The sequence below is a fragment of the Lacinutrix chionoecetis genome (assembly GCF_053604665.1).
Genome location: NZ_JBSHNQ010000070.1, coordinates 57,672 through 173,014, shown reverse-complemented (window position 1 = coordinate 173,014; position 115,343 = coordinate 57,672). Strand labels below are relative to the sequence as shown.

91 protein-coding genes and 1 riboswitch (2 of these 92 cut by a window edge) are annotated in these 115,343 nt (G+C 32.3%); of the genes, 32 read left to right on the top strand and 59 right to left on the bottom strand.

Going from position 1 to position 115,343, the window contains the following annotated elements; genetic code table 11:
• The 13 genes from ACVC43_RS05050 to ACVC43_RS04990 all read right to left on the bottom strand — a co-directional run.
• A protein-coding gene (locus ACVC43_RS05050) for a hypothetical protein (RefSeq protein ID WP_452223485.1) crosses the window boundary here: on the bottom strand, window positions 1-116 show its start. 370 nt of this gene lie to the left of the window's left edge; the window shows 116 of its 486 coding nt (coding positions 1-116); its start codon is at window positions 114-116; its stop codon lies off the left edge, out of view.
• 2 nt (window positions 117-118) lie between these two features.
• Entirely contained in the window at window positions 119-1,060 is a 942-nt protein-coding gene (locus ACVC43_RS05045) for a hypothetical protein (RefSeq protein WP_452223484.1), read from the bottom strand.
• Between the two features lie 19 nt (window positions 1,061-1,079).
• Complete coding sequence (locus ACVC43_RS05040) at window positions 1,080-1,616, bottom strand: hypothetical protein (protein ID WP_452223483.1); 537 nt, start codon at window positions 1,614-1,616, stop codon at window positions 1,080-1,082.
• A gap of 1 nt (window position 1,617) precedes the next feature.
• Complete coding sequence (locus ACVC43_RS05035) at window positions 1,618-2,796, bottom strand: PilN domain-containing protein (RefSeq protein WP_452223482.1); 1,179 nt, start codon at window positions 2,794-2,796, stop codon at window positions 1,618-1,620.
• Window positions 2,797-2,798: 2 nt separating this feature from the next.
• Window positions 2,799-4,739 (bottom strand): type II secretion system protein GspD, encoded by a 1,941-nt coding sequence (locus ACVC43_RS05030; protein WP_452223481.1) that lies wholly within the window; start codon window positions 4,737-4,739, stop codon window positions 2,799-2,801.
• 1 nt (window position 4,740) lies between these two features.
• Window positions 4,741-6,150 (bottom strand): GspE/PulE family protein, encoded by a 1,410-nt coding sequence (locus ACVC43_RS05025; RefSeq protein ID WP_452223480.1) that lies wholly within the window; start codon window positions 6,148-6,150, stop codon window positions 4,741-4,743.
• Window positions 6,147-6,635 carry a prepilin peptidase gene (locus tag ACVC43_RS05020; protein ID WP_452223479.1) on the bottom strand — a complete coding sequence of 163 codons (489 nt, stop codon included), beginning with the start codon at window positions 6,633-6,635 and terminating at the stop codon, window positions 6,147-6,149. The genes ACVC43_RS05025 and ACVC43_RS05020 overlap by 4 nt, the downstream gene beginning before the upstream one ends.
• Window positions 6,636-6,643: 8 nt before the next feature.
• Complete coding sequence (locus ACVC43_RS05015; protein ID WP_452223478.1) at window positions 6,644-7,060, bottom strand: prepilin-type N-terminal cleavage/methylation domain-containing protein; 417 nt, start codon at window positions 7,058-7,060, stop codon at window positions 6,644-6,646.
• A gap of 83 nt (window positions 7,061-7,143) precedes the next feature.
• Window positions 7,144-8,265 (bottom strand): type II secretion system F family protein, encoded by a 1,122-nt coding sequence (locus ACVC43_RS05010; RefSeq protein WP_452223477.1) that lies wholly within the window; start codon window positions 8,263-8,265, stop codon window positions 7,144-7,146.
• Window positions 8,255-8,740, bottom strand: a complete 486-nt coding sequence (locus ACVC43_RS05005) for a PulJ/GspJ family protein (protein ID WP_452223476.1) — start codon at window positions 8,738-8,740, stop codon at window positions 8,255-8,257. Before ACVC43_RS05005 ends, ACVC43_RS05010 begins: the two co-directional genes overlap by 11 nt.
• Window positions 8,733-9,092 carry a hypothetical protein gene (locus ACVC43_RS05000; RefSeq protein ID WP_452223475.1) on the bottom strand — a complete coding sequence of 120 codons (360 nt, stop codon included), beginning with the start codon at window positions 9,090-9,092 and terminating at the stop codon, window positions 8,733-8,735. The genes ACVC43_RS05005 and ACVC43_RS05000 overlap by 8 nt, the downstream gene beginning before the upstream one ends.
• A complete protein-coding gene (locus ACVC43_RS04995; RefSeq protein ID WP_452223474.1) occupies window positions 9,070-10,293 on the bottom strand; it encodes a hypothetical protein in 1,224 nt (407 codons plus the stop codon). Before ACVC43_RS04995 ends, ACVC43_RS05000 begins: the two co-directional genes overlap by 23 nt.
• On the bottom strand, window positions 10,280-11,008 hold the full coding sequence (locus ACVC43_RS04990; protein ID WP_452223473.1) for a toxin-antitoxin system YwqK family antitoxin: 729 nt from the start codon (window positions 11,006-11,008) through the stop codon (window positions 10,280-10,282). The genes ACVC43_RS04995 and ACVC43_RS04990 overlap by 14 nt, the downstream gene beginning before the upstream one ends.
• 153 nt (window positions 11,009-11,161) lie before the next feature.
• Here ACVC43_RS04990 and ACVC43_RS04985 point away from each other — a divergent pair, with 153 nt between their 5' ends.
• From ACVC43_RS04985 to ACVC43_RS04975, 3 genes are all read left to right on the top strand, one after another.
• Complete coding sequence (locus tag ACVC43_RS04985) at window positions 11,162-12,166, top strand: RHS repeat-associated core domain-containing protein (RefSeq protein WP_452223472.1); 1,005 nt, start codon at window positions 11,162-11,164, stop codon at window positions 12,164-12,166.
• Window positions 12,148-12,546 (top strand): hypothetical protein, encoded by a 399-nt coding sequence (locus tag ACVC43_RS04980; RefSeq protein ID WP_452223471.1) that lies wholly within the window; start codon window positions 12,148-12,150, stop codon window positions 12,544-12,546. The genes ACVC43_RS04985 and ACVC43_RS04980 overlap by 19 nt, the downstream gene beginning before the upstream one ends.
• A 239-nt stretch (window positions 12,547-12,785) precedes the next feature.
• Window positions 12,786-13,295, top strand: coding sequence for a hypothetical protein (locus ACVC43_RS04975; protein ID WP_452223470.1), 510 nt, complete (start codon window positions 12,786-12,788; stop codon window positions 13,293-13,295).
• Window positions 13,296-13,373: 78 nt separating this feature from the next.
• Here the strand turns inward: ACVC43_RS04975 and ACVC43_RS04970 are convergent, their stop codons facing one another.
• The 16 genes from ACVC43_RS04970 to ACVC43_RS04895 form a co-directional block, all read right to left on the bottom strand.
• Entirely contained in the window at window positions 13,374-13,919 is a 546-nt protein-coding gene (locus tag ACVC43_RS04970; protein ID WP_452223469.1) for a hypothetical protein, read from the bottom strand.
• Entirely contained in the window at window positions 13,916-14,443 is a 528-nt protein-coding gene (locus ACVC43_RS04965) for a hypothetical protein (protein WP_452223468.1), read from the bottom strand. The genes ACVC43_RS04970 and ACVC43_RS04965 overlap by 4 nt, the downstream gene beginning before the upstream one ends.
• Window positions 14,444-14,453: 10 nt before the next feature.
• Window positions 14,454-14,795 carry a hypothetical protein gene (locus ACVC43_RS04960; protein ID WP_452223467.1) on the bottom strand — a complete coding sequence of 114 codons (342 nt, stop codon included), beginning with the start codon at window positions 14,793-14,795 and terminating at the stop codon, window positions 14,454-14,456.
• 176 nt (window positions 14,796-14,971) lie between these two features.
• Window positions 14,972-27,301 carry a DUF6443 domain-containing protein gene (locus ACVC43_RS04955; protein WP_452223466.1) on the bottom strand — a complete coding sequence of 4,110 codons (12,330 nt, stop codon included), beginning with the start codon at window positions 27,299-27,301 and terminating at the stop codon, window positions 14,972-14,974.
• A 25-nt stretch (window positions 27,302-27,326) separates the two neighbouring features.
• Window positions 27,327-28,052 carry a hypothetical protein gene (locus tag ACVC43_RS04950; protein WP_452223465.1) on the bottom strand — a complete coding sequence of 242 codons (726 nt, stop codon included), beginning with the start codon at window positions 28,050-28,052 and terminating at the stop codon, window positions 27,327-27,329.
• Window positions 28,052-30,685, bottom strand: coding sequence for a hypothetical protein (locus ACVC43_RS04945; RefSeq protein ID WP_452223464.1), 2,634 nt, complete (start codon window positions 30,683-30,685; stop codon window positions 28,052-28,054). The genes ACVC43_RS04950 and ACVC43_RS04945 overlap by 1 nt, the downstream gene beginning before the upstream one ends.
• Before the next feature lie 10 nt (window positions 30,686-30,695).
• Entirely contained in the window at window positions 30,696-36,581 is a 5,886-nt protein-coding gene (locus ACVC43_RS04940; RefSeq protein ID WP_452223463.1) for a hypothetical protein, read from the bottom strand.
• Window positions 36,582-36,585: 4 nt separating this feature from the next.
• Window positions 36,586-37,200, bottom strand: coding sequence for a hypothetical protein (locus ACVC43_RS04935; protein ID WP_452223462.1), 615 nt, complete (start codon window positions 37,198-37,200; stop codon window positions 36,586-36,588).
• Window positions 37,169-37,663, bottom strand: coding sequence for an OmpH family outer membrane protein (locus ACVC43_RS04930; protein WP_452223461.1), 495 nt, complete (start codon window positions 37,661-37,663; stop codon window positions 37,169-37,171). Before ACVC43_RS04930 ends, ACVC43_RS04935 begins: the two co-directional genes overlap by 32 nt.
• Window positions 37,664-38,245: 582 nt before the next feature.
• Window positions 38,246-39,076, bottom strand: a complete 831-nt coding sequence (locus ACVC43_RS04925) for a universal stress protein (RefSeq protein ID WP_452223460.1) — start codon at window positions 39,074-39,076, stop codon at window positions 38,246-38,248.
• A 149-nt stretch (window positions 39,077-39,225) separates the two neighbouring features.
• Window positions 39,226-39,615, bottom strand: a complete 390-nt coding sequence (locus tag ACVC43_RS04920) for a hypothetical protein (RefSeq protein WP_452223459.1) — start codon at window positions 39,613-39,615, stop codon at window positions 39,226-39,228.
• Window positions 39,616-39,636: 21 nt separating this feature from the next.
• Complete coding sequence (locus ACVC43_RS04915; RefSeq protein ID WP_452223458.1) at window positions 39,637-40,056, bottom strand: hypothetical protein; 420 nt, start codon at window positions 40,054-40,056, stop codon at window positions 39,637-39,639.
• Between the two features lie 11 nt (window positions 40,057-40,067).
• Window positions 40,068-40,487, bottom strand: a complete 420-nt coding sequence (locus tag ACVC43_RS04910) for a GreA/GreB family elongation factor (RefSeq protein ID WP_452223457.1) — start codon at window positions 40,485-40,487, stop codon at window positions 40,068-40,070.
• Window positions 40,488-40,507: 20 nt separating this feature from the next.
• Window positions 40,508-41,812, bottom strand: a complete 1,305-nt coding sequence (locus tag ACVC43_RS04905; RefSeq protein ID WP_452223456.1) for a Glu/Leu/Phe/Val family dehydrogenase — start codon at window positions 41,810-41,812, stop codon at window positions 40,508-40,510.
• Window positions 41,813-42,359: 547 nt separating this feature from the next.
• Window positions 42,360-43,688, bottom strand: coding sequence for a sigma-54-dependent transcriptional regulator (locus ACVC43_RS04900; RefSeq protein WP_452223455.1), 1,329 nt, complete (start codon window positions 43,686-43,688; stop codon window positions 42,360-42,362).
• 8 nt (window positions 43,689-43,696) lie between these two features.
• The gene (locus tag ACVC43_RS04895; protein WP_452223454.1) at window positions 43,697-44,788 is read right to left on the bottom strand and encodes a sensor histidine kinase; all 1,092 of its coding nucleotides are present in this window, start codon (window positions 44,786-44,788) and stop codon (window positions 43,697-43,699) included.
• Between the two features lie 185 nt (window positions 44,789-44,973).
• On the opposite strand from ACVC43_RS04895, the gene ACVC43_RS04890 reads away from it, so the two are divergent.
• From ACVC43_RS04890 to ACVC43_RS04875, 4 genes are all read left to right on the top strand, one after another.
• Window positions 44,974-47,220 carry an FUSC family membrane protein gene (locus ACVC43_RS04890; protein ID WP_452223568.1) on the top strand — a complete coding sequence of 749 codons (2,247 nt, stop codon included), beginning with the start codon at window positions 44,974-44,976 and terminating at the stop codon, window positions 47,218-47,220.
• A 256-nt stretch (window positions 47,221-47,476) separates the two neighbouring features.
• Entirely contained in the window at window positions 47,477-52,990 is a 5,514-nt protein-coding gene (locus tag ACVC43_RS04885) for a M14 family zinc carboxypeptidase (RefSeq protein WP_452223453.1), read from the top strand.
• 255 nt (window positions 52,991-53,245) lie between these two features.
• Window positions 53,246-58,819 carry a LamG-like jellyroll fold domain-containing protein gene (locus ACVC43_RS04880; RefSeq protein ID WP_452223452.1) on the top strand — a complete coding sequence of 1,858 codons (5,574 nt, stop codon included), beginning with the start codon at window positions 53,246-53,248 and terminating at the stop codon, window positions 58,817-58,819.
• A gap of 385 nt (window positions 58,820-59,204) precedes the next feature.
• Entirely contained in the window at window positions 59,205-60,077 is an 873-nt protein-coding gene (locus ACVC43_RS04875; RefSeq protein WP_452223451.1) for a T9SS type A sorting domain-containing protein, read from the top strand.
• A 77-nt stretch (window positions 60,078-60,154) separates the two neighbouring features.
• Here ACVC43_RS04875 and hisS read toward each other — a convergent pair whose 3' ends face one another.
• The 6 genes from hisS to rpsF form a co-directional block, all read right to left on the bottom strand.
• A complete protein-coding gene (gene hisS, locus ACVC43_RS04870) occupies window positions 60,155-61,822 on the bottom strand; it encodes a histidine--tRNA ligase (RefSeq protein ID WP_452223450.1) in 1,668 nt (555 codons plus the stop codon).
• 357 nt (window positions 61,823-62,179) lie between these two features.
• Entirely contained in the window at window positions 62,180-62,650 is a 471-nt protein-coding gene (locus ACVC43_RS04865; protein ID WP_452223449.1) for a DUF6495 family protein, read from the bottom strand.
• Between the two features lie 89 nt (window positions 62,651-62,739).
• Complete coding sequence (locus ACVC43_RS04860; RefSeq protein WP_452223448.1) at window positions 62,740-63,636, bottom strand: glycerophosphodiester phosphodiesterase family protein; 897 nt, start codon at window positions 63,634-63,636, stop codon at window positions 62,740-62,742.
• Window positions 63,637-63,748: 112 nt separating this feature from the next.
• Complete coding sequence (gene rplI, locus ACVC43_RS04855; RefSeq protein ID WP_452223447.1) at window positions 63,749-64,210, bottom strand: 50S ribosomal protein L9; 462 nt, start codon at window positions 64,208-64,210, stop codon at window positions 63,749-63,751.
• A gap of 13 nt (window positions 64,211-64,223) precedes the next feature.
• Window positions 64,224-64,520, bottom strand: coding sequence for a 30S ribosomal protein S18 (gene rpsR / locus ACVC43_RS04850; protein ID WP_076732725.1), 297 nt, complete (start codon window positions 64,518-64,520; stop codon window positions 64,224-64,226).
• A gap of 2 nt (window positions 64,521-64,522) precedes the next feature.
• Window positions 64,523-64,861 carry a 30S ribosomal protein S6 gene (rpsF, locus tag ACVC43_RS04845; RefSeq protein ID WP_452223446.1) on the bottom strand — a complete coding sequence of 113 codons (339 nt, stop codon included), beginning with the start codon at window positions 64,859-64,861 and terminating at the stop codon, window positions 64,523-64,525.
• A 209-nt stretch (window positions 64,862-65,070) separates the two neighbouring features.
• On the opposite strand from rpsF, the gene ACVC43_RS04840 reads away from it, so the two are divergent.
• Window positions 65,071-65,766 carry a LytR/AlgR family response regulator transcription factor gene (locus ACVC43_RS04840; protein WP_452223445.1) on the top strand — a complete coding sequence of 232 codons (696 nt, stop codon included), beginning with the start codon at window positions 65,071-65,073 and terminating at the stop codon, window positions 65,764-65,766.
• A gap of 199 nt (window positions 65,767-65,965) precedes the next feature.
• On the opposite strand, the gene priA is transcribed toward ACVC43_RS04840, so the two are convergent.
• The 4 genes from priA to nadC all read right to left on the bottom strand — a co-directional run bounded on the left by priA (window position 65,966) and on the right by nadC (window position 70,819).
• Window positions 65,966-68,419, bottom strand: a complete 2,454-nt coding sequence (gene priA, locus ACVC43_RS04835; protein WP_452223444.1) for a replication restart helicase PriA — start codon at window positions 68,417-68,419, stop codon at window positions 65,966-65,968.
• Window positions 68,420-68,516: 97 nt separating this feature from the next.
• Window positions 68,517-68,942, bottom strand: a complete 426-nt coding sequence (locus tag ACVC43_RS04830) for a DUF2147 domain-containing protein (RefSeq protein WP_452223443.1) — start codon at window positions 68,940-68,942, stop codon at window positions 68,517-68,519.
• Window positions 68,939-69,946 (bottom strand): YihY/virulence factor BrkB family protein, encoded by a 1,008-nt coding sequence (locus ACVC43_RS04825; protein ID WP_452223442.1) that lies wholly within the window; start codon window positions 69,944-69,946, stop codon window positions 68,939-68,941. Before ACVC43_RS04825 ends, ACVC43_RS04830 begins: the two co-directional genes overlap by 4 nt.
• 12 nt (window positions 69,947-69,958) lie before the next feature.
• Complete coding sequence (nadC, locus tag ACVC43_RS04820; RefSeq protein WP_452223441.1) at window positions 69,959-70,819, bottom strand: carboxylating nicotinate-nucleotide diphosphorylase; 861 nt, start codon at window positions 70,817-70,819, stop codon at window positions 69,959-69,961.
• A gap of 91 nt (window positions 70,820-70,910) precedes the next feature.
• Here nadC and rlmH point away from each other — a divergent pair, with 91 nt between their 5' ends.
• The gene (rlmH, locus tag ACVC43_RS04815; protein ID WP_452223440.1) at window positions 70,911-71,384 is read left to right on the top strand and encodes a 23S rRNA (pseudouridine(1915)-N(3))-methyltransferase RlmH; all 474 of its coding nucleotides are present in this window, start codon (window positions 70,911-70,913) and stop codon (window positions 71,382-71,384) included.
• Here rlmH and ACVC43_RS04810 read toward each other — a convergent pair whose 3' ends face one another.
• Window positions 71,385-72,098 (bottom strand): hypothetical protein, encoded by a 714-nt coding sequence (locus ACVC43_RS04810; RefSeq protein WP_452223439.1) that lies wholly within the window; start codon window positions 72,096-72,098, stop codon window positions 71,385-71,387. It abuts the gene before it with no gap.
• A 48-nt stretch (window positions 72,099-72,146) separates the two neighbouring features.
• Here ACVC43_RS04810 and ACVC43_RS04805 point away from each other — a divergent pair, with 48 nt between their 5' ends.
• Complete coding sequence (locus tag ACVC43_RS04805; RefSeq protein ID WP_452223438.1) at window positions 72,147-72,722, top strand: non-canonical purine NTP diphosphatase; 576 nt, start codon at window positions 72,147-72,149, stop codon at window positions 72,720-72,722.
• Between the two features lie 28 nt (window positions 72,723-72,750).
• Here the strand turns inward: ACVC43_RS04805 and ACVC43_RS04800 are convergent, their stop codons facing one another.
• A complete protein-coding gene (locus ACVC43_RS04800; RefSeq protein WP_452223437.1) occupies window positions 72,751-75,222 on the bottom strand; it encodes a patatin-like phospholipase family protein in 2,472 nt (823 codons plus the stop codon).
• Window positions 75,223-75,469: 247 nt separating this feature from the next.
• Between ACVC43_RS04800 and ACVC43_RS04795 the strand changes: the two genes are divergently transcribed.
• Both ACVC43_RS04795 and ACVC43_RS04790 read left to right on the top strand, forming a co-directional pair.
• On the top strand, window positions 75,470-77,341 hold the full coding sequence (locus tag ACVC43_RS04795) for a DEAD/DEAH box helicase (protein WP_452223436.1): 1,872 nt from the start codon (window positions 75,470-75,472) through the stop codon (window positions 77,339-77,341).
• 92 nt (window positions 77,342-77,433) lie between these two features.
• Entirely contained in the window at window positions 77,434-78,234 is an 801-nt protein-coding gene (locus ACVC43_RS04790) for a carboxypeptidase-like regulatory domain-containing protein (RefSeq protein ID WP_452223435.1), read from the top strand.
• A 106-nt stretch (window positions 78,235-78,340) separates the two neighbouring features.
• Here the strand turns inward: ACVC43_RS04790 and ACVC43_RS04785 are convergent, their stop codons facing one another.
• Both ACVC43_RS04785 and ACVC43_RS04780 read right to left on the bottom strand, forming a co-directional pair.
• The gene (locus ACVC43_RS04785; protein ID WP_452223434.1) at window positions 78,341-79,003 is read right to left on the bottom strand and encodes a TrmH family RNA methyltransferase; all 663 of its coding nucleotides are present in this window, start codon (window positions 79,001-79,003) and stop codon (window positions 78,341-78,343) included.
• Window positions 79,004-79,065: 62 nt separating this feature from the next.
• Complete coding sequence (locus ACVC43_RS04780) at window positions 79,066-79,893, bottom strand: CHRD domain-containing protein (protein ID WP_452223433.1); 828 nt, start codon at window positions 79,891-79,893, stop codon at window positions 79,066-79,068.
• Between the two features lie 115 nt (window positions 79,894-80,008).
• Between ACVC43_RS04780 and ACVC43_RS04775 the strand changes: the two genes are divergently transcribed.
• Window positions 80,009-80,680, top strand: coding sequence for an SIR2 family NAD-dependent protein deacylase (locus ACVC43_RS04775; RefSeq protein ID WP_452223432.1), 672 nt, complete (start codon window positions 80,009-80,011; stop codon window positions 80,678-80,680).
• A gap of 3 nt (window positions 80,681-80,683) precedes the next feature.
• A complete protein-coding gene (locus tag ACVC43_RS04770) occupies window positions 80,684-81,640 on the top strand; it encodes a DUF4421 family protein (RefSeq protein WP_452223431.1) in 957 nt (318 codons plus the stop codon).
• Between the two features lie 23 nt (window positions 81,641-81,663).
• Here ACVC43_RS04770 and ACVC43_RS04765 read toward each other — a convergent pair whose 3' ends face one another.
• Window positions 81,664-83,301, bottom strand: coding sequence for an ABC-F family ATP-binding cassette domain-containing protein (locus ACVC43_RS04765; protein WP_452223430.1), 1,638 nt, complete (start codon window positions 83,299-83,301; stop codon window positions 81,664-81,666).
• A 191-nt stretch (window positions 83,302-83,492) separates the two neighbouring features.
• On the opposite strand from ACVC43_RS04765, the gene ACVC43_RS04760 reads away from it, so the two are divergent.
• Window positions 83,493-84,620, top strand: coding sequence for a DUF2914 domain-containing protein (locus ACVC43_RS04760; protein WP_452223429.1), 1,128 nt, complete (start codon window positions 83,493-83,495; stop codon window positions 84,618-84,620).
• A gap of 103 nt (window positions 84,621-84,723) precedes the next feature.
• Window positions 84,724-85,170 carry a KTSC domain-containing protein gene (locus ACVC43_RS04755; RefSeq protein WP_452223428.1) on the top strand — a complete coding sequence of 149 codons (447 nt, stop codon included), beginning with the start codon at window positions 84,724-84,726 and terminating at the stop codon, window positions 85,168-85,170.
• Between the two features lie 65 nt (window positions 85,171-85,235).
• Here ACVC43_RS04755 and ACVC43_RS04750 read toward each other — a convergent pair whose 3' ends face one another.
• The 3 genes from ACVC43_RS04750 to ACVC43_RS04740 form a co-directional block, all read right to left on the bottom strand.
• Window positions 85,236-86,801: a serine hydrolase gene (locus ACVC43_RS04750; protein WP_452223427.1), complete on the bottom strand. Its 1,566-nt coding sequence runs from the start codon at window positions 86,799-86,801 to the stop codon at window positions 85,236-85,238.
• Window positions 86,802-86,818: 17 nt separating this feature from the next.
• On the bottom strand, window positions 86,819-88,054 hold the full coding sequence (locus ACVC43_RS04745; RefSeq protein ID WP_452223426.1) for a glycosyltransferase: 1,236 nt from the start codon (window positions 88,052-88,054) through the stop codon (window positions 86,819-86,821).
• A 65-nt stretch (window positions 88,055-88,119) separates the two neighbouring features.
• Window positions 88,120-88,593 (bottom strand): heme-binding domain-containing protein, encoded by a 474-nt coding sequence (locus ACVC43_RS04740; RefSeq protein WP_452223425.1) that lies wholly within the window; start codon window positions 88,591-88,593, stop codon window positions 88,120-88,122.
• A 37-nt stretch (window positions 88,594-88,630) separates the two neighbouring features.
• Here ACVC43_RS04740 and ACVC43_RS04735 point away from each other — a divergent pair, with 37 nt between their 5' ends.
• From ACVC43_RS04735 to ACVC43_RS04725, 3 genes are all read left to right on the top strand, one after another.
• On the top strand, window positions 88,631-89,194 hold the full coding sequence (locus ACVC43_RS04735) for an adenylosuccinate lyase (RefSeq protein ID WP_452223424.1): 564 nt from the start codon (window positions 88,631-88,633) through the stop codon (window positions 89,192-89,194).
• A 101-nt stretch (window positions 89,195-89,295) separates the two neighbouring features.
• On the top strand, window positions 89,296-90,639 hold the full coding sequence (purB, locus tag ACVC43_RS04730) for an adenylosuccinate lyase (RefSeq protein ID WP_452223423.1): 1,344 nt from the start codon (window positions 89,296-89,298) through the stop codon (window positions 90,637-90,639).
• Between the two features lie 3 nt (window positions 90,640-90,642).
• On the top strand, window positions 90,643-90,849 hold the full coding sequence (locus ACVC43_RS04725) for a hypothetical protein (RefSeq protein WP_452223422.1): 207 nt from the start codon (window positions 90,643-90,645) through the stop codon (window positions 90,847-90,849).
• A 58-nt stretch (window positions 90,850-90,907) separates the two neighbouring features.
• On the opposite strand, the gene ACVC43_RS04720 is transcribed toward ACVC43_RS04725, so the two are convergent.
• The 4 genes from ACVC43_RS04720 to ACVC43_RS04705 form a co-directional block, all read right to left on the bottom strand.
• Entirely contained in the window at window positions 90,908-91,450 is a 543-nt protein-coding gene (locus ACVC43_RS04720) for a DUF4252 domain-containing protein (RefSeq protein WP_452223421.1), read from the bottom strand.
• Between the two features lie 28 nt (window positions 91,451-91,478).
• The gene (locus tag ACVC43_RS04715; RefSeq protein WP_452223420.1) at window positions 91,479-92,048 is read right to left on the bottom strand and encodes a DUF4252 domain-containing protein; all 570 of its coding nucleotides are present in this window, start codon (window positions 92,046-92,048) and stop codon (window positions 91,479-91,481) included.
• A gap of 148 nt (window positions 92,049-92,196) precedes the next feature.
• Window positions 92,197-92,673 (bottom strand): hypothetical protein, encoded by a 477-nt coding sequence (locus tag ACVC43_RS04710; RefSeq protein WP_452223419.1) that lies wholly within the window; start codon window positions 92,671-92,673, stop codon window positions 92,197-92,199.
• Window positions 92,660-93,169: an RNA polymerase sigma factor gene (locus tag ACVC43_RS04705; protein ID WP_452223418.1), complete on the bottom strand. Its 510-nt coding sequence runs from the start codon at window positions 93,167-93,169 to the stop codon at window positions 92,660-92,662. Before ACVC43_RS04705 ends, ACVC43_RS04710 begins: the two co-directional genes overlap by 14 nt.
• Before the next feature lie 112 nt (window positions 93,170-93,281).
• Here ACVC43_RS04705 and ACVC43_RS04700 point away from each other — a divergent pair, with 112 nt between their 5' ends.
• Window positions 93,282-94,703 (top strand): S41 family peptidase, encoded by a 1,422-nt coding sequence (locus tag ACVC43_RS04700; protein WP_452223417.1) that lies wholly within the window; start codon window positions 93,282-93,284, stop codon window positions 94,701-94,703.
• Window positions 94,704-94,774: 71 nt separating this feature from the next.
• Here ACVC43_RS04700 and ACVC43_RS04695 read toward each other — a convergent pair whose 3' ends face one another.
• Both ACVC43_RS04695 and ACVC43_RS04690 read right to left on the bottom strand, forming a co-directional pair.
• A complete protein-coding gene (locus ACVC43_RS04695; protein ID WP_452223416.1) occupies window positions 94,775-95,830 on the bottom strand; it encodes a YncE family protein in 1,056 nt (351 codons plus the stop codon).
• Between the two features lie 5 nt (window positions 95,831-95,835).
• Entirely contained in the window at window positions 95,836-97,668 is a 1,833-nt protein-coding gene (locus ACVC43_RS04690) for a TonB-dependent receptor plug domain-containing protein (protein WP_452223415.1), read from the bottom strand.
• A gap of 27 nt (window positions 97,669-97,695) precedes the next feature.
• Window positions 97,696-97,904: riboswitch (cobalamin riboswitch) on the bottom strand.
• 63 nt (window positions 97,905-97,967) lie between these two features.
• Here ACVC43_RS04690 and ACVC43_RS04685 point away from each other — a divergent pair.
• The 11 genes from ACVC43_RS04685 to ACVC43_RS04635 all read left to right on the top strand — a co-directional run bounded on the left by ACVC43_RS04685 (window position 97,968) and on the right by ACVC43_RS04635 (window position 105,821).
• Window positions 97,968-99,119 (top strand): ABC transporter substrate-binding protein, encoded by a 1,152-nt coding sequence (locus ACVC43_RS04685; protein ID WP_452223414.1) that lies wholly within the window; start codon window positions 97,968-97,970, stop codon window positions 99,117-99,119.
• Window positions 99,120-100,151: a FecCD family ABC transporter permease gene (locus ACVC43_RS04680; RefSeq protein ID WP_452223413.1), complete on the top strand. Its 1,032-nt coding sequence runs from the start codon at window positions 99,120-99,122 to the stop codon at window positions 100,149-100,151.
• Window positions 100,151-100,945: an ABC transporter ATP-binding protein gene (locus tag ACVC43_RS04675; RefSeq protein WP_452223412.1), complete on the top strand. Its 795-nt coding sequence runs from the start codon at window positions 100,151-100,153 to the stop codon at window positions 100,943-100,945. Before ACVC43_RS04680 ends, ACVC43_RS04675 begins: the two co-directional genes overlap by 1 nt.
• A 126-nt stretch (window positions 100,946-101,071) precedes the next feature.
• On the top strand, window positions 101,072-102,391 hold the full coding sequence (gene rmuC, locus ACVC43_RS04670) for a DNA recombination protein RmuC (RefSeq protein WP_452223411.1): 1,320 nt from the start codon (window positions 101,072-101,074) through the stop codon (window positions 102,389-102,391).
• Complete coding sequence (locus tag ACVC43_RS04665) at window positions 102,378-102,629, top strand: hypothetical protein (protein WP_452223410.1); 252 nt, start codon at window positions 102,378-102,380, stop codon at window positions 102,627-102,629. The genes rmuC and ACVC43_RS04665 overlap by 14 nt, the downstream gene beginning before the upstream one ends.
• Before the next feature lie 13 nt (window positions 102,630-102,642).
• Complete coding sequence (locus ACVC43_RS04660; RefSeq protein WP_452223409.1) at window positions 102,643-102,999, top strand: 6-phosphogluconate dehydrogenase; 357 nt, start codon at window positions 102,643-102,645, stop codon at window positions 102,997-102,999.
• 3 nt (window positions 103,000-103,002) lie between these two features.
• Entirely contained in the window at window positions 103,003-103,557 is a 555-nt protein-coding gene (locus ACVC43_RS04655) for an acyl-CoA thioesterase (RefSeq protein WP_452223408.1), read from the top strand.
• A 47-nt stretch (window positions 103,558-103,604) separates the two neighbouring features.
• Window positions 103,605-103,991 carry an OB-fold protein gene (locus ACVC43_RS04650; RefSeq protein ID WP_452223407.1) on the top strand — a complete coding sequence of 129 codons (387 nt, stop codon included), beginning with the start codon at window positions 103,605-103,607 and terminating at the stop codon, window positions 103,989-103,991.
• 8 nt (window positions 103,992-103,999) lie between these two features.
• The gene (locus ACVC43_RS04645; RefSeq protein ID WP_452223406.1) at window positions 104,000-104,848 is read left to right on the top strand and encodes a DUF5777 family beta-barrel protein; all 849 of its coding nucleotides are present in this window, start codon (window positions 104,000-104,002) and stop codon (window positions 104,846-104,848) included.
• Window positions 104,849-104,859: 11 nt separating this feature from the next.
• Window positions 104,860-105,231 (top strand): hypothetical protein, encoded by a 372-nt coding sequence (locus ACVC43_RS04640; protein WP_452223405.1) that lies wholly within the window; start codon window positions 104,860-104,862, stop codon window positions 105,229-105,231.
• 41 nt (window positions 105,232-105,272) lie between these two features.
• Complete coding sequence (locus ACVC43_RS04635) at window positions 105,273-105,821, top strand: YceI family protein (protein WP_452223404.1); 549 nt, start codon at window positions 105,273-105,275, stop codon at window positions 105,819-105,821.
• Window positions 105,822-105,896: 75 nt separating this feature from the next.
• On the opposite strand, the gene ACVC43_RS04630 is transcribed toward ACVC43_RS04635, so the two are convergent.
• From ACVC43_RS04630 to rpmH, 3 genes are all read right to left on the bottom strand, one after another.
• Complete coding sequence (locus ACVC43_RS04630) at window positions 105,897-106,508, bottom strand: T9SS type A sorting domain-containing protein (RefSeq protein ID WP_452223403.1); 612 nt, start codon at window positions 106,506-106,508, stop codon at window positions 105,897-105,899.
• A gap of 127 nt (window positions 106,509-106,635) precedes the next feature.
• The gene (gene carB / locus ACVC43_RS04625) at window positions 106,636-109,488 is read right to left on the bottom strand and encodes a carbamoyl-phosphate synthase large subunit (protein WP_452223402.1); all 2,853 of its coding nucleotides are present in this window, start codon (window positions 109,486-109,488) and stop codon (window positions 106,636-106,638) included.
• Between the two features lie 100 nt (window positions 109,489-109,588).
• The gene (gene rpmH, locus ACVC43_RS04620; protein ID WP_034059443.1) at window positions 109,589-109,750 is read right to left on the bottom strand and encodes a 50S ribosomal protein L34; all 162 of its coding nucleotides are present in this window, start codon (window positions 109,748-109,750) and stop codon (window positions 109,589-109,591) included.
• A 304-nt stretch (window positions 109,751-110,054) separates the two neighbouring features.
• Here rpmH and ACVC43_RS04615 point away from each other — a divergent pair, with 304 nt between their 5' ends.
• A complete protein-coding gene (locus ACVC43_RS04615) occupies window positions 110,055-110,636 on the top strand; it encodes a DUF2892 domain-containing protein (protein WP_452223401.1) in 582 nt (193 codons plus the stop codon).
• A 7-nt stretch (window positions 110,637-110,643) separates the two neighbouring features.
• Here ACVC43_RS04615 and ACVC43_RS04610 read toward each other — a convergent pair whose 3' ends face one another.
• The 3 genes from ACVC43_RS04610 to cls all read right to left on the bottom strand — a co-directional run.
• A complete protein-coding gene (locus ACVC43_RS04610; RefSeq protein WP_452223400.1) occupies window positions 110,644-113,802 on the bottom strand; it encodes a T9SS type B sorting domain-containing protein in 3,159 nt (1,052 codons plus the stop codon).
• A gap of 179 nt (window positions 113,803-113,981) precedes the next feature.
• Window positions 113,982-114,368 carry a sulfite exporter TauE/SafE family protein gene (locus tag ACVC43_RS04605; protein WP_452223399.1) on the bottom strand — a complete coding sequence of 129 codons (387 nt, stop codon included), beginning with the start codon at window positions 114,366-114,368 and terminating at the stop codon, window positions 113,982-113,984.
• Between the two features lie 41 nt (window positions 114,369-114,409).
• Window positions 114,410-115,343: the 3' portion of a cardiolipin synthase gene (gene cls / locus ACVC43_RS04600; RefSeq protein ID WP_452223398.1), read on the bottom strand. Its footprint extends 527 nt past the window's final position; only the last 934 of its 1,461 coding nucleotides appear in the window; the start codon falls outside the window, past its right edge — the gene reads right to left on this strand; it ends in the stop codon at window positions 114,410-114,412.

The following is a 115,343-nucleotide window of genomic DNA, read 5'->3' as shown; positions in this document are numbered from 1 at the left end:
TTTAAATTCCTGTAACTATTTGAAATTAATGCTCTATTTATAAATTGATAGATTAATATACTCCAAATAATAGCGACAACAAGAATGAGAATTCTATTTATATTTTTTTTAGACATTCTTAATTTACTACAATCTTGTTAAATGTGGAAAAAGCACTTTGATTACCTGCATCATCACTTGTTATTACTCTCCAATAATAATCTCCTGTTTGATTGAAAATTATGCTTTGCGAATTTGTAGATGTATTGTAAGTATCTGGATTTACAAATGTTGTATTCGTTGCTATTTCTAAAGTATTGGTCAATGGTGCATTTACATTACCTGGGTCCGTACCTGTACTCCATGTGAAAACAACTTCTGTATTTACTGTTGTTGTGGCATTATCTGCAGGTGAAACTAATGATGGAGTATTAGGAATAGCAGTATCTAAAAAAATACTTCTACTTGAAAAATCTGTTTCAGTTGCTGTACTATTATTTATAGCTTTTACTTTCCAAATATACTCCGCATCTTCATTTAAATATGTATCTATTAAAGTGTGAGAGGTATTTGTTAAATCGCTTTCTTGATATACAGTTGTTATATTCCCAGAAATTTGTTTATCCAATTCAAATGTATAGGAGTCTGCAGTATTTATACTTGACCAAGTCGTTAAAATTCCAGATGGTGAATTTATATAATAGTTATTGGTTGGTGTATTAAGAAACACCATTTGGTTCGATAAATCGTCTGAAGCTTCAACCATAAAATCTACTTGGAATGTATAAGCTGTTTGATAAGCAAAATTTTCTCCTCTTACTCGCCATTTATAGGATCCTGGTTCTAACGGATACTCTAAATTGTTAATCGAAACCAATGAGTCTAAAATAATACTATTTGTATTATTTTCTATTTGAAGTCTATAATCATCTGCTCCTTCGAGTGTGTTCCATTGGAATGAAACAGTATTAGAGGTGATTATTTGTCCTGAGCCTGGTGCTATGATCGTTACCATATTATTTGTTAAATCCTCCTCTACAATATCATCACAGCTATAACACGAAATGACAATAACTGCCAACGAAATTGTTTTTATGATATTAATTATTTTGAACACTTTTTTCATAATTTTGAAATATAATTTTTGAATATAATTTTTCTTTTCTTGTTTTAAAATCCTTTTTTTTAAAAAAGGATACATTTACTAATCTTGAATAAACGAATTCTTTTTCAAAACTGTAAACAGTCTCTAATAAATCTTCAAAAGCACCTTCAAGTGTTAACTGATTTGAATAAATATTAAAGTCATTATCAATAGCACTATGCACTTCTTCTATATTTATTACTGACACAGAAGGACTACTATTAGTCACAAAATTTAAAATTTCTTGTTGCACTAATTCTGGTTCTATATTATCTTCCCCAATGAGATTGTTTAAAAACTGAATCTCTTTATCAAGTATACTAACGCTATTAGAAGAAACATTTATATAGTCTAGACGCTCTATAAGCGATTTACTTTCTTTATATGAATCAATGGTTAAACTAAATGATCTTTTATAGGCACTAATACTTAATACTACGCCAATCATAATTAACGCAAAAAATTTTTTTTTGTAAGAAATATTATTAAACATTCTACTTGATATTTATTTTTATTTCGAAATCGTAATTACTATTTCTATTTGCTGTATAAGTAATAATATCGGACTTTGTAATCCAATCAATCTTTTTTAAATTTTTATACCAATTATTAAATAATGTATTTGAAGAAGATTCTCCTTTTATGGAAATTACATTTTCTTCAAATTTTATCTTTTCTGAAGGTTTTATTTTTCTATCATATGGAAATAATGAAAATGTGTTTAAAGTGATAGATTTAGGGATATCTATCGTTAATTGATTTATATAGAATGCCAAAAAGCGTGATGTAAAAACACCCGATTCATTTAAAATTTCCTTTTTATTGTCTCTATCTTTTTGAAGATTTTTAACAATATTGTAAGTTTCCTGTACAGATTCAATATTTGAACTTAATGTATAAATTTTCTTATTATAAAAATTTAACAGAAAATAGCTTAATAATAAAAGACTAAAAAATATACTTAAGATAGTTATACCTAAAGTTTCAAAATATTTTTTAAAACTAACCTCTTCTTTATTTTTTTGAAGAAAACCACTTTCATAATTGAAGTGACTAATTGGACGAAAATAATTGATAGCCCCAGCTAACAAAGCGGTTTCCCTTTCTGATAATGTTTGATTATCTATTGTTATCGTTTTCTTTTCGTTTGTCTTTTTAAAATTATATAATCTATTTTCTACGATAATTAATTCTATATCGTTAGAAATTATTTGATCTTTTTTTTCAATGCTTGATAAAATAGAAGCAATAAATGGACCAATGCTATAATCAACGATGAAAAAATTAGTATCATTAAACATTTCAATAAACTTATGTACTTTCTTTTTTCTTATTACCGATATGAACACTTCTTTTTCTTGTAAATGTTCGTAAAAGTAGAAATCGTTATTATCTACATTTAGAAGCGCTTTAGATTTATAATCTGGAGTGTTAGCTATTCTTTTATTCAATATACCTTTTCCGGAAAAATTAAGTACTATAGACGATTTTTTCTCTAAAGCTTTATTTAACTGATCAAATGAATTGAATGAAGACTGTTCGCTAATAGATAGTTTATTGTTTTTTTGAGAAACTTTTATAACATTATATGTTTCACTTTCTGCTTCAAAGTGTATACCAATTACTACTATAGTAGTGTTTTTTAATAATTTGTTTTTTAAATTACTAAGCATTATTAATAGGTTACAGTTGGTTTTATTAAAATATGGAGTTTAGATTTCGATTTCTTTTTAGACCTACCGCTAAAAAACCATTTTATAATTGGAATTCTGGCAAGAAAAGGCACTCCAGTTCCAGAATTTTCTCTGGTTAACTCATCTAAACCTCCTAAAAGTGTCATTTCATTATTCTTAACCCGTATTTCAGAATCGAAAGATTGTGTTGCTTTTCCTGGTGGTGCATTTTCCCCAGCTCTACCTAAAAAAGAATTTTTTTCAACTCGTAACTTTAAAGTAATTTGTTCATCTTTTGAAACAAATGGTTTTATTGTTACGCTCAAGTTTGCTTCTGTGGGTCTCCAAGTTCCAGATTGAGTAATTGTATTGTTTATCCCTGTATTGAAAATGCTATTATTTTGCTCAAAATAATAACTAGTTTCACCGATTGTTAATGTGGCTTCGTGACCACTTAAAGTAGCTATTTTGGGAGTTGATTCTAATTTTACAATTGAATTATTCTCTAAAAATTGCAAATTAGCATAAAATTGCTCTGTTACTTTTCCTAAGTTAAAAATCCCAAATCCATTAAAAATATCAATTAATCCATTTACGGATTCCGCATTTAAGTTGACATCTGTTGTGGGAAATAAAACTCCAGAAGTTACTCTATTTGCTCCATCTGGGTCAAGACCTGCTTTCATGCCTGTTTGAAGATCATGAGATTTATTATATTGAACAATAAAGACCTCTAATTGAACCATTGGTACGACCTTATCAATTTGATAAAGGTATAATCGTAACTCTTCTATCTTCGGTTTAGAGCCTGAAACTATCAAGCCGTTTAACTCTGGAAACTCTTTGACCTCTAAATCGATTTTTAATTCTGCAGGAATAGAATTCATAACAGTTTCTATGGTTCTATTCTCTAATTGTATTAACTCTGTTGCTCGTAGACCTTCTTCTGTTCTTTTACCTATAAAATAGAATCCTGAGTTATCTTGGTTAAAAGTAAATTCGTTACCTCTAAAAGCAATGTTTAATAAATCATTAAAGCTTATTTCGTTTGCAACTAGAGTTGTCTGTATATCTGTTGGTAAACTATACATATAATAGTTTAGCTTTAATTTCTCTGCTGCTTCCATGATAAGGCTTGTTACATCTGCCTCCTTAGCGTTAATATTTAGAAAACCAGAATCTGATGTAGACACCTCATAAAAACCTTCATTAAAATTATTATTTGCGACATTCTGTGTGCCTTTTCTTCTTCTATTATTTGATTGATTTTGATTAGCTACTACTGTTTTTACTTCTTTTGGTGTCTCGTCTTTTTCTAAAAAATAAGAGCCATTATCATTTTTTATTACTAATAGGCCATTGGATTGAGCAATCATATTCATAATATCATCAAATGGTCTGTTTTGAAAATAACCAGTAACTTTTTCATTTTTAATAGCTGGTGAAACAATTATATTTTTTCCTGATTCTTTAGTTATTTTTTCAGCGACTATAGGTAAAGAATCATTTCTTAGATTTACAGATAAAAAATCATTTTCCACTCTATATTTTATATCTATTGGTTTTTCTATTTTTATTTCTGGTGGCTTTTCTTCTTCTTTTCTCTTTTTAAATACAATAAATTTATTAACAAACTCTACTTCAATATTATATTGCTTAATTAAGAATAATAAAACTTCTTTAACTGGGACATCAAAGTAATTACTTTCAACAATGGTATTTAAACGAGGATCCACATCTACATTTAACCTATGCTCTAAAGCCAAAGAGCTTATAAATGTATAAAGGTTGAGACCTGTGACTTCAGATTCTACTTTTTCATTGAGTCCTGATTGAGTTAAAGACAATACTTCAAACTTATTTTTAATCTCTTCAATTGTAAGTTGCTGAGCTTGTATCAAGCTAGCAACAAACAATAATAATACTGTTATTTTTATTTTCATATTATCCATTAATCAATATAGCATAAACCTCTTCAAGTGATGTTTCACCAGCTGCAAATAATTTATATGCCTTATCTGAAAGCTTTTCTATACTTTCTATTCTATTTTGCTCTATATTATGAGCATCTGTTTTAATTTTATTTGACAATTCTTTATTTACAGGAATTACTTCATAAATAGCTCTTCTTCCCTTATATCCAGTGTAGTAACAGTCCTCACAGCCTCTTGCAACAGATTGTTGAACTATTTTAAATGGAACTTTATAATTTCTGGGCAACTCACTTTCATTAAAATCTTGTGTTTCTTTACAAGATCTACATAATTTTCTTAGTAATCGCTGTGCAACAGAAACATTTAGCGTTTCTGCTATTAAAAAAGCTGGTACACCCATATCTACTAATCTAGAAATAGTACCTAATGCGGAATTTGTATGTATTGTTGATAGTACTAAATGTCCTGTTAGAGATGCTCTAATGGCCATTTTTGCTGTTTCTGCATCTCTAATTTCTCCAAGCATAATAATATCTGGATCTTGACGTAAAAATGACCGTAAGGCACTTGTAAAGGTTAAGCCAATATTTTCTTTTAATTGGACTTGATTAATTCCTTCAAGAGTATATTCTATTGGATCTTCAACAGTGACTATATTACTTTTTATTTTATTTAGTAATTTCAAAGTAGCATATAATGTTGTGGTTTTTCCTGAACCTGTTGGACCACTTATAAGTACAATGCCATTTGTGTTTTTAACACCTTCAAGATATATTTCTTTCTCCTCAACTTCAAAACCTAATTGATCTAAGCTAATATTCGATGCGTCTTTACCCAAAATACGCATGACAATTTTCTCACCATATAGCGTTGGTAGGATAGAGACACGAATATCAAAATCACTATAGTTTATTCTTCCATCTTGAGGTAATCTTTTTTCGGTAATATCAAGATTAGATTTTATTTTAACCTTATTAACTAATTCTAAATAATTTTCTTTCGGGATTCTATATTTCTCAACTAATAAACCATCAATACGCAACCTTACTCTTGCTTCTGCTTCATAAACTTCAAAATGAATATCACTACTTGCGATTGCTTTTGCCTCGTAAATTAGCTTTTCTAAAAAATCTTTGTTATTTAAATCAACGGATTTATCTTTTATTTCGTGATCATTTTTACGATAATATACTGATAATGCTTTAGAGATTTGCTTTTCAGGTACTTTAATAAATTTTACTGCACAACCTAATATCATTTCTAACTCTTCATTATAGTCATTTGCATTAGTACTTGATATGAATAACGCTAATTCATTATTAGACTTTTCACTAGGTATTACTCTATAGTGATGTGCTACTTCGGCATTAATTAATTGCTGAATATCTGTAGTTATTTGTATGTTGCTATTTGTAATCAAATAATATTATGTGTATAAAATAGTTCTTTATTTGTTAGTGTATTAGCAGTTATAAAAAGAATTAAATAAATAGACAAATAACCAGCTAACGGGACATGTAGTTCTTTTCTATTATTAACAAGCATATGACACGCGACTGAAAAAAACATTCCTGAAATGAAAAAAATAATATATGTGGTTGAATAAAACAAAGGGATTATTGCAACAAAAAATACAATGTCACCTAATCCAATAGCTTTATTAATTGGGTTGGTGATTTTTTTAGACTTTACCGAAAAGTACAAAAAAAGACCTAAAATTACTAAAATTAAAAAACTTACGGTTATTAATAGCTCTTGTAGTTCCTGCTTTAAATAAATAAACTTTACTAAACCGAATATGAATAAAATTATTGGCAAAGTGTAATGTATTGCTCTTTGCTTAATATCTTGAATGGTGATAAAAAGTAAGACTATTAGTAGTAGTATGTTAATAATTAGGAGCAAAAATAAAATTAATCTTTAACGGTTTCCACTAGAATTTTTCTATGATCGATCTCCCAAGTATTGTAATTACCGTCGTCGTCAAAATCTTTTATAGAAACTGCTCTTGCTTTAAAGGAATTAATGGATGCGTCTATAATTTCTATCTTATAAACTGCCTGACCTCCTTGGTCTATAGTCGCTTCTTGCTCAAAACCTAGCTCTTCAAAACTTGATGTATATTTTGAAAACCTGAAATTATAGCTTTTTTCTAACCCATATAAATGATTAAGCATCTTTTGAGCCTCTATACCTCTGGCTTGAGCAACCACTGAGGTTTGATTAGGCAGTACCATCATTAATAATATTCCTATTATTGCCAAAACAATTAATATTTCAGTCAAAGAGTAGGCGTCTAAATAAGCCTTATTATTTTTTAAATTCTTCATATCGTCAAATATTATGGATTTTTACTTAAGTCCATGGCTCCAATACTCGTAAAAATATCATTTTTTTTACTCTTTTAAGTTTCTCAACCAATTATTTTACTCAAATCAAACATTGGTGAATACATTGCAATCATTATAACACCTACAATAAGACCAATTATTATAATAATCAAGGGTTCTAAAATAACACCAATCATTTTGGTTTGATGTTCAATTTCCTCGTTGTATTGCTCAGACAATCTTTCAAACATAGTGTCTAATTTATTTATTTCTTCAGCTACTTTTATCATTGACACAAATTTGTAATCATACACTCTATACTTAGATAGACTTTCGCCTAAAGCTAAACCTTTTAAAATATCTGCTTTAACATTATTTAAGCTATATTCTATTGGATAGAAATCAATCATCTTATGCGTTAAATCTAAGGAAATCACTAAAGGAGTTTTGGCAGATAGTAATAAACTTAGTGATTGACATAATCTGGACATGTAAATTTTTCTTATTAAAGCACCAAAAAAAGGAGTTTTTAGAACGATTTGCGAGGTAAATTTCCTATACCAATCTTTTTTCTTGTTCAGAACATGAAACGCTATAATTGCTATAACGCTAAAAATGAATACTCCTGATATTGTAGAAAAATTGTTAGAAATTTTTATTATCCTCTGAGTTAACGGTGGAAGCTCGGCTCCAAACTGTTTAAAAACCGATGAAAACATAGGCACGACATTGTTCATCATGAAATATAATACACCAAATGTTACTGATAAAACAAAAGCTGGATAAGTAAATACAGAGATAAGCTGTCTTCTCATTTTTATTTTTCTATCGAAATATTTTTGTAGCTCTATTAAAACTCGATCCAACTTTCTGGTTTCTTCACCTATTTTTACACTGTAATATTCGTATGCCGAAAATCTACGACTATTTTGCATCGCTTCGTGCAGAGATTTACCTTGTATTACTTGTTTTTTTATAGTGCTTATTAATGCCTTATCGGTTTTGCTTTTATATTGTTCTTCAATAATTTCTAATGCCTGCTTAAAGTCTATTCCAGACTGAATTAAAATCGCTAACTCTTTATAAAAACGCTCTTTCTTTTTATCTGAAAACCCTTTAGAAAACTGTATTTCTCTATTAAAAACATTTGTTTTCTTTGACTCAAAATTTGTTTTTTGATTGTATGTTGATAAATCAATTCCCATTACTAAAAAACTGTTTATTTACTCGATTTGACACTCCAAAATCTTTATAATAATAGCCTACAATGTCTTGGTCAAACATATGATATGTTACTTGAAGTGGTCTTCTTTTATTGATAAATAATAGGTTATTTTCCACTATGTTAAAAGTTTTTATTTCTATACTAAACGTATCTATACTGTTAACATGTGTTCTAATTAGCTTATTATTTGCGTGTGCGTATTTTATACTGTCACTTTGGATGGTTAATAGTAATTCATTTGCGGTATAACTGATATTACTGGCATTATGTAAATCTCTTATTAACAAAGAATTTAATTGATTATAATTATTAATTTGCTCTGTTTGATTACTGTATTGATACAATTGTTTAGAGAGTAGCGTAAATATTACATAAACCATAGCTATAATAATACTCATTATTGCTAAGCTTATTACAACCTCTAAAATAGTAAATGCCTTTATTCTTTTACTCAATTGCTTCAATATTTTCTACTTTTACTAAATATTCTACTTGTTCTTTTTTTGTTTCGGTCTCTAAAATAAATATGACTTGCTTTAAAAATATGCTGTAATCATTTGTCATTTTTTTTATTCTATAACTTTCAAAATCATAATTTTCATCTTCAAAGTCCTGTTGTTCTATTGTTTGTAAATGTAATTCTGTGATTTTTTGTTTTGCTTTATAATAGCTTATCTCGTAATCTGAGTCTAATAATTTTACATAAACCATAGTCGCTATAAAAACACAAATAGATATAATTGCAATAGCTATTACGGATTCTATTAACGAACTTGCTTTTAATTTATAATTCTTTAATAAGTTCATAAACTCTTGTTTCATCTTCAAATAAAGGTAATCCTATAAAAAAATCTGGTTGTTCTAATCTATTTATTACTCCATCAAGAAGGTGGTTTTCGTAAACTGCTCCAGCTGTTACAACATAAAACCTGTCTGTATATACTGTGCCAATAACTTTTCCTTTTAATTGAGTTTTACCATAACAATAAACATCACCTAAAACCTGAGCATTCTTTTCTATTGTTATCAATCTTTTTGATGATGCTTCGTATGTTGTTCCTGTAAGTACAATACCTCCTGCGATTTTACTATTTTCATCAACATAAATTTCAACTAATTCATCATCATTATCACTATCTATAAAAATACTTGACGGATAATGAAGATTTACATTTTTCATTAATTTTACACGTGTTTTTGCAAAAGTTTGTACGCTACCTTTAAAACCTGTATTAAATGTCACCTTTGGGGCTTGAATTAAAACATTTTCTAACTTAGCAGTTGCATCTATTGCAATCGAGTCTTTTGCTTGTATAATAAAATTACCATATAAAGATATCTCACTAAAATCGTAGGTTCCTTCTACTAAAACCACAATAGTGGGCTCATAAAAGCTATTGTATAGGGTTTTGTTTTTTATTTCGTCGAAATAAACTTCCTTTTCAATATCGCTAATATCGTCCGTAAACAAATTTAATTTTGGTAACTTATCTAAAGACACGCCAATATTTCCTTGAACTAAATTAGAACCCGTATAGGTTTGATTATTAATATAGGCTTGCTCAACACCGTAACTTGATACTTTAACATCTCCTATTAATCTTGCTTTACCTCCTATTTTAAGTTCTGTATTGTAATCTGTAAGATAAAGCGCTAATTTCTTATTACGAGTTTTGCTACCTATTAACCCTGTTTTAAAAATTGTATCATTTTTAAAATAGGTTTTTGTTTTTACAATATTATAGAATCCCCATTTTGAAACAGAATACTCCGTTACTAATTTATTATCTTCATTAACAATACTACCTTTGTTTATAAATATAGATGTATTTAGTTGATCTATTATCTTTAAAAAATTCGTTTCGCTATTAGCAACCAATTCGTTTTCTAAAAAAAATTGTTGGTTTAGCCTATGTTGATAATTAAATATTAATATAAGACTTCCGCAAAGTAAAGACACTATTAAACATATAAAAATGGCATAAAGTAGGGAACTAGCTTTTAGCATTTTTTTTATCTTTTTTAGAAAACAAGCGCTTTAAAAAAGAGTCTTTTTTAGGTTTCTTGTTTTTTTTGCTATGTGCATTAGTTTTATTGTCTTTTCGCTTAATCTTATTATCTCTTTTTTTGTCGTTTATTTCATTATTATTGAAGCCGTCTAAAGTATCTTTTCTAGTAAATAAGCGTTTAAAAAACGGTTTTTTATTATTGCCAGTAGAATCCTTTTTATTTACAATTATACCTTGCTTATAATTTAGGGTGTCTTTAGAAATATAATCTATCCACTGTCCAGATTTTTTATTGTTGTAATATCTTCCAGATGTTAAAACCTCTCCTTTGTTACTATATAACACAAACTCTCCATTAAGTTTACCATTACTATAATTTTTTATTGACTTTACTTGCCCATTTTCGAACCAGCTTTTCCACTGGTTGGTCTTTAAGCCAAAATCAAACTGCCCTTTCTCTGCTAATTGATTGTTTATGTAGTATTTGGTATAGTTGCCGTGTAATATATCACCACTATAATCTCTATTAGATTGGTGTATCTCGTTAGACTTGTACCAATAATATGTTTTATCTTTTTTAGGAAAAGTTGACTCTTTAGTTACAGAAAAGTCTTCTTTAAATTGTGTTGTTTGAATCTTTTTTTTATGAATAGAATCTTTACTTGCTCCGCATGAAGTGATTAACAAGATAATAAATAAGTGTTTTACTTTCATTTAACTAATATATATAATTTAAAATACATAATATATTTATTTATTACCGAAAAGCAAACATATTTAAGGTGAGTTTTAGTTAAAAAACTTGCCGTTTATAACTCATTTCTGTATTAATTAATTATTTTTAAACTTTAAAAGTTCTTTTATTCATTGTGTTTACAGCAAAAAGATTACTATCCTTTTGGGATGCTATTACCTAATAGGCATAAGGCAAGCAGTAGCTATCGTTACGGCTTCCAAGGACAAGAAAAAGATGATGAGATTAAAGGAGAAGGGAATTCTATAAATTATAAGTTTAGAATGCATGACCCTAGAGTTGGAAGGTTTTTTGCGGTGGATCCTTTAGAAAGAAGTTATCCATTTCAAAGTCCGTATGTTTTTGCAGGAAACAATCCAATTCTATATATAGATTATCTTGGTTTGGGTCCTGGAGACCCTGTAAAACATACAGTTAAAAAAGGTGATAATCTAACTGAAATTTCAAAAAAATATGGTGTTACAATTGATGATTTAATTGCTTTGAATGATATTGAAGACAGAGACCTAATCTTAATAGGTCAAGTATTAAGCGTTAATCCAGAGGCTAATTTTTCAAAAAATCCTAGAGGAGGATATAGAAATGCTAATAACCCTGATGGTGTAGAGGTCGAAAAAGACTATATAATTATGGTAGGAATAGATTTTGCTATTGGAGCGGAAGAGGAAAACTCAATGATTGTTGGAGGCGGTGCGTTAGAATCTGTCAAGAATTGGAAAGAAGTTGATGATAGAGTGACAAGTGGAATTTTAGAACTAAAAAGCGGTGAAATGTTCCCAGGTAAATCTGTTACAAGGAGTTTTCAAGCCGGTTCTTTGGCTTCAAATATGAAAAAGGGATTAAATGAAGCTTGGGAAAAAATTAAAAAATGGGAAAATCCGTTAGAAGATAATAGTCAAAATAGTCCAATTCACATTTTAGGTTCTTTTAATATGTCAATTAGAATCAATGCAAATGGCACATCGGCAACGGTTACTGTTTATGATTCTAAAACTCTAAAGTCAGGACTTGATAATCAATCAGAAAAGGCCAAAAATAGACCAAGAGGTGTTAATGACGATCTTGGTGATATATTAACAAATACATATCAAAGATATATATGGAACATAGATTTATAAGAAAAAGCATATTATTATTATTATCATTATTATTCAGTTGTTTTCAAAACGATAAAATTGATTATGAAGTTAAAATAGTTGATAACATCACATTATCTAAACAAGAAAATAGTAATAATGTAAATTTAATGTTTAAAGAGGAAGGAGATATCTACGCTGTAATTGTTAGCAACTGTTCTGAAGTTTATTTTGACTCATCTAACATGGTGATATATGTAAAAGAAGAAATCAATAGTTTTAATTATAATTTTCATAAAATTGAAATTGTTAATAAAAATGCTAAGTATATATTCAAAAGTGTTGAAAAGAGTATTTTAACTGAGAATAATTACCATGAGTATACAAAAAATCTAAATACCATATATCTTTCTCAAAATTAAGATTTGAGTTGATTTACACTACATATAGCATACTTCTCCAAAGTATGTCTAATTTAACCATATTGAGAACTTACTATAGGCACGAACTGCGAAGTGGAGAAAAATATTATCAATATTATAACTGAAAAATCCAGAAAGATTTGTTAACTATGAAGAATTACAAATTCATCAACCTCCAAAGAGTACCCAAAGAATAGCATACATCACCTCTTTTGTCAATAGCCTAACAGACCAAAACGATGAACGTTAAGCTTTTTGAAGACCGCCACGAGCGGGTCTTGGGCATCTACCCAAACTCCTATGGGTTTGGTTATGCGCTAATGCAGGGTGCTTTGACGGTAATTGACAAGGGTGTAGTCCGTATCCAGCCTATCGATAATACCGAAGCACTGGCAAAGGTCAAGGCACTTATAAAAAAGTACGAACCTGAGCGTGTTATTTTAGAGGATTTTGACGGTAATCGTTCGCATAAATGTGCGCGTGTAAAACAACTCATTAGAAGTATTTGCGCCTATTTAAAAGCACATAAAATTGAAGTATCACAGTTTTCTAGGGAGCAAATACGTATGGTTTTTGATATTTGGAATGCACGCTCTCGCTATGAGGTTGCTGAAGTGATTGCTAGAAATATCCCCAAGCTTAAAATGTTGTTTTTTGATAAGCCAAAGTACCCTAGAAGTGAGACCTATTACTTTGGACTGTTTGATGCCGTGTCGCTTTGCATTGTGTTTTACTATTTGAATGATTGAAATGTAACGCCTTTTTGGAGGTTCTTTTATACATTAAAATTCTTATAAAGAAATCATAAACTATAAAACACATTTTTATCAATTAGTATTGGAACTAACATATGAAATTAGCTTCTCATTTTGGGTTGCCCCAATATATCCATATCCTTTTTTATAATAAAATTGATAAATTCCATTAGACAATTCAGTTTTTATAACTAACAAATTTTTGTAATTACAAATAGGTGTTTCTAGAACTCCTTCATATGAAAGTATTGTGTAAAAAGTTTTTGAATCAGATGTCATCCACGAATCCCCTTTTTTAAACGAATTATCAAACCTAACCGAGTCTTCATCACAACATTTCTCATATTGCAATATCTTTCCTTTCTCTTTTCGTAAATACATTTTTATCTCATGTCCCGCCTGCCATTTTTGAGTGTATTCAATATATTTTTTACCATTAATGTATCTAGAACCACTTATAAATTCTACATACTGATGACTCCCAAAATGAATAGTTTTCTTTTCAATTGTTAAAGGAAAATAATCTTGACTAATATTATTTTCACAAAAATTCTGTTGTGCATTTAAGTTAAAAACAGTAAAAATAGACAAGAAGAATATGAGGTTAAATTTAGTCATTTGACTTTAAATAGATTAAACATTTTTTCAGCCATTTCAATGTAACTGTCGTATTTTTCTTTCTGTGCTGTAAAAGTAACAACGTAGGCTTTATTATCCTTAATAATCCATTTTTGCCATACTTTTAAATCTATAAACTGATTTCTAGAAGGATTACTTGGTAGTAAATAACTCATTTCTTTAGCAGTCTGACCTGATAGAAGTGATTTCTTAAAATCCAATATCGATTTCTCACCAATAGCTTGTTTAACTTGGTTATAAGTTAGATCAGAATATTCCTTTAAAGACATTCCTTTAGAACCTAAATCTTGGATTATTACGTTAAAATTTTCTTGAAACTTATCTGAAGAAGATTCTTTTGTTGATTTAAAAATAAATGTATCTTCTGTAAGATTTTTTGTTCTTTCCCAATTTATAGGTGAACTTATTGAAAAGGTTTTACCGTTATACTCTTTCCATTGAATAGTCTGACCATTACAAGATGAAAATGATAATGCTAATAATATGATGCGTAATTTATACATGAAAAGTGTTTTAATTTTTAAGTGAATTTCTATAAATAAAGCTTAAAATTACTATAGAAATAATGCCCACAACTAGTATTAAATAGAAAAATGACAATATGAAAGCTTTCTTTTTTGAAAACTTTTTAAATTCTTCAAAGTATTTTAAATATTTATTTTCTTTTAGAACAAGCACATAAACCATTATTAATGATGGCATCGCTAATAGCAGAAAGTGAAATTTTTGGTAGTTAAAATCGTTATTTACTTGAGCAATAATTAAGTTAAAGATACCAAGAGATGCAAAAAAATATAAACTTATAAGTAAACCACTAGCTATCATTGAGCTTACACCTTCTTCAGGATGCTCCATAGCGGAATCAAACTTTTTCAAATAATCTTGGTGATTCTTTTTATTATGGATTATTCTATGAATTAATACTATAGGATTTATATAATTAAATGCTATATGTATCTTATACATAAATCTGTAAATAAAATAAAACATCAAGTTAAAGTGCCTTACCATAAAGTAATTAATTTAATCTATTAAGGGTTATCTTCAATTGGAATAAAAATAGACCTTCTCTGTTGAATATCCTTGTCAAATTGTCTAATTTCTTCCTGATTTTTACGGTCATGATAAACCTCAACACCATACTCTCCAGCTTCACTTCCTAACCATCCACCAACAACACCGCCAATAATTGCTCCAGGAATAGCGCCAACACCACCAAACCAGACGCCTATTGCAGCACCAATTTCCGCACCTGCTATTCCACCAGCAAGTCCACCACCAAATCTACCGCTAGCTTTTTGAGTCTCAAATCCAAACTCCCCTTCATCTTGATAGGTTGTTATTACATCAGCAGCTCCAAAAATTATAGTACCAGCAGTTCCAAGTCTTCCTAAAGTCCTCCCATAGGTTCCCATGGAATAAGTTCTAATATTTGCCCTACTACCGCCTCGCCATCCAGACTCATAATGTTTAAAACTTATCTTGCTGCCATTGTACTTACCATTATTTGTTCTGAAAGTTCCGCCAGTTTTATTCATTCCTGTTCCCAAACCACTAACAGCGTTGATTGCTACATCTGAAGCATCTGGCATATTTAATCCAGAATAATTTGCATCATACACAACATTTGTTGTAATATCTGCATAATGATTTATGAATAATATATCTTTAGGATTCAAATTCAGCTTAGTGAACTCTTTAGCATTTTTATCAAAAATTGCACTAGGGTTTTCACTCCAATCTCCTTTTCTTTTGAAAGCGTTAAAATTCCAATCAACAACTCTTGACCAAGTAACTGGTTTTAGCTGCGAATAGCCATATTCTTTTTGAGTCTCAGAATTGTTTATATCTGCAGCTATTTGCGAAGGCCCTTGACCGGGTTGCACCTCATAACCAACTAATTCTCCATTTAGTACTATTGGTTCCTTTCCTTCTAATTCAAGTGCATCTATTACTCTATTTCCACTGAAGGAGTACGTACTAAGATATGGATAGTCAGCAGCTAAAGGATCCACCGCAAAAAACCTTCCAACTCTAGGGTCATGCATTCTAAACTTATAATTCAAAGAATTCCCTTCTCCTTTAATCTCATCATCTTTTTCTTGTCCTTGGAAGCCGTAACGATAGCCACTGCTGGACTTATGCCTATTAGGCAATAGCATCCCAAAAGGATAGTAATCATTATAAGCAATTACATCTGTAGTAAAGCCTTCATATCTTTTTTCTGGACTACCACTTCCCTTTCTATAAATTGGTAATTTTCTATCTGTTACTACAACTAAAACATTACCTAAATGGTTAGATAACTCATAACGTTTATCTCCAATTTTATTAAAATATTCTGCATAATCTATTTCTCCCAATGGTTGCCCATATTGGTTATCTATACCATCTATATAATCTGGTATGCCATCACCATCTGTATCTGTACCTTGTGGATTGCCTGCAGATTGGGTGTCTTCTTCGAATGTAAAGAATCCATCTTCATCGTCGTCTTTATCTAAATAGTTAAGTATACCGTCTCCATCTAAATCTGCCCTTGCACCAACAAGTGTGTTAACATTGTAATGTGTAATTAAATCTTGAGCTTCTTGATAGGTTATAACTGTATCACCATCGTCGTCTGGATCTAAATAATTAGCAATACCATCGTTATCTGTATCTTCATTTATTGCATTACCTACTCCAGCAACATCGTAATCTTCGTATTTAGTTAATACAGAATCTCCGTCATCATCCTTGTTTAAAAAGTTAACTACGGTAGATGGATACGTATTTACAATTAAATAATTACTAACACCAGAGTCTGTAGAAGTTTCTAATGCATTATAATAACCATTAGCACCAAATTGTGAGACGTTGTTATAATCTATAGTACCATCATTATTGGTGTCTGTAACATTACCTGTGCTTAATGCACCAGACTCGTAAATATCAAACAGTCCATCACCATCACTATCTAAATCTAAGCTATTTATAAAGCCATCACCATCTGTATCTACAGAAAGAGAGCCCGAGTCTTCATCGACATCTAATATACCATCGTTGTCGTCGTCAATATCTATATTATCTGTAATAGAATCTCCATCGGTATCTGGATATTGCACTGTATTATCACAATTTCCATTTATCCACATAGCTGCATTGGTTAATGTCATGTTAAGAGCGCTACTACCTGACTCTTCTGTTGCAACTGTTCCAGAACCATTTTCAAACGCATAAATTCTTTGGGTTGAACCAACAAATACATTTGAAGTACTATAATTAAAATAGCACATTCTGTAATTTATTCTATTGTCTTGTCCAATTACATTTAGATTTATTAATACGTTTGATTCTAATGAAGGTGATGTAGAATTAGTTACTACTAATGTACCTTCTCCCATTGAAAATACAACACCATTAACTGACATCTTTCCATTAATTGGTGTTATTCCAGCAGCATTATCCAAAGTAATTTTATAAGAAATCTCTAATTGATTTATTGTGAATCCTTGATTTGTAGTGAACGCTGCTTCTTCATAATTTAAACTTTGATTTCCATCTGACCCTGTTACTTCAGAACGCTTAAATTTAATAATCGGGTAATATAAGGTTCCTTGTTTTTTAACATATAGATACATTCTATTTTGAAGATTAGAATTTGAAGTATTACTTCTTATTCTTGAAATTAAATACTCTCCATTAGTTAGCGTGTTTGTTATATTAATTGAAGTTGATGAAGCATAATTTCCAGCATTTTTAAAATCGAATTGATTTGTATCACTCCAAGAAGCAATATTATCTTCAGAGAAATCAAGTGCATAATTAGAAACATCCGGACGACTACTTAAATTATTTTTCGCTAATTGTGTATCACTAATATATATAGGTACTATATACTCATTTAATACTGGTTCGACAATATTACTTAATTGCTGATTTATTGCATTTATAGATAGTCTCACTTCCTCTTTATCTGAAACAAGTCTTTCTAAGTAATTTGATATTATCGCATTCACAGTCCCTATAAGTTCTTCCTTACCTTGTTCTGGATATGCCTCCTTTAATTTTTTAGTAATTATATTAGTAAATGTATTCTCCTTTAATAAGGTTCTTAAAACTTCTTTCTCATTTGTTTTGCCTACATTCTCTGTTATTGCATTTTGAACAATTGATACTAATTCAAATGCTAATTCACTAGCAACAACATCATTTTGAGACACGCCTGCAATATCTGAGAACGGTAACCTATAAGACAATGCTTTATAGTCTTTTTCTAATTCTCTATCTTTAGTATCACTCGACGCAATAATTGCATTGCCTTCTTCTAAACCTAAACGAGAACTCCCATAAATATGATGTTCTTTAAGTTTCATTCGTGTTAAATTACCAACACGTCTTATTACGGTCTCTTTTTCATAAATAGCCATAACATTACCCTGAGCATCTCGAGAATAAAATGTTGGTTTTTGATCTGCTAAATTTGGATTATTTTCTTCATCGTAATTTATTATAGACTTACCTATTCTATTTCCTAAACCATCATATTGAAACACGATTTCTTGTCTTTTTTTACTACCAGGTTTTTGTCCAAGTTCACGTTTAATAACTTTCTTTACTTTTCCGTCTACACGCCATTCAATTACTAATCCCTCTGTTCTGTCTTCTATAAGCTGACCGATTTCGTCGTAAACATAATTATGAGTATTCTCATCATTTTCATTAAAAATAATACCTAATTCATCCTGTAAAACCTGTAATTGATTATCTAAATCTGAACCAACTTGCACACCAAAATCATCGTAAACAGCTGTTAATTGGTTATTAACTTTGTTTCCATTTGCGTCTGTATTATATAGATATTTAAAAGCATCAATTTCAATAGGATTTGGGTTTTGGCTTGTACTGCCATCTTCATTAACTTTAAGTGAGTTTCTGGAAAGGCTTGTTAAGTTTCCATTTCTATCATAAAAATAAGAAGCCGAATATGCTTTTTCACTATAAAATGTTTTTTCATTATTATCATTAACCACTAAGCTACTAGAGGCCATAGATTTAATTCTATTTAGTTGATCATAAAAATATTGAGCGTTTTGAGTAAATGTCCTTGAGTTATCTGGTCTAATACCATCGACACTTAGGTGCCTCATACTCGAAACCATTTGTTTTATATTTCCATTATATAAATCTGTTGGACTGCTATTTACTGTACTGTGTGTAAACAGATTTGAATCTGCTCCAGATACTCTAGATCTATAATCTTTATCAAAATATTGTAGCGAGAACCCGTAAGCATCTCTTGCTATTGTTTTATTATCTCCATCTAAAATACCATCTTGACCTGGATCAAATTTTCTTAAAACAGCTTCTGAGTTAACAGATTTAAGCCAACCTTGAATGGTATAAATGTAATCCATACCTTGGATTTGTTTATTTCCTAAATTCATTCTTGCTAAAGGACCATGCTCGTAATATTCATAATTCGCGTCTTCTTCCCAAATAGCACCGTCATTTGAAGTTTCTATTGTAATAATTCTATTATCTGCATCATATTGGTAACGATGCATAAACTGATCTTTTTTATCCTTTTGAAAAATTACTCGATTAACATTACCACTAATAAGATCGTATTCATATTGTAATCTCTTAAAATGCTGCGTGTTGTTTTGTATTAACATTTCATTGTTTTGAACAACCATTTCTTTCACATTTCCATGAACATCATAGTTATAAAAAATAGCATTATTAAAGCTATCAAAATCTATAGTGCCAGTCAATATCTTATCGAAAGCGAATATAGATGTTATTCTATTTCTACTATTATAAGCCTGATAAGCAGTTTCAAACAATGATGATGTAGTTGCCACTCCAGTTCCTAAAAACATATGCTCATCGTACATGGTGTAAGTTACCTCTCTCCTTTCTATATAATTAGAATTAGAAAAATCTTGCTGTATTATTCCTGACTTAAGTAATTTTCCATCATCACTTATGATATAGTTTTCTGAGACTAAAACGTCTATTTCTCCAGCTTCAATTATTCTACCAATTTGATCATAATTAGAGTAGCTAAATCTTAATCTTGCTCTTGGTTTAATATCTGATATTGGGAAATATTCTTTGGCTTGTTTAGCATTTTGAGAAGCGATAATTCTGCCCAAATCATCGTATGCAAATCTAGTAACATCTCCATCTGGAGTTTGTTGCCATACTAATTGATTTAAAGAATTATACCTGTACTGTGTAGGCATTCTATGCTTAGGTAATAGAGATGTATTAGTGCCATCACTCTCTCGCGTGTTATCAATTTGGTTTGTAAGAATTAATTTCTCCTCTAAAGTCATTCCTCTGCCCAACCTATCTATTCCCTCTGGTGCTACAGTTTGGATTAAATTTCCTGCCTGATCATAGTAATACAATGTATATTGATATTCTTTATCTGGATACTCCATAGAGAAATGTTCTACTGCATTCTCCATAGCAGCATTAATGTACTCAGTTTCAAATTGGTTTCTTAATTGATCTAAGTAAGTTATATAATTATCTCTTATATAGGTGTTAATTAAGCTTTGGGCAATACCATCACATGGGTTTTCTACAGGAGGCAATACTATGTAAGCTCCAAATGGTCTAGGCACACAAACTAATAAGTTTCCTGCTGCATCTTTTACTTGGGAATCTATATAATCGCTCCATGATTGCGTTGCTACTTCTTCTCCATCTATAACAGTTACTGCACCATCATAACCATCAATTAATAATTCCATTTCACTTTCTAAAGTATCAAGGTTATCATAACCATAATTTACTGCTGTATTTCCAAACTCTCCAATAGTTAAAAATAACGGATGATCGATACTATCTACTCCTTTAGTTTGTATATAATATATATAGGTATCTGTTATATACGCAAGGTTAGAATTGCAGAAATAATCTTCATTAAATAAGGGTGGAAGTTCGTATTCTGCAATTGTAGAAGATATTTGTAATTCTACAGTTATATTAATTTCATTACCATTTACATCGGTTCCTATGCCATCGAATAATTCAGGTTGGAAGTCCATAAAGTTCATATAAGTTGTATATTTTTCGTTACAACTTAGCGGTGCTACTTGTTGTACAACACAGTCTTCGCAATCTTCATCTAAGAAACGTTGCATATTACTTGCTGTTTTTTTAGATGGTTTTCTTTTTTGATCTTGAGGTCTTTTATTAATTGTAGTATTTTTTACTTTATCTACTTTAATACTTGTACCAGGTGCAGGAATTGAAGAAGTATTAGTTTTATTAGCTCCAGTACTTTTATTAGCCGCTGGAGTGCCTCCCATATAGAAAAGTAATTCGTATTTAGCATCTTCAGACACTCCCTGATCATTAACATTAATAATATTGTTAGCAATTTGTGCTACAGTCCCATAATATTCAGTAGTAAAATCGTAAATATCCTGAGTTATAATAAATTTGGATTTGAAATTTATGTCTGTACCTTGGTCAAAATTATAATCGAAATTATCATTCCAAATAGGATTAATAGAATTACAACTACTATTTGGGGATTCACCTGTTATGTTTATATAACCATTTGGTAATGGGTTATCCCAAATATCAGTCTTTGATGCGGACATTGTATTTGAAGTAATTGACGATGCTAAAGAATCTCCATTAAAATCAAATCTTTCATTATTTCCATTAAACGTATAATCAATATAATCCATATGAAAATTAGCAGAGTAGAAACCACTAGCTGCTAATAAATCGTTTTCCGGACATATAACAAATGCAGGTGCTTCAAGGTCAAAATGTGTTTCGATAATTAAACCATTAGCTGTTGTGTAAGATGTTCCATTTATAGTAAACACAGCACTATTATAGTTTCCTGTAGCATTATAGTTAGTAAAATCTATATCGAAATCTACTTCTACTTCCTCACCAACAGCAAATACTTCTGATGGTACTTTAAATATAATATCATCAAATAAAATTTTATTATTAGGACTTGCATTAGACACTTGTTTTCTTAGTGATACTTCTGGAGACATATATTTATTTTCTTCCTCTCCACAACAATCTAATTGTGGATTTTCAGCACATCTTGTATTTAACATTTCTTGATATGTATTTTCTAAAAATGTATTTAGATTTGCTTTAAAATCGACATCTGTATTAAACCTAATATAATCAGAATTCTCTAACGAATTTGTTGTTTGATAGTCTGTTACAGGTTCACTAAAAAGCGTTGTAAGCTTGTTATTTATAAAATTGTCTGCCGCTGTATTGTTAGTTTGTTCAAAAACAATAAAAAATGGTTTAATACCTTTATTGAGTATAGCATTTTCAAATAGTGTTTTGTTAAGACCTACATTATAATGACTAACAAAATAGAAAACAGTTTTTAAACTTTGGCTATCGTAGTTTTTATCTAAAATATCTTGATTTATAACATTAAAAGAATGTCCATAAGTTGAGTTTTGAAGCTGCCATATATTTGCGGAATACCCTCCTACATGTATCTCGCTAACAGCGTCAATTGGTGGTGTTCCACCACCACTAGAATTAGTTGATTGCGGTAAATTATTACTTATAAACTCGTTATTTGCTCTTAATCTTACTGATCCACCAGAAATTGCATCATATCCAGTAAAAGAAAATTCATCCAAATGATTATTAACAAAATCTACTGTTGCATTACCTATATTTTCTCTATCAAAACCGTTAGTTATACTATTAGCACCAGTTCCAGGAACTATACTTGCATATGCAAAATGAAATGGTGTACATTCTACTATTACTTCGCAGCATTCTATAATTTGCTCTCCTGTTTGGTCTATAGTAAAAAATTCATTTTCGGTTGCTCCAGACGGCAAGGTGTATGTTAATGTATAATTACCTCCGTTGTTTGATAAAGCAGTAATTTCAAAATCATAAGTTGGAAATAGATTATATAAATTAAGCCTTAAAATGTATTCATCACCACTATCTGCCGAGAAAAATCGTAAATTAAAAATTTGCTTTGATGTTCCTCCTGGTGAAAGATATGTTATAAACCAATCCACCGTTAAACAACTTGGAATATTTAAATCTGAGTATCCACTTAAATTTAATGACCCTATATCGCTTAAATCTGAATTTAAAGCGTCATGATCTTTCAAAAAGTTTAATATATCTATTAATTCTGAGTCTATATAATTACTGAAATCCTTTTGCAAAATACTTTCACAATCCAAAGGTTCTTCAACAACACATTCTGGAATACAGTTTAAGAGGTTTACACATGTGGTACCTTTAAATACATATTCTTGTATAGAACCATCTGATAGTTGCACTTTTCCTAATAATTGAAATGCATATGTACCATCTATGGTCACTGCAACATCATGAAAAGAATTTGATAAACTTAATATCTCCCATGAACTTCCTATATTACTCCAACTATTAGAATTATCCCAGTTAGAATTTTCGGGTAAATTTAAAGTTATTGGTTTCTCACAAATATTTTCTAAAGATGTGCTAATTACCAACTCGTTTCCGGTAATGGTATTACTAATAGTAAAATTACTTGCTTCAGATTCTTCTCCACCAAGGGCTTCGAACAGGTCTAATACCATAAATCCATCGTTATAAGAATATGGATTTGTAGTTAAATCGTTTCGAGACATGAACCCGTTTAAAAATAATTCTAAGTCTACTTGAATTTTACATTTTCCTGTTTGATTGTAATAATCATTAATAACATCATCTGGATCTATTGTAGGTGGTAAATTAGAGATATCAACTCCTAAATCGTCGAATAAAAAGTCTGATGGTATAAACCTTTTTTCGTACAAATCTATTCCAGAAGTTCCTTGGCTACCGTAAATAGATGAAGATGATGAGCTACAGATTTGATTCGCAGAGGCATTTCTAAAACCATTTATAGTTCCTTGATTGTTATAAGTACTTATTAAATCTATAAAACTATTAACATTTCTTTGTTCTCCACCTAAACAGTGATTTAAACTACCATTTTTTTCGGCATGAATAGAGATAAAAACATCGTATAGGCGAGTTTTTAATCCTTGATAAAAGCCTTTATATAAATTCCAAAACGTTTGCTTTTCTTCCTCATCTAAACTTGCAAACGAATATGGATCGCAAGTAGTTGCTAAATTTCCACATTTAACCATGGTATAGGCTAATTGCGCCATAGAAACACCTGTACCATCGTAATCTGTGCCCATAGCGTATTGCATAAGAGCCTTACGCTCATTGGCATACGTAATAGTTTCTCCTACATATGCTGTATTGAAAAATGGATCACTGTTAACAATATTGTTTGTACTTGCTCCCGAAGACGGAATGAAATTGGCTGTTTGTGCTTCTACATACGTTATCGTAGTACTTAATAAAGTATCAAATTCAAATGATGTTGTCCCTTGATATGAAATAGCACAAATTGACTCGTTGTATCCCAAGTAGCCATATTCTGGATGATATGGCATTAATGATTGTGCCCAATCTGGTTTCCAATTGGTAATAAAATCTGTAATGTACCTAAGATTTTCAGGGTGTATATAATACTTTGAATCTATAAGGTCGCCGTATGCGCTACTAAATGTTGACCCAAAATCTGGTTGTTCGACTAATCCACCTAAACCATCTAATGCAATAGCAGGCAACCATTGGTCATTTACCCAAGTAACTTCTACTAAAGAATTTACTCCTTCATCTTTATAAATCGATACTGGATTTCTCCACGTAAAGGTATTTGAGACATCATTAGGATCATTAATTGCTCCGTTATAATATAATAGATTTGCATCATTGAATACACTCAATTGATCTTGAAAAATAATAGGTTCAATAATATTCTCATTTGCATCATAAGTTAATGTGTAATCTAACCTTCCATATTGACCGTAAGGACTCATATCTGAAATTAACATAGCTTCATTTACATCACAGGTTTGCGATTCTTCACACATATCCACAAGAATTGCAAATCCGTCTTGAAGCTCCTCGATAGCTATCGTAACATTTGGGTCACTTGAGGTAAACGTACTTCCCGATACAGTATAAGATCCAGGTCCAAATAGCATATCTAACTTATTACTTATATAGGCTACAATACCATCGTCTACCATTTCGCAGTCAATTTCATCACAGTCAATAGAGATGAAGTTGGGTATAAAATCTTCCTCGGTTAGTATACATGGAGAATTTTGCAAGTAGTTGTTCCAAGCTTCATTTAAATGAGATTTATTAACCGTTAGTCTTTTTGAAATTCCATATTCACCTATATTCCAAATCCTATCGATTGCATTCGAGGTCTCAGTTGTTCTGGAAAAATCTTTTACACCTTTTTCTGTAATTAATTCTGAATTACAATCATCACTTAGAGCTATATCTACATCATAAACAAACGGAAAAGTAATATCTGCACATTCCTCATCAAAAGTAAAGTTCCCTGTATACTCTAACTCATATTCCAACTTGTATTCTGAGAAATTTTCTATGACTACAATTTGCTTATCTAATCTAAGCCCGTCTTGTAAAACCCCAAAATTACCTGTGGCGTATCTATTATTATTGTCTTCTGGTGTATCTGTATCGCTTTCATTTAGCTTATTTAATAAATCTGTGGCTACTCTACCATGTAATACTCCTGCATTGTCTATTTCGTCATCTAAAGGTAATAATATATGTTCTGTTTCACCTGTTTCTGGATTTGTTTTAGAAGGATTGCCACCTGCTAATGCCGTTGCTATAGTTCTTCCTTGAGGATCTATATAACTTACACTTACTTGCCCATTAGGGTCTACAACAACATTTTTTTTATAATGTTTGTAGTTTCCCACTTGGTAACCGAATAGTCTATTTAATTCTAAAGAAGAATTTGGTTGAGAATAGAAATATTTCATTTCATGTCCACTACCTATTTGATGTTGAACACCAACACCACTCTTCCTTTTTATCCTACCCGTATTATCTGCTGTATACTCTATTTGACTAAATGGAAAATTATTTGCATCTGGCACAAAGTCCTGAAAGGGTTTCTCACTATCGCTACCATTATTTTTAGAATAATACTTGCTCGCACCAGAAGCAGTATCCATACCAAAAAGATTTACATCACAAGTTGGATCGGATCCTGGTGGGGTACTTATATCCCAATCAAAATCTTTAGCAGAATAAATGGCCAAATTTCCTGTATTTGGATCAATAACTTGCTCACTTAAATTGAAGTTAGGATAGTATTTAATTTTATTCTTTCCGGTTGGCACAGGTAACACTTCAATTGCTGGTCTTCCCTGCATATCGTAAATAACCTCTCCTACTATAGCGTTGTCATCACTATTAATTTTTGTAACTGTTTGACGGTTTCTCAATGTACCGTCAAAGTAACTTACTACAGATTTATTTTTACCATCTTCAGCGTAGCTAGATTGAAATTGCCAGTTTTTTGCCTCTTCATGTGAAGTACTGAATAAATATAAATGTGCCCAATCTCCTACTTTTAATTCTCCATTTGTTCCTGAAGTCCAATCACCGTAATACCGCTTTTTTATGTTTTCTTGAAAGCGAGTAACTACCCTTAACCTATAAATTATGTAACCTCTTGAATATATTAAGGGTATCTCAAAAGATGTTTGTTTAGTTTCTATTCTAGTGCTATTTAACTCAAAATCTCTAACTGAAAAGTCTATAGCGTTGGCAGGACGAGTAGGCGAATTTAGACCATAATTATCTATCCAAGTCCATTCTAATTCAAATTCTTCTGCGGCATTTAAAACTGCGTTACTTGAATTTGACCAATCAATTTTTAAAGCACAAGGATTTGAAGAAGAAGGTAATTCTTGATAAGATAAACTTGGTAAAGTATCCGGTGGTAATTCGTAATATCTATCAACTTTAAACCCTAATTCTATAGAAATATTTTCTGGAATAAAATCTAAAGCATCACCATTGGGTTTAAAGGCTTTAGAAGAAGTAACTATTATTTTTATTCCATATCTATTCTTAATTTCAAAATAAGTCTCATCTACATATTGAAAATTACCTGCGTCTTTATTATACTCAATTTTAAAAGTTTTTTCCTCACCCGCAGAAGATTCTACGGTACCATCTGGTAAAATAGGGTATACCTTGGCAGTGAGCGCATAGGTGAAATTTTCATAAAATGGGATATCATCATTAATATTAAGTCTCAAGTAGGCTGTAGGATTAACTGATATTACATTGACACTACCTAATTCTGGATCCACAAATTGATATGATGAAGGCAATGAATTTACCGGTATTGGACCATTGGTAAATTGTTTTTCATTAGCAAAGCCAGAAAATGACAGAAGTATAATTACAGCTGATAGTAAATTGTTTCTTAAAAAAACCAAATAATTCATGTGGTTAAATTTTAGTTAGTAACTCTTATTGAGCTAAAATGATTTCAAAATCTTTATATTGATTAACACCAATTATTTTAATAGGTGTTACTTTTATGTATGTCTCTTGCGAAAATGCACTCTTGTTGATTTTAACTTTAGAGTTAAAATTTGAATAGGCAATTTCTAATCTAGGAAAATCTACCAATTCATCGGTTTTATTTTTTAATCTATTTTTTTCGTAAAATGAAAAATCCTTTAATTCTGAATAATAGATAACTACTTTTTTCTGATGGTACGTTTCTTTATCGATATGTATCTCTAATCTTGATGTTGGGAGACTTGAATATTCTTTAACATTAAAGCTAATTTTATATAATCCATCCTTCTCTTGTAACTCACCTTTATTATAATAGGTATAAATTAAATCTGGGTTAATTTGATCCAAACTTGGGAATGTTTTTTCTGATGACAAACCAACCATCATCGCTTTTTCTTCTGTGTTTAATTTAATAAAACCATTAGGCATTTCTATATGTTTCATTGCACCAATTTCTTGGTACTTTGTTCCATTATTTAAAGCCATTGTACCTGTATACTCTTCATAAACTTTACTTCCATCTGCACCTTTATATAGTTTATAATCCAAATCAACTTGATATTCTAATAATTTCTTTTTAGTCTCCGTAAATTTCATAAAAACCTCGTCAAAGGTCTGTGAATAGATACAGGTAAAACTAAATAGAAATATTATAGTGCTAATGTTTTTCATTATTCTTTTGTTGCGCTTTTAGATCTTGTTTCTTGAATTGTAAAAACTCCTTTTTCTGTCTCTTTTTTAACTCTAATTAGGCCTCCTTCTTCATCATATTCGTACATGGTCGCATAATTGTTTTCGTCTAATTCTGCCATTAAACGTTGTGTTATAGGGTCGTATACAAAACTTTTCATATTGCCGTTAAATGGATGAATTCTTATATCATCATAAAATGCATCTACTCGTTTTACAGGACTACTTGTTGTAAATAATTCCGAAAGTTCTCTACAGCTAACATTTGCTATTTCGGATACTGAATATGCTTTCTGATCACGTACAATTCTTGGATTACTAACAAGTATATATGGCGAGATAAATGGTGGAGGTGTGTTATTTGGTACATTTAATTTATAAACGGTATCTGGCAATAATTCAGATCCTGATCTTAATACCATTTTTTTTGTGGGCTTTCCATCACAATTAGAAAAATCGTCTAACACAAAAGTAACCTCATATTCTCTAAGAACACCTGGGTATTTAAAAGGTGGTAAAGGATCAAAATATGGAGATAAATCTACAGGTCCTGGAGGACCAACAATTACGGAATTAGCATTATTTAAATCTATTCTAACTTTCGTAGCAGTAATAGGTACAAAAAACTCTCCTACAATACGTTGCCAACCTTCAATTATTTCTCCTGAAGGAGTAAATGAAAATTCTTGCTCTACTTGGTCTCCTTGAAGAAAGATTACATCTACTTTAGCACTTTGGTAGGTGATAACTTGTTTTTGTCTGTCTTCTTTAACCCAAGCACTTACAATATATTTATCGCCTTTTTCTAATTCAAAAGAATTACATGGGCATTCTTTAGTATCTGGACTACAATTATTAACGATATGAACTTTTACATAAAAACGTTTAGAAGAAAACATCTCTGCATAATAATTAGTACACACTGCATTCGGGTAACCAAATTCTTGAATCCAAAATTCATCGCCGTTTTGCAGAGGTGTGTTCCCTCCATTACTTTGAGTTGGGTCAAAAATTAAATCATTACCAAATTGTGATCCCCAAATATAAATTGGATTTCCTGTACCTTCAGCTAACAATTGCAAACTATCAAATGTTGGATTATCTATACTACAGAAATACTGGTCTGGATTTGTATATGTTGTTATTAGGTCTCTTAATTTAATAGTTAATGTTTTATATTCTTCACTTGCATTATCAAAGTGATAGTCATCACAAGTACTACTTATTTTAAAATAAAATACTTCATCGCAATTAACTAATAGATCACTAAACTCTGTTACCATATTATCATAATCAGAATTATTAATTTGAATTTTATTTCCAGAACCATCATCCTTATACATAATATATGTAAAACCAGTATATTGCAAAAAACCTTGACCATTTGGAGATGCGGTAGTATCCATAACTCCTTGCTGTCCTATCATGAACAAATTAAACATGGCTTTGTAGGTTAATTCATCTTCTTGAACACCATCATAATCTAAGTCATTCAAACCATCTGTAAAATAAACTCTGTCTAATGATCTACTGACATTTCTAAATTCATTTGTAATGTTAATGTTAAACTCATTTGAGTATATAGGTGAGCATAATTGAGTTGGATTTCCATTGCCGTCAGTAGGGTTCGATGGTATATATTCTATTTTATAAGATGCATCACTAACAAGACTTGAAAACATAGATGTTAAATCTATCGAAAAGTGAGAAAAAGAGCCATCGAGATTAAATACAGGATTATCCAGTAACATTGTACCTACTGGAGAAGTACGCCATAAACGGTACTGACCGTCTTGGTAATCTAAAGGCTGGTTGGAATCTAAACTTATTAGTGGTATTTGTAATTCATCATCTACATCACATACACTTAAATCAACATAGCTATTACCTAATTTAGGGCCAACATAAGGTTCTGAATTAGTTTCTGTAATATTCCCAATAGTTACTTGTAATGATTGAATATTACAAGTCCCCCCATTATTACCTAATACTGCACTATTTTTTGGATACATGGTTATTACATCTCCAGCATTAACTTGTGTATTACTAGAAATTATTTGACCTTGACTGTTATAATAAGTAATATAATTGTAAGATGAATTTGTATCAATATCTCTAACAGTTGCTTGTTCTCCACAATCTGTAGTTATATCTTGATTTGCATCTCCTGTTAACGGTTGATCATTACTTAAAGTGATTACAAAAATTCTATCAACAAGACTATACTGCTCATAAGGATGTCCATTAGGTAGTGCTTTGACCCTAATACGAAATTGAATATTTCTTCTTTGACTATTATACATCCCTAAATAGATTCTTAAAGCATCTAAGTCAATGTTATTCTGCCCAATAAAGGAGTTCTCTCCAATTGGATTTGCAAAAGAAATAGGTATTAATTCGTACTCTAAATCTGTAGGAGCAACTTCATTAGGGTTATTAAGGTTTATAATAATAGGCGTTAAAGTGTATGAACCTTGAGAGACACAAAGGTTAATTCCCAAAAACCCACTTCCTATATCAACCATATTTGGATCGTCAGTATTCATTAAGTAGTTTCCCTGTGAAAATGATAGACAAGTAAAACCGAATAATAATATGTATATAATTTTTTTCATCTCTACTATTTTAGTTTAAGTCAAATCTTACAGGCGTGCAACTTGCCGAATTACACTTTAGGTCTATATAAGTATTATCTGGTGTGCCATCTTGACAAGAGACTATTTCGACAAAAGCGTCTTGGCTAAATGGAAGATTTATGCTTCCGTTACTTGCAGATGAATTAGTAATGTTTGCCAGTTCATTACCATCTCTATCAAATACACGAATAAAAGTTTCAGTCTGGTCTACGTTAACATCGTACTCTACTAAAGTGCAATTAGCTCTAATTAAATATGTCTTTGAGCATGGATTACTTCCAGAGTCGTCTAGAAGCACCAGAATTCCACTAGGTACTGTTTCACAAGGGTTTTCGTTATAACCATCTAGGTTTTTAAGCAAGGACACATTACGATTTCTTGGCACCATTAAACTCGAACGTCCAGTATGTGAGGTTTTCTCTGTTATTATAATTTCATTAGTTAACTCATCATTAAACCCAAAATGCGCATTTACCGGCTCTGTCGATGTACCAGATATATCTGGAGTGTAGTCGTAATCTTCAAAACCATCAAAAGCTAATTCTTGATATTTTGTGTTAGATCCTACTGCAGTAGGTAAAGTATATCTATATCCATATTGTGCAGCAGAGTAGCGATTTAAGGCATCTTTATTTTCTAATTCCGCACCGTATGGACTGTATCTTGTTACTTCGCTTGCAAAGGTCCAATTTGTAGTATCTTTACTCCATGTACCAGAGTTATTGACCCTATAAAATGGTGTGAAAGTTTTAAAGAAGCCTTCCTTACGCGGGTTGTACCCTAATGCTCCATTGTTTCTGGCTGTTAGGTATGCGTAAGATTTTATTGCTCTTGTTTCTCCTTTAATATTATATATGTATGGATTAAAGCCTAACATATTTATATCTGTAATATTACCATCACTATCAAATAAGTCTTGAGCCTCATTGTAAGGTAATCTAAATTCACATTGACTATTCCAGGCATCACTATATTCTATTGCACTTGCATTAACAACTTTAAACTGTGAAAAATCCGTATTATAATTTATATGGTCTGCATTATCTAATTCACCATTTCCATTAGAATCTAAAGGATTTTCTTGTGTTGTAATAGAGGCCATACTTGCCATTGGTTGGTTTTTATAGCCAGAGCGGTACACTTTAAATGATCTATTATTAATCGTTTGTATTTGCCCATTGGCATCCATTAGTTTTACTCTATTATTAGCGTCTCTCTCTGCAACCCATAAAACACCAACACCGTCAACAATAAGTTTATCGCCTTCTATTAGTGTATGATTAATTATATGTGAAGAAGATGTATTGAAAGGGTTTAAAATAGAATGAAATTCACCAGATGCATTTAATCTACCACTTAAATTAATATTTGTGCTCGCAGATTTTAATTGCGCATAATTCCAGTTTGCAGGGTAATTAAAATTAAAGTAGTGATCACCATATTCATTAATTGTTTTTGTAAGTAAAACATCGCCTGTTTGCGCATCGAAAGCTAAATTCTCAGTTTCTACTGAAGACCCTAAATCATAAGCCACTTTTTTAGTCATAATTCCTGTTCTATGTATAACTTTTGTAGCTGTAGCCATCTTTAAATCGTTTTTATCTGTTTGTATTACTGGAAAAACAAATCCTAATGGAATTGGAATTCCAAATAATCCTAATAATACTGATAAATTTCCATCAAAACCTCCAACTACTGTTTCTGTTGTATTGCGCCTAAAGTCTGTAATCATGTCATACTGAACACCAATTAGACTGTTATCTAATTTTCCATCAGTTTTTACAACTGGCAGCTTATTGTTTAGTTTTTTATCATTTTCTGAATCTAATGAGTAAAAGTAATCGACTCCAGATAAATACTCACCCGGTTCTTGTGACTCAGATTTTACACGTTGACTTTTTTGTTTACCGTTCATATCGTTAGTTTCTACTGTAAACCCTTGTGATAATGCGATAGTACTTCTTGTTTTCACTTTTAGTAACCTTCCTATAAATCCACTGGTATCGAATCTACTTGTTATATCTGTGTGATCTGTAATTGTTGGAAAATCTCTTGATGTAAAAAATTCGTTAATAACTTCCCCTGTTGCATGTTTCTTTACAACTATTGAAGGGTCATCTTGATTCACACGTTCTAAATTTTTAACAACAACCTTAGAATAAGTAATAGTTGGTGAAGGAAACAATGATTCTCCTAATGGTTTTTCTATATAGTTAGATTCTTTAGGTGCTTGTAATCTCAGTGCATCATCATAAAATGGTTGAACAAAAGGATTTTCTCTTGAGCCATTAGGCTCAAAAGTTGCTACTCCAGAGCTTAAACCTAAATCATCATCATAATTATATTCCTGTCCATAATTTCTTTTATAAAATTCATTATCAAGATTATCTGTCATGACATCCCAATTATCTAATAATTGAATTTTTTTAACTCTTAATCCTCCGCCATATTTTCTGCCTTTAGCATGATATAACCTTACCCAAGATTTTTCTTCAATAAATTTTCTTGCATTTTTTTTGCGCTGTAACACTTGATTTGGGCCTTGAAATATTTCAGCAATATTTCCAAAAGCACTCAAAACGGCTTGCCCTACTTGAAGGAAATCTCCAGGTCCATCAAAATTTGCATCTGGTAAATCATAAACGCGTCTATTTAAATATTTTCTTGAAAAGTACCATCCAGCTTTAGAAACTGGATTAACTTGTATTCCAGAATTAAAAATACCACCTTCTCTATCTACACTTTTAAATTTTACCGAAGCATATGTTTTACCGTTAGATTGATATATACTTATTTGTCCTGTATCTAAAATCGCATAACCTGTAACGTAGTCGTATTCGTTTTGCGTTGTATTAAGTAAAAACTTAAAGTAAAGCGGGTTAGTTTCACTACCTATATATCCAAGTCCAGCATTTTCTGTATCTAATAAATAGTTTTCTTTGAATTCATTAGGAGTAATTCCAGTATCAGGAATTTCAATATGCATAAAATAATTATGATCCGTACCATTATATAATATCTCTCCTCCAGGGTTACCAGTACTTTGATTATTTACACCTGCAATTTTAAACATTTGCATTGCTTTGCGATCCTGTACATATCTATAATCGTCTGACTCCATTTCGAGTTCGAGTTTACCTCCTGAAGGCAAATTAATAGACGATAATGTCCAAGCATTTGCATTTTTATCTGCTGCCTCTTTTATTTGGTTTTGATCCACAAAAGGAAATTCGGCTGTGGTTAATGGGCCTGAAGTGACACTACATCCTGTTGCCGTATTTTCTTTGTAATAACCCCATATATCATGACCTTTTAAATTGTAATTTGGGTTCGATTCATTATAATTAAATTCATATGGCGTGTATTTACCCATATTAGAATTTCTATAAGTGAAATATACTTTCTTAAGTGTTAACTTACCTGTAGACTCCTCAATCCCATCATTATCATCGTCTACAAAAGTGCCATCGTTATTTTCTAAGTTTCTACACAATAGATAATCATATTCGAAATGTGCTACTTTTATAGGCTCTGCTGTAGAAGGATTTGCATCATATTCAGGTCTTGAATACAGACTGATACTGTCAATTTTTTTCATTCTACCAGATCCTTGACCACCATTTTCACCTGCTGTTCCAATTGCATCACTTCGATCACTTAAAGTAAATATAGCTACGTGGGTTTTTGTTTCTATTTTCTTTAAAAACTTTAATTCTTTTGTACCATATACGTAACTCGCTTTTTGGTCTTCATCTTCTGTATTTAGTCCAGCATTATATAATGCTTTGTTAGATGAAAAAGGTGATCGCCATCTATAATCGTTTGTAGTTACATAACTAAATTTTGTATAAGCACCCAAATCATCTAAAGTAGGTCCATTACCAGTAATATCTTCATAATCTGAAGACAATACAGAACTTAAAGCGTAACTGTGCGCATATGCAGGTGTATTTATTGCGTTGAAAAAGTGGTCTTTACCTTTATTATTTCCCACGCCATTATTTGTGCTTCCAGGCGAATAACTTACCAATCCTGTTGCGCAATTTGGGTTATTATTTCCTATTGGCAATGCAAAAGTAACTTCCCGCTTTGTTTTATTATATGCCGTTTCCCCAAAAACATAACGACTACCATCGCCTTTAATAATTTTAATACCTGCATTATGATGGTCTTTTGCTAAACTATTAATTTTTATTAAGCCATCTCCAGCTGCGATTGCATCTTTTTTAGTTATCATTTGAACAGTTTGCGTTCTTGGAATACGAGAATTTCTTTTAACTTTATTTATTAAACTATTTACATAGTTAATACTCAAGTCTGGATTATACTTTTTTACTTGATATTTGCTATTTGTTTCTCTATTAAATTTTCCTCCAACAATATCAAATTTTAGTGGAGAGACATCATACATCTTATTCTCAAATAAATCAATTTGAGAATCCCCAGATAATTCTCCAACCATTTTATGATAAACAGGTTCGTAACCAATTACCTGACTAGGATTTTCACTATCGTATACAAATTTGTTCAATGCTTGAGTATTCCATACACCAGAAAAACTGTTTGATGCATTAATTTTAACATCTACACCACCCTCTGCATACGCACCTACACCTAATTCTACACCTACATTACCGCCTATTCCAAAGTTGCCACTATTTACATCGTAGATAGTACCAACCTCACTTCTAAATGGTCTAAATATTCCACCAGCACCTTGAGCTTGAACTGAATAAGTGTCATAGGTGTAATTAGTTAATGGTAAAACATTTGTTCGTTCACTTACTGTGCGATCATTTTCTCTATTAAAGTCTAATATGCTTGTACCTACAGCTCCGTTTTCAGTATTGGAATAGCCGAAAGCACTAATTTGCTTATTTTTTTCATCGTTTTGAAGGTTTTGTAGTGTAGCCCAACCTTGTATACGAGCATCGCCTTCAAAACCAAATATTTCCACCCCAAAACCCAAGTTTAAAGATAAATTTAGATTAGTATATGACAAGTCATTTTGTGGCGTAAATAGCATATTATCGTTAAACGATAATCCAATACTTGCGCTACCCTCTGCTGCGCCTGAAGCACTAGTTCTTATTACCTCTTTATTTTTTACATACGATTTAGAACCTCCAGTTAGTTTAGTCACGCTAGCGTTAAAAGTTGGTAATGACTGACGAGAATTGAGTCCAATTCCTAAAGTTGTTTTAAACCCGTTAACAGCACTGGTTGTTTTATCTTTTCCTTTTTCTTTTATACTTACACTAGCATTCACATTTGCTCCTTCTCCATTAGTTGCCCCAACATTAAAATTTAACCCTACATTATTAGAGATATCAAAACTTGGGCCAAAGGAGCTGTTAAAAGTGATACCATTATAATTATTAAACTTTACACCTAAACTTGCACTTAAGCTAACTGGTAAAAAATCATCTGTGTCGAAACCTAAAATTGGCAGTCTTAAACTCGTGTTTACTCCAAAAGTATTATTAGGTCTAATGTTATTTTCGTAGATCATTTTATCACCATTAAAATCATCTGGAATACCACGAACATTTCTTGCAATTTGGCCTACATTCATATTCCAACCTAGTCCAACCCACGAAGCTTCTTGGCCCATTGCTATCCCAGAGTCGTATGCTAAATTTATGGGATAACCACCCACATCCATTATGGGTAGATTATAATTAAAATCACCACTAGAGAGGTTTACCATATCTGAAGTACCAATAGGTGTGAACGAGTTAAATTCTGGTTGCGAAGGTCCACTAGTTAATGCATAAGCAGCTGTTGGCTGAACAATTGTAATAACTAATTGAAATGCTAAATAACAAGCGAGTACTTTTGTAAACTTACCTTTTCTTACTTTTTTAAAGCTCATATTCTTATAACTTAAGTGGTTTCTCTTTGAAACTAAATTTTATTATTCCGTTACCAAATAACTGATCATTATATATTAATTGAATGGTATCATCTTCAGGAATATTCCCAAAATAAAGCAACACCCTTTTAAACGGCGCTACTTTAAAATTTCTTTCTAATATTGCTCCAGAGCATTTAATGGTATCACCTGAGGATGCAACTACAGAGTAATCGTTTTGAATTTTAAATGCCATATATTTTACTGTCTCTTCGTAATTTTTACTGGTAAATTTGTCTAAAAACAAATCTTTTTCTTCATCATGATGAAATTGAAATTCCACAACTCGCTCACTATTATTAGCCTTACTAATGGAATCTATTTTTCTTAAATCACTATATCCTTCTTGTTTAATAATATAATATTCAATAGGTACTTCTGTGGCTGTATAATTTATATTATTAATATATTGGTTTATTTTTTTTGTTTTCCAACCTCCGTCTGAAAGATTACTCAATCTTAAATTAACATCTTCAATTGTTTCACTGCTTTTATCGTTGTTACATGAAAAAACAAAAAAAAAGATACTTGTTATAACAAAATAAAATCTATTCAATTCCATCATATTTAGAATTGGCATAAGAAATTATATCTTTTGTTATATTAAAATCTTCTTTAGAATACATAATATTGCCATTACCAGATGCACCAAAAATTATATCGCAATCATTTTGTTTCCCATAGTCTATTATATAACCGTTTAGGCGATCCCAAACTTGTTCGCTAACAGAATTTGTAAAGTAATCTTGGAATTCTTCTAACTTAGTATTCTCTTGCTGTAAATTGTATTGAAGAAGCTTATCTTCTTTTTTCTCTTTTATAGACATTTGAAACAATTGGTATAAGCTATCTACTTTTTTGGCTTGTTTTTTAATTTTATTGGAGTGCAATTCATTCATCTCTTTAGACATTTTGAATTCATTAAACAACTCAACATTATCTACATAAAATGTCTTAATGTTGTTGTTAAAGTACATGACTAAAACAAGACATAGAATTATTAAAATAACTATAGAATTAACTAAAGGAAGTAATTTTTTCAATGATTGTGGTTAATGGTTAGGTTACCTAAATATACACATAAAATGCAACTGCGGCTTGTTTTAATAAAAAAAATATCTTGTTTTTTTATTAAAAAAGAAATAAAGCACTGAATTTCAGTGGTTTATTTAAAGATATAATTACAATTAATTATAGGAGTGAAGATTTACGATATATTACTATTTTTCAAAAAAATTAATGATAATAAAATATCTATTCTAAATATAAATATCTGCTTTACTATCAATTACTTTCTTTATTGTAACCCATCTATGCTGGACTCCTTGACCCAATTTTTGAAATGTTCAAGCATAAAAACTCAATTGGTTTCCAATAGATAAAGCTTCAATGTCATGTCTAACATTGCGAAAATTTTGCTAAAACAAATCGTTTTTTTGGTTAAACGTTTTAAAATTCTTAATCTTTTTAAAGAGTAGTTTTTTTTAAGCTCTATATCTATCTTAGATATCATTTTAGGGAAGAACTCAAGTACTGAAAGTTTTGTTCGATTCTTCTACAAAAATGAACATACTGAAGAAACAAAAAATCTTATCTTATTATTAAGATTTTTAATGGTAACACATTTATTGGTGCACAGTTAATACTGTACTCGTATTTAACTTTTTTAATGTGGAGATAACCTTAGATTTATAGAGACCAATTTTTCTTAACAAATCTGGTTTTTTATCTATAATACACATAATCCCATCAAGGTGAGACGTTGCATAATCTTTTAGACGAAATTTTGGCTGTATATATTCTACATCTATTTGTTTACCTAAAACTAACTTTAAAAAGATAATTAACGATTCTAAATTATCTACTGCATCACTTGTTAACGTATTTTGTTCTTCTAAAACTAAAATACCAATATTAATAGTTGTGTTTTCTAATGCTTTAACGAATTTACCTATCTCTATTGTATTAATTTTCTGTTTAAAATCTGAAGCAATAGTTAAGTAAACACCATTATTAACAGATGCATGTGGCGGAACGACTAATATTGGGCAAGATCTAATTTTTTCTAATATACTTTCAATATTCTTACCTGCTGTTTTTTCTACGCTACTTGTAAGAATTATTAAATCTATATCTATTTCCTCAATAGTCTTTTTAATACCATCTACAAGGCTCATATACTCAGAAATGGCATTAAACTCATGTTTATCATTTTTAGGTGTAAGTGTATAACGCGCTACTAATTTTCCTAATTTTTGTAAAGATTCTCTTTTAGGTTTATCGAACCAATCATCATCGGCATGAAGCATTTCAATTGCATTTAAACCTGATGCATTGTAAGTATACGTGTTTAAGAAGTAAAATTCGCAATACTCATTTGCAAAAAGTTTGGTAATATAATCTACAGTCTGGTAACAGTTAAGTGAGAAATCTGTTGGAATTAAAATCTTTTTCATCTTGCTTATATTTAAAGTGATTAATTTGACTTTTGTTAAGGTAACCGTGAAAAATTTGCTCTTTCACGGTTGTTAAAACACAAGAATTAATAAGGACTATTATATATGCTATTCATCAATTTTAAACTCTGTGTTTCCTTATTAAAATCTTATTTACTTTGGTACTTTCTAACGAGCATATAAAACTTAATTCTAAACGTGGTACACTCCTCAACAAAACGTATATAGGTATCTCGTTTTTGCTCGTGTATTTTTAGCCTGTTTATATCATATTCTACCCTTCCATATTCAAATTCGGTTTTAAGCTCTTGTTCGTATTTACAAAAATTTGCCATACTTAACGCATTTTTTCTGCGCATCGCCAGAATTGTACTCGAAACCGATACGTCTTTTAACAGCTGTTTTTCAATGATGGACAAATGATCTAATTCGCTATTAAAAGATTCGAGCATTCTCATCCAAGTATTTAACTCTCTTAAATCTTTTTGTATGCACAGTCTTCTATGCGCATCTATTTTATGTATTGTAATTGATGTCAAATGCTACCGTATAAAAAGAAATTAATGTATGTTTAACAAACTAAACTTGCCCTGAACTTTACTAAAAAACTCATCTTTAAGTCTTCTGTATTTATCTAAATGATATAAATAGCTTCTTCGGTAACTTTCGTGTTCTGTAATGTAAACCATATCACATTGAGCGTCTTCACATTCTACAATATTAGATCTTGAATTAGAATATTTTTGAAGCGCATTTAAAAGTGTTTCATTTTCAACTTGTTTTTTCTGAAAACGTGCTACAACATTAGCATCATCCAATTTGTTTTTTAGATCTTTGCTGGATATCCCAATTAAATTTACTAATTCTTTCTTGATGTATTTTAGATGATTGATCCAATTATCTAACTCCATTGTATTGATTTTATGCGTGACATCTACATTCGTATCGTGATTGTAGATTTCTGTATTTAAAGTTCTCATAATTTTTAATTTTAAATGGTTAAATCAAGTCCAATAAGGGATTCTTCCTGAGTGACATCAATGATTTTTATCTCTTGTTCTCCAGATGGAAAATCCCACAAAATAGTATCGCCTTTCGAATAGCCTATTAAAGCAGATCCCATTGGTGTAAGAATAGAAATTTTGTTTTGTTTTATATCCTTATCCACTGGAATTACAACTTGTAATTGCTTCTCTATGCCACTTTCTAACACCAATGTTACCATGCTGTTAAATCTAATAACATCCTTAGGCACCTCTTTTTCATCTACAATGTGAGCCGTTTTTAACTCTTCGTATAAATGCATTAAGCACCTTTGTGTTTCATGATCTTCTACATAGCCAGAAATATTGAGTATGCGTTTTAAATAGACATACTCTTTCTTTTCTAATATTAAACTTCCGTATTTCATATCTTTATTTTTTAAAATTATCAAGGGAAAATTCCTCGTTGTATGTATGCTTTTTCAATACGTCTTATCGCTAAACAAAAGGCAGCTGTACGCATATCTAAATCTTCTTTTTTAGCATAATCATACACTTTATTAAAAGATTCTTTCATCTTTTTATCCAGTTTTGCCATAACTTCATCCAATTGCCAGATTTCTCCATTTCGGTTTTGCAGCCATTCAAAATAACTACCTACTACTCCACCAGAATTGCATAAAATGTCTGGAATAATGGTCACTCCTTTTTCTAATAAAATTTTCTCGCCTTCAACATTTGTAGGACCATTTGCACCTTCTGCAATAAGCGTTGCTTTAATTTTGGAGGCATTTTCTTTAGTTATCTGGTTTCCTAATGCTGCAGGAATACAGATATCGCAATCTAAACTGAAAAATTTATTTTTATCTACAGGTGTCGCATTTGGAAAATCTACTATACTACCCTCGTTAATTTGCATGTACTTAAACAAATCACTAACAGCGATCCCTTTTTGGTTTTGTATACTACCAAAAGCATCTTGAACTCCTACTAAAATGGCGCCATCCTTTTCTAAGAAATGTGCTGCCCAAAAACCAACATTACCAAAACCTTGAACGATGTATTTTTTGCCTTTTAAGCCCGCTTTATTTTTTTCTGCCCAAAATTTTATTGATAAATACACACCATAACCAGTGGCTCTATCTCTGCCTTCTAATCCGCCACTTCCATCTGGCTTTCCTGTAACCACGTGCTGATTTGCAGTACGTTCTGCTGGCGGACGCGTACTCATGTAAGTATCTGCAATCCAGGCCATAGTCTGGCTACTTGTATTTACATCTGGTGCAGGAATATCGTGTTCCGGACCAATATTATCTGCCAGCGCAAACGTAAAACGCCTTGTAATACGCTCTAATTCTCCTTGTGAGTATTTTGAAGGGTCTATTTTTATTCCTCCTTTACCTCCACCATAAGGCAAACCTGCCAGTGAGGTTTTCCAAGTCATCCACATAGCTAATGCTCTTGCAGCATCTATATCAACCGTTGGATGGTAACGTAAACCGCCTTTATACGGACCTAATGCGTTATTATGTTGTACACGATACCCAGTAAAAATTTCTACTTCACCATTATCCATTTTTACAGGAAAGTTTACTACAATCTCATTATTAGTAATGCTTAAAATTTTTCTAATATTTGGGTGCAAATTAATCTGGTCTGCAGCACTGTTAAATTGCTCCATTACATTATCCATCATACCTCTTACAGGTAGTTTTTTGGTTGCTTTTTTTAAATCTGCTGTTAATGTTGTCATTATATAATAGGTTTATAATTATAGTTCTGTTAAGATTTCTAACTAAAATATCTGTTCGTTATCGATCTTTCGTTATATTTATTAATAAGGTATTGATGTCTCATTGTTCTTTTGTTAGACATTCTTATTCTTGAAATTTTATCTGTTATTGCTGTTATTATTGTTTTAAAAATCATAGTCTTTAGTATTAAATTTGTTAAACTAACTCCAGTATACGTTCTTGTTTTAAGGATGGTTGTAAATCCTCCTTGTTTAGCTCGATATCATCAAACTCACTACAAGACCAAACCTTGTCCTTTTGGGCTGTTAACACACACGAGTTAATATGTATGCAACTGGGACAAATATTAAAGTGATTCATAATTAAACTATTAATGTTATTCACATACCAAAAGGCAATCTGAGTGCCAATGGATATGCCATTAATACGCATAAACAAGCAAACCCTTATAAACAAAGGGTTTTAAATGTAATAAGAGAATTTTTAATATTTATTGAAGTGGTACAAAAGTACCCAACTGAGTAAAAATGTATCAGTGAAAAATGACTATTCTGAAAGTTTTTGACGAATGGTTTTTCGGTCTATTTGAAGAATTTCTGCTGCTTTTGTTTTATTATTTCCTGTGGCACGTAAGACTTTTTCTATATATTGTTTTTCAATTACTTTTAATGGTAATAACTTATCATCTGAAAAATTAAGAACATATTTTAAATGTTCTGGTAAATGGGCTACCTCAACAATTTTATCGCACATAATCACCGCTCGTTGTATGACATTTTCGAGTTCTCTTATATTGCCTGGCCAATTGTAACGCTTTAAAACATCTAAAGCTTCCGCAGAAATTTTAACAAATCTATCTTTGTATTCTATGCCATATTTAAAGAGAAATTTGTCGACCAATATTGAAATATCATCTTTTCGTTCTCTTAATGGCGCAACATTAATCTCCACCACAGTTAACCTGTAATACAAATCTTCTCTAAACGTTTGCTTTTTTATCATGTCGCGCAAATCGCTATTGGTAGCTGCGATAATACGAACGTCTATTTTTACGGCTTTTGTAGCACCAACTTTTACCACTTCTTTTTCTTGTAGCACACGTAACAAGCGTGATTGTACTGCTAATGAAGCATTGCCAATTTCATCTAACAAAATAGTGCCTCCATTTGCGGCTTGAAAAAAGCCTTCTCTATTTGTTTCTGCACCTGTAAATGCACCTTTTAAATACCCAAACAACTCGGCTTCCAATAGGTTTTCTGGAATACCGCCACAATTTACAGCAATAAATGGTGCTCTGGAAAATTTACCCTGATAGTGAATAGCACGTGCCACCAACTCTTTACCTGTACCACTTTCACCTTTAATAAAAACGGTGGCTTTGTTGTCTTTTACGCGTTCTATAATTTGAATAATGTCTTTTGTTTTTTCAGAGTTACCAATAATTTCGCCATAGGCTTTATTTTTTTCTTCTGAAGATGACTTAAAATGTTCTGTTTTATCTTCGGAAGGAATTAACGTTTTATCTAAAGCCGTTTTTAATTCGTCTTTTGTAAACGGTTTGGTTAAATAATCGACCACTCCAGATTTAATAGCCACTAAGGAACCTTGAACCGATGGATAACCAGTAACAACCAATTTAGGAAGATTTGGATAATGCTCTGAAACAAATTTTATAAGTTCGAAACCATCAACTTCAGGCATTTTTAAATCGGTAATCAACAAATCGATTTTAGTGTCACGTAAAATAATAACAGCTTCCTTTACAGAAATGGCTTTAAATGTGTGATAATTCCATGATTGAAGATGACGCTGTAATAATTCTAAGATATTAACATCATCATCAACAATAAGTATATTTTCTTTACGTAATTGCATTGCTAAAATTAATTTTTAGAAAGTGTTATGGTAAATATAGCACCTTTTTTAATGCTATTTTCTGCTGTTATTGTGCCTTTATGCGAAGCCACTATGCCATGAACCACACTTAATCCTAATCCAGAGCCATCGCCAGTTGGTTTGGTAGTAAAAAACGGTTGAAACACTTTTTCTAAATCGCCAGCTGCAAAGCCTTTACCTTCATCTGATATTTTAAGAACAACCTCTTTTTGGGTTTCGAAAGCCTCAATTAAAACCAATCCTTCTTTAGGTGAAAAATAAATGGCATTTATTAATAAATTAAAAATAATTTGTGTGAGTTGTATTGGGTCTGCTTTTAACCAAATCTCTTTAGATTCTATTTTTATAATATACTTTACTTGTTCTTTTTTAAAAGTAGCTTCTAATAAATTAATGGCATCTTTTAAATGTGGCACAAGGTTAATACGTTTCATTTCCTGAGGCATTTCGCAAGCAAAAAACATTAATTTTTTTACGACTTCTCGGGAAAATATGGCATTATTTATAATTTTATCAATATCGCTTGTAGCTGGATTATTATTGCCCAAATCGTTTTTAAGCAATTCTGCAAAACCTAAAATATTAGCCAAAGGTGTATTAAGTTCATGAGCTATTCCTGCTGTAATTTCGCCTAAAATACCAAGACGATCTACATGCTCCATCTGGCGTTTTAAGGAAGTTTCATTTTTTTGAATTTCAATGCGCTCTAACAAGCTACCAATTTTTAAAGCAACATTATCTAAAAGGAGTTGCTCTTCCTTTAAAAAATTAAATGATTTTGAATTATTAGTATTTAATTTTACAAGTATTTCGCCTTTTACATTATTAAAAATTTTAATATCTGATTGAATGCTTAAATCATCATTAATAAACGCTTGAGTAAAAACAGATTGCCCTTCATAATTTATAAGAACCATAGTTTTATCTGGATATTGAAACGCTTTTTTTAAGCTAAAAGCTATCGCTTTAAGCGTGTCTTCAATTAATTCTACATTCGCATTACCAATAATGGAAGACACCTCGTAAAGACAGGTTAACTCTTTTATACGCTCTTTTAAGGCTTGTTCTGTATTATTCATAAAATGCTGTTTTCTCTATACTTCATAATCTATCGTCTATGTTCTTATATTTTTATAAGATTAATTTAAAGATAAGCTAAATAACTAAATTGAAATTTGAAAATTATATCCTTAATGCGACGTTTGTCTTTCTTTAAACAGTTTGCTTCACAATTCTAATTGTATCTTTGCAAGTAACCAACTAAATTTCGATTCCCATTTTAAATTTTATAATAAATAACGCCAAAGAATTATTAGAATTCTTAAAAAGCACGAACTTTTCTAAAGCTGTTTTAATTGGCATTGCGGTTACCATTCCTATTATTTTAGGTATTGCAACAGATCATTTAGATATTGGTCTTGCCATATGTTTTGGTGCGTTTTGGTGTACGCCAAGTGATGTTAGCGGTAGTTTAAAACACAAACAGATTGGCATTTTATTTTCTGCATTGTTAGTGGTCATCATTAGTTTTATTGGAGGCTACTTTCATATTTCTAACCTCTTTCTTTTTCCGCTTTTAGGAGTGCTTACTTTTTGTATAGCATTTATTTCCATTTATGGATTTAGAGCTTCGCTTATAAGTTTTTCGGGTTTACTGGCTTTGGTCTTGAGCTTTGCGCACACTTCAGACACATTAAAAGTATATGAATATGCCTTGCTAATTGGCGTTGGTGGCTTATGGTATTTACTGTTATCTACCGTATGGTTTTATATAAACCCTAAGGCTGAAACCGAGGAAACACTAACCGAAATTATAATAAAAACAGCAGATTTTTTAGATATTAGAAAACAACTTATAGGTGAACAACCAAACCGAACTGATTTACAAACGCAACTTATGGCCTTACAGGTGGAGCTGACTGAAAGTCACGAAACCATTCGCGAGATTTTAATTTCATATAGAAAAAGCTCTGGTAAAACTAATTACCAAAGCAGACGTTTGCTACTATTTATTCAATTAGTAGAATTGTTAGAAACGGCTATTGCAAATCCAGTGAATTACAATAAAATGGATGAACTTTTTATAAAGTATCCTAAGTTTAAAACCGATTTTCAAAAGTTAATTGCAGAATTATCCAATCAACTACGTGGGATTGCAAACCATTTTCATAAACCGAAACAATTGTCTTCAAGTACTGTACTTCCTTCGCTATTTAAAACGCTTGAACAGGATATTTCGGCATTTAAAACCAATGAAAATCCTGAAGATTATGAACGCTATTTAATGCTTCAAAATTATTTAGACTATCAAAAAAAACAATCTGAGAAGATTAAAAAAATAAAATGGGTTTTAGGAAATCCGGAATTAAACTCAAGTCATTTTATAGAAAAAGACAAACTTAAACGCTTTATTGGCGTACAAAACTACGACCCTAAATTAATACTTAGAAACCTAAGCTTTAGGTCTACAATTTTTAGACATTCTTTACGTCTTGCCATTACTGTAATGTTGGGTTATGGTATTGGTTTGTTTTTCGATTTACAAAATCCGTATTGGATTATATTAACCATCATTATAATTATGCGACCAAGTTATGGTCTAACAAAAACACGCTCTAAAGATCGTATTATTGGCACACTAATAGGCGCAGTTTTAGCCAGTGGCTTGGTGTTTTTAATAGATCATCCTTATGTCTATGGTGCATTAGGCGTACTCTCATTGGTGTTTGCGTTTTCTATGGTACAAAAAAATTATAAAACAGCATCTGTTTTTATCACCTTGAGTGTAATTTTTATCTATGCCATTTTACAGCCAGATATTTTAAAAGTAATACAATTTAGGGTTATCGATACGCTAATAGGTGCTGGACTCTCCTATTTAGCCATGCGATGGTTGTTACCAGCCTGGTCTTTTATGGACATTGGCGATACTATTAAAGATGGATTAAAAGCCAATACCGCATTTTTTAAATCTCTAAGTAGCTATTATCAACAAAAAGGAGAAGTGCCAACCAGCTTAAAAGTAAACCGAAAAGAAGCTTTTTTACAGATGTCTAATTTAAGCGCTGCCTTTCAGCGTATGGCACAAGAGCCAAAGTCGAAACAAAATCACATAGACCATATTTACGAACTTGTAGAAATTAATCAGAGTTTTTTAGCATCTCTATCGTCGCTAAGTGCCTACATTCAGAATCATAAAACAACGGAAGCATCAAAAGAATTTAAAATAATTTCAGAAAAAATACAGAAAAACCTCGACACGGTTTGCTTCCAATTAAAGGCTATTAATTTTGAAAATCCCGTTAAAAATGCTGAAGCTAAAAAAGTAAACTATAAAGCTGAAAAACTTGGGTTTTCCATAGACAAACTTACTAATGATGCTATTTCACAGACAGACAATGTGCGGTCGCACAAAGAAGTACACTTAATTTGGGAGCAACTTTATTGGCTATATGCTTTGAGTGAAAAAATGTTGAAGATTACTTCTAAATTTAATGTAGACTACTTTTAAATTAATAGTATTAAAAAATTTACTAAAGTAGTGTCCTATATATGTATTAGCAACAAGTTTATTATTTAAGTCTGCAAAATCGAATAAACGCATTTTATCGATAAAATACGCATTTCATAAAGTACTTAAAATCAATAATTTATCTATTTTTAATGTATTTTGTCGTGTTTTTATGCGTTTAAAGGAGTTTTTTTGAATAATTTTATTTAGTTTAGCAATCTAATTAAATATTTTAGATACCCAAATCTAAACAACTATGAAGAAAATTACTTACTTAACTGTGCTATTATTTTTAATAGTACAGATTTCTTTTTCGCAAGAAAGACAAGCTCCAATAGCGAAACAAATTTCTATTACAAATCCATCTAAAGCACAACTATTAAAAATTAAAGATGCTGGAATCGATTTGTCATGTGGTGCAATGTACAGAGATAATAATTTAATTCTTGAACTTGGCGGACAAGAACTAGACGCTTTAAGTAAAAATAATATTAATTATAATATTTTAATTGATGACTTAACTGCATACTATAGTGAAAAAACGCAAACCGAGTTACCAATTGCAAAATTAGAACTTGAGCGAATGAAAGCTCAATCTGCAAATAGCAATAAAAATTTGAGTACTAATTCTGAATTAATAGACAATTTTATTCAATACGAAGGTTGTGAAGAGGTAGATTGGGCAGTACCAATGAACTTTTCTCTGGGAAGCATGGCAGGTTGTTTAACTTATAACGAAATGTTAGCGCAATTGGACTTAATGAGATCGCTTTATCCTAATCTAATCTCTGTAAAGTCTGACGCTTCTCCAACCAATCAAAAAACCAATGGTAACTCATATACTGCTGGAGGCTATAATTCATGGCCTGGACAAACAATATATTATGTAAGAATTTCAGACAATCCAGATGTCGATGAGCCTAATGAGCCAGAATCCTTATATTCAGGGATGACTCATTCTCGTGAGGTAAGTAGTATGATGAATCTAATGTATTACATGTGGTATATTTTAGAAAATTATAGCACTGATCCGGGAATTAAAAATTTAGTCGATAATCATGAAATGTATTTCATACCTGTAGCAAATCCAGATGGATTACTTTGGAATGAACAAATTGCTCCTGGTGGTGGTGGACTACAAAGAAAAAATTTAGGCCCATACAACACAGGGAATAATAACGTAAGAGGTGCAGATTTAAATAGAAATTACGATTATTTTTGGGGACCTAATCCAATATATGGAGGATCTTCAGGTACCCAAAGCAGTAATGTTTACAGAGGCCCAAGTGCTTTCTCTGAACCAGAAACTCAAATTGTTAGAGATTTTTCTGCTACCAAGCAATTTAAAACAGCAATGAATCATCATGCAACTTCTAACTTAATTCCTCATGCTTACAATGGTTATCCAGGTGCTCCACCATCGGGAAGAGAGGCCGAATTTGCAAAGTTTTGTCATGATATGACTAGATATAATAGATATATATATGGTGAGGCTCCAGATATTTTAACCATTGCAAATGGCGATATGAGTGATTGGATGCTAGGTGGTGTTGCAGATGTTAATGGATCTACTGGTTCTGGCCAAGGCATATTAGCATTAGCACCAGAGAATGGAGCTCCAGATGGTAGTGAAGGTGGTTTTTGGCCTAGCCCATTACAAATAACCGATATTGCAAAAAGAGCAATGAGAATGAATTTTGCAAACGTTTATCACAGTGGTAAATTTGCTCAACTTCATGATTTAAACACTACAGATATAACTAGCACTATTGGAGATTTAGAATTTGGTATCGAATATTTAGGGCAAACTTTAGGTGATATTAATCTTAATGTGAATCCTATTTCTACAAATATTATTGGAATAACTCCACCAGTTACACAAACAGGCTGGAGTAAATTAGAACAAAGAACTGTTTTAGTAGAATATATACTGGCTCCTGGAATACAGCCAAACGATAAAATAGAGTTCCAAGTTACTTTAAGTAATGATGATGGATATATTATGTACCAAGCAAACATTATAAAGTTTTATAATCCCACAGTTTTATTTTCAGATAATCCAGATGTAACGGGTACAGGAAACTGGACCACATCGGGAGGAACTTGGGGCACAACAACAGATTCTTATTCTGGAACGGCAGCTATTACAGACTCTCCATTTGGAGCCTACAGTAATAACACTAATAAGTCCATAGAATTATCAAATGCAATAGATTTATCTGGAGCTAATTCTGGAGCCGTAGTTCAATATTATGCAAAATGGGATCTTGAACGTAATTTTGATTACGTACAAATTCAAGGTTCAACCGATGGCAGCAATTGGTTTAATTTATGTGGTACATATACAAAACCAGGCTCAGATATACTAACAAATCGATACGATAGCTCTAGTAGTTCTAATACTGGAACAGGCAAATCTGTAGCAGATCAAAATAATCAACCCACTAATGAAGCCCTCTATGATGGTAACTCAATGGGGAAATGGGTTATGGAAGAAATATTTATAGATCAAACTAGTAATGCTTTCCTTTTTGAACAACCCAATGTGAAATTTAGGTTTGTGCTCGACTCTGACAACTCGAATAGAGCTGATGGATACCCTACCACTTTCGACGGATTTCTTTTTGATGATTTTAAAGTTATTAGTGTAATCATTCCTTGCGAAAATACAGTACCTCCTTCTGGAATTGTAATTTCAACAGTAACTCCTAATTCAGCACTCGTTGAATGGGATGTTATACCTTCTGCAACTTACGATATAAGATACAGAGAAATTGGTACTTTAAATTGGACCGAAATTACAGATATCTCAATTAATAGTTATCAATTAAATGGTTTAACAGAATCTACAGATTATGAAGTTCAGATAAGAACGAGATGTATATCTAATACATCAAGTTATAGTACATCAGCAAATTTTACAACGCTAAATGCAGTACCTTGTACTGGAACGTCAATTAATTCTTTTCCTTATGTTGAAAGTTTTGAAAATACCCTAGGTGTCTGGACAGATGATACTTCAGATGATTTTGACTGGACTGTAAAACAAGAAGAAAATGATGGAAATTCTACACCTTCAACTGGAACAGGTCCTTCACTAGCTTCAGATGGTGAATATTTTATATATATCGAAGCTTCAGATCCAAATTTCCCTTCTAAAACCGCTCGTTTGTTAAGTACGTGTATAGATTTTACAGGTAGAAAAAATGCCGCTTTTAATTTTGATTACCATATGTTTGGTGGTTTTATAGGTGTATTAACAGTCGATATAAGTTTAGATAATGGCGCAAGTTATGTCACTTTAGATGATTATACTTTATCTGGAAGCCAGCAAACAAGTCATACAGATGCTTGGAAAACACAAAATGTAGATCTTTCGTTATATGACGGTCAATTAATAAAATTAAGATTAAGTGCTACTACAAGTTCTAACGCCTCAAATGGCTGGTCTGGTGATATCGCTTTAGACAAATTTGAAATTACTTCAGATTTAGAAACTGATTCTGCTCCTCCTAGTGCCGTATGTCAAAATATTACTGTGCAATTAGATAGTTCAGGAAACGCAACAATTACAGCTGCAGATGTAGATGGAGGATCTACAGATGATGTAGCTATAATCGATTATAATATCGATATCTCTGGTCCATTCGATTGTAACGATATTGGCACACCAATAGATGTTACTCTTACTGTAACAGATGGAGATAACCAAACAGATTCATGTGTTTCGACCATAACCATTGTTGACCAGTTAAAACCTTCTTTTGTTAGCTTTCCAAATAATATCGTTTTAACCTGTGGAAATAATATAGCGACATGGACAAATCCTACCGCTATTGATAATTGTGATAACAATATTAATATTTCTAGAACTGATGGAACTGGATTTATTAGTGGCGATTCTTTTCCTAACGGAATTACTACATTAAGCTATTCTGCGACAGATAATTTTGGAAATGTTGAAACCGGTTCCTTCACTGTAAATGTTCTAGTAGATAATGAAAATCCTGTCGCTACTTGTCAAAATATAACTGTACAATTAGATAATTCAGGTAATACAACAATTACAGCAGCGCAAATAAACAATGGCTCAACAGATAATTGTGGAGTTGCAAGTATTTCTGCTTCTAAAACAAATTTCACTTGTGCAGATGAAGGTACTAATAATGTAACGCTTACAGTAACAGATGCAAACGGAAACTCAGATACTTGTGTAGCAATTGTAACCATAACATTGCAAGACCAACCTACACTTGCCTGTTATGAATCTGCAACTTACAATTACTCTAATTGTCAATGGGAAGTAAGCGGTACGCAACCAGCGGAACCGACAACAGCATGTTATGAAACAGCAACGTTTAATGATACCACATGTATGTGGGACGTTTCTGGTACGCAACCAGCAGAACCTACAACAGCATGTTACGAGACTGCTACCTTTAACGATACAACATGTATGTGGGAAGTAAGCGGTACGCAACCAGCGGAACCTACAACGGCATGTTACGAAACAGCAACGTTCAACGACACGACTTGTGCTTGGGAAGTCACTGGTACGCAACCAGCGGAACCAACAACAGCATGTTACGAAACTGCAACGTTTAACGACACAACCTGTATGTGGGAAGTTTCAGGGACGCAACCAGCAGAACCTACAACAGCATGTTACGAGACTGCTACCTTTAATGATACTACATGTATGTGGGAAGTAAGCGGTACACAACCAGCGGAACCTACAACGGCATGTTACGAAACAGCAACGTTTAACGACACCACTTGTATGTGGGAAGTTTCGGGTACACAACCAGCGGAACCAACTACAGCATGTTACGAAACAGCAACGTTTAACGATACAACGTGTATGTGGGAAGTAAGCGGTACACAACCAGCGGAACCTACAACAGCATGTTACGAAACAGCAACGTTTAATGATACCACTTGTATGTGGGAAGTTTCAGGTACGCAACCAACAGAACCAACAACAGCATGTTATGAAACGGCAACGTTTAACGATACAACATGTGCTTGGGAAGTAAGCGGAACACAACCAGCAGAACCTGCAACAGCATGTTACGAAACAGCAACGTTTAACGACACAACATGTATGTGGGAAGTAAGTGGTACACAACCAGCGGAACCAACAACTGCATGTTACGAAACAGCAACGTTTAACGAAACCACTTGTGCTTGGGAAGTAACCGGAACACAGCCAACCGAACCAACCACAGCCTGTTACGAAACAGCAACCTTTAACGATACAACATGTATGTGGGAAGTGACAGACAATGGAACTGCAATTACATATTATGCAGATACTGACAATGATGGATTTGGAGACGAGAATAATACTATTCTTGACTGTACTCAACCATCAGGATATGTAACAAACAACACAGATTGTGATGATACAAACAACACAATAAATCCGGATGGAACAGAAATTCCACAAAACGGAATAGATGAAGACTGTGATGGTATGGATGGAGAAACTTTAGGAACCGATGTGTTTATAACCGAGGAGGTTAGCATTAGTCCTAATCCTTTCAACTCTTATATTAGTATCAAGTTACCTTTACAATTGTATAATGAACAATTATCTGTTACTATATTCGATTTGAATGGAAGAATTATTTATAGAAAAACTTCTACGCCAATAAGTGGAAAAATAAGAGTAGTCGAGTTAGAAAAATTAGACCAGGCTCCTTACTTTTTAAGAATCACAAACTCTAATAATTCAATTATCCATACTCAAAAGCTAATTAAATTTTAATACTAAATAGTTAATAATGATTAAAAGCTGAACAATAAATTGTTCGGCTTTTAATATTGTTAATATCTTAATTCTTCGACGAAATGCATTATTAAGAGCTATAAAGAGCTAATTGCTGTCATTTATATTCCTCTAAATATCAGATATTTACAATTATTTATATGCATTTCATCGAATATATTTGCATTTCATAGGTGTTTAGTATAGTTTTACTAAATATTACTAATTAGATTTCCCCAAATCGACCTATCGCTTATGAAAAATTTTACCCTCAAAACGAGCCTACTCGTTAAATTCGTTTTATTTGGCTTAATATTAAGTCAAACAATTAATGCACAAGTTGACATCGCTGATTATAATTTTGACACTGGAACCGACGGTTGGATTGACGGTGGAACTTATGCAAACCATACCACTAGTAATACTTATAGATGTAATGCAGCAGGGGCTATTTTTGTTAGATATTCTCATAACTTGGATACATCTAGTAGATTTACATCTCCAAATATAGATTTAACACCTTATACCTCAGTAGATTTTTCTTTTTGTTTTACTTCATTAAGAATAGATAATAATGAAGGATTTGATTTACAGTATTTTGATGGAACTACATGGACCACATTAGAGACTTACAGGAGAGGAACAGAATTTGCGCAATCTAATTCAACACCGCAAACTTTTACATTTACATTAGATAATGCTACTTATAGCTTTAATGCAAATTCGGCTTTTCGATTTATAGGAAGATGTAGTTCTACTAATGAATATGCAGTTTTTGATGATATAAATATTGACGGATACGGAGTTACAGGTACAGAAATAAACATAACGGGTTCAGGGAACACAATTGTATCTGGGGATACTACACCAGATTTAACAGATGATACTGACTTTGGAACAACATTTATTGGATCTCCAGTATCTCATACATTTACGATACAAAATTTAGGTTCTTCAGCACTTAATATTGGAGCCATTTCATTTACTGGCTCAAGTGCGGCAGAGTTTTCAGTTACCTCTGCTCCTTCTGGCTCTGTTGCTGCTGGCGGAAATACAACATTTGTAGTAGAATTCAACCCTACAGGAACTGGTACAAGGCCAGCTACAATTTCAATTGCCAATAACGATAGTACAGGTGGAGAAAACCCATATACGTTTGCGCTACAAGGATATGTAGAAACTTCTCCTCCAGAATTTACAATTTTTTATGAGAACTTTGACGAGAACAACGGTTCTTGGGTCGCTTCAACTGGATCAACAACTAACTGGGCTTATGGAACAGGTTTAACTACCGTGAGTGAAATAGGCGAAGGAAATTATTGGTATACAGATAACTATAACAATTATTCTGCAAATGCATATACAACAGTAGAAAGTCCTATCATATCGACTATAGGTTACAATAATCTTTTTTTTACTGTTGATTTAAGGTATGATCTTAATGCAGATCAGGATGATGGAATGATTGTAGAATACAGAAAAAGAACTTTAGGTCTCTTTTGGTCTCCTTGGACCATATTAGGTGCCAATGGTGATGGAGCAAATTGGTATGATGGAAACGGAAATGTAGATGCAATTGCTTCTGGCTCTGATGGATGGACGGGCAATACTTATACTACTCAAGCAATTCAAAACTTTTTTGAAACTTCAGAAATACAATTACCAACTATTTTGGATAATTCAGCAGAAATACAATTTCGTTTTGTTTTTGCATCAGATGGTGATGGTACAACAGATAACGGAGTTGCTTTTGATAATGTTATGATATTAGCAGACCCAATATTAGCTTTCCCTGATCCAACTGTAGGACCAGGAAGTATTAATTCAGATTTAAAATTATGGTTAAAGGCTACGTCACAAATTGGCACTTCAACTGATGGAGCAGACATTAACACATGGAATGACCAAGCATTTGATAACAATGGTATAGGGTTAACTACTAACAGCCCTTCTTTTGAAGATAACGTTACAGAGAATATAAACTTTAATCCAGTCATTAAATTCGATAGAGCCAATCAAGAATACATGAGAGGTAAAGGTGGATATTACTCAAAAGATTATTTCATTGTAATTAAACCTAATGGTACAATTGATAATGGCGGTGGTAATAGAATGGCTCCACTGGGTGGTAGAGCATCTAAAATTTCTCCACAAGTAGACGGTACTGGCTTAGGCTTGGGTAATATTTCAGCTCGATTTACAGACGAAGTGGTAGCACACATGAAAAGTTCTGTCCCAACTAACACGCCCACTGCAGAATCTTATGGTAGAGCTTTCACAAGTACTACTGATAGTTATGTAGATGAAGTAATAATTTTTAATATTAAAACCAATCCTTCTGGAACTGGATCAGAAATCTATAAAAATGGAATTAAAATAGATAATACATTAGCCCAAACTCAAGGAACTCCTGTAGATTTATTATTTTCTGAATTTTTTAATCAACAATACTATTTAGGTATTGGTAGATTTTCATTAAATGGTAATGTAGATGCGTATGTAGATGGTAAAATTACCGAAGTAATTAGTTACAAGAATACCAATTCAGTTTTAGATCAACAAAAAATACAGTCTTATTTAGCAATTAAAAATGGTGTAACCTTACACACATCTAATAGTTCTACAGTTGATAACTTAAATGATGTAGATTATATAGATTCTAATGGTAATGTTATTTGGGACACAAGTGCAAATAATGGATATAACTATGATATTGCTGGTATAGGAAGGGATGATGCATCGCAATTATACCAAAAACAATCAAGTAGTTCAAATGATGCCGTAGATGCTAATGGACCTATTGAAGGTATTCTAACTATGGGATTAACAGATATTTATAATACAAATAGTGAAAACAATTCTATAAACACCAATACTATAAACGATAGAAACTTTTTAGTGTGGGGAAATAACAATGCAAGCTTAGATGCTGCTCCAGTAACAGTAGCAGTAGATATGAGTTCTGGTATTCCAGGCTTATCAACACCTGTGGATTTTTTAGGTATGCAACGTATTTGGAAGGTGGTAGAAAATGGAGGCGATATAGGTGAAGTAAAAGTATCAATACCTCAAAATGCAGTGAGAAATATTAATCCTCCAGGAAATTATTACATGTTTATTTCAGATACTCCAGTATTCGATCCAACAGCAGATTATAGATTAATGCGTTTAAATGATGCAAATTTAGAAGCAACTTATAATTTTGACGGCACTAAATACATAACTTTTGGATATGCTCCACAAACTATAGTGGAACGTTCTATTTATTTTGATGGTGCTCAAGATTATATAGATATGGAAGATGCTTTGAATTTAAATCCAACTGGATTTACAGTGTCTGCTTGGATAAAAAGAGATTCAAGAGACGTTTCCATATTGTCTAAACGTGATGCTGTTTATTCAGAAGGTTACGACTTAAGTATACTTAATAATAGAAGACTAAGAATGTCTTGGGGTCTTTTAGGTGCTAATTTTATAGATTCTTCAGTTCAAATTCCAGAAAATGAATGGCATCAAGTAGCTGTAACTTATGATGGAACTACAGCGAAAATTTATATAGATGGAGTAATTGATACCACAAAAAATTTAACTGCCCCAACTCCAACAACGCAATCATTCTTTATTGCAGCTGCTGGGAAAATAATACCAACTGCGCATTTCAGAGGCAATATTGATGAAGTTAGAGTTTGGGATGTAGAATTATCTCCTTCTCAATTACAATTCATAATGAACCAAGAAATTGAAGAAAACGCTGGTTTTGTTAATGGTACTGTTTTACCATCATCAATTACAAAAAATGATATTGCCATAATACCATGGAATGAGCTGGCAGGATATTACCCAATGTCTATATATACATATACCAATACAGATGATGCTTCTGGAAATGGAAATCAAGGTGCTTTAAGAAATTTAAATACGGTAGATTATCAAACAGCTCCACTACCTTACAAAAGTACGGTTGATGGCGATTGGAATACCAATGCTAGCTGGTTAAATGGAAACCTTCAAACTATTCCAGGTACTACATCAATAGTAGATAACACAGTAACTGTAGATTGGAATATTGTAGAGACGAGCCATAACATCACTATGGATAATAGCACTTTACCTGTTGCTTCAAATAATAACAGAGCCGTATTAGCATTAGATGTTAAAGCCAGTGAACTTATTTTAACAGGAGATACAGAATTAAATACAGGTAATGGTTTAACTATATCTCATTACTTATCTTTAGATGGCAAAATTGACTTAAACGGTGAATCGCAGTTAATACAACTAACAGATTCCGATTTAAAAACTACAAGTACAGGTACTTTAGAGCGCGACCAACAAGGAACTCAAGATTTATTTACCTATAACTATTGGTCTTCTCCAGTTGGTGTTAGTAATAGTACATCTAATAATAACAGCTATACAGTACCGCAAATATTTAATGATGGAAGTGATGTAAATGCACCGTTAAACATCAATTTTATTACAAACAGTTACGATGGTACTCCTTCTGCATCAGGTACACCAATAGGTATTGCAGATTTTTGGATTTGGAAATACGCAAACCTTGGAACTAGCTATTACAACTGGCAACATGTACGTAGCACTGGATCTTTAAATGCAGGAGAAGGTTTTACAATGAAAGGTGTAAATAATACCTCTAATAATTTAAGCTTAACACAAAACTATATTTTAGAAGGAAAACCTAATAATGGTGACATTACCTTACCAATAGACGCAAGTAGCGATTACTTAGTAGGAAACCCTTACGCCTCAGCAATTGATGCCAACAGATTTATATTAGATAACACAAACACTACAGGTGCAATTTATTTATGGGAACATTTTGGAGGAGGAACGCACAATACATCTGGTTACCAAGGTGGCTATGCAGTTTATAATTTGTCTGGAGGTGTACCTGCAATTAAATATGATTATAATACTGGAAACAATGATACTTCAGGTGGAACTGGTTCTAAAACACCAGGTAGATACATTCCTGTAGCACAAGGCTTCTTTGTCACTGGTACTTCTACTGGAACAATAAACTTTAATAATAACCAGAGAATTTTTAGAAAGGAAGGTCCAAATTCTGTCTTCTTAAAGAATAATGAATCGTCATCTAATTTTAATAATAACGACACAGATAACAGATTAAAAATAAGATTAAGCTTAGAAACGGTTAACACCTTTAAAAGACAGTTACTAGTTACCAGAGACAGTCAAGCTACAGACCAAGTAGATTTTGCTTTTGATGCAGAAAATACCGAGGGACAAGCCAACGATATGTTTTGGATGATAGATAACAAAAAATTTGTTATTCAAGGAACAGATGTAATCGATGATGCCACTATTCTTCCAATAGGAATAAAAACGAATCAAAATGGAATTGTTACTTTTAAAATTGATGCATTAGAAAACGTGCCATTAAGTTTAGAAATCTATATTTTCGATACGGTTACAAATACCTATTTCGATATTAAAAATAATCCTGAGTTTACTATTGACTTAACTGCTGGTGAATATTTAGATCGTTTCGAGCTTAGATTCTCTAACGGAAACTCATTAAGCACAGAAGAATTTGATGCCGAGGACACAGGAATTCAATTCTATTTCGCTAACAGCAGTGATAACATTGTAATTAACAATCCAGAATTTGAAGCAATCAAATCGGTAGAATTATTTAATGTTATCGGACAATCTATTGTTGCTTTTAATGACATCGAAACTGAAAGTACTATAGAATTAAAAACTAATAACATTGCCACAGGCGCCTATATTTTAGTTATTAAAACTAATGATGGTGAATTATCTAAAAAAGTATTAATTGAGTAGTCTAATTATAGCCCCAAATCTATTTTAAGTTTACACTACTTATTATAAGCCCTAAAGTTTTCTTTAGGGCTTTTTTTATTTGCAAATTTATAAATGGTAAAAAATGGTTTGAAGTTATTTTTTAATCTAATGCCACAATAAATTACCATAATTATACATAGCTCGCATATAACGACATTCATCAAAAAACTCATAATCTATTGATTAGCTGAATTATTAGATTAAAAAAATGTAGTTAATCGTAAAAATATGCACAAAAAATCCATGCAACGATTTTTTGGGTTAGTTATAGATTTTTTAACCTCAAAACATCTTTAAGTACCTAAATTTGAAGTATAGAAATAACTTAGTCCCCTCCAAAAGTTATAATTTAAAAATCCTACTTATGAAAACTTTCTCGCTTAAAATCACATTACTTTTAATTTTAGTTGTTGCTACATTCAGCACTGTATTTGCACAATCTAACGGAGACGATAGAATGCAAATTCGCTTAGGTTTTACTTCTGTAAATAATATTCACAGACAACTTTTAGTAACGGTAGATGAGGATGCTACTGCTGGAATCGATTTTGGTTACGATGCAGAATTATTTGAAAACCACCAAGACGATATGTATTGGATGATTGAAGATAGAAAGTTCTTAATTCAAGGTACAAATGCTATTGAAGCAACCTCTATTTTACCTTTAGGTTTACACACAAGCACAGATGGTGTTAACACTATACAAGTTGAAGCTTTAAATAATGTTCCTGAAGATTTAGACGTTGTCATTTTCGATAATGTTACAGGTACTTACCACGATATTAAAAATTCGGCAACGTTTTCTATAGACTTACCAGCCGATGTTTATTTAGATCGTTTTGAATTAAGATTTATAGATAATAGTGTGGCAGAAGAGGAAGAGGATGAAGACGACAACGAAGATGATGGAGAAGTAGTTGTTATAATTGAAGCAGAAGCAGAAGTTTCAGCTCAAGCTGAAACAGAAGTAACTGTTGAAGAGGAAGTAACAATAGAAAATAATGCAGTTGAATTCCGTTTTATTAATAATACTAAAAGCATAACAATTAATAATCCAGGCGAACAACAAATTACATCTGTAGAGGTGTATGCATTTAACGGACAGTTAAAAGCTAAATTTGCAGCAGGACAAGCACAAAATCAAGTTATTCAAACCAATAATTTAAACGCTGGAAACTATATCATTATTGTAACAACACCAACAGAGCGTCTTTCTAAAAAAATAGTAGTTAAGTAGGATTAACTCAAATAATCATATATTAAAAAGCCTGAAATTAAATTTCAGGCTTTTTTTATTATAATTGAAATTGGTTTTTATTTTACTGTAGCAAGCAAAGTATCTAAAGCGACCTTAGATTGCTCTCCAGAAATCATGTTTTTTAGTGTATAAACCGAATTACTCATCTCCTCCTCACCTACTAACACCACAAAAGGAATGTTACGTTTGTTAGCGTAGTTCATTTGTTTTTTCATTTTAGCATTATCAGGATACAGCTCTACATTCACACCACTCTCACGCAATTTCTTTATTGCTTGTAAGCTAAATAGCGCTTCTTTATCACCAAAATTAATAAATAAAACTTCGGTGCTTTTTGTAATGGTTTCTGGGAATAAATTTAATTCTTCTAAAACCAAGTAAATACGGTCTAAGCCAAAACTAATACCAACACCACTTACATTTGGCATGCCAAAAATGCCTGTTAAATCATCGTAGCGTCCGCCTCCACCAATGGAGCCCATATTTACATCTTCTGGTGCAGAGACTTCAAAAATAGCACCTGTGTAATAGTTTAAACCACGAGCCAAAGTAACATCTAATTGTAAGTTGGCAGATTGTAAACCTAACGTATTAATAGCCTTGTTTATAAACTCTAATTCTTCTATACCTTTTTTTCCTGCTTCGGAAGTATTTAGAATACCTTTTAAACCTTCTATTTGAGCTTCGAATGTACCAGACAAAGAAAACAAAGGTTGCAATTTGTCGATGCCACTTTGCGGAATGTCTTTACTTAACATTTCTGCTTTAACCTTCTCCTCTCCTATTTTATCTAATTTATCTAAAGCTACAGTAAAATCGATAAGCTTATCGCTGGCTCCAATTACTTCTGCAATTCCAGATAATATTTTACGGTTGTTTATTTTAATAGTTGTACCTGTTAAACCTAAGGCCGTAAATACATTGTCATACAATTGTATAAACTCTACTTCCTGCCATAAACTTGTGCTACCAACAACATCTGCATCGCATTGATAAAATTCTCTAAAACGTCCTTTTTGTGGTCTGTCTGCACGCCAAACCGGTTGCATTTGGTAGCGCTTGAACGGGAATTCTATGTCGTTTTGGTGTTGCACTACGTAGCGTGCGAATGGTACAGTGAGGTCGTAGCGTAGGGCTTTTTCTGAGATTAAATTAGCGTTTTTTGAATTTAGAAATTCTTGTTTATTAATAAAAGTATTATAAATATTTTGATATTTATCTCTGAAAAAATTTATTGACTCGGTAATTTCAAATATATCTTGAGGGTTTTTATCTTCTCTAAAAAATTTCAAAATAGAATCTTCATTATCTGTAAAAAAGTAATATAAAATTTCTTTTTCATTCTCATTCAGCTCCTCATAAATATTAAGGGCTTTATTTATTGTATCAGAATATCCAAAATCATCTGTTCTGTGTGAACAAATAAATTTTAGCATATTTAAAATTTCAAAAAAAGTAAAACTGAATTTTCCAGAGTTTACGATATTTCTTCTTACATCCTTAAAATAATCACCACTATTCAAAATCTTAAAAATCAAGCGATCACCTTCATCACCATATTTTCCCATTAGCGTATCGCTATTCTCAAAACTTGGTGTTTCTATAGGTTGAAAGCCAAAGGTTTCAAATTGCAATTTTATTGTACTAAAAATATAGTTGCGTTTTGCAACTTGTTCTGGATTAAAATCTCTGGTGCCTTTTGGTATGCTTGGTTTTTGTGCCATAGTATTTCCTGCGAAAGCAGGAATCTTTTTAATGATTATTTTAATTTTAAATGCACTTCGACTACGCTCAGTGTGACATCACGTTTTAAAAGTGTCTTCCTGCTTTCGCAGGAATGACAAAAATAGTAGTTTTAATTTTAAATTATTGCTTCTCGATACAATTCCTCTTACTTCAGAATCACTCGAAGTGACAACCTGATTCTGTCATTACTATCTTTATCATTATAAAAAAATAGCTTGCACTGAGCGTAGTCGAAGTACGGCAACTTTTCAAGCATTCTCAAATTAATATTTGAGATCTAATTAATGAGATTGCCACGTCACTCCTAGCGTCGTTTCTCGCAATGACAGAACGTTTTAATTTATAAGCTTAAACAAATAATTATACAATTCGCCTTTTGTTATATTCGAGCCTTGTTGAATAAGTGTAAACTTATCTAAATTTTTATCGGCTGTATACTCTTTTTTGGCTTGTACAAATTCTACATTGTCATGCATTAAATTATTACGTAACCAGTTAAAACCTTCGGTTGTGGTTAAATCTACTGGTTCTTCTTTTACAGCGATACCAATTAAATGCATGTGGTCTTCGTTTAAAGCAAATAAGTGAATATTGTTTGGCGAAATATGCTCTAAATATTTTGCTTGGTTTAAAACACCTTCCCAAACCAAGTCGCTAAACACATCTAATTCCTGCTCGGCAACTTCGGGTTTGTTTGTTTTAATATCTTGCCACTCTTCGCCTGTAATGGATTGGCTTGCTAAGAAATTAATGAATTCCTGGTGTAATTCTTCAAATTGTTCTTTGGTGAGTCTTGAGTACTTCATCGAAAAAAATAGTTTTCATTTCCATGAAAATGGAAATCTTTTTATTTAACTAAAACCTGTAGGGTTTTTAAAACCCTGCAGGTTGTGCTTTACTTTTTAATATTTAATGCTTTTGCTACTGCAAAAGGCCTGTCGGTGGCAAAAACATCTATTCCTTTATCTTGCCAAACGCTGTAAGGAACATCGCCTTTGGCTTCTGCTTGTTTGTCTAAGTTTCCTAAAGTGCCTAAAATGGTTTTTATGCCGTGAGATTGTACTGTTTTATAAAAATTGTTAGGCGATAAGCGTGTTCCCGTAAAGGCTATCATGTTTTCGGTTGGAATATCAGATTTTAAAAGCCAATCTAATTCCTTTTCATTTCTTGCAGAAACAGAGAGTAAAAACTCTGGTGCCCAATTGTAGGCTTTTTGCGCCTGTTGCAAGTCGTAGGTTATAATAATACATACGTCTTCTGCTTTTTCTTTTCTAATTACATCTATAACAGCTTCTATTGCAACGCTACGTTTAATATCGACTGTTAAAACGACATTATTGGTTTTTGCCCAGTTTAAAACCTTGGCAAATAATGGAATCTTAAACGTGGTTTCGTTTCCAAAATCGTCTTCTAAATTAAAAGCCTTGAGTTCGTTATAAGTATAATTTATTACATTTCCTGTTCCTGTTGTGGTACGCTCCAAAGTATTATCATGTAATAATACAAGCTGATTATCTTTAGTTTTAGCGACATCAATCTCAAAAATGGCAGGAATACTATCGTGAACGTATTTTAAAGTTTCTAAACAGTTTTCCGGATAGTTTTTAATGCTTTTCCCGCCTCGATGCACACTAATAATTGGTGTTGCGTTGGGTTTGTATTTAAAAATTTCAATTAGTACCGACTTTTTAACAGGTCGTGTTTTGGCGTCGGTTGAAGTCTGTATGGTTGCAACCTCCTGCTTGCAAGACACAAAAAATACAACTAATAGAATATAATATAAGTGCTTCATGTTTAGTATTTCTGTAGCTACCTCACCAACAGGCAGGCAAGCGAAATTATTGTAATTAAAAAAAACCGTTTAGAGTAGCTCTAAACGGTTTTTAAATTGTGTGAATTGAATGTTAAGCTTTTGCTACAACTTCAAAATCGATATCTGCAGTTGCTTCTCTATGTAAACGTATAGTAGCATTGTACTGTCCTAAACGCTTGATGTTTCCACCTGTAATAGAGATGAACTTTTTGTCTACTGTGTGTCCTTCTTTCTCGAAAGCCTCTACTAAATCTAATTTAGTAACAGATCCAAATAATTTATCTCCAGCTGAAGCTCCTTCTGTAGCTTTAGCAGCAATTTTAATATCTAATTGTTTTAAAGCTTCGATTGTTTCGTTCGCTTCTTCAATTAATTTCTTGTCTTTAAAGGCACGTTGCTTCAAGTTTTCGGCTAATACTTTCTTTGCAGAAGATGTAGCTAATACAGCGTGACCTGTAGGAATTAAAAAGTTTCTACCATAACCGTTCTTAACCGTTACAACATCGTCTTTAAATCCTAAATTTTCAACGTCTTGTTTTAATATAAGTTCCATTGTTATGATAATTTTATTTTAATAAATCTGTTACGTAAGGTAATAACGCTAAGTGACGCGCTCTTTTTACTGCTACAGATACTTTTCTTTGGTACTTTAAAGAAGTTCCTGTTAAACGTCTTGGCAAAATTTTACCTTGTTCGTTTACAAATCCTAATAACCAATCTGCATCTTTATAATCTACATATTTGATTCCAGATTTCTTGAAACGACAATATTTTTTTTGCTTGTTCGTGTCAATATTTAAAGGCGTTAGATATCTAATTTCACCTTCTTTCTTTCCTTTTGCTTGTTGTTCTATAGATGCCATAATTACGCTTTTTTGTTTAATTTAGCTCTTCTTCTCTCTGCCCACGAAATCGCGTGCTTGTCTAAAGTAACTGTTAAGTAACGCATAAAACGCTCATCACGTCTAAACTCTACTTCTAAAGGGTTAATGTGTTCACCATCTACAGTGTACTCGAATAAGTGGTAAAAACCACTCTTTTTGTTTTGAATTGGATACGCTAATTTTTTTAGTCCCCAATCTTCTTTGGCTACCATCTTTGCTCCTCTAGAGGTAAGAAATTCTTCATACTTCTCTACTGTTTCCTTTATCTGAGTTTCAGATAAAACGGGATTTAAGATGAAAACAGTTTCATAATGATTCATAAAAATCTATTTATTTGTGTTAAAAATGAGTGCAAAAATAACTCTTTTTATTAAATCTCACAATTCTTTTTTTATTTAATTAGACCAAGTTTAATTGGCTTTTTAAAATCTAAACGAAATGTTAAAATTTACATTTTAGCGACGTTTTTTGGTTTTAATCCGAATTTTTTGTAACATTGTCGATAATTAAACCCAAATATACAAACGCTATGACTCTAAATTGTGTAGTAGTTGATGATTCGGCAATACAAAGGCTTTCAATAGTAAAGCTTATTGAGAATAACAACTCTTTAAATCTCATTGCTGAATACAGCAGTGCTTTAGAAACAAAAAATGGCTTAAATACACACAAGGTGGATCTTATCTTTTTAGATATTGAAATGCCTGTACTTAATGGTTTCGAACTATTAGATGTATTAAACAACAAGCCACAAATTATTTTTGTTACTGGTAAAACAGAATACGCATTTAAAGCCTTTAATTACGACGCGACAGATTACCTACAAAAACCTATTACTCGCGAACGCTTTAACCAAGCGGTAGATAAAGCTTTAGAACAGCACAAACTTAAATTAGACTTTAACGAAACTGAAGGTGAACACATTTTTGTGAAAAGCAACCTTAAAAAACGCAAAGTTTATATTAAGGACATTAAGTGGATTGAAGCCCTTGGTGATTACGTAAAATTAGTAACCGAAGACACTTCGCTTGTAGTACTTTCTACAATGAAAGCTTTTGAAGGCGAATTACCAGAAGGTAAATTTTTAAGAATTCATAAATCGTACATTGTGAATCTCGATAAAGTAGACCGATTTAACAGTAAAAATGTTGAAGTTGGTTCTTACGAAATTCCTTTAAGTAGAAATAAAAAGACTTTACTTGTTGATGCTTTAAATAATATTTAAACATAAACAATCTTAATAAACTAACCAATCCTGCTCTTTCGAGTGGGATTTTTTTCCTATTATTGTCATTGCGAGCTTTTTTTATCTGAAAAAAAAGTATGGCAATCTCTTGAATGAAAACTCAATCTAAACAACAACAGATTACCATACCTTACAAGTTCTGGTCTGCTGAAAGGCAGGATTGCAACAACAAAAAATATCAATAATTATCCACATTCAAAATAACACGAACACCTTTAAAAGCGCCAACTGCCTCGAAACTGGAATTAATTTTCTTGATCGCTTCTTTTGTTCTTCCTAAAGATTGTGCTTGCGGTATTTTAATTAAGATATTTTTTAAATATTGATTTCTTACTCTTGATACAGGCGGAAATTCTGGACCTAAAACATTAGCTTTAAATACTTGACGTAGCGATTTTGCAAACCAGTCGCTTGCGGTCTCTACCTTATTGTAATCTCTATGTTTTAACGTTACTTTAATCAACCTAAAATATGGAGGATATTTAAAGTCACGACGTTCTTGCAGTTGCTCGTTGAACATGTCCACATAATTATTAGTTGAGACTTGTTGTAAAATTTTATGATACGGATTATAGGTTTGTATCAAAACTTTTCCACGTTTTTTGGTTCTACCAGCACGACCCGAAACTTGCAACATAAGCTGAAAACTGCGCTCGTGTGCTCTAAAATCTGGGAAATTTAACAAGTTATCGGCATTCATAATACCTACGAGTTTTACATTTCTAAAATCTAATCCTTTGGTTAACATTTGTGTACCTACCAAAATATCGATTTCCTGCTGCTCTAAAGCGGTTATAATTTTCTCGTAGCCATATTTGCCACGTGTAGTGTCTAAATCCATTCTGGCAACCTTATGCTCGGGAAATAGTGTTTTAACTTCAGTTTCAATTTGCTCAGTACCAAAACCTTTGGTGTCTAAATTAGAAGTCCCACAAGCCATGCATTTTTGCAGCATTGCATTGGTATGGCCGCAATAATGACAACGTAACTGGCTACGGTATTGGTGGTACGTTAAACTAACATCGCAATTTGGGCATTGTGGCGAGTGACCACAGGTATTACATTCCACAATTGGCGAATAACCACGTCTGTTTTGAAACAAAATCACCTGGTGACCTTCCGCTAAGGTTTCATTTATTTCTGCAATCAATCTATCGCTAAAATGACCTTTCATACGTTTCTTTTTGTGCTTTTCGGCAATATCAATCAACTCAATATCTGGCATTTGCACGTTATTATAGCGACGGTTAATTTCTACTAAACCATATTTCCCTTCTTTTGCATTAAAATAACTTTCTAAACTTGGTGTCGCACTACCTAATAATGTTTTAGCTTGATGCAAATGCGCCAAAACTATGGCTGCATCTCTGGCATGATAACGTGGTGCTGGATCGAACTGCTTAAAAGATTGCTCGTGTTCTTCGTCTACAATAATTAATCCCAAATCGTGAAATGGCAAGAAAATAGACGAACGTGCACCTAATATTATTTTCGCTTTCGCGGAATTGCCTAAGACATGGTTATACACCTCAACACGCTCATGCGCTGAGTATTTACTATGAAACACAGAGACTTGTTCTCCAAAATAATTTTGTAATCGGGTTACCAATTGCGTCGTTAACGCAATTTCTGGTAATAAGTACAATACTTGTTTGCCATTAGCAATAATTGCTTCAATGAGTTTTACATAAACCTCGGTTTTTCCTGAAGACGTAACACCATGCAACAACGTCACGTTTTGCGTTTTGAAAGTTGTTTTTATTTGTTTTAATGCTTCGGTTTGGTATTCGTTTAACGCTTTTGTGTCCTCATTTTCGTCGCCATCGTATTGCACACGATCGGTTTGAATGTGGTATTCTTCTAAAACACCTTTATCAATTAATGCTTTTATAATTGCTGATGAGCTTCCACTCTCCTCCACCAAATCTTTAACTTTTACCGGCTTTTTTGTTTTAGCCGAAATTGAAAATAAAGTCATAACCACCTGACGTTGCTTTTCGGCTCTACTTAACTCCTCTAAAAGCTTATGCAAGCCAACCTCGCTTGTGTATTCTGGCTGTAACTTAACATACCTTACGTATTTAGGTATGTATTTTTCATAAATTTCTTCTTGTAATAAAATGACTTCTTTATCGATAAGTCTTTTAATTACCGGAAGCACATTTTTTTTGTCGAGAATATTAGAAATCTCATGGATTTTTAAAGTTGATTGATGGTGTAAGGCTTCAAAAATCAAAAACTCATCATCCTTTAAATCGGTATCTTTTATTTCCTTTTTTAAATTTCTGCTTATTAGCGTTTCACTTTCAAGAATAAAAGCATTTGGTAATGCTGCTCGCATAACTTCGCCAACGGTACACATGTAATATTTTGCAATCCACTGCCAAAATTCCAGCTGTTTTTGAGTAACAATAGGTGTTTCGTCTAAAATCTGATGGATTTCCTTAGCTTCATAAATGAGTGGTGCATTTGTGTGAATAGCACCTACTAAACCTGTATGTATTTTGGTTTTGCCAAAAGGCACAGATACGCGCATACCAACTTGCAAAAATTCAGATTCAGCTTTTGTGATGCTGTAGGTGAACATTTTTTCAAGAGGAATTGCTAATATAACGTCTATGAAATGGCTCAATTGGTTTTTAAATTACTGGATTTTTGGATTGGTAAAGTTGCAATAACCTTAATAATGACTGCTCTTTGTTTACTGATAATTGTTTACTAACATTTGGTCACTTTTTAACACGTTCCCAATATTGTGTTTGGTAGAAAAAACCTACATAACCGCGTACTTGAAGTAAATCTGGATTATCCTCATCTAAGGCTAATCTTAATTTATAAACTTTGCCGTTTTCTGGATTCACCACTGTTCCTTTTTTATAATACTCACCATCCTTTTGCAAATTTTTAATTATTTCTAATCCTAAAATTGGTTTATTATAATCTGCACCATCACAGTAAATGCAGGGCAAATCTCTTTTACTATCATCGAAAATTTCTACTATCTTACCATAGACTTTCCCGTCGCGTTTAAAAATTTCTACCACAGATTTTTTTTCTTTGGTGTTGTCATCTACTGTGGTCCATTCTCCAAAGACATCTTGTGCGTTGCCTAAAAAGGATGCTAAAAGGACTAAAGCTAATAAGGATTTTTTCATTTTTTATGTTGTTTTCTTAAACGCATTAAAGCCATGTTTAATTCGAAGCCAAGTAGTAAAATATTGGCGTTTAACCATAGATAAAATAATAATATTAATAGCGCTCCAATAGAACCGTATAGTTCGTTGTAACGTGCAAAATTTTCAATATAAACACCAAACAGGTAGGATGTTAACATGATAAGTACCGTTGTAAATAAGGCACCAACCGAAAAGAATCGAGCATATCTCCCTTCTTTTGTACCTAAGTAATATAATGTTGCAGTAGCAAAGAATGTAACGATTACAAAGAAAGCATATTGTGCAATATTTGCCCACAAGCCTGCTTTTCGTCTTGCATCATAACCGTATTCCTCGAAAAATTCCAAGGTATTATCTACAATATAAATTTGAAAGTAACCCAAAACTGCAACGGTTATAATTAGTAAAAGCGATAAAATTAAGGCAACTCCCATAGCAAAAAAGTATTGCTTAAAAACATTTCTTGTTGATTGCTGATGAAAGGAGCTTTCAAAACCTGCAAAAAGGGCGTTTACGCCATTAGTCATTAAAAAAATAGCAACAATTAAAACGGTAGATAATAAACCGCTATTGCTGTTTTTGCCTTTTAATGCATTAAAGATATTGTCTGAAAAAAAATCGGAAGTTGTTGGTGGTAAAACAGATTCTAAAAACGCTAAAAAGTCGTTCTCGAAACCATCTATAGGAATAGAGGGAATAATTATTATAATAAATAATAAAAATGGAAATAACGCGGTAAAAAAACTATAGGCAATGGCGCTTGCTCTTGTTGTTAGCGCGCCTTTTGCAATACCAATAATGTATAATTCCATTAAATCGTAAAGCGATAAACCTTCTAATCCTGGTAGTTTTATATTACTTAATAATTTTACTAAACTATTAAGCACAGGAATTTTAAGCAATTTTTCTTTTAGCTCTTTTTTCTTAAATTGCTCTTCAACAACTATTTCTTCTATTATTTCTTTATCGATATTTTCTGGCATTAAACCTATGGGTTAATCGACTGCCTTTAAACTTAAATCTAAATTATAAACGGAGTGTGTTAATGCTCCAGACGAAATATAGTCTACTCCGCAAAGTGCGTAATCTCTAATTGTTTTTTCGTTAATTCCACCAGAACTTTCGGTGAGGCATTTATTGTTAATAAGCTTGACAGCTTTCTTGGTATCTTCGTAATTAAAGTTATCTATTAATATTCTATATACACCATCGCTTTCAAGAATTTCTTCAATTTCTTTTAAATCTCTTGCTTCAACAATAATTTTTAAGTCGCGATTAGTATCTTTTAAATATTGTTTTGTTTTCTCAATGGCTTTGGTTATGCCTCCAGCAAAATCGATGTGATTGTCTTTTAACATAATCATGTCGTACAATGCAAATCTGTGGTTTTCTCCACCACCAATTTTTACAGCCCACTTTTCTAAGGCACGAATGCCTGGTGTTGTTTTACGTGTGTCTAAAATTTTGGTTCCAGTACCTTCTAATAAGTCTACAAACAGTTTGGTTTTAGTCGCAATCGCACTCATACGTTGCATGGCATTAAGTACCAATCTTTCGGCTTTTAAAATGGATTGCGATGCTCCTTCCACATAAAACACAATGTCTCCATAGCTTACTTTGCTTCCATCTTCAATTAATGTTTCAATTTTTAAATTAGGATCTACGTAAGCGAATACCTGTTTTGCAAATTCCACGCCTGCAATTACACCATTATCTTTAACTAAAAGTTTTGCTTTGCCTTGAGCTGTTGCTGGAATGCACGATAATGAACTGTGATCACCATCACCAACATCCTCACGAATGGCATTGGCTATTATTAATTCTATTTCTTTATTGAATTGTTCCTGAGAAATCATTTATAAAAATTGTTTTAGCTAAAATAATGATTGCAAATCAAAAAAATGAAATTTTCAATTTGCAAATTGCAAAAAGTTTTACCTTTACGGCATGACCATTAAACTCATTGCCATTGGTAAAACAGATAATAAGCAACTTCAAGCTTTAATAGACGATTATAAAAAGCGTTTAGGATTTTACATTAAATTTGATTTTGAAATTATACCTGATATTAAAAAGGCTAAGCATTTAAGCGAAGCGCAACAAAAACAAAAAGAAGGCGAACTTATTTTAAATAAGTTAAACGCTACAGATGTTTTAATTTTATTGGATGAAAACGGCAAACAGCATGATAGCGTCGGGTTTTCAAACTATTTACAAAAACACATGAATTCTGGCATAAAACAACTGGTATTTGTTATTGGTGGTCCTTATGGTTTTAGCGAAGAAGTATATACTAAAGCCAAAGGTAAAATTTCGCTCTCTAAAATGACGTTTTCTCACCAAATGGTGCGTTTATTCGTTATTGAACAATTGTACAGAGGGTTTACTATTTTGAGGAATGAACCTTATCATCATCGATGATTAATCGCAATCTATTTTTAATTTTAGAACTTTTTTAAAAGGAGATATTTTCTCTAGTGTTATTTCCCAATCTTGATGATCAACATTATGCCTTTTTATAAACTTATACTTAATTACTCCACCAAAATTAACGTTACTTCTTTCCCATTGTTCTCTATCAAAAAAATTATTAAAATGTACTGTATTAAAATCGCTATTTTCTTCAATTACAATATATCTTTTTAAATTTAGCTTTTTGTTTTTTTTGTTTTTTCTCTCCAACTTATTTTTGTTAATTGCAGAATAAATAACTCCTAAATTGCTATTAATAACAGTATCTTTTATCTTTAGATAATTGTATTTATACTTCCAATCTTTCATTCTTATTTCTGTAACCAAATTATCTCTAATAATCTTGTTATATCCACATTTAAAATCTAAAGTATCTTCTTTTAACAGATCTGTTGATAATAAGATTCCTTTAGCATAGTACTTACTAAAATCTTTAAAAAAAATTCCTAAAGAATCTTTTCCTGAAGGGTATAATACTAATTGATAAGAATTATCTTTAGAATTTACTAATTTAAAATGCTTGCAATCGTTAGTATAACATTCTCCACCTTTCTCGCTATATTCCAAGAAATAATCAAACTCATAAACTTTCTCTTTTTTATTTTCCTGCGAAAAACTAAAAACCGAAAAAAGCACAATCAAGAGACTAACTATTTGTTTCATTAAAACTATTTTTGTTACCAAGCTAAATTACATTAATTACACCAAAGTATGCAACTCATATTCGCCACCAACAACCTCAACAAATTAAAAGAAGTACAATCTTTAATTCCGTCACATATAATACTATTGAGTTTACAAGATATTGGCTGTTTTGAAGATGTACCAGAAACCCAAAACACCATTGAAGGTAATGCCATACAAAAAGCAGAATACGTTAAACAACATTATGGTTACGATTGTTTTGCAGACGACACAGGTTTAGAGGTAGAAAGTTTAAATAACGAACCTGGTGTTTATAGTGCGCGTTATGCAGGTGAGCAGCGTAATGCAAACGATAACATGGATTTACTTTTAAAAAATTTAAATGATAAACCAAATCGAAACGCCCAATTTAAAACCGTTATCGCTTTAATTTTAAACAATAAAACTGAAACCTTTACTGGTATATGTAAAGGTGAAATCACTCCCGATAAAAAAGGAGATAAAGGGTTTGGTTACGACCCAATTTTTATGCCAAATGGCTATACTGAAACCTTTGCCCAAATAGACTTAACTCTTAAAAATAAGATTGGCCATCGTGGGAAAGCGGTTTCGCAATTGGTAAACTATTTAAACACGTTATAATTAGTTAATAATTAAACCTAAGCCATGGTTAGACAAAAATATTTCTATGAAAATTATCTAATATTTTATGTAACAAATCTGTTCTGTTATTATATATTTTCACGTGAGTATTAGGTATAAATTCTAAATTGGTATCGTTTACATATGCAATTATTTTAACTGTATTATGACTTTCAATTTTTAAATTTCTAAACAATTGTAAGTTGGACTCCTCAATATCTTTATGGTAGGCTTTAACGATAATTATGTCGTAATAATCTATATTATCGTTCACTTTAATTGCTTCTGCCTCGTGGTTAATAGTATCAATTGTACCGCCTGCAAAATCAATCATTTCAGTTAGTAAATCGTCATTAACATCTAAATCATTAAAATTAACGCTCTCTTTTACCCAAAGCACTGGAAATTTATTTATTGAAGAATCTTCTTCTGTACTAAAACAGCTTCGTATTAACGAAATACGCAGCATAATGTTTCTAATATCTGGTATTAATTTTTTATTTAAGTTTTGTTTAATATGGTTTATTTTTTCTTGAATGGCAATGGTTCTATTATATACCTCATTAGAAACTTCTAATACTTTTACTTCTTGAATTTCATTATTAGGCACATAATTAATAACATTTTTTGTGTTAGCATCCGCCCAATATTTGTTGACATTTTTAGGTAATTGAATAGCGTCAACCAAATCATCTATCTCTTGCTGTTTAATGATTTTTCTTTCTTCAAGTTGCGTCTCTGCTTGATAGAGTCTATTGTTAAAGTCTGAAACATAGACATCGTTAAATAATTTATCCTTAACTATTTCTATGGATTTTGAGTTTCGGCTATTGTAATAATTTTTATAATTAAAACTTTTTACAAAGCTTGAAGCTGTTTGTGCTCCAACCATAAATAAGGCTTTCATATCCTCTGGATTCATTTGGAAATCTAACCAGTTAAAATTACTTGTATCTATGTAGGCTATAGATTCGTTACTTACAGAAGGATTTTTGTTTATAGATTCGAAATCGCGTACTATTCTTGCATTATCGAAACATTGGCCTAACAAACCAAGTATTGTATTATTTTCTTTAGTTTTATCTCTGTCAATACCTAACTTAACGCCAATGGTGGTTGTATGCGTTTTTAGTTCGTTGTATTGCTTTACATAGGGTACACCTTTACTTCTGGCTTCATTTTTTTCTCGTAATTCTTTCTCTCTTTCCCATTTGGATTCTAACTCATCGAAAACATCTATAGGAAAATTAGACATAATGCCACCATCTACTAAAGACACCTCTTTAGGTAAACTACCTTTAAATCTGCACCATTCAAACCATTTTTTTCTAATAGCATCGTAGGCGTTATCTCCAGGATTCATCCAATCTAATTTTAGCCGTACAGGCTCAAAAAGTAAAGGTACCGACATAGACGCTCTAACCAATTGTGATGGATTAACCTTATTTACATCTTGAAAGTAATGATCTGCCATTTCGGGAAAAATTACTTTAGTCTGCGTAGTTAACTCTGCTGTAATTAATGCCAGAATACATTGTTTCTTTATAGTATCTTCTGGTAATGCAGGTAAACCAATTCCTTTCTTTTTAAGCATAGCTATAGACTCTCCATAACGAATTGTATAAATCGATTTGGTTAGTCTTTTCATATTCTTATCTAGTTCTCCTAATGTTAAGGCGACTATCTTTATTTCATTTTCTTTTTCTAAACACTTTAAAACCTCTACCATTAAATCTGTACATTCAAAACGAGACAGTTCTTTTTCACCACTACTCCATAAATTATTAAGGCATTTATTTAATGTTTTACTCTTTTCATCCTTTTTATACACCTGTAGGCTACAACAGTAATCATGCGCTTTAAATACATGAAAATTATTGGTTAACATATTTAACGTTTCTTCAAAACCTGACTTGGTCCAGTTTTTTGTGTAAATGCCGTTATATGCCAGTTCTAAGCCATCGCATAATTGTTCCCAATTGAGAATATTATCCAGCCAACTCTCGAAGTTTTTTCCGGGATTCATTCCTTTCTTCTTTTTCAAATCCCAGTAATTCCACAACATAATTGGATTAGCAATAAAATTTAAAAAGCTTTTTTTGTCTTTCGAGGTTATAAACTTTATTAAGGCTTTGGCATCTTTTCCACCATCAATAAAATCCATGAAATCCTTGTTAATTAGGTGCCTTAGAATACGTTCACTTTTTTCTTCGCTAGGACTGCCAATGGCAGACATTAAATAAGAATTAATAGAACCCGCAGAGGTACCTGCCAAACCAAGAAACCGAATACCAACTTTTTCTAATACATAAGTAAATCCTGCTAAAGCAATCCCTAACATACCACCACCTTCTTGAACCAGATTTACATATTGGTTACCGTCTTCGTCCCAAAACTCAGACATAAAAAATGGTTTGCCAGATTCTGCCTGATCAGCTTTCCACTCTCTTAAATCTTCTACTACACTCCATACACTTGAAGTAAACTCTTCTACTTTCATTTTATATAATTTTGATTAACAGCGTGTTAACAATTTACGATATTATTTTTTTTTGAACAATCACTTCGTTAAATTAATTACAATTAATCTTAAATTTAGTTGTACCTTTGCACCTTGAAAAACGCAAGCGCGTTATAATTGACTCCTCAGAGAGAGGATGTGTTACTAGAAGTTTTAGGTTAAGTATGTTCAATGCACTTCTATTCGTAACACCAAATAGATTGACATTGAAATACATAACAAAAGAATGAGCACATTCCAAGAATTAGGTCTTAACGAAGATCTTTTAAAAGGTATCGCAGATTTAGGTTTTGAAACACCATCTGAAGTACAAGAAAAAGCAATCCCAATTTTATTAAACGAAGAAACAGATTTAGTAGCCTTAGCGCAAACTGGAACTGGAAAAACGGCTGCATTTGGTTTCCCAATGCTACAAAAAATTGATATTGACAGTCGCACAACGCAAGGTTTAATATTATCTCCAACACGTGAGTTGTGTTTACAAATTGCAAACGAAATGAAAGCCTACGGTAAATACTGTAAAGGTTTAAACGTTGTAGCTATTTATGGAGGATCGAGCATTACCGATCAGGCACGCGAAGTAAAACGTGGCGCACAGGTTATTGTAGCTACTCCAGGTAGAATGAAAGACATGATTAGCCGTAGATTAGTTGATATTACTAAAATCCAGTATTCGGTTTTAGACGAGGCAGACGAGATGCTAAACATGGGCTTTAAAGAAGATATTACAGATATTCTTTCTGGTACGCCTGAAGATAAAAACACCTGGTTATTTTCTGCAACCATGCCAAAAGAAGTGGCAACAATTGCAAGAAAGTTTATGAACAGTCCGCAAGAAATTACGGTTGGACATAAAAACGAAAGTACAGATACAGTATCTCACGAATATTATTTAGTAAATGCTCGCGACCGTTACCAGGCTCTAAAACGTTTGGCAGATGCTAATCCAGATATCTTTTCGGTTATTTTTTGTAGAACAAAACGCGATACACAAAAAGTTGCAGAGCAATTAATAGAAGACGGTTACAGTGCTGGAGCGCTTCATGGTGATTTAAGTCAGAACCAGCGCGATATCGTAATGAAGCAGTTTAGAACACGCCAAATACAAATGCTTGTGGCAACAGATGTTGCTGCTCGTGGTATTGATGTTGACGATATTACACACGTAATAAATTACCAATTAAGTGATGAAATAGAAACGTACACACACCGAAGCGGACGAACAGGTCGTGCCGGAAAAACAGGTGTATCTATGGTTATTGTTTCTAAAAGTGAAATACGCAGATTAAAAAGCATCGAGCGTATTATTAATAAAAAATTCGAGAAAAAGGAAATACCTAACGGTATGGAAATTTGCGAAGTGCAATTAATGTCTTTAGCGAATAAAATACATAGCACAGAAATTAACCATGAAATTGATAAGTATTTAGAAGACATAAATGCCTTGTTTGAAGATACCAGTAAGGATGAATTGATCAAGAAATTTTTCTCTGTAGAATTTACAAGATTCTTTAACTACTACCAAAAAGCAAAAGATTTAAATATCTCTGCTGGCGATCCTAATCGCGATGGTGGTCGTGATGGCGGTCGTGTATCCAGCGGCAATGCAACCCGTTATTTCATTAACGTTGGTGAGAAAGATGGCTTTAACTGGATGACTTTAAAAGACTTTTTAAAAGAACAATTAGGGTTAGGAAAAGATGATTTATTTAAGGTAGACACTAAAGAAACGTTTTCTTTTTTCAATACCGAAAAAGAACACGAAGCGAAAGTATTAGCACATTTTTCTGAGTTTAAACACGAAGGACGTTTTGTAAACGTTGAAGTGACAGAAGATAAGCCAAATCGTGGTGGTCGTGGTCGCGGAAAATCTGGAGGCGGAAGACGTCGTGATGGCGGAAGCGGTGGTGATAGAAGACGTGCAGGCGGAAGAAGCGAAGAGAGACGTGGCAGACGCAGCGAAGGAGCAGACAGAGGTGACAGAAGACGTGGAAATGACGATAAACCAAAAACACGTTCTCGAAGAGGTGATGGTGGCGAAAGAGATAAAAGTGAGTTTAAAACAACACATACTCGACCAAGACGTTCAAGGAGATAATTAAACCTTTTTGTTAATATTAAGTCAAATACTAAAGCATAGAAGTACTAAATAAAATTTGTTTAGTACTTTTATCGCTTAGAGCATTAATAATGAAGCAACTTTTAATCCTGTTTTTTTTTATTTTTAGTACCTATTCTGTCGTTGCACAGGAAAAGGAAGGTAACAGCACAACTACAAAGGATAAAGTTGAAGGTGTAATAATAGACTCTCAAACCAGTGAACCTATTGAGAGTGTTAACATTGTAAACCTTAACCAAGTTATTGGAACTTCTACCAATAGTAAAGGAGAATTTAAACTTAGAGCCAAAGTAGACGACACGCTGCATTTAACTTACATTGGTTATAAATCGATTAAAGTTAGGGTAACAAATGATTGGCTAAAATTTGGCAGCTCTAAAATTACTTTAACCGAATTAGCATTAGCCTTAGAAGAAGTTGTGGTAAACGATTTACAACTTACAGGCTACTTAGAAATCGACATTAAACAAGTGGCTTTAAATACTAATTATCGCTACAGTATTTCTGGCTTATCGTCTGGCTACGAAGCTGGAAATAATAAATCTTCCAGTAAAATAAGTAAAGTACTGGGCTCTATTTTTAATCCCTTAGATTTTCTTTATAATACGTTTAGCCGTAAAGGTGAAGAGCTAAAAAAGCTAAAACAAATGAAAAAAGACGATGAGATTAGAAACCTCTTAGCGTCTCGTTTCGATAGGGAAACGCTCATGGTTTTACTTCAAATTAGTAAAGTGGATTTAGATGAAATTGTATCGCAGTGCAACTATTCTAAAGACTTTATTAATAGTGCTAACGATTTACAAATGTTAGACGCCATTAGCCAATGTTACGAAGAATATAAGGTGTTAAGTCGCGATAAAAAGAAAAGATAAATAACTTTAGTTATAAGATTCTTTGTGAAAATGTGTTTCGCCTTTGTTTTTTTGTGTCTCAATTAAATTCCATATCTTCTTTTCTTCTCTAATATAATGGAGCTAATTATTTCCTTTTATTTGCATAAAAACGTTCAATAATCTCATGATAACTTTTAATGGTTTTTTTACACCAATCCAAGCGTTTTTCAAGCTTTTCAGTTTTTGTTAAATGCCAATCTATGTTTGTTTTTTTCAACTTTGTAGTAACGTGTTGAAGAATTATAGCCGCAGAAACCGAAATATTTAAACTTTCTGTAAAGCCAACCATTGGTATTTTTAGAAAAACATCCGCTTCATTTAAAACTTCTTCCGATAATCCTTCGGTTTCCCTTCCAAAGAAAAAACAAGATTTTTTAGTCACGTCAAAATCATACAACTCGCCATCGTCTGTATGTGGTGTTGTAGCCACTATTTGGTAACCCTCTTTCTTCAATTCATTTATGCAATCCTTTACAGAATGGTATCTATTTAAATCTACCCATTTCTGCGCTCCCATTGCAATTTCTCTATCTATACGCTTGGAGTTAGTTTCCTCTACAATATTCACTTCCTGTATTCCAAACACATCACAACTACGAATTACCGCACTTGTATTGTGCAATTGGTAAACATCCTCTGTTGCCACGGTAAAGTGTTTTGTGCGTTGCTCGAGTACCTTACCAAAACGTTCTAACCTGTTTTCGGTAAGATAAGTTTCAAGATGTTCGAGAAGTTTTATATCTATCATAAAGTAAAAATAAAAAACCCGACGCAAATGCATCAGGTTTTATAATCTATATTGTGGTGCTTTTAATTAATCCCTATGTTTCCTTGGGCTATTAAGAGACTTAAATCATTTTCAAAATGTACATTAACATAACCATCAACGGTTAAAACATCATCATAAACAAATGGCGTCCCATCCATTAATTCGCTAATATTCGTATGGCTTGAACCAGTGGTGCCATTCACCGTTTTAAAAGTTAAAATTATTGCTCCAGGAGCACTATCTACACTTCCCGCATGAATGTGAGCTGGTAGCATACCGCTTGCTGGAGTGCCTTCCAAATTAAAAACAGCTAAAGCTTCTCCATTTAATCGCTCTTTAAAGGTAATAGTTCCAAAAGCATTGGTTAAATCGCGCTCTTCTAATGTGTAAGTAACTTGTGTTGTGGTTAATTCATTTTGTCCAATATCTGCGTTGGCAACTGGAGTGTTTAAATTGGTGTCGTTAGATTTAACTTCAACATAACCATCAAAATTAATTAAATCTGCATAAGAGATTGGTGTACCATCATCTAAAGTTGTAAACACAGTTGTACTCGTGCCTGTTTCGCCATTAACGGCATCTAAGGTTAAAGCAATGTCTTCGCCATCGTTGGCAGCATTATCTAAATATAAAAAGGCTGAATGGAAATCGCCAGCACTGGTTCCAGATACATTTAGTTCTATACTGCGTGTAAAATTTGAATTTTCAATAAAACGTACCGTACCAGAAATTCCAGAATTATTTACTGTAGTAAGTGTGTACGTTTTAGATTGGAACACTGTTACTTGATCGGTTTCATTATCGTCTGAATTACAGCTGGTAATAAACACCAACGGAATAATTAATAAGAGTTTATATATTGTTTTCATTTAAATAGGTTTTTTTTATATTAATTGTATAACTAAGTACTAAATTACAGATTAATGTTTAGTTCGCCAACCATAAGAGAAATAATACTAACTTTAGCTTTTAATTTTTTTTTAAATGAAACATATTGTTGTCCTGTCTGGTGCTGGAATGAGTGCCGAAAGTGGTTTAAAAACCTTTCGCGATGCCAATGGCTTATGGGAAGGCCACGACGTCATGTCTGTTGCTTCACCAGAAGGTTTCAAAGCAAATCCAGAATTGGTATTCAATTTCTATAACCAAAGAAGAAAACAATTATTAGAAGTAAAACCTAATGCGGCTCATTTTGATTTAGCGAAATTAGAAGCCAATTTTAAAGTGACAATTATTACTCAAAATGTAGACGATTTACACGAACGTGCAGGAAGTAGTAATGTTATTCATTTACATGGCGAATTATTAAAAGTACGCTCCATTAAAGATGAAGCTAATGTAAAACCTTGGACTACCGATTTAAATACTGGCGATTTTGATGAAAACGGACATCAATTACGTCCGCATGTTGTTTGGTTTGGCGAGGCTGTACCTATGATAGAAACTGCTGTGGATGTATGCAATACGGCAGACATTTTGCTAATTATTGGTACCTCTATGCAAGTGTATCCTGCTGCAAGTTTAATGCATTATGTACCAGAAAACACACCAACCTATTTTATAGATCCCAATCCAGCGGTTAGTAGTAGTAAAAATTTAACCGTTATTGCGGAGACAGCAACAAAAGGCATGCAACAATTTATAAATTTGTTATAATTAATGAAAAACACTTTCCTCCTATTTTTTGTGTGTTTAACTGCTACTTGTTTTAGCCAGGAAACCGAAGTAAACGATTCTACTTACATAACCTCTTTTAAGCATAAAATAATGCTAAAAGCCAATTTAGATACACAAACCGAATCGTATTCCATTCAAAATAACACTACAGATAATTTTAGTCTTACTGCCAATAATAATTTCAAATTTGCTTTATCTGCTAATTATGAATTTATAGGACTAAAAGTTGCTTTTTCTCCAAGAGATAAGGATTTGCCTTATAAAACGGCATTTCAAGATTATGCAGTACGCTTATTTTTTAACCAATGGATACAGACGTTTCAATACAGACGCGTTCGTGGTTTTTATAGAGATGGAGAAATATTAGAAGGTGAACAGGAGCAATTTCCCGACTTTAAAACCATTAGCTGGAATGGTGCTACGTCTTACGTTATGAATCCTAATTTCTCACTTAAACACGTGTTGTTTAATACCGAATGGCAACGTAAAAGTGCTGGAAGTTTTATTCCAACGGTTCGTTATGGTTACCAACGTATTTCGGATCGTGTAGAAGGCATAAAAGAAGCACAAAACATTTATAGCATTGCGCTTGCTGCAGATTACTATTATACTTGGGTTATTGAAGATAATTGGTTTGTTACTCCTGCTATTTCGCCTGCTATTGGCGTTCGGTTTACCGATTATGCTTTAGGTGATAACAGCGAACAAAGTACCTTGTTTACAACTTCGGTAAATTTAGGCTTGTACTTTGGCTATACCTCTGAGAACATGGTTGCTGGCGCTAATTTTAATTTCGACTCTAAAGCTACAAATGCCAAAACAAAAACGAATATAATAAGCGATAGAAGTTATGCTAAAATCTATTTTGGATACCGTTTTAATCCGCCTGCTGGTTTAAAAAAGCAAGTAGAATGGGTGAAGGATAAAATAAAAAAATAATTAGAAGTTTGGTAAAATGTAATTTAAGCACTTAAATCCATTTCTTTTATGCTTTTAATTCTGTTTCTTTCTAAAAACGCATCAATCGTTTCAAAATGTTCTATTACACGTTGGTCTTTAAATTCGAATACTTTTTGAGATAAACCTTGTAGAAAATCACGATCGTGAGAGACTAAAATAAGTGTCCCATCGAAAGCCAGTAATGCTTCTTTTAAAACATCTTTAGATTTTAAATCCAAGTGATTGGTGGGCTCATCTAAAATAAGCAAATTTACAGGCTCTAATAAAAGTTTAACCATTGCCAATCTGGTTTTTTCTCCACCAGATAACACACTTACTTTTTTGTCTATATCGTCGCCTTTAAACATAAAACGACCAAGAATGTTTTTTATTTGCGTTCTTACATCGCCTTTAGCAACAGCATCTACAGTTTCGAAAATGGTTAAATCTTTATCTAATAAAGCTGCTTGATTTTGGGCAAAATAACCAACCTTAACATTATGCCCTAAACTGCATTTACCTTCTACTTCTATTTCGCCTAAAATAGATTTTATCATTGTAGATTTTCCTTCGCCATTTCTACCAACAAAACTTACCTTTTCGCCTCTTGCAATAGAGAAACTCGCATTTTTAAAAACCGTATTTGTGCCATAACTTTTAGATAAATTTTCTACAATTACAGGGTAATCTCCAGAACGTTGCGCTGGCGGAAAACTTAATTTTAAAGCAGAATTATCGACTTCATCAATTTCAATGATTTCTAATTTTTCCAGCATACGTTCTCGGGAAGACACTTGGTTTGTTTTAGAAAACGTGCCTTTAAAACGCTCGATAAATGCCATATTATCTGCAATAAATTTTTGCTGTTCCTGGTAGGCTTTTATCTGGTGTGCACGTCTATCTTCACGTAGCTGCAAATAATGCGAATAATTAGCTTTATAATCGTAAATACGACCCATAGTAACTTCTATTGTTCTATTGGTAATATTATCGATAAATGCACGATCATGCGAAATCACCATAACAGCATTGGCTTTATTTACCAGAAAATCTTCTAACCATATAACCGATTCTATATCGATGTGGTTGGTAGGCTCATCTAATAATATTAAATCTGGCTTCTGTAATAGTATTTTAGCTAATTCTATACGCATTCGCCAGCCGCCAGAAAAGGTGTTGGTTAATCGCGTAAAGTCGTTTGGTTTAAAGCCTAAACCTTTAAGCGCTTTTTCTACTTCGGCATCGTAATTTATATCTTCTAATGCATAATATTGCTCGCCTAATTCACTTACCTTTTCTATAATAGCCATGTACTCATCACTTTCATAATCTGTACGTGTTTCTAATTGTGTGTTTAAGGCTTCCATTTCGTTTTTCATTTTAAATATATGAGCGAACGCCTTAGAAGCTTCTTCGAAAACGGTACAATTATCTTCGGTTAGTAAATGTTGTGGTAAATAGGCAATTACAGTCTCTTTAGGATAATTTACTTTACCTCTTGTAGCGTTTTGTGCGCCAGCAATAATTTTCATCATGGTCGATTTTCCTGCACCATTTTTCCCCATTAATGCAATCTTATCGTTAGGGTTAATAACAAAGTTAACATCGCTAAACAAAGTGGTTCCGCTAAATTCTACTGCTAAATTATCTACTGTAATCATCTGTTGTGTTCCTGAATTTTTTTCAGCAGCAAAATTAATAAAAGCAACGGATTACTTTTTATAAAAGAGAGCATAAAAAAAAATAATTTTACTCGGTACATTCATTAGTATCACATTAATTTTAATATAGCAAAAACAAGTGCTCTCAATAGTGTTATTTCGTTTATATTTACGCTGTTCTTAAACTAAACATGAGGAAAATATTACATAAATACCAAACTAAATATAAAGACAGTAAATTCAGGACATTTATAATAAAACATAAAAAATATGCTCCTGTATTTTTCTTTATTGCCGGTTTTATTTTCGATACCTTAACGCTTGGTCGTGTCGATAGGCTTTACGATACGGTAGTTTTATGTTTACACATGACATCGCTTACAATTGTAATCTACCTCTACAATTTAGCAGAAGACGGCAGGTGGAAAAACACTTTGCTTGCACGCTATGAAATATATTTACCCTTAGCAATCCAGTTTTTCTTTGGAGGTCTTTCCAGTGCTTATGTTATTTATTTTTTTAGAAGTGTTTCGGCATCTAAAACTGTTTCTTTTTTTATACTCCTACTTTTACTTTTATTTGCAAACGAGCTTTTAAAAAAGCGTATTGCCAACAAATACTTACAATTTGGTGTTTACTTTTTTATCAGTTTTACCTTTTTCTCCTTTATTATCCCAGTGTTTATTAGAGAAATGAACACTTATATCTTTTTATTATCTGGCCTTGTAAGTTTAGGCATTACCATTGCATTTATCACTTTAATTTACCGTTCAAGCCCAAGCACACGTGTAGAAATACATTATGCTAAGCTTATGGGAATTATAATTGCCATCTATTTATTTATCAATTCGTTTTACTTCTTAAAATTAATTCCTCCCGTTCCATTAGCGCTTTCTAATGGTATTGTAGCACATAGTATTGTAAAAACCGATAATAAATATATGGTAACGTACGAAGCTGAAAACTGGTACGTGTTCTGGCGAAAATACAGAAAAGAATATATCCACAAACCAAATGAAAGAGTCTATATTTTTGCCTCTGTTTTTGCACCAACAGATTTAAAAAAAGCAGTACTACACAGGTGGAAATGGTATAACGACACGACACAAAATTGGGAAACGGTTGAAGATATTGGGTACGATATTACAGGCGGAAGGGATAATGGGTTTCGAGGGTACACTTATAAAAGTAATGTAAAGGAAGGATTCTGGAAAGTTGAAGTTATTACCGAAGAAGAATTGGTTTTAGGTGTTGTTGATTTCGAAATTATAACCAGTACGACATTGCAACCTAAAAAATTAGTGAAGAAAAGGTTTTAAGCATTTTAAATGAAATGTTGAAATAGTAAAACTTCCCTATTAATCTCATCTTATTTTAAAAACAAAAGACTACTTTCGCGCAAAATTTAGAATTGCATAAATTATGAAGCGCATAAACGAGTACAAAAAGTTATTTGAGGTTGAAGCACAGCCTACACTTAGCGAACTTAAAAAAAAATACAGAAATCTGGTAAAAGAATGGCATCCAGACAAATTTCAAGATAATGATGCTAAAGCTGAAGAAGCAGAAGTGATGAGCCGTAAGATTATTGATGGTTACCATTTTTTGGTAAGCATTGCTCCAGAAACTAAAGCTGCAAATTTAGAAGACTATAACACTACTATTAATTCGCCAATTATGGACTGGAAACATAAAGGGTTACTTTTGGAAGTTTCTTTTTTAGACGGTAATACCTACGAGTATTTTGGAGTTAATAAAGCGCTTTATATAAAATTTGCTAGTAGCGATAAACAAACCCGTTTTGCTAAGCGTAGTATTTTTAATTCGTTTACTTATAGAAAAATTAAAAAACAGGACGTCGTTGCTTAATAAACGTTGTAAAATAATGAAGGCTCAAAATTAAAATTTTGAGCCTTTTTGTTTGTAAGCCTATATTATTCTTTTACACGTTTTAAATCTAAATCCTGAAAGTCGAAACTAAAATCTATATTGGGAGAAATACCCTTTAAGGTAATGCCTTGCGCCTTGCCCTTACTGTCTAAAGTGAAAAACACAAAAGCATCGGCATTCATATCTTGATATTCCCATTTAACAGCAAAAGTATTGTCTTTATAATATTGTAAGGCTCCGTTTAATTTTGGGGAACGTAAAAACTGAATCCAGAGTTTACCATTCCTTTTAAAAACTTCGGCTTTACCAAACCAATTGTCTTTATAGAAACCTACGTAATTATCTTGTTTTATTGTAGATGCGTCTACTGTTGCTATTTCGTCCCATACTTTTTTAGTTACCTCATCATTACCAGTAGCTCTTTGTTTAAAATAGGCAGCATACTTATCTACCCAGTTAAAATTATCTAAGCCTAAATAATCATCGGCTATGGCATTGGCAACAGACGAAAACAAACCTGCGCCATCATCGCTTGTATTGGTTAAAATAACCACGCCTAAGTTAAGATCCGGAATTAAAACAGTATTAGATAACATACCTGGTAAACCTCCAGTGTGCTCTACTTTTAAATTTCCTTTTACATCAGACAGGAACCATCCTAAACCATAGCCTGCAAAGTGAGAATTATATCTGGGATTAGGGTCTGTGCTCATTACAGTATGCATTCGCCACATTTCGCGATGGTTCTTTTCTGTAAACAATTGCTTGTTTAAGCGGTCTCCATATTTCCCTTTGTTTAAATGGAGTAACATCCATTGGGAGATATCATCTACATTAGAGAATATGCCACCTGCTGCACCGTTCATCATTTCTTTAAACGTTGGGATTACTCTAATCTCTCCACTTTCTACGGCATGAGAGGCAGATAAGTTACTGGTATCTTTTATACGATCTAAAGATGCATAGGTGTTATCCATATGCAACGGTTCTAAAATCCTTGTTTTAATAAAATCTTCCCAGCTCATACCACTTTTTCTTGCAATAAGCTCACCTGCAACGAGGTATAGCAAATTATCATAGTCCCATTTTGTTCTAAATGCAGATTCTGGTTTAAAATATTGAAAACTAACCAACAAGTCATCCATTGTAAAATCGGTGCCATCGGGAAAAAACATTAAATCTCCCACGCCCAATCCTAATCCGCTGCGATGTGTAACTAAATCTTGAATATTAAAATTGTCTTCAACATATTGATTATACATTCTAAATTCCGGAATGTGATCTTTTACTTTATCTAACCATGTTATCTTACCTTCTTCAACTAAAATAGCTAAAGCCGCAGTTGTAAAAGCCTTACTATTAGAGGCTATTGCAAATTGTGTGTGTTCGTTTACCGCACTTTTAGTTACAATAGATTTTACTCCATAGCCTTTATTATGAATAACTTTCCCATCCTTAACAACAGCAACGGCACAACCTGCCACATTAAATTTACTCATTGCATAGTTAACTAATGAATCTACTTGTGTAGAACTCATTTGTGCATTTAATACTGATGTTACTACCAGCATTAAAATGAAACTTAATTTTCTAAGTCTGAAATCTTTCATAATAACATTTTTTAGAATTAGTTTTTATTCTTCTCCTCTATCCACTTACTCATAAACTTAGTACTCTGTAAAGTATGATGCATAAGCATGCTTCCTGTAAAGTTGTTTCTTCGGTGTAATTCTAAAGCATTTTGGGTGGTTTCAACTTTATGTAAAAAGTCTTTGGTGTACAATTGCTTATCAAAACGAATGTTAATAATATTTACACCTATTTTCTGTTTCCCTGCCCAGTAAATTTTATTAGTATATAATTCGACTGCTTTTTCGGCAAAAATTTCTGGTTCGTCCTCTACAAAACCATTGGGTTCCAAGTCGCCATACATACCTTCGGCTCCAATACTTGTTGTAACACATGGAATGCCGTTTACCATAGCATCAATAATTTTACCTTTTAAACCCGCTCCATAGCGTAAAGGCACCAAACAAACTTTATAAGTTTGCATAACCTCTTTAATGTTTTCTGCAAAACCTTTAACTATAAATCCATCTGCTTCGTTATGCATTTGTTTTGCCTGTTCGGTAACATAAGCACCATAAATATGAACCTCTGCTTTTGGTAGTTTTTGCCTTATAAGCGGCCAAATGTTTTGTTTTAAATGCACCAGACCATCCACATTAGGTGCATGTAAAAAATTACCAATAGCAATAAAATGTTCACATTTTTTAAAATTTGGTAAGGCTTTCTGCGTCTTTAAAGAAATAGCGTCTAATAAAAACGGCAAATAACACAACAAGCCATCTGAAACATGAAATTGCTGCGTTAAAATTTCTATTTCAACTTCTGATATGATAATACTTAAATCGCATCTGTAAATACTTGCTATTTCTCGCTTAGCCGTATCGTTAAAAAGGTATCTTGTGTCGAAAACAGTATTATCTTCTAAGGCTAAAAGTCGTCCACGTCTTAAACAGTGTAAGTCTTCTGTATCAAGTATTCTAAGGGCTTGCGGACATTGTTCTGCAACTCGCCATCCAAACTGTTCTTCAATCATAAAACGATCGAACATAACCACATCTGGATTGAGCTCTTTAACAAACGTATCGAAACTCGAGTCGTTAAGGGTTATAGTCTTGGTTTTAACTCCAATACTTTCTAAGTCGAAAGCATTATCGCTTTTTGCACATGCTGTTGCAAAAGTTATATCGTAATTCTTGTTCTTAAAAATTTCTATTAGGTGCATCATACGGCTTCCTGCAGCAGAACTTTGTGGCTCTGGCCAGACGAAACCTATAATAAGGAGTGTTTTATTCAAAAGGGATAAATTATATATTAATTAATAAGAGTTGTTTATATAATAACTCTTCTTTTATTTAAAAATTATTCTGGTCTTGGAGTAAGTGCATAGCCAGTTCTTACTTGCTTTGCCCATTGTACTACATCTTTAATTTGTTGGTTGGTTAAAACGGCTTCACTATGCGTCCAGGTGTAAGAGTCTAATGGCATTTCTTTAGCTTCAACCATCTCAATTAATTCTTCGAACTTATGGTCTTTTCTTTTAACCGAATTGCCTTCCCACTGCGACATATTAAAATGTTTTTTACCATCGTTAACATGATTTGCTAACCAGTAATTTACAGGCGTAATATTGTTATACCAAGGGTAACGTGTATTATTACTATGGCAATCGAAACACGATTCTTTTAAAATAGCTTTTACGTTTTCCGGCGGATTAGTTTCGGCTAAAAAAGCAGTAACAGATTCCATGTTACCTTCGTTTTTTTCTGGTCGGAAAAATTGTGCAACAACAAAAATTACTAATAAAAGTAATAGTATCTTTCTTACAATTTTCATTTTGTTTAATTTTAAAGTCTAAAAATAAGAATTTCATTTGACTACCGAAGCCTTATACCAAGAATTAAATTATGTAAATCACTCGCGAGAAAAGCGCTTGTACTATGCCAATTTAGTCATTAACAACCCAGAATTAATCCCTAAGTTATTGGCTATCATGTTTATGGTAGATGATAAAATATCACCACGAGCAGCTTGGGTTTTCGAGTTTATGTGCGGTGAAAATCTGGAAGCTATAATTCCGTATTTAGATTACTTTACAGATAAAATTAATACAGTAAAAATAGATTCGGCTGTTCGCCCAGTAGCTAAAGTTTGCGAGTATTTAATAAAAGCTTACTACGGCAAAAAAGAAAGCAAAATTAAAGCTACACTATCGTCAGAACATAAAGAAAAAATTATTGAAGCCTGTTTCGATTGGATGATTAACGACGAGAAAATTGCGCCTAAAGCGTATGCTATGAATAGCTTATTTCTCTTAGGTAGTGAGTTTAAATGGATTCATCCAGAATTAGCCCTTATTTTAGAACGCGATTACCAAATGCAGAGTTCTGGTTTTAAAGCACGCGCAAGACATATTTTAAAGAAGATAAAAAAATAGAACAAAAAAATTGATAAACTTTTAGACGCTTCACTCTTAACTTTTCACTTTGTTGGCTATCTTTGCTTCTTTCAAAATTTGAAGCAACCAACACATTAACTATGTCATTATCTGCATTAAATGCCATCTCACCAATAGATGGACGTTATAGAAATAAAATTGAAGTCTTAGGCAAGTATTTCTCTGAAGAAGCCCTAATTAAATACCGTGTTTTAGTTGAAATAGAATATTTTATAGCGCTTTGCGAGCAACCTTTACCTCAACTTAAAAGTGTAAACATTTCGGTTTTTAACGATTTACGTAAAATATATAAAGATTTTTCTACCGAAGATGCGTTGGCTATTAAAGAGATTGAAAGTATTACCAATCACGATGTAAAAGCTGTTGAATATTTTATAAAAAAAGAGTTCGATAAACTTGGGTTAGAAGCATATAAAGAATTTATTCATTTTGGGCTCACCTCTCAGGATATTAACAATACAGCTATTCCTTTAAGTATTAAAGAAGCCATGAACGATGTTTATGTGCCGCAATATCTTGAAGTATTAAAAAAATTAGAAACACTTTCTAACGATTGGGCAGCTATACCAATGTTGGCACGTACACATGGCCAGCCAGCCTCTCCAACGCGTTTAGGTAAAGAAATTGAAGTGTTTGTTGTACGCTTAAAAGAACAATTTAATTTATTAAACGATATCCCAAGTGCTGCAAAATTTGGTGGTGCTACTGGTAATTTTAATGCACATAAAGTTGCTTATCCAAATATAGACTGGAAAGCTTTTGGTAGTAACTTTGTACAAAACAGATTAGGATTACAACATTCGTTCCCAACAACACAAATAGAGCATTATGACCATATGGCTGCTTTATTCGATTGTTTAAAGCGTATTAACACCATTATTATAGACTTAGATCGCGATGTCTGGACCTATGTATCTATGGATTACTTTAAGCAAAAAATAAATGCAGGAGAAGTGGGAAGTAGCGCCATGCCACATAAAGTAAACCCAATAGATTTTGAAAACTCCGAAGGTAATTTAGGTATAGCTAATGCTATTTTCGAGCATTTATCTGCAAAACTACCAATCTCTCGTTTGCAACGCGATTTAACAGACAGTACTGTATTACGTAATGTTGGAGTTCCTTTTGGGCATACGCTTATTGGGTTTAAATCAACCCTAAAAGGTTTAAATAAATTATTACTTAACGAGCCAAAGTTCGCTCAGGACTTAGAAAACAATTGGGCTGTGGTTGCAGAGGCTATACAAACTATTTTACGTCGTGAAGCTTACCCAAATCCATATGAAGCCTTAAAAGGACTTACACGAACTAATGAGGCAATTACTGAAACCTCTATTTCAAATTTTATTGATACCTTAGAGGTAAGCGAAACCATTAAAACAGAACTAAAAGCAATTTCGCCAAGTAATTACACAGGAATATAAACTATGCTTACTAATAAACAATCACTCTACCTTTCTGGTGTTGTTATCATCGGTTTTTTTATAGCTGGTTTATTTGGCATACTTAATTATTTAATTGTAAAAATTATATTGGGAGGTTTGTTTCTTTTAATTATAATTAATTTAATTAAAGCGAAACCACTACAAGAAGATATAGAGGTTGTTGAGAACAAAAGAGAAGATCTCTTTTAAATAATAAAAGGCTTATCTCCCGATAAGCCTTTTATATTAACATGTAAACTATAAATTCTTATTTAAAGAAATTTATAATATCGTTTAGCTGGTTTTCATCCACATCTGCGTTTTGCATACCGTTAAATAATTCAACCATTTTTTCAGGATTCATATCATTACCCAGAATTCTTGCCACTCCAAAACCAGTTGTATTAGAACTTACCAGTATTAAAATTTCGTCTACAGCATCATCATCACCAAGTGTGTTTACTCTAAATTTTGTACCATCTGAACTAAACTCCATAAGCTCGGTATACTTTTCATTTTTAAAAATATGCTTCGCCTTTTCCAACTCTGTTTTATAAGCATCCATATTACCATCTTTAATTCTGTAACCTATAAAGTTTATTTTCTCGAAGCTGTTTACGGCTTCTTGTTGGGCTTCGGTTAACTCTGCTTGCGAGAAATCTACCAATTTAGCCGATAAATCTATTTGCTTAAACTCTGGTAAATCTTGATGTTCTACAAAGTAAGTTTGTATGGAGTTTTCATCTTTACAACTTACTAACGCAAGTGCAAATAGAAAACTAAAACAAAGGGTTTTTATAAATGGTTTCATATACTGTGATTGATGATTTATAGCCTGATTACTTCTTGTTTTTCTTGTCTAATTCTTTTCCGCCTGGCAAATCGAAAGCATTAATAAGCTTAGATAATTGATTTAAATCTATATCGCCTACAAAAGAAACCAATACAGATTCCATGCTTCTTTTCTTTCCATTAACAGTAACATCTGTATCTTTCATTATGGCATCTAATCCATTTACAAACATTAAAAGTTCGGCTACGTAATCTTCGTTTCTACCTTCTTTAACGTAGAATTTTACAACCATTCCATCGTCTTTAATCTCCATTAACTCTTCTAGAGAATTAGCACGAGATTTTACCCATTTATCCATATCTCCAGCAACCGCCTTATCGTCTGTAGCTAACGTTTTAAAACTGGTAATGCTTTTTACCATATCCATAAATTCTTGTGCTTCCTTATCGTCTGTTTGCACATTAATTTTTGCCAGCATTTGAAACATTTTTGGCTTAATAGAAGCATAAGTTACATTATCGTTATCGCTATATTTATCAAAAATATCGCTTTGAGCCATTGCTGTTAATGGCATTAATAGTATTGCGAAAGCAAATACAATTAGGGACTTTTTCATCGTGTTTAATTTATTTATAGTGTTCATTTTTTTTCGTATTTATTTGTTAATAATGTAAAAATGTACTCGCGATTTAGCATTTGTTTTTAGTTTTTAAACGCTTGTTACGCTCGTTTCATTTTCATTTGTTTTTGTTTGTTAGATTTTTTTAGTTTTTTAATAAACGATCCATAGGATGCGTTACTTCTTTTAAATAGTCAACTTGCGTGCCAGCTTTATTAATAACATCTAAATAACTTACTTGCGCTGTGGCCTTATTTAAGTGTTTAGACATGATTGCTAAAGCTTCTTTAGCATTGTTAATTTCAATTTTGTCTGCTTCTGTAATAGTTAATTCTTCATTTTTAGCAAATGGATTATAAACAAAGACAGACAACATAAGAACCGCAACAGCAGCAACAGATAACCACTTGTAATTAAATACGCGTTTAGATTTTAGTGGCAGTTGTTTAGTAAACTGTTCTTGGTGGTTTACCAAAAAATAGTTAAACATTGGCTTATACATTTCTAAATGTGGCGCTACAGTTTCTTGAGAAAAATAGTCTTTTAACTGAGCTTCTTCCTTTAGTGATGTCTCACCGTTTTCGTACTTTTTAAGTAAATTTTCTATATTATTTAATACCATAATTATGTGTATTAGTTAGTTTTTCTCTTATTTTTTTTCTTGCTCTTGATAACGCTACACGTATTGCAGTTTCATTCATATCAAGCATTTTTGCAATCTCTTTAAATTCGTATTGTTCTATATCTCTTAGCTGGATTACCATTTTTTGTTGTTCGGGTAAATCTTCCATTATTTTGCCAACCCAGCCAATACTGTCGTTTAATTCTACTTCTTTTTGTAAAGACACACTGTGGTCTTGATAATTACTATGTACAATTTTTAAATTCTGCGCTTGTTTAGACTTTAATTTATCGAAACAAAAATTCTTTGTCATTGTCATAGAAAATGCTTCCACATTTTTATAGTCTTTTATTTTCTTTTTATTATTCCACAGTTTTATTAAAATTTCTTGTGTGGCGTCTTCAGCCTCTTCTCTGGATACTAATAATCTTTTGGCTAACCTAAAGACCTTATCCTTAAAAGGTGTCACAATATTTAAAAATTCTAACTGTGTCATTTAATTTGGCTGGTTTATGTCATTACGACGAACTACTTTCTATTTTGTTACAAAACATTTTCATTAAAATAAAAATAATTACTTTTAACCTGAAAAAGAAAAATTTTAAATTATGAAGACTCCCAAGATACTGCTTGCTACGCTACTATTTACAGTACTTTTAACTGGTTGTTTTGAAGATAGAGACGACCAGCCCATAGCTACAACAGATATTAACAAATTTGTTTATCGTGGCATGGACGCTTATTATTTATATAGAGATGAAGTACCCGATTTAGTAGAAGATAAAGCGAATAGTAGTGATTTTGAAAGCTATTTAAATAATTTTAATACTCCCGAAGCATTTTTTGAAAGTCTAATATTCGATAGACAAAACACCGATAGATTTAGCTGGATAACAGATGATTATATAGCACTGGAACAACAATTTAATGGCATAACGAAATCCAACGGCATGGAATTTGGGTTGCAACGTTACAACCCAAGTAGCGATAATATTTTTGGGATTGTTAGGTTTGTTTTACCAAACACAAGTGCCCAAAGTAACGGGTTGCAACGTGGTGATTTATTTAATGCAGTAAATGGCACGCAATTAACAGTTAATAACTGGAGAAGTTTATTAGGTCAAGACAATTTTACGCTAAACATTGCAGAATATAATACCAATGGTACACCAGATACAGACGACGATACTGTTGACGCTACTGATACTATCATCAATTTATCAAGAATAGAATATGTAGAAAATCCTGTTTTTAAAACTGAAATTTTACAGGTAGAAGGCGAAAACGTTGGTTATTTAATGTACAATGGTTTTGTAGGTAATTTTGATAGTGCTTTAAATGCTGCATTTAGTGAGTTTCAAAGTAACAACATTCAGCATTTAGTTCTCGATTTACGTTATAATCCTGGAGGCTCGGTAAATTCTGCTGCGCTTTTAGGCAGCTTAATAACTGGACAATACACAGGCGAAGTATTTGCTAAATTGCAGTATAACGACTTACAGCAGGCTAATAACTCTAATTACTTTTTTGTAAATAATACTGATGGTGCAACGCTAAACAGTTTAAACCTTAATAAGGTTTATATATTAGCGACAGGCTCCTCGGCGTCTGCAAGCGAAATGGTTATAAACAGTTTAGATGCGTATATGAATGTCGTGCAAATTGGAACGCAAACCGTAGGAAAATCGCAGGCGTCCATTACACTTTACGATTCGCCAAACTTTACCAGAACTGGTGCAGACCCTCGACATACTTATGCGCTACAACCTTTGGTAGCGATTACTGTAAATAAAAATGATGCACAAGTACCTGCAAGTGGGTTAAATCCAGATTCGGCTTTTATTATTGCCGAACAAATTAACAACTTTGGAGTCTTAGGCAATGCTAACGAACCTCTTTTAGCTACAGCTTTAGCAGATATTGCGGCTACAAACCGAACATCTAACATCCCAAAAAGTAAACCTGCAGAAGTGTTATTCGATAGTAACGATTTATTACCACACAGTAAAGAAATGTACATTGAGAGATAAAAAAAAGCCTGCAAATTGCAGGCTTTTTAATGGTTGTTTTTGGTTACTTACTGATTAATTAAACTGTTTTTTTAGTTAAAATATACTTCTCCTGGAATAATATTTAAAGTAAACGTGTTTTCTAATGTGTTTGTAGTTAAGTCAAACACTTTTAAGCTTCCGTTAGATGAAAAATCGCCTGCATCTAAACCAAATAACTGATTATCTCTAACATTTATATCGTAAAAATTCTGACCAGAAAATTCTGCTACTGTTGGTAAAACAGTTTCGGTTTGGGTGGTTTTGTAAACGCCTCCATTTAAATAATAATAAAAATTATTGTTATCGAATTTTAGATGATTTGGGTGTTCGGTAGTAGCAAAATCAAGAGAAGATGCAATGGTATTATTTACAGTATTTACCTTAATTAACTTTCCTCCTGTTTCATTTCCTGAAAACGAAGAATTGCCTTCTGTAAGCACATAAAGATCTCCAAAACTGTTAAGCACTAATGAGTTTGGGTTTGCACCTACAGTTATGGTAGTCGTTACAGTATCTGTTATAGAATTAATTATGGTTAACTTATCGTTTAAATCAAAAATACCAACACCAACGTAAACACTATCGTTAGACGCTACAATTTGATCTGGCATATGTGGTACCGCTATAGTATCGATAATAGCATTTGTAGACAAATCTATTACAACAACCGTATCGTCTGTAGTGTCACTAAAATCTCCCCAAGCTGTCACATAACCTTTTCCATTAGAAACTGCCATATATCTAGGATTGTCAATACCAGATATAGTTGCGACAGATACAAACGTGTAACGATTAACAACTTCTATTTTATCTGAATTATTCACAATTATGTAAGCTAATTCACCATTAAACGCCATACTTTGCGCTGTATCACCTAATGGAACCATATTTACATTACTAAATATATTATTTTCCACTACTGAAAAATCGTTAGAGATATAGGATACTGATGCATTTCCAGAATTAAAATTACCCTCATGAGAAATTAATATTCCGTTTTCGTAAGCACCAGATGGTGTTACAGCTACATTCTCATCGTCATTGCTACAAGAGGTAAAAGTTAAGCCAAGCATTAAAGCTGCTAAAAGTAATTTGTTACGTTTCATTTTTTTTAAAATTTAATTGTTGTTTGTATTTGAAAGTTTCTATTTGGCATTGGCCGCAATGCCACGTTTTCGTAAAAGGCATCAAAAATATTATTGACTCTAAACTCTAATAAATAATTAATTCTTCCTTTGGAATTAAAATGGTATCCTAATCCTAAGTTACCCACATTATAATAAGGCAGTTTATCTCTTGAAATAATAAAAACCTCACCATTAAATAAGTGCTGATAAAAAGCAGAAAACCCTTTATAACCATATGCTAAATTGGCATTTGCCTTGTGAAATGGCACATAGATTAATTGCTTGTTTGTCGATTTATCTTCAGATATCGTGTAACTGTAATTTCCGTTTAATTTAAATGTATGTTCATTAATTTGTTTGGTGTACCCTAAACCCATTTCCATACCATAGTTTTCAGCTTCTGCAATATTAACAGGGCTCCAAACACCCAAAATATTGGGTCTCCATTGTATTAAATCTTGAGTAGAAATGTAATAGGCATTTAGTGTTGCTTCAATTTGTTTATATCGAAATTCCTGACCTAAATCTATTTGGTAAGACGATTCCGGCATCAAATTTAAATTGCCACCAGGTTGCCAGAATAAATCGTTAAATGTTGGAACTCTGTAATTTTTAGAAGCATTTAATTTAACGGTGTAAGCGTTAGCTATCTTAAATTTTGAATCTATGGAAAACACAAACGGACTCGTAAATTTACTGGTAAAATCCTTTCTAAAATTTAAACCATACGTAATACTTTTTGCTGGCTTATGCTTCATCAATCCTGTAACAGAAAACACTTGTCTGTTTGGGTTGCCAAAGCTACTTCCTTTAGCATCAATCGTATTATACTCTAAAACAGAATGCAATTGAAACGACTTAGAAACCCTAAAATTGAGATTGTGTTTTAAAATTAAGGTATTAACTTTTCCGAAGGAAAAATGCTCCTTATTCTTATTTTCAAAGTATTTAAATTCCTCATGTAAGTGTGCAATTTTTAATTTCGAATTCACCCGCGAACCTAAACGTGACCACTCTAACATGTTACGTAAATTGGTGTCTTTATAAGCACTTTGAGAAGGCGCTACTAACGTTGCAGATAAGTTGCGTTCTCCTATAAAGGTTTGATGGTAAAGTTTTATAACATCTTTATTACTTATAAAGTAACCAAAATTAGCGTTTATATTTCTGTTATTAAAGGCACCATTCTCGTTTACCTTATCTGTACCTATAAATTTGTAATCGTTTTTAGAATCTACATAACTTAAACCAATATTTCCTGAGAACTTATCGTTTCCAAAATCACTTAAGGCTGTAAATTGCTTGGTATCAAAGCTGCCATAACTGGCGCGTAGAGTATTATCGAAATGGTCTTTAAACTGTAATTTATTGTTTAAATGCACTGTGCCACCAATACTTCCGCTACCATATTGCACGCCTCCACCGCCACTTCTAATGGTTACCGAATTAAAGTTAGTAGTGTTTATTAAATTAAAATCGGTTTGTCCATTGAGTTGAGAGTTAATATTAATACCATTCCAAATTACAGCAGTTTGTGATGCATTTGTTCCACGAAATGATGGTGAGGAAACCATTCCAAATCCGGTTTCCTTAAAATAAATGTTAGAATTAAAAGCCAGTAAATTTGTAAGGTTTTGTTGATTTTTTAAGAGTATAGAATCATTAAGCGTTGTAACCTTAAAACCAGAAGCGTAGTTTTTTAATTTATTATCGCTTAAGGTCACTTCTTCTAACCGTTGTATAGAATCAAGTTGCGTTTGAGCAAAACTGCAAAAACTAAAAATGACAATAATTAAAAAAAGGATGTGCTGCTTCATAATCTTAAAATCTTTCTCCCGAAGATTCTTTTGATGTTAAAATTGGCAGGTCTCCTGACTTTCATCTTATTATTTGTCTTCCCAGAAAATTTTTCCAGTGACTTGAAGGTTAATAATAAGTATTCACAAACGTGAACTTAGATTACAGTTGCGGGAACAGTTCAAGATTCTAACTTGATTCCCTTTTAATCGCCTTCGCTTAATTGCAAGGGCAAACCAAAATTCCATGCAAAAGTAAGCTTTTTCTTGAATGGTCAATAGAATTAATCTTATTTTTGAACTAAATAAAAAACATTGCTGTGAAACATTTTTTAATCATTTTCCTCATTCTTTCTTTCTTTACTTGCAAAGAAGACAAAGGCATTAAAGGTACTTTGCCTCCAATAGCATCTAAACAGCAAAGTAATACTCTCACTTATGCTGAAGGGTTTACAATAGTAGAAAATGGTAACCACTATATTTTAGAAATAAAAAGCCCTTGGCCAGAAAGCGACCAAGCCTATAAATATGTTTTAATTTCTGCTGAAGAAGCTGCTAAAACAACCTTTATGCGCGATGCGTACGATGGCATTATTATTACTCCAGTTAAAAAAATAGTGGTAACCTCCACAACACATATTCCAGCTTTAGAACTTTTAAATGTTGAAGAAACCTTGGTTGGCTTCCCAGGAACAGATTATGTGTCTTCCAAAAAAACCAGAGCAAGAATCGATAATAATGAAATACGAGAATTAGGTAAAAATGAAGGCATAAACACCGAAGTCTTACTCGACATTAATCCAAACATTGTTGTTGCTTTTGGTGTGGATGGTAAAAGCAAATCTCTTGAAACCATAAAAAAAGCTGGCATTCCAGTAATTTATAATGGAGATTGGGTTGAGAAATCACCTTTAGCAAAAGCCGAATGGTTAAAATTTTTTGGCGTACTTTACAACAAAGAAAAAGAAGCCGATTCTATTTTTAAAAATATAGAACAGGATTACACAAAAGCAAAAACACTTGCTAAAAACGCCAAAAACAAACCAACTGTATTATCTGGCGCTATGCATAAAGACGTTTGGTATTTACCAAATGGTACAAGCACAGAAGCACAGTTTTTGAAAGATGCAAACACCAACTATCTATGGAGTAACACTACCGAAAAAGGAAGTGTAGCTCTTAATTTTGAAGTGGTTTACAGCAAAGCAAAATCGGCAGATTTATGGTTAAGTCCGTCTTATTACACTTCTTTAGAAGCAATGGAAAAAGCCAGTGAACATTATACAAAGTTTGATGCTTTTGAAAATAAACAAGTGTATTCTTTTTCAAATACAACAGGAGAAACGGGAGGTGTTTTATATTATGAATTAGGTACAGCAAGACCAGACCTGATTTTAAAAGATATTATAAAAATTAGTCATCCCGAGTTATTACCAGATTATAAACCATTTTTCTTTAAAAAATTAGAGTAAGTGGTGACACAAAAATCATACAAGCTTTCTTTTATACTGCTAATTATAGTTCTCATTTTACTGTTTTTTGTGAATGTTAGTTTAGGGTCTGTTTCAATTCCTTTAAAATCTATTTTTAATAGTTTTTTCTCAACACCAGATAATTATACTAATCAGGAATATATTATCCAAAATTACAGGCTCCCAAAAGCTATTACAGCTATTTTAGTTGGTTCTGGTTTGGGTATTGCGGGTTTATTAATGCAAACCTTATTTAGAAACCCATTAGCAGGACCTTTTGTTTTGGGTATCACTTCTGGAGCAAGTTTAGGCGTGGCTTTGGTAATTATGGGATCATCGGTTTTAGGTGGTTTCTTCGCAACGTTATTAATCTCAAAATGGAGTTTGGTCGTGGCAGCGAGCTTAGGTAGTTTTCTGGTGCTAATCACCGTTTTAATTGTGTCTTCTCGTGTTCGCGATACCATGGCCATACTAATTATTGGTCTTATGTTTGGTAGTATTACTGCTGCAGTTGTTAGTGTATTGTCTTACTTTAGTTCTGCCGAAGAATTACAACAATACATATTTTGGGGCTTTGGTAGTTTAGGCGATTTACAATGGAACGAATTATATGTATTACTATTTATTTATATTATTGGTTTGGTGTTTAGCATCCTCTCAATAAAAGATTTAAACACCTTGTTATTGGGCGAAAATTATGCTAAAAGTTTAGGCCTGAATATTAAAATAAGCAGGTTAATTATAATAATTGCTACCAGCCTTATAGCGGGAACAATTACTGCGTTTGTTGGCCCAATTGCCTTTATTGGTTTGGCCATTCCGCATATAACGAGACAGATATTTAATACTTCAAATCATAAAATATTGTTACCGGCAGTTTTTTTATTAGGTGCTATTGTAATGCTTATTTGCGACAGTATTGCACAATTACCAAATACAGATTATACTTTACCAATAAATGCCATTACCAGTTTAATTGGAGCTCCTGTTGTAATTTGGCTATTAGTTAGAAAGAAAAAAATGGTGTTTTAATGGCTATAGAAAAACAACATACCGTTTTAAAAACAAACAATCTTAGTATTGGTTACCAATCGAAAAAGGTTGAAACTATAATTGCTTCAAAAATAAATATCGAATTAAAAGCAGGTGAATTAATAGGATTAGTTGGCGCAAACGGCATTGGTAAATCTACATTATTAAGAACCCTAACTAATGTACAACCAAAAATAAACGGCGAGATTTTTATTCATTCTAAAGGTTTAGAGAACTATTCATCTGTAGCATTAGCTAAGGTATTGAGTTTAGTTTTAACTGAGAGTGTCTCGTCTAAAAACCTGTCTGTTTTTGAGTTAATTGCTTTAGGAAGACAGCCTTACACCAATTGGGTTGGTAATCTATCTGCTAAAGACATTGACATTGTTAATCGAGCCATTGAAAAAACAAATTTAAAAGATTTAAAACATAAAAAATGTTTTGAATTAAGCGATGGACAACTACAAAAAGTCATGATTGCTCGTGCTTTGGCGCAAGACACGTCGTTAATTATTTTAGACGAGCCTACCACTCATTTAGACATGTACCATAAAGCATATGTGCTAAAACTACTTCAAAAACTGGCAAGAGACACTGGTAAAACGATTCTGTTTTCATCTCATGAAATCGATTTGGCAATCCAGCTCTGCGATACGCTTATTGTGATGAGTGATAAAGGTATTACGATAGATACTCCAAAAGAATTGATTAAAAAAGGTGCTTTTAATAGCTTATTCCCAAAAGACTTAATTGTTTTTGATGAAGTTACTGGTGCTTTTAGAGTTAAGAAATAAAATCTTTCATCCTAAACAATCTGTTAAAATAGTACGAAAAATTTTAGGTTTTTCTTATGAAACATGAAACCTAAACTTAACTCTAATTAACAAATTAACTATCTTTGGTAAAATTCTACGTTATACATGACCAGCAACCTCATTCTCTTTATTGCCATACTTATTTCCGCCGTTATTGGCGCCTATTTAGGCATGTTATTTTCAAAACTAAAAAGTAAAAGTGAAAAAAGCGCCCTCGAAGAACGCCAAAATCAATTAACTTTTAATCTTAACGAGCTAAAGGAAACCGTTTCTAAAATAGAAACTGAGCGCGAAGATATTAGGCGTGAAAAGGATTTTTTAAATACAGAATTAACGCGTAGAAATTCGGAATACGAAAATCTTCAAAAACTAAATCTAAAAAGAGATGAAGAATTAGAAGAACGCCAGAAACAACTACGAACAGATTTTGAGAATTTAGCCAATAAAATCTTAGATGCAAAATCTGAAAAATTCACACTTCAGAATAAAGAAAATATTAAGAATATATTAAGTCCGCTACAAGAGAAAATTCAGCTTTTCGAAAAAAAAGTAGACGATACGCATAAAGAAAATTTTGGTTTACACTCTGCTTTAAAATCGCAATTAGAAGGTTTAAAGGAGCTTAATCAACAAATGACACTGGAAGCTACAAACCTTACCAAAGCCTTAAAAGGCGATAGTAAAATGCAAGGGAATTGGGGAGAATTAGTCTTAGAACGTGTGCTGGAGAAATCTGGTTTAGAGAAAGGTCGGGAATATTTTGTGCAACAAAGTTTTACCAGAGAGGATGGTACACGCGTGTTACCAGATATTGTACTGCACCTTCCAGATAACAAAAAAATGGTAATAGATAGTAAAGTGTCTTTAACCAATTACGAGCGTTATGTTAATGCAGAAGAAAATGAACGTGACCTGTTCTTAAAAGCACATATTAATTCTATTAGAAAGCATGTAGACCAATTAAGCGATAAAAAATACGAAGATTTGTATGATATTGAAAGTCCGGATTTTGTATTATTATTTGTGCCTATAGAACCTGCATTTGCAGTTGCTATTAATGCCGACAATTCTATTTACAATAAAGCTTTCGAAAAAAACATTGTTATTGTAACACCTTCTACCCTCTTGGCTACGCTTAGAACCGTCGATAGCATGTGGAATAACGAAAAGCAACAACAAAACGCCATAGAAATTGCCAAACAAGCTGGCGCATTATACGATAAGTTTGAGGGATTAGTTTCAGATTTAACAGGTGTTGGTAAAAAGATTGATGCTGCCAAAACAGATTATTCTTCTGCAATGAATAAATTGGTTGAGGGTAAAGGTAATCTTATTGGTCGTGTAGAAAAATTGAAGAAAATGGGTGCTAAAGCTAAAAAAGCATTACCAGAATCTATTATAAAGCGAGCCAATGAAGAAGACTAATAGTGACATTTTTTACCGTTGGACTTTAAGATTAAGATACCTATGGGCATTTTTTGCTGGTGCAGTACTTACTTCTGCTGGTTTTAGTGCTATATTAGGTTGCGAAAAAATATCAGAAAGAGAGGAATTAAATACTTTTGTATCTATAAGTACCATAACAATTGGCATTGCCCTTATAATTGTTGGTTTTTACGTTAGGCATGAAGTAGAAAACCACATTTTAAAAAACAAATTATAATAAATTATATCTTATGAAATTCCTTATAAAATCTTTTGTAGTTCTATTAATACTAATTGCTGGCTTTTTTGCTTTCGTTTATTTTGTAACATACAGCGAAGGCGTTCGCGCAGGAGAGTTAGTAAAATTTAGTAATAAGGGTGTATTATTTAAAACCTGGGAAGGTGAAATTAGCCAAGGTGTTAGCGAAGCACAAATTTTTAAATTCTCGGTAGAGGATGGAGAAACTCAGGTAATAGAAGACTTGAATAAATACCAAGGAAAGCAAGTAAAACTTACTTATTTTGAACGTTACAAAACAATTTTCTGGTTGGGTGACACTCATTATTTTGTGACTAACGTTGAATTAAGCACTTCTGAAAATCCATAATTTATGCCTAATTACAAAAAAGTTGATAGCTCTCGCATTACCATTTCGGAATTAATGGTGCCTTCGCACTCTAACTTTAGTGGCAAAATTCACGGTGGCTATATTTTAAGTTTAATGGATCATATTGCATTTGCATGCGCAAGTAAACATTCTAAAACATATTGCGTTACTGCCTCTGTAGATACGGTAGATTTTTTAATGCCTATAGAAGTTGGTGAGCTGGTAACCATGAAAGCGTCTGTTAATTATGTTGGCAGAACATCTATGGTTGTTGGCATACGTGTTGAAGCGGAGAATATTCAAACGGGAAAAAAGAAGCATTGTAACTCTTCTTATTTTACAATGGTAGCCAAAAATGAAAACGAACAATCGGTTGAAGTGCCTGGTTTAATTTTAAACGATAATACTGAAGTTAAACGTTACCTTAAAGCATTAAAACGTATAGAAACAAAAAAAGCGAGACAGGCGGAATTCGACCATCAAAATTTTTCACACCATGATTATCTTGAAGAATTGAAGAACTATAAAGTAAGAATTGAACTACCAGAAAACTATTAATATTCTTTTTTGTAAATTAGTTTCCACGGAATATACTTTTTAACGTTATGAAAAAGAAATTATGGATTGCAATACTGCTTATTGCTACTATTGTTATAGTTGGCTATAACTACATCTATAAAGAGCATAGAAACATAAGCAGCGAAAGGGCCGACCACACCATTTCTTCGACATCTCTTTCTAATGACTTTATTAATGACACAAATAATTCTGAATCCAAATATTTAAATAAAACGATAGAAGTTACAGGTATTATTTCTGAAATAAATGAAAATGACATTACTTTAAACGACATTGTATTTTGCAATTTTGCTTCAGGTGTAAACACAAAATCTCTAAAACTAAAAACACCTGTTACCATAAAAGGACGTTGTATTGGCTACGACGACTTATTAGAACAGGTGAAACTAGATCAATGCACAATAATTAACTAATTACACTAATGAAAAAAATTTTATTCTCCCTTTTAATATTGCCTTTGGCACTCTTTTCTCAAGACGACTTGCTAAATGAAATTGATCAAGCTTCTCCCGAAGATAATTATGCAACTGCAACTTTTAAAGGTTTAAAAATTGTAAATTTTGAATCTACCAAACTCACCGCAAAAAAGGAGTTTACCTTTGTCGTGGCCCATAGATTTGGTAGTATTGAAAATGGATTAGATAGCTTCTTTGGGCTTGACGACGCTGTAACACGACTCAATTTTATTTATGGTTTAACAGATGCTATAAATATAAGTGTGTCTAGGAGTTCTTTTCAAAAAATTTATGAAAGCTCTATTAAATATCGCTTAGTAAAACAAAAAGAAAATGGCTCGCCATTTACAATAGTTGGTTACAATTCGATATTAGTTAATACCGCGTTAGATAAAGCCAATCTCCCTAAATTAGAGTTTAAAAATCGTCTAGGCTATACTGTTCAATTTTTAATGGCACGAAAATTAAGCAAAAAAGTGTCACTTGAACTGGCACCAACTTATTTTCATGACAATTTTGTATTAGATAATAACCAGGACAACTCTCAATTTGCCTTAGGTTTTGGTGGGCGTTATAAATTAGGAAAGCGATGGTCTTTAAATGCAGATTATGGCTGGCATTTAAACCGATCGAGCACTTCTCCTTTTAAAAACCCTTTGTCCATAGGTGTAGATTTAGAAACTGGAGGTCACGTGTTTCAAATGCATTTTACCAATTCGCAAGCCATGAACACCAATGGTTTTTTAGGACAAGCCACTGGAGATTGGGGTGATGGTGACATCTATTTTGGTTTTAATTTAAGTCGTGTATTTTAATATCTACTATCATGAAAATAAATATCCCATACATAAGTTTATTCGTTTTAATAGTCATGTCGTGCTCTAATGTAAGCGAAGAAGATTTATTAGAACCTGTTGTTTTAGAACCTGGAGAAACTGTTAATTATACAGAAGACATAGCACCTATAATGGAAAATAATTGCAATTTTTGCCATAGTAATCCACCAGTAAATGGCGCATCCAGCTCTTTAACATCATATAGTGAAGTTAAGTTATCAGTTGAAAATTTAAATTTAATTGACAGAATTTCCAGACAAGCTGGCGAAAATGGAGCAATGCCTCTTGGTGGTCCAAGATTACCACAAAATTTAATAGACTTAGTTTCCCAATGGGAAGCCGATGGTTTTATAGAGAACTAAACTGGCAAACTATTTGATTAAACTATTATAAATTTATTTTTATGAAACACGTTCTATTAGCATTTGTACTATTAATTACCACATTTAGCATTGCTCAAGGCAAATACATAACCAAAACAGGTACTGTAATTTTTGAAGCTTCTGTTCCTTCGTTTGAAGAAATTAAAGCTAAAAACGATAATACAACTGCTATTTTAAATACCGAAAACGGAGAATTTGCAGCATTGGTATTAGTAAAAGGTTTTAGGTTTAAAAATGCGTTAATGGAAGAACATTTTAATGAAAATTATGCTGAATCTGATGATTTCCCAAAAGCCACTTTTAAAGGAAAAATTAATAATTTCAGTCTAAACACTTTAGAAATTGGAGAAGACATGACGTATAGTGGAAGTTTAACTTTTAGAGGGGAAACTAAACTATTAGAAAATAAACCCATAAGCATTACTATACTTGAAAATAATATGATAGCTCTGTTTGGAGACTTTACCGTAAATGTTATAGATTTTGATATTAAAATCCCATCTGTGGTAAGTAAAAAGCTATCAAAAGAAGTAAAGGTTAATTTTATATTTGATTTAAAAATGAAATAAAAATTAATTTAAATTATATAAAAAGCCTTCAATCCTAATAGAATTGAAGGCTTTTTTATTTTTAAAAAATATAAGTTATAACTTCACAAATCGCTTAGTTAATGTTATGTCTTCATCTGGAGACGTTAAACGCACTAAATACAAACCACTATTCCATTTTGCTATATTTACTTTAGAGGATAAACTGTTTAATTGTTGCGTGTATACTTTTTTACCCAGAACATCAAACACCTCAAGTTTTAAGCCTTCATCTGTAAGTGTTGGAATATTAATATTCATAACATCACTACTTGGGTTAGGGTAGATTGAGAACTTTGCTGGCACATCAAATTCTGGATTACTTAGCGTTTGTACTGTAATTGTTCCGTTCATACTCGCATGAGGCGAACATCTAAAACTTGTAGTACCTACCGTGTTAAATGTATAAGAAAATGTATGAGTTGTAGAATTTATAGTACCACCACTATTAAATGTTTCTGTTCCTCCAGCAATAGATACAACATTATGAGAACCATCGCCATACCAATTCCAAACAACTGTATCACCTGGTGCTATTGTTCTGTCCGTATTAAAATCACCTGTTGCACTTGGATTAGATCCAAAGCCCCATTCTATATTGTGTGTTTGTTGCGCAAATAAGCTTAGGGAAAGGCTTAAGTATACAATAAAGAGTAATTTTTTCTTCATATTAAAGTAGATTTTATTAAAAATACGAAAAAATAAGTATAAACCAGTTGAATTTATTCATTATAACAAAAAAACACAAACTTTGAATAAAAGTTTGTGTTTCAATAAAATATAATAATAAATAGTTTTATTTACTTAAATACATTTTTCGTCTTGAGTATAAATTGTAAAACTCATCGTCTTTTAAATCGTCGATAAATAAGATGCTCTCACCAGTACTCTTCATTTCTGGTCCTAATTTTTTATTTACATTATGGAATTTATTAAATGAGAAAACAGGTTGCTTAATTGCGTAACCATTTAATTTCGGTTTGAAATCGAAATCTGTAACTTTTTTATCGCCTAACATTACCTTGGTAGCATAGTTAACATAAGGTTCTCCATATGCTTTTGCTATAAACGGCACTGTACGCGAAGCTCTTGGATTAGCCTCAATAATATAAACCATATCATCTTTAACAGCAAACTGAATATTTATTAACCCTACAGTATTTAATGCCAGAGCAATCTTTTTGGTGTGGTCTTTAATTTGTTGCATCACTAAGTTACCAAGGTTAAAAGGTGGTAATGTTGCATTACTATCACCAGAGTGAATACCGCAAGGCTCAATATGCTCCATAATACCAATAATGTAAACATTTTCACCATCGCAAATAGCATCAGCTTCAGCTTCTATTGCGCCATCTAAGTAATGGTCTAATAATAATTTGTTGCCTGGGATGCTACGTAATAAATCTACTACATGCTCTTCTAATTCCTTTTTGTTTATAACAATTTTCATGCCTTGGCCACCTAAAACGTAGGATGGACGAACTAGAATGGGGAAATCTAATTTATCGGCTACTTGTAGTGCTTCTTCTGCTGTTTCGGCAACATCAAATTCTGGATAAGGAATGTTATTTTCCTGCAATAACTTTGAAAAGCTTCCTCTGTCTTCGGCTAAATCTAAAGACTTAAAACTTGATCCTAAAATTTTAATACCGTAACGTTCAAGCTTTTCGGCTAACTTTAAAGCGGTTTGTCCGCCAAGTTGCACGATAACGCCTTCTGGCTTTTCGTGTTTAATAATATCGTAAATATGCTCCCAAAATACAGGCTCGAAGTAGAGCTTATCGGCTGTATCGAAATCGGTTGAAACCGTTTCTGGATTACAGTTAATCATTATGGTTTCGTAACCACACTCTGCAGCTGCTAAAACACCATGCACACAGCAATAATCGAACTCAATACCTTGCCCAATTCTGTTTGGTCCAGAACCTAATACAATAACTTTTTTTCTGTCTGTAACTATACTTTCGTTATCTGCATAACGTTTGCCATCGGGCGTTTCAACATCGTTCTCAAAGGTAGAATAATAATAAGGTGTTTTTGCTTCAAACTCTGCGGCACAAGTGTCTACTAATTTATAAACACGATTAATACCTAATTCTTCTCTTTTATTATAGACCTGACTTTCCAAACATCCTAACATGTGAGCTATTTGTCTGTCTCCATAGCCTTTTTGTTTGGCCTCTAATAGCAAATCTTTTTCAATAGTATCAATCTTAAAAGTCGAAATTTCCTTTTCAATAAGGTATAATTCTTCGTATTGCTTTAAAAACCACATATCGATTTTTGTGATTTCGTGAATACGACTTAATGGGATACCCATTTGTATGGCATCGTAAATAACAAACACGCGATCCCAACTTGCATAGGTTAGTTTTTCTATAATTTGCTCGTAATTTTTATAGCCCTTACCATCGGCACCTAAACCGTTTCGCTTAATTTCTAAAGATTGGGTTGCTTTATGGAGTGCTTCTTGAAAACTTCTACCTATACCCATAACCTCTCCTACAGACTTCATCTGTAAGCCCAAGGTTCTGTCTGAGCCTTCAAATTTATCGAAGTTCCAACGTGGAATTTTAACAATTACATAATCTAAGGTTGGCTCGAATAAAGCCGAAGTAGATTTTGTAATTTGATTTTGAAGCTCGTCTAAATGATAACCTAAAGCTAACTTAGCTGCTATTTTTGCAATAGGATAACCAGTGGCTTTACTTGCTAATGCTGATGATCTTGATACACGTGGATTTATTTCAATAGCAATAATATCTTCATTCTCATCTGGACTTACAGCAAATTGCACGTTACATCCTCCAGCAAAATCACCAATGCTACGCATCATATGTATTGCCATATCTCGCATTTTCTGGTAGGTTTTATCACTTAAGGTCATTGCTGGTGCAACAGTGATAGAATCTCCAGTATGAATACCAATTGGATCCATATTTTCTATAGCACAAATAATTACAACATTATCGTTAGAATCTCTAAGTAACTCTAACTCATATTCTTTCCAGCCTATTAAAGCTTTATCAATCATGACTTCGTGAATTGGAGAAGTTTCCAAGCCACGTGTTAATAACTCATCAAAATCTTCTTCCTTATATACAAAAGAGGCGCCAGCACCACCTAAAGTAAACGAGGCTCTAATTATTAACGGAAAACCAAATTCTTGAGCAATTTCTTTACCTTTTAAGTAAGATGTTGCTGTAGCTTGCGGTGCCATTGGAATGCCAATTTTTAGCATGAGCTCCCTAAATTTTTCTCTGTCTTCCGTAATATTAATAGCATCAATATCTACTCCAATAATTTCTACTCCAAAATCTTCCCAAATACCTTTTTCGTCTGCTTCAATACAAAGGTTTAGTGCTGTTTGCCCTCCCATTGTTGGTAACACAGCATCAATTTGCGGATGTTCTTTTAATATTTTAACAAGTGATTTTGTTGTAAGAGGTAACAAGTATACATGATCTGCCATGGAAGGATCTGTCATGATTGTTGCAGGATTAGAATTAATTAATACGGTTTCAATTCCATCTTCTCTTAATGATCTTAACGCTTGAGTTCCAGAGTAATCGAACTCACAGGCCTGACCAATTACAATAGGACCTGAACCAATAATTAGTATTGACTTTAATTTTGAATTTTTCGGCATTTTGTAGTTAAATTATGTGATGCAAAAATAGTTAAACTTAGATACAAAAAAAGGCGTTACACCTAAGTAACGCCTTTAAAATATTAACAATTGTTAATCATTATTTTTTATGTCTTGTTTCTGTAGAAACAGATAATTTCTTTCTTCCTTTTGCTCTTCTACGAGCTAATACCTTTCTACCATTAGCAGAAGCCATTCTTTCTCTAAAACCATGTTTATTTCTTCTCTTTCTTTTTGATGGCTGAAACGTTCTTTTTGGCATTTTCTTATGTTTTTAAATCTGGATTGTAAATCTTTATAATATTGTTTTGAGTCTGCTTCAAAACTGAGCGCAAATATACAACGACTTTTTTATTTCGCAAACCTTATTTAAAAAATATTTTAATCAGATTTATTTTATTACCGAAATCTTAGCATTTCTTACTAAAATAAGGTTAAACCAAAGTATAAAACCAATTTTTAACGATGGATATTTCAGAAAAAATGAGTTTCTTTGTACTTGCAAATAACAAATAAAACGCGAAATATTTTAAGTGAGCGTTAAAAAACGAATAAAATATTCTAAAATGTATAATAAGATATTTAAATTAATTATTGCAGGTTTACTTTTAGCTACTGCTATATGGCAATTTACAGAAGGTGGTATAGGTAATGGTATTATGCTTATTTTTTTAGCACTAATTTTTGTGTTTTTATATTTTAAAAACGAATTTATTTTACTTGCTTTCTTAAGATTAAGAAAACAAGATTTTCCAGGAGCCCAAAAATGGCTAAATAAAATTAAAAATCCTGAAGCGGCATTAGTAACTAAGCAACAAGGGTATTATAACTATTTGCAAGGTATTATGGTGTCTCAAACCGATATGAATTTAGCCGAAAAATACTTTAAAAAAGCCGTGAGTCTTGGTCTAAATTTAGATCAGGATATGGCTATGGCCAAATTAAATTTGGCAGGTATTGCCTTTTCAAAACGCAGAAAACAAGAAGCTACTCTATTAATTAATGAAGCTCAGAAATTGGATAAGCAAGGCATGCTAAAAGAACAAATTAAGGAAATGAAAGCCAATATGAAACGTGCACAAGGCGCACCAAACCAACATTTTGGTCAAGGCGGAAGTATGCGTGCACAGCGTAGAAGGAGCAAATAATTCTACACTATCTTTTTAAGGTAAAATGCCCCTTGTATTTGCGATTGTTAGCTCTTGTTACTTCAAACCAATAATCACTGGTTGGCATATTAAATCCATTATATGTTCCATCCCATCCTCTATCCTGACTTCCGAATTGCGTTATAAATTTTCCATATCTATCGAAGATTACAACTTTTAGTTCTGGTTCTAAATTAGAAAATTTAATTTGCCATACTTCATTTTCATTGTCTCCATTTGGTGTAAAGAAACGAGGATAATTTAATAAAAACACCTCTTCTATAACTGTATCACAACCATTTACATCCTTTATATACACGATATATTCACCAGGCTCAAGATTTGTAAAGGTGTTACTCTCTTGAAAATTGAAGTTATCTATTGAAAATAAATAATCTCCAACTCCAGAAACTAAAACGGTAATGGTGTTTTGAGATGTTGTCCAGTCCAATGTCTCAATGTGCTCTATAATAGCTGGTTCAGAGCTATTAACAATAAACTCTTTTGTACTTTCACAACTAAAATCCTGATATGTGTTTCCTATTACAACAGTGTAAACGCCAGCTTCATCTATAACTATAGACTGTGTTATTTCACCTGTTGACCATAAGTAGGAATCAAATCCTGCATCTGCTGTTAAGGTTAAGGTATCTTCTTTGCATAGATACACTACCTCCTCTTGATTTAATTGTGGTGTTTGTCCCACAGCAATATTAAAAGAAGTTGTTGCGTAACAGACTGTTAAATTTATGTGAGAGACTCTGGCATATATTGTTTGAGGATTAGAAATGTTAGAATATTCGTCTGGTAAAGGATTATTACCCGTATTAGCATCTAATTGAGAAATATGGTAAGTAACATTATAATTATCTGGATTTTGATTACCTAAAATCTGGTCAGTTTGATTAGTTAATGAAAACGCCTGCTGCTCGATAAAATCATTTCTGCACACAAATAAATTTCCGGGCATGTTTGCTCTGGCTAAAGGTAATAGGTTTTCAGTGTTAATTATAGTATTCTCGATACTTCCACATGCATCTTCTATTCTTATTTCATAAGTGCCTGGAGCTAAATTTGCGAAAGTATTACTTGAACCATTATCTAAAACAATTGGAGATATAATACTAAAATTATAGGGTTCAACGCCTATAACATCTATAATAACGTCTGAAGAATTTCCTCCACCTGTACAATCCAAGTTATAGGCTCCTGCAATTATTAAATCTGAAAATATAGTAAAATTCGCAAAAATATCTAAACAATATGCATCTTGATTATTAGAATTAAAAGACTGAAACATTTTTATAATTCTAAAATCGCCAACTAAAAAAATATTTAATAACGTTTGATCATTTTCTAATTCTATGGCTGTTGTTGTATCAGGTATATCTCCATTTGTATACACTACACCAGTATTAGGATGACCCCAAGTATTGGTCGCCGGAAAGAACTTTTGAAACCAATAGGTTTTATTAGTTACGCTTTCATCGACATCATTAATAGTAATATCAAAAGACCCACAATTACGGGTTAATGTGTAGGCATCTGGAGTACTTGAGTAGCTCGTAATCTCTATGGTTATATTGTATTGGAAATTACACTCGTCTGTTGCTTCAATAACATAATTACCAATTGGTAAATTATTAATAAAAAGAGCACCATTAGAATTTATATTGTTATTCGCATTATAAGGTAAGGTTTCTGTAAAAGTTTGTGGAGCAGATATAATATTAACAGAAGTTAAGCTTCCATGATTACTTTCAAGATTAAGAGAGCCTGTAGCAGTTTCGCAATCTGGTCTTACTATTGCCGACAATTCTTGAAATTGGAATTCTGGAACCGAAGCTTCAATTGTATAATTAAAACCACAATTATCTATAATACTTAACATATAAACGCCAGCTGTTATATTTTCTTCGACTGTTAATATGCCATTGTTAATAAAAGCATCTACATTATTTGGCAATGCTACCATATACGTTGAAGGCGCAGAAACAATTGTAGCAGAAACAATTTCTCTATCTGGGAGTACAATTTCTATAAAACCAGATGAAGATGAGCACCCACTGTTACTCGTTAAAATAAGAGGTTCAACCAGATCTTCTACAATTTCTATAATCCCAGTTCCTGTTCTACCGCATGAGTCGGTTAAATACACTTCATAATCACCAAGTGGTAGTGGGTTTTGATCATCACCAAAGCTTATACTTGAGTTACTATAAGGACCTGGATAATTAACATTAAAATTTAATGGAATGAAGTTAATTGGACTGGAAGCAAAACTCAATGTGTATGGCGGTAAAAAATTAGTTACCGTTAAACTAAAATATTGACCACATGAGGCTTCGCTTGAAATTAAAGTAACTATCGGGCTTGGATCTATAGGATGATCAACGTCTATAGAGTTACCACAAGAATCTAAAACTGCTATATTAACTATAAAACTATCTGGTCCGAATAAAGGGATGTTTTGATTAATTTCGAATCCATTTGAAGATCCAGATGCTATATTTTGTGTAAAAATTATATTATTTGATCCGTCTGGAGGTATAACAGTAATGATTACATCGAATGGATAAATTACAGATGTATTTGACAGCGCTAAGACACTGTTTGTAATAATTGCTTCATCACAATTTTGATAAATTTCTGGAAGATTTACACTGGTCATGCTTATATTATTGGTGTCTAACACCATGGTATAACTCTTAGACACCGCATTATCGCAATCGTCAAAAACTCTAATAATATATGTTCCAGATACAAGGTTTTCGAAAATATTTGAGGATTGCGGACTAATTATTTGTGGACCAGATATAATTTCATACAATACAGCGTTACCAGATGTTACATTTACCGTGATTGTACCGTCTGTATCGCATGAACTATCTGTTGTGTGCGAAACATCGAAATCAAGTTGAGAGGTTTCATTATTTATAGTTATGTTTTGCTGTTGCGAGTTGGATTCGTTATTTAAATATTGATTGGCAACAACACTATAATCACCAGATTGCAAATTATTAAAAACATTATTAGATGTTTCTGCAATAGGGTTTATGGTATCTGGTAAAAGAAATAAGGTATAAATAATAGTAGCGTTTGCTGTGGTATTAGACACTGACATTTGCAGAGCTCCATTACCTGAACAAGTTTCACTTGTGGCCATAACCGTTAAGTTGAAATCTGAAAGCTGTGAAAAACAATTGGAATAGGCAACTAAAAAAATGAAAGTAATAATATACTTTGGTGCTTTAACTTTATAGCATAATTTATTCTTAAACATTTTAATTTCAAATATTTAGTATTAAATATATGTAATTATAAGGAGATTGGTTTAAAATTGTATTATTTACTAAAAAACATTTTAACAGCTACTGCAACTAATAACACACTAAAAATTTTCTTAAGTACTGATTCATTAATTGAAATGGCGATTTTAGTCCCAAAATAGCCACCCAATACAAAGCAGGCAGCAATAATTAGAGCATACTTAAAATTAATAGGATTATCGCCTGTGGTGTGATATGTATATGCTGCCAGAAAAGTTACTGGAACCGCCAAAATTGCTAAACTCATGCCTTGTGCCTGATGTTGGTTGTAACCTAAAGCAAATACCATTAATGGCACCATTATTACGCCACCTCCTACTCCAAACATACCACTAAACACACCCGCTAATAATCCTACGATTATTAAAATAAGTAATATTTGTACATCCATTTTTGATTTCATCTTTAATTACCGCAAAAGCGGTTATATTTTTAAAATTTATTTTATAATAAAGGCGCCCAAAGCTTGCAGTACGCTTCTTTAAGCTTATTAAACTTCGATCTTTTCTCCCATATTTCAGGATCCATTTCTTCGGCATTTTTCAAATCTTCTAAATAGATTTTTTTAAGTTCCTTGCTTGTTTCTTTATTATAAATTACAGCATTAATCTCAAAATTAATATTAAAACTTCTATAATCCATATTCGACGTGCCTATAGTAGAAAACACATCGTCTACTACCATTGTTTTGGCATGTATAAAACCTTTGGTGTAACGGTACACTTTAATATCTGCACGAAATAAGCGTTGCAGATAAGAGTTTGTAGCATGCTTGGCTATCCATGAGTCACTTTCATCTGGAATAAGTAAGCGTACATCTATACCACTTCGAGAGGCTATTTGTAAGGCCATTATAAGCTCATCATTAGGAATAAAATATGGAGTTGTTAAATAAATATAATCATCTGCAGAAACGATTGCAGAAAAAATAACATCCATTATGTTAGACCAATCAGTATCTGGACCACTCGCCGCAATTTGTACAGCCACCCTATCTTTACACTCTTTATTAGGGAAATAGTGTTTTGTGACATCATTAATTTCTGAGTCTGAAACGAATTGCCAATTCGTTAGAAATTGTACCTGTAAGGTTACTATAGCCTCACCCTCTATGCGTAAGCTTGTATCTCTCCAATAGTCTTTTTTGTCTGGTTTGTTTACGTAATTATCTGATATATTTATACCTCCAACATAACCAATTGTACCATCAATAATGGCTATTTTTCTATGATTACGATAGTTCATTCTTCCCGTAAACTTAGGAAATAACACTGGCATAAATGAATAAAACTCGACACCACTATCTTTTAGTTTTGTCTTCATTTTTGCAGAAATATCTGCACCCACGTCGTCTACACTTAATCTTACTTCAATACCT

Excerpts from the sequence above, each read along its gene's own strand:
- ACVC43_RS05040 (WP_452223483.1), bottom strand. The coding sequence starts at position 1,616 with ATGTTTAATAATATTTCTTACAAAAAAAAATTTTTTGCGTTAATTATG.
- ACVC43_RS05035 (WP_452223482.1), bottom strand. The coding sequence starts at position 2,796 with ATGCTTAGTAATTTAAAAAACAAATTATTAAAAAACACTACTATAGTA.
- ACVC43_RS05030 (WP_452223481.1), bottom strand. The coding sequence starts at position 4,739 with ATGAAAATAAAAATAACAGTATTATTATTGTTTGTTGCTAGCTTGATA.
- ACVC43_RS05015 (WP_452223478.1), bottom strand. The coding sequence starts at position 7,060 with ATGAAGAATTTAAAAAATAATAAGGCTTATTTAGACGCCTACTCTTTG.
- ACVC43_RS05010 (WP_452223477.1), bottom strand. The coding sequence starts at position 8,265 with ATGGGAATTGATTTATCAACATACAATCAAAAAACAAATTTTGAGTCA.
- ACVC43_RS05000 (WP_452223475.1), bottom strand. The coding sequence starts at position 9,092 with ATGAACTTATTAAAGAATTATAAATTAAAAGCAAGTTCGTTAATAGAA.
- ACVC43_RS04995 (WP_452223474.1), bottom strand. The coding sequence starts at position 10,293 with ATGCTAAAAGCTAGTTCCCTACTTTATGCCATTTTTATATGTTTAATA.
- ACVC43_RS04990 (WP_452223473.1), bottom strand. The coding sequence starts at position 11,008 with ATGAAAGTAAAACACTTATTTATTATCTTGTTAATCACTTCATGCGGA.
- ACVC43_RS04980 (WP_452223471.1), top strand. The coding sequence starts at position 12,148 with ATGGAACATAGATTTATAAGAAAAAGCATATTATTATTATTATCATTA.
- ACVC43_RS04975 (WP_452223470.1), top strand. The coding sequence starts at position 12,786 with ATGAACGTTAAGCTTTTTGAAGACCGCCACGAGCGGGTCTTGGGCATC.
- ACVC43_RS04970 (WP_452223469.1), bottom strand. The coding sequence starts at position 13,919 with ATGACTAAATTTAACCTCATATTCTTCTTGTCTATTTTTACTGTTTTT.
- ACVC43_RS04965 (WP_452223468.1), bottom strand. The coding sequence starts at position 14,443 with ATGTATAAATTACGCATCATATTATTAGCATTATCATTTTCATCTTGT.
- ACVC43_RS04960 (WP_452223467.1), bottom strand. The coding sequence starts at position 14,795 with ATGGAGCATCCTGAAGAAGGTGTAAGCTCAATGATAGCTAGTGGTTTA.
- ACVC43_RS04955 (WP_452223466.1), bottom strand. The coding sequence starts at position 27,301 with ATGAATTATTTGGTTTTTTTAAGAAACAATTTACTATCAGCTGTAATT.
- ACVC43_RS04950 (WP_452223465.1), bottom strand. The coding sequence starts at position 28,052 with ATGAAAAACATTAGCACTATAATATTTCTATTTAGTTTTACCTGTATC.
- ACVC43_RS04945 (WP_452223464.1), bottom strand. The coding sequence starts at position 30,685 with ATGAAAAAAATTATATACATATTATTATTCGGTTTTACTTGTCTATCA.
- ACVC43_RS04940 (WP_452223463.1), bottom strand. The coding sequence starts at position 36,581 with ATGAGCTTTAAAAAAGTAAGAAAAGGTAAGTTTACAAAAGTACTCGCT.
- ACVC43_RS04935 (WP_452223462.1), bottom strand. The coding sequence starts at position 37,200 with ATGCCAATTCTAAATATGATGGAATTGAATAGATTTTATTTTGTTATA.
- ACVC43_RS04925 (WP_452223460.1), bottom strand. The coding sequence starts at position 39,076 with ATGAAAAAGATTTTAATTCCAACAGATTTCTCACTTAACTGTTACCAG.
- ACVC43_RS04915 (WP_452223458.1), bottom strand. The coding sequence starts at position 40,056 with ATGAGAACTTTAAATACAGAAATCTACAATCACGATACGAATGTAGAT.
- ACVC43_RS04910 (WP_452223457.1), bottom strand. The coding sequence starts at position 40,487 with ATGAAATACGGAAGTTTAATATTAGAAAAGAAAGAGTATGTCTATTTA.
- ACVC43_RS04905 (WP_452223456.1), bottom strand. The coding sequence starts at position 41,812 with ATGACAACATTAACAGCAGATTTAAAAAAAGCAACCAAAAAACTACCT.
- ACVC43_RS04900 (WP_452223455.1), bottom strand. The coding sequence starts at position 43,688 with ATGCAATTACGTAAAGAAAATATACTTATTGTTGATGATGATGTTAAT.
- ACVC43_RS04895 (WP_452223454.1), bottom strand. The coding sequence starts at position 44,788 with ATGAATAATACAGAACAAGCCTTAAAAGAGCGTATAAAAGAGTTAACC.
- ACVC43_RS04885 (WP_452223453.1), top strand. The coding sequence starts at position 47,477 with ATGAAGAAAATTACTTACTTAACTGTGCTATTATTTTTAATAGTACAG.
- ACVC43_RS04880 (WP_452223452.1), top strand. The coding sequence starts at position 53,246 with ATGAAAAATTTTACCCTCAAAACGAGCCTACTCGTTAAATTCGTTTTA.
- ACVC43_RS04875 (WP_452223451.1), top strand. The coding sequence starts at position 59,205 with ATGAAAACTTTCTCGCTTAAAATCACATTACTTTTAATTTTAGTTGTT.
- hisS (WP_452223450.1), bottom strand. The coding sequence starts at position 61,822 with ATGGCACAAAAACCAAGCATACCAAAAGGCACCAGAGATTTTAATCCA.
- ACVC43_RS04865 (WP_452223449.1), bottom strand. The coding sequence starts at position 62,650 with ATGAAGTACTCAAGACTCACCAAAGAACAATTTGAAGAATTACACCAG.
- ACVC43_RS04860 (WP_452223448.1), bottom strand. The coding sequence starts at position 63,636 with ATGAAGCACTTATATTATATTCTATTAGTTGTATTTTTTGTGTCTTGC.
- rplI (WP_452223447.1), bottom strand. The coding sequence starts at position 64,210 with ATGGAACTTATATTAAAACAAGACGTTGAAAATTTAGGATTTAAAGAC.
- rpsR (WP_076732725.1), bottom strand. The coding sequence starts at position 64,520 with ATGGCATCTATAGAACAACAAGCAAAAGGAAAGAAAGAAGGTGAAATT.
- rpsF (WP_452223446.1), bottom strand. The coding sequence starts at position 64,861 with ATGAATCATTATGAAACTGTTTTCATCTTAAATCCCGTTTTATCTGAA.
- ACVC43_RS04840 (WP_452223445.1), top strand. The coding sequence starts at position 65,071 with ATGACTCTAAATTGTGTAGTAGTTGATGATTCGGCAATACAAAGGCTT.
- ACVC43_RS04830 (WP_452223443.1), bottom strand. The coding sequence starts at position 68,942 with ATGAAAAAATCCTTATTAGCTTTAGTCCTTTTAGCATCCTTTTTAGGC.
- ACVC43_RS04825 (WP_452223442.1), bottom strand. The coding sequence starts at position 69,946 with ATGCCAGAAAATATCGATAAAGAAATAATAGAAGAAATAGTTGTTGAA.
- nadC (WP_452223441.1), bottom strand. The coding sequence starts at position 70,819 with ATGATTTCTCAGGAACAATTCAATAAAGAAATAGAATTAATAATAGCC.
- rlmH (WP_452223440.1), top strand. The coding sequence starts at position 70,911 with ATGACCATTAAACTCATTGCCATTGGTAAAACAGATAATAAGCAACTT.
- ACVC43_RS04810 (WP_452223439.1), bottom strand. The coding sequence starts at position 72,098 with ATGAAACAAATAGTTAGTCTCTTGATTGTGCTTTTTTCGGTTTTTAGT.
- ACVC43_RS04805 (WP_452223438.1), top strand. The coding sequence starts at position 72,147 with ATGCAACTCATATTCGCCACCAACAACCTCAACAAATTAAAAGAAGTA.
- ACVC43_RS04800 (WP_452223437.1), bottom strand. The coding sequence starts at position 75,222 with ATGAAAGTAGAAGAGTTTACTTCAAGTGTATGGAGTGTAGTAGAAGAT.
- ACVC43_RS04795 (WP_452223436.1), top strand. The coding sequence starts at position 75,470 with ATGAGCACATTCCAAGAATTAGGTCTTAACGAAGATCTTTTAAAAGGT.
- ACVC43_RS04790 (WP_452223435.1), top strand. The coding sequence starts at position 77,434 with ATGAAGCAACTTTTAATCCTGTTTTTTTTTATTTTTAGTACCTATTCT.
- ACVC43_RS04785 (WP_452223434.1), bottom strand. The coding sequence starts at position 79,003 with ATGATAGATATAAAACTTCTCGAACATCTTGAAACTTATCTTACCGAA.
- ACVC43_RS04780 (WP_452223433.1), bottom strand. The coding sequence starts at position 79,893 with ATGAAAACAATATATAAACTCTTATTAATTATTCCGTTGGTGTTTATT.
- ACVC43_RS04775 (WP_452223432.1), top strand. The coding sequence starts at position 80,009 with ATGAAACATATTGTTGTCCTGTCTGGTGCTGGAATGAGTGCCGAAAGT.
- ACVC43_RS04770 (WP_452223431.1), top strand. The coding sequence starts at position 80,684 with ATGAAAAACACTTTCCTCCTATTTTTTGTGTGTTTAACTGCTACTTGT.
- ACVC43_RS04765 (WP_452223430.1), bottom strand. The coding sequence starts at position 83,301 with ATGATTACAGTAGATAATTTAGCAGTAGAATTTAGCGGAACCACTTTG.
- ACVC43_RS04760 (WP_452223429.1), top strand. The coding sequence starts at position 83,493 with ATGAGGAAAATATTACATAAATACCAAACTAAATATAAAGACAGTAAA.
- ACVC43_RS04755 (WP_452223428.1), top strand. The coding sequence starts at position 84,724 with ATGAAGCGCATAAACGAGTACAAAAAGTTATTTGAGGTTGAAGCACAG.
- ACVC43_RS04750 (WP_452223427.1), bottom strand. The coding sequence starts at position 86,801 with ATGAAAGATTTCAGACTTAGAAAATTAAGTTTCATTTTAATGCTGGTA.
- ACVC43_RS04740 (WP_452223425.1), bottom strand. The coding sequence starts at position 88,593 with ATGAAAATTGTAAGAAAGATACTATTACTTTTATTAGTAATTTTTGTT.
- purB (WP_452223423.1), top strand. The coding sequence starts at position 89,296 with ATGTCATTATCTGCATTAAATGCCATCTCACCAATAGATGGACGTTAT.
- ACVC43_RS04725 (WP_452223422.1), top strand. The coding sequence starts at position 90,643 with ATGCTTACTAATAAACAATCACTCTACCTTTCTGGTGTTGTTATCATC.
- ACVC43_RS04720 (WP_452223421.1), bottom strand. The coding sequence starts at position 91,450 with ATGAAACCATTTATAAAAACCCTTTGTTTTAGTTTTCTATTTGCACTT.
- ACVC43_RS04715 (WP_452223420.1), bottom strand. The coding sequence starts at position 92,048 with ATGAAAAAGTCCCTAATTGTATTTGCTTTCGCAATACTATTAATGCCA.
- ACVC43_RS04710 (WP_452223419.1), bottom strand. The coding sequence starts at position 92,673 with ATGGTATTAAATAATATAGAAAATTTACTTAAAAAGTACGAAAACGGT.
- ACVC43_RS04705 (WP_452223418.1), bottom strand. The coding sequence starts at position 93,169 with ATGACACAGTTAGAATTTTTAAATATTGTGACACCTTTTAAGGATAAG.
- ACVC43_RS04700 (WP_452223417.1), top strand. The coding sequence starts at position 93,282 with ATGAAGACTCCCAAGATACTGCTTGCTACGCTACTATTTACAGTACTT.
- ACVC43_RS04695 (WP_452223416.1), bottom strand. The coding sequence starts at position 95,830 with ATGAAACGTAACAAATTACTTTTAGCAGCTTTAATGCTTGGCTTAACT.
- ACVC43_RS04690 (WP_452223415.1), bottom strand. The coding sequence starts at position 97,668 with ATGAAGCAGCACATCCTTTTTTTAATTATTGTCATTTTTAGTTTTTGC.
- ACVC43_RS04675 (WP_452223412.1), top strand. The coding sequence starts at position 100,151 with ATGGCTATAGAAAAACAACATACCGTTTTAAAAACAAACAATCTTAGT.
- rmuC (WP_452223411.1), top strand. The coding sequence starts at position 101,072 with ATGACCAGCAACCTCATTCTCTTTATTGCCATACTTATTTCCGCCGTT.
- ACVC43_RS04665 (WP_452223410.1), top strand. The coding sequence starts at position 102,378 with ATGAAGAAGACTAATAGTGACATTTTTTACCGTTGGACTTTAAGATTA.
- ACVC43_RS04660 (WP_452223409.1), top strand. The coding sequence starts at position 102,643 with ATGAAATTCCTTATAAAATCTTTTGTAGTTCTATTAATACTAATTGCT.
- ACVC43_RS04655 (WP_452223408.1), top strand. The coding sequence starts at position 103,003 with ATGCCTAATTACAAAAAAGTTGATAGCTCTCGCATTACCATTTCGGAA.
- ACVC43_RS04650 (WP_452223407.1), top strand. The coding sequence starts at position 103,605 with ATGAAAAAGAAATTATGGATTGCAATACTGCTTATTGCTACTATTGTT.
- ACVC43_RS04645 (WP_452223406.1), top strand. The coding sequence starts at position 104,000 with ATGAAAAAAATTTTATTCTCCCTTTTAATATTGCCTTTGGCACTCTTT.
- ACVC43_RS04640 (WP_452223405.1), top strand. The coding sequence starts at position 104,860 with ATGAAAATAAATATCCCATACATAAGTTTATTCGTTTTAATAGTCATG.
- ACVC43_RS04635 (WP_452223404.1), top strand. The coding sequence starts at position 105,273 with ATGAAACACGTTCTATTAGCATTTGTACTATTAATTACCACATTTAGC.
- ACVC43_RS04630 (WP_452223403.1), bottom strand. The coding sequence starts at position 106,508 with ATGAAGAAAAAATTACTCTTTATTGTATACTTAAGCCTTTCCCTAAGC.
- carB (WP_452223402.1), bottom strand. The coding sequence starts at position 109,488 with ATGCCGAAAAATTCAAAATTAAAGTCAATACTAATTATTGGTTCAGGT.
- rpmH (WP_034059443.1), bottom strand. The coding sequence starts at position 109,750 with ATGCCAAAAAGAACGTTTCAGCCATCAAAAAGAAAGAGAAGAAATAAA.
- ACVC43_RS04615 (WP_452223401.1), top strand. The coding sequence starts at position 110,055 with ATGTATAATAAGATATTTAAATTAATTATTGCAGGTTTACTTTTAGCT.
- ACVC43_RS04610 (WP_452223400.1), bottom strand. The coding sequence starts at position 113,802 with ATGGCCACAAGTGAAACTTGTTCAGGTAATGGAGCTCTGCAAATGTCA.
- ACVC43_RS04605 (WP_452223399.1), bottom strand. The coding sequence starts at position 114,368 with ATGAAATCAAAAATGGATGTACAAATATTACTTATTTTAATAATCGTA.